The 89,654-nt window shown below is 68.1% G+C and carries 94 protein-coding genes, 1 tRNA gene and 1 rRNA gene (1 of these 96 cut by a window edge); 27 read left to right on the top strand and 69 right to left on the bottom strand.

Annotation, left to right across the window (positions count from 1 at the left end):
* Positions 1-512: ribosomal RNA gene (locus tag ACK4SE_RS01760) — 16S ribosomal RNA — on the bottom strand; the annotation flags it as partial.
* A gap of 848 nt (positions 513-1,360) precedes the next feature.
* Between ACK4SE_RS01760 and ACK4SE_RS01755 the strand changes: the two genes are divergently transcribed.
* On the top strand, positions 1,361-1,963 hold the full coding sequence (locus ACK4SE_RS01755; protein WP_409687850.1) for a hypothetical protein: 603 nt from the start codon (positions 1,361-1,363) through the stop codon (positions 1,961-1,963).
* Between the two features lie 180 nt (positions 1,964-2,143).
* Here the strand turns inward: ACK4SE_RS01755 and ACK4SE_RS01750 are convergent, their stop codons facing one another.
* Positions 2,144-2,572, bottom strand: coding sequence for a CBS domain-containing protein (locus ACK4SE_RS01750; RefSeq protein WP_409687848.1), 429 nt, complete (start codon positions 2,570-2,572; stop codon positions 2,144-2,146).
* Positions 2,573-2,615: 43 nt separating this feature from the next.
* Positions 2,616-3,308, bottom strand: coding sequence for a rhomboid family intramembrane serine protease (locus ACK4SE_RS01745; protein WP_409687845.1), 693 nt, complete (start codon positions 3,306-3,308; stop codon positions 2,616-2,618).
* A 178-nt stretch (positions 3,309-3,486) separates the two neighbouring features.
* On the opposite strand from ACK4SE_RS01745, the gene hfaA reads away from it, so the two are divergent.
* The 3 genes from hfaA to hfaD are packed head-to-tail and all read left to right on the top strand — an operon-like array spanning position 3,487 to position 6,101.
* Entirely contained in the window at positions 3,487-3,924 is a 438-nt protein-coding gene (gene hfaA, locus ACK4SE_RS01740) for a holdfast anchoring protein HfaA (RefSeq protein ID WP_409687842.1), read from the top strand.
* The gene (gene hfaB / locus ACK4SE_RS01735; RefSeq protein WP_409687839.1) at positions 3,917-4,930 is read left to right on the top strand and encodes a holdfast anchoring protein HfaB; all 1,014 of its coding nucleotides are present in this window, start codon (positions 3,917-3,919) and stop codon (positions 4,928-4,930) included. Before hfaA ends, hfaB begins: the two co-directional genes overlap by 8 nt.
* On the top strand, positions 4,905-6,101 hold the full coding sequence (hfaD, locus tag ACK4SE_RS01730) for a holdfast anchor protein HfaD (protein WP_409687836.1): 1,197 nt from the start codon (positions 4,905-4,907) through the stop codon (positions 6,099-6,101). The genes hfaB and hfaD overlap by 26 nt, the downstream gene beginning before the upstream one ends.
* 197 nt (positions 6,102-6,298) lie before the next feature.
* Here the strand turns inward: hfaD and glyS are convergent, their stop codons facing one another.
* The 6 genes from glyS to ACK4SE_RS01700 all read right to left on the bottom strand — a co-directional run bounded on the left by glyS (position 6,299) and on the right by ACK4SE_RS01700 (position 14,429).
* A complete protein-coding gene (glyS, locus tag ACK4SE_RS01725; RefSeq protein ID WP_409687833.1) occupies positions 6,299-8,386 on the bottom strand; it encodes a glycine--tRNA ligase subunit beta in 2,088 nt (695 codons plus the stop codon).
* Entirely contained in the window at positions 8,386-9,306 is a 921-nt protein-coding gene (locus tag ACK4SE_RS01720; RefSeq protein ID WP_409687830.1) for a glycine--tRNA ligase subunit alpha, read from the bottom strand. Before ACK4SE_RS01720 ends, glyS begins: the two co-directional genes overlap by 1 nt.
* Positions 9,307-9,377: 71 nt before the next feature.
* Positions 9,378-9,899, bottom strand: a complete 522-nt coding sequence (locus tag ACK4SE_RS01715) for a hypothetical protein (RefSeq protein ID WP_409687827.1) — start codon at positions 9,897-9,899, stop codon at positions 9,378-9,380.
* Positions 9,900-10,029: 130 nt separating this feature from the next.
* Positions 10,030-10,905 (bottom strand): 4-(cytidine 5'-diphospho)-2-C-methyl-D-erythritol kinase, encoded by an 876-nt coding sequence (locus ACK4SE_RS01710; protein WP_409687824.1) that lies wholly within the window; start codon positions 10,903-10,905, stop codon positions 10,030-10,032.
* Entirely contained in the window at positions 10,902-12,665 is a 1,764-nt protein-coding gene (locus ACK4SE_RS01705) for a tetratricopeptide repeat protein (protein WP_409687821.1), read from the bottom strand. Before ACK4SE_RS01705 ends, ACK4SE_RS01710 begins: the two co-directional genes overlap by 4 nt.
* Positions 12,666-12,680: 15 nt before the next feature.
* Positions 12,681-14,429 carry an electron transfer flavoprotein-ubiquinone oxidoreductase gene (locus ACK4SE_RS01700; RefSeq protein WP_409687818.1) on the bottom strand — a complete coding sequence of 583 codons (1,749 nt, stop codon included), beginning with the start codon at positions 14,427-14,429 and terminating at the stop codon, positions 12,681-12,683.
* Between the two features lie 88 nt (positions 14,430-14,517).
* On the opposite strand from ACK4SE_RS01700, the gene ACK4SE_RS01695 reads away from it, so the two are divergent.
* The 6 genes from ACK4SE_RS01695 to ACK4SE_RS01670 all read left to right on the top strand — a co-directional run bounded on the left by ACK4SE_RS01695 (position 14,518) and on the right by ACK4SE_RS01670 (position 20,579).
* Complete coding sequence (locus ACK4SE_RS01695; protein ID WP_409687815.1) at positions 14,518-15,306, top strand: uracil-DNA glycosylase family protein; 789 nt, start codon at positions 14,518-14,520, stop codon at positions 15,304-15,306.
* 114 nt (positions 15,307-15,420) lie between these two features.
* Complete coding sequence (locus ACK4SE_RS01690) at positions 15,421-17,064, top strand: lytic transglycosylase domain-containing protein (RefSeq protein ID WP_409687812.1); 1,644 nt, start codon at positions 15,421-15,423, stop codon at positions 17,062-17,064.
* A gap of 118 nt (positions 17,065-17,182) precedes the next feature.
* Positions 17,183-17,644 (top strand): peptidase S1, encoded by a 462-nt coding sequence (locus tag ACK4SE_RS01685; protein ID WP_409687810.1) that lies wholly within the window; start codon positions 17,183-17,185, stop codon positions 17,642-17,644.
* A 160-nt stretch (positions 17,645-17,804) separates the two neighbouring features.
* Positions 17,805-18,260 carry a peptidase S1 gene (locus tag ACK4SE_RS01680; RefSeq protein ID WP_409687808.1) on the top strand — a complete coding sequence of 152 codons (456 nt, stop codon included), beginning with the start codon at positions 17,805-17,807 and terminating at the stop codon, positions 18,258-18,260.
* Positions 18,261-18,386: 126 nt separating this feature from the next.
* Positions 18,387-19,397, top strand: coding sequence for a hypothetical protein (locus ACK4SE_RS01675; protein ID WP_409687806.1), 1,011 nt, complete (start codon positions 18,387-18,389; stop codon positions 19,395-19,397).
* 99 nt (positions 19,398-19,496) lie between these two features.
* Entirely contained in the window at positions 19,497-20,579 is a 1,083-nt protein-coding gene (locus ACK4SE_RS01670; protein WP_409687803.1) for a PA0069 family radical SAM protein, read from the top strand.
* A gap of 6 nt (positions 20,580-20,585) precedes the next feature.
* On the opposite strand, the gene folP is transcribed toward ACK4SE_RS01670, so the two are convergent.
* The 21 genes from folP to ACK4SE_RS01565 all read right to left on the bottom strand — a co-directional run bounded on the left by folP (position 20,586) and on the right by ACK4SE_RS01565 (position 38,701).
* Positions 20,586-21,374, bottom strand: a complete 789-nt coding sequence (gene folP, locus ACK4SE_RS01665; RefSeq protein ID WP_409687800.1) for a dihydropteroate synthase — start codon at positions 21,372-21,374, stop codon at positions 20,586-20,588.
* A gap of 41 nt (positions 21,375-21,415) precedes the next feature.
* A complete protein-coding gene (gene ftsH / locus ACK4SE_RS01660; RefSeq protein WP_409687797.1) occupies positions 21,416-23,341 on the bottom strand; it encodes an ATP-dependent zinc metalloprotease FtsH in 1,926 nt (641 codons plus the stop codon).
* 29 nt (positions 23,342-23,370) lie between these two features.
* The gene (gene tilS / locus ACK4SE_RS01655; protein WP_409687885.1) at positions 23,371-24,696 is read right to left on the bottom strand and encodes a tRNA lysidine(34) synthetase TilS; all 1,326 of its coding nucleotides are present in this window, start codon (positions 24,694-24,696) and stop codon (positions 23,371-23,373) included.
* A gap of 44 nt (positions 24,697-24,740) precedes the next feature.
* The gene (locus ACK4SE_RS01650; RefSeq protein ID WP_409687794.1) at positions 24,741-25,625 is read right to left on the bottom strand and encodes a tol-pal system protein; all 885 of its coding nucleotides are present in this window, start codon (positions 25,623-25,625) and stop codon (positions 24,741-24,743) included.
* 119 nt (positions 25,626-25,744) lie between these two features.
* Complete coding sequence (pal, locus tag ACK4SE_RS01645; protein WP_409687791.1) at positions 25,745-26,305, bottom strand: peptidoglycan-associated lipoprotein Pal; 561 nt, start codon at positions 26,303-26,305, stop codon at positions 25,745-25,747.
* A gap of 166 nt (positions 26,306-26,471) precedes the next feature.
* Positions 26,472-27,839 carry a Tol-Pal system beta propeller repeat protein TolB gene (gene tolB / locus ACK4SE_RS01640; protein WP_409687788.1) on the bottom strand — a complete coding sequence of 456 codons (1,368 nt, stop codon included), beginning with the start codon at positions 27,837-27,839 and terminating at the stop codon, positions 26,472-26,474.
* 130 nt (positions 27,840-27,969) lie between these two features.
* Positions 27,970-28,773: a hypothetical protein gene (locus tag ACK4SE_RS01635; protein WP_409687786.1), complete on the bottom strand. Its 804-nt coding sequence runs from the start codon at positions 28,771-28,773 to the stop codon at positions 27,970-27,972.
* A gap of 3 nt (positions 28,774-28,776) precedes the next feature.
* Positions 28,777-29,259, bottom strand: a complete 483-nt coding sequence (locus ACK4SE_RS01630; RefSeq protein ID WP_409687784.1) for an ExbD/TolR family protein — start codon at positions 29,257-29,259, stop codon at positions 28,777-28,779.
* A 3-nt stretch (positions 29,260-29,262) separates the two neighbouring features.
* Positions 29,263-30,018 (bottom strand): protein TolQ, encoded by a 756-nt coding sequence (gene tolQ / locus ACK4SE_RS01625; RefSeq protein ID WP_409687781.1) that lies wholly within the window; start codon positions 30,016-30,018, stop codon positions 29,263-29,265.
* Between the two features lie 193 nt (positions 30,019-30,211).
* On the bottom strand, positions 30,212-30,664 hold the full coding sequence (locus ACK4SE_RS01620) for a YbgC/FadM family acyl-CoA thioesterase (protein ID WP_409687778.1): 453 nt from the start codon (positions 30,662-30,664) through the stop codon (positions 30,212-30,214).
* Positions 30,661-31,500 (bottom strand): FtsW/RodA/SpoVE family cell cycle protein, encoded by an 840-nt coding sequence (locus ACK4SE_RS01615; RefSeq protein ID WP_409687775.1) that lies wholly within the window; start codon positions 31,498-31,500, stop codon positions 30,661-30,663. Before ACK4SE_RS01615 ends, ACK4SE_RS01620 begins: the two co-directional genes overlap by 4 nt.
* A complete protein-coding gene (gene ruvB, locus ACK4SE_RS01610) occupies positions 31,497-32,540 on the bottom strand; it encodes a Holliday junction branch migration DNA helicase RuvB (RefSeq protein ID WP_409687772.1) in 1,044 nt (347 codons plus the stop codon). Before ruvB ends, ACK4SE_RS01615 begins: the two co-directional genes overlap by 4 nt.
* A 25-nt stretch (positions 32,541-32,565) precedes the next feature.
* On the bottom strand, positions 32,566-32,691 hold the full coding sequence (locus ACK4SE_RS01605) for a hypothetical protein (RefSeq protein WP_409687769.1): 126 nt from the start codon (positions 32,689-32,691) through the stop codon (positions 32,566-32,568).
* Positions 32,692-32,751: 60 nt separating this feature from the next.
* Complete coding sequence (gene ruvA, locus ACK4SE_RS01600) at positions 32,752-33,369, bottom strand: Holliday junction branch migration protein RuvA (RefSeq protein WP_409687767.1); 618 nt, start codon at positions 33,367-33,369, stop codon at positions 32,752-32,754.
* Positions 33,366-33,866, bottom strand: coding sequence for a crossover junction endodeoxyribonuclease RuvC (gene ruvC, locus ACK4SE_RS01595; protein WP_409687764.1), 501 nt, complete (start codon positions 33,864-33,866; stop codon positions 33,366-33,368). Before ruvC ends, ruvA begins: the two co-directional genes overlap by 4 nt.
* A gap of 59 nt (positions 33,867-33,925) precedes the next feature.
* Positions 33,926-35,125: a phosphoglycerate kinase gene (locus ACK4SE_RS01590; RefSeq protein ID WP_409687761.1), complete on the bottom strand. Its 1,200-nt coding sequence runs from the start codon at positions 35,123-35,125 to the stop codon at positions 33,926-33,928.
* Between the two features lie 2 nt (positions 35,126-35,127).
* The gene (locus ACK4SE_RS01585) at positions 35,128-35,427 is read right to left on the bottom strand and encodes a hypothetical protein (protein ID WP_409687758.1); all 300 of its coding nucleotides are present in this window, start codon (positions 35,425-35,427) and stop codon (positions 35,128-35,130) included.
* Complete coding sequence (gene gap, locus ACK4SE_RS01580; protein WP_409687755.1) at positions 35,427-36,434, bottom strand: type I glyceraldehyde-3-phosphate dehydrogenase; 1,008 nt, start codon at positions 36,432-36,434, stop codon at positions 35,427-35,429. The genes ACK4SE_RS01585 and gap overlap by 1 nt, the downstream gene beginning before the upstream one ends.
* Before the next feature lie 119 nt (positions 36,435-36,553).
* On the bottom strand, positions 36,554-37,348 hold the full coding sequence (locus tag ACK4SE_RS01575) for a TrmH family RNA methyltransferase (protein WP_409687751.1): 795 nt from the start codon (positions 37,346-37,348) through the stop codon (positions 36,554-36,556).
* A 415-nt stretch (positions 37,349-37,763) separates the two neighbouring features.
* Positions 37,764-37,838 (bottom strand) — tRNA-Asn (locus tag ACK4SE_RS01570).
* An 83-nt stretch (positions 37,839-37,921) separates the two neighbouring features.
* Positions 37,922-38,701, bottom strand: coding sequence for a hypothetical protein (locus tag ACK4SE_RS01565; RefSeq protein ID WP_409687748.1), 780 nt, complete (start codon positions 38,699-38,701; stop codon positions 37,922-37,924).
* Between the two features lie 81 nt (positions 38,702-38,782).
* Here ACK4SE_RS01565 and ACK4SE_RS01560 point away from each other — a divergent pair, with 81 nt between their 5' ends.
* Together ACK4SE_RS01560 and ACK4SE_RS01555 are read left to right on the top strand one after the other, a co-directional pair.
* Entirely contained in the window at positions 38,783-39,388 is a 606-nt protein-coding gene (locus ACK4SE_RS01560; protein ID WP_409687745.1) for a TIGR00730 family Rossman fold protein, read from the top strand.
* A 128-nt stretch (positions 39,389-39,516) separates the two neighbouring features.
* Positions 39,517-39,819, top strand: a complete 303-nt coding sequence (locus ACK4SE_RS01555; protein WP_409687742.1) for a CC_3452 family protein — start codon at positions 39,517-39,519, stop codon at positions 39,817-39,819.
* A gap of 160 nt (positions 39,820-39,979) precedes the next feature.
* Here ACK4SE_RS01555 and gltX read toward each other — a convergent pair whose 3' ends face one another.
* From gltX to ACK4SE_RS01535, 4 genes are all read right to left on the bottom strand, one after another.
* A complete protein-coding gene (gene gltX / locus ACK4SE_RS01550; protein WP_409687740.1) occupies positions 39,980-41,314 on the bottom strand; it encodes a glutamate--tRNA ligase in 1,335 nt (444 codons plus the stop codon).
* Between the two features lie 53 nt (positions 41,315-41,367).
* The gene (locus tag ACK4SE_RS01545) at positions 41,368-42,219 is read right to left on the bottom strand and encodes an alpha/beta hydrolase (RefSeq protein ID WP_409687737.1); all 852 of its coding nucleotides are present in this window, start codon (positions 42,217-42,219) and stop codon (positions 41,368-41,370) included.
* A 1-nt stretch (position 42,220) separates the two neighbouring features.
* A complete protein-coding gene (gene dksA / locus ACK4SE_RS01540) occupies positions 42,221-42,634 on the bottom strand; it encodes an RNA polymerase-binding protein DksA (RefSeq protein ID WP_409687882.1) in 414 nt (137 codons plus the stop codon).
* Between the two features lie 182 nt (positions 42,635-42,816).
* A complete protein-coding gene (locus tag ACK4SE_RS01535; protein WP_409687734.1) occupies positions 42,817-43,239 on the bottom strand; it encodes a flagellar assembly protein FliX in 423 nt (140 codons plus the stop codon).
* A gap of 192 nt (positions 43,240-43,431) precedes the next feature.
* On the opposite strand from ACK4SE_RS01535, the gene ACK4SE_RS01530 reads away from it, so the two are divergent.
* The 4 genes from ACK4SE_RS01530 to ACK4SE_RS01515 all read left to right on the top strand — a co-directional run bounded on the left by ACK4SE_RS01530 (position 43,432) and on the right by ACK4SE_RS01515 (position 46,960).
* Complete coding sequence (locus tag ACK4SE_RS01530) at positions 43,432-44,541, top strand: flagellar basal body P-ring protein FlgI (protein ID WP_409687731.1); 1,110 nt, start codon at positions 43,432-43,434, stop codon at positions 44,539-44,541.
* 8 nt (positions 44,542-44,549) lie between these two features.
* Complete coding sequence (locus tag ACK4SE_RS01525; RefSeq protein WP_409687728.1) at positions 44,550-44,876, top strand: rod-binding protein; 327 nt, start codon at positions 44,550-44,552, stop codon at positions 44,874-44,876.
* Positions 44,873-45,298, top strand: coding sequence for a flagellar basal-body protein FlbY (locus ACK4SE_RS01520; protein WP_409687725.1), 426 nt, complete (start codon positions 44,873-44,875; stop codon positions 45,296-45,298). Before ACK4SE_RS01525 ends, ACK4SE_RS01520 begins: the two co-directional genes overlap by 4 nt.
* 63 nt (positions 45,299-45,361) lie before the next feature.
* Positions 45,362-46,960 (top strand): EAL domain-containing protein, encoded by a 1,599-nt coding sequence (locus ACK4SE_RS01515; RefSeq protein ID WP_409687722.1) that lies wholly within the window; start codon positions 45,362-45,364, stop codon positions 46,958-46,960.
* A 19-nt stretch (positions 46,961-46,979) separates the two neighbouring features.
* On the opposite strand, the gene ACK4SE_RS01510 is transcribed toward ACK4SE_RS01515, so the two are convergent.
* From ACK4SE_RS01510 to ACK4SE_RS01500, 3 genes are all read right to left on the bottom strand, one after another.
* The gene (locus tag ACK4SE_RS01510) at positions 46,980-47,513 is read right to left on the bottom strand and encodes an ATP-binding cassette domain-containing protein (protein WP_409687719.1); all 534 of its coding nucleotides are present in this window, start codon (positions 47,511-47,513) and stop codon (positions 46,980-46,982) included.
* A gap of 146 nt (positions 47,514-47,659) precedes the next feature.
* Complete coding sequence (locus ACK4SE_RS01505) at positions 47,660-48,574, bottom strand: ATP-binding cassette domain-containing protein (RefSeq protein WP_409687716.1); 915 nt, start codon at positions 48,572-48,574, stop codon at positions 47,660-47,662.
* On the bottom strand, positions 48,540-48,671 hold the full coding sequence (locus ACK4SE_RS01500; RefSeq protein ID WP_409687713.1) for a hypothetical protein: 132 nt from the start codon (positions 48,669-48,671) through the stop codon (positions 48,540-48,542). The genes ACK4SE_RS01505 and ACK4SE_RS01500 overlap by 35 nt, the downstream gene beginning before the upstream one ends.
* Between ACK4SE_RS01500 and chrA the strand changes: the two genes are divergently transcribed.
* Positions 48,670-50,022 carry a chromate efflux transporter gene (chrA, locus tag ACK4SE_RS01495; protein ID WP_409687710.1) on the top strand — a complete coding sequence of 451 codons (1,353 nt, stop codon included), beginning with the start codon at positions 48,670-48,672 and terminating at the stop codon, positions 50,020-50,022. The two genes, ACK4SE_RS01500 and chrA, sit on opposite strands and share 2 nt — an antisense overlap.
* Positions 50,023-50,049: 27 nt before the next feature.
* Complete coding sequence (locus tag ACK4SE_RS01490) at positions 50,050-50,544, top strand: group III truncated hemoglobin (protein ID WP_409687707.1); 495 nt, start codon at positions 50,050-50,052, stop codon at positions 50,542-50,544.
* Here ACK4SE_RS01490 and ACK4SE_RS01485 read toward each other — a convergent pair.
* Positions 50,541-50,822: a type II toxin-antitoxin system RelE/ParE family toxin gene (locus tag ACK4SE_RS01485; protein ID WP_409687704.1), complete on the bottom strand. Its 282-nt coding sequence runs from the start codon at positions 50,820-50,822 to the stop codon at positions 50,541-50,543. The two genes, ACK4SE_RS01490 and ACK4SE_RS01485, sit on opposite strands and share 4 nt — an antisense overlap.
* Entirely contained in the window at positions 50,819-51,061 is a 243-nt protein-coding gene (locus tag ACK4SE_RS01480) for an antitoxin (RefSeq protein ID WP_409687701.1), read from the bottom strand. Before ACK4SE_RS01480 ends, ACK4SE_RS01485 begins: the two co-directional genes overlap by 4 nt.
* Before the next feature lie 141 nt (positions 51,062-51,202).
* Here ACK4SE_RS01480 and uvrA point away from each other — a divergent pair, with 141 nt between their 5' ends.
* Positions 51,203-54,145, top strand: a complete 2,943-nt coding sequence (gene uvrA / locus ACK4SE_RS01475; RefSeq protein WP_409687698.1) for an excinuclease ABC subunit UvrA — start codon at positions 51,203-51,205, stop codon at positions 54,143-54,145.
* 6 nt (positions 54,146-54,151) lie between these two features.
* Here the strand turns inward: uvrA and ACK4SE_RS01470 are convergent, their stop codons facing one another.
* Positions 54,152-55,066, bottom strand: coding sequence for a hypothetical protein (locus tag ACK4SE_RS01470; RefSeq protein WP_409687695.1), 915 nt, complete (start codon positions 55,064-55,066; stop codon positions 54,152-54,154).
* Between the two features lie 63 nt (positions 55,067-55,129).
* The gene (locus ACK4SE_RS01465) at positions 55,130-56,035 is read right to left on the bottom strand and encodes a hypothetical protein (protein WP_409687692.1); all 906 of its coding nucleotides are present in this window, start codon (positions 56,033-56,035) and stop codon (positions 55,130-55,132) included.
* Between the two features lie 64 nt (positions 56,036-56,099).
* On the opposite strand from ACK4SE_RS01465, the gene trmFO reads away from it, so the two are divergent.
* Both trmFO and ACK4SE_RS01455 read left to right on the top strand, forming a co-directional pair.
* A complete protein-coding gene (trmFO, locus tag ACK4SE_RS01460) occupies positions 56,100-57,494 on the top strand; it encodes a methylenetetrahydrofolate--tRNA-(uracil(54)-C(5))-methyltransferase (FADH(2)-oxidizing) TrmFO (RefSeq protein WP_409687690.1) in 1,395 nt (464 codons plus the stop codon).
* 12 nt (positions 57,495-57,506) lie between these two features.
* Positions 57,507-58,103, top strand: a complete 597-nt coding sequence (locus ACK4SE_RS01455) for a DUF1353 domain-containing protein (RefSeq protein ID WP_409687687.1) — start codon at positions 57,507-57,509, stop codon at positions 58,101-58,103.
* A 105-nt stretch (positions 58,104-58,208) separates the two neighbouring features.
* Here ACK4SE_RS01455 and ACK4SE_RS01450 read toward each other — a convergent pair whose 3' ends face one another.
* From ACK4SE_RS01450 to serS, 8 genes are all read right to left on the bottom strand, one after another.
* Positions 58,209-58,844, bottom strand: a complete 636-nt coding sequence (locus ACK4SE_RS01450) for a squalene/phytoene synthase family protein (RefSeq protein ID WP_409687684.1) — start codon at positions 58,842-58,844, stop codon at positions 58,209-58,211.
* A 7-nt stretch (positions 58,845-58,851) separates the two neighbouring features.
* Positions 58,852-59,829, bottom strand: a complete 978-nt coding sequence (secF, locus tag ACK4SE_RS01445) for a protein translocase subunit SecF (RefSeq protein WP_409687681.1) — start codon at positions 59,827-59,829, stop codon at positions 58,852-58,854.
* An 8-nt stretch (positions 59,830-59,837) separates the two neighbouring features.
* The gene (gene secD / locus ACK4SE_RS01440) at positions 59,838-61,424 is read right to left on the bottom strand and encodes a protein translocase subunit SecD (RefSeq protein ID WP_409687678.1); all 1,587 of its coding nucleotides are present in this window, start codon (positions 61,422-61,424) and stop codon (positions 59,838-59,840) included.
* A gap of 31 nt (positions 61,425-61,455) precedes the next feature.
* Positions 61,456-61,800, bottom strand: a complete 345-nt coding sequence (gene yajC / locus ACK4SE_RS01435) for a preprotein translocase subunit YajC (RefSeq protein ID WP_409687675.1) — start codon at positions 61,798-61,800, stop codon at positions 61,456-61,458.
* 112 nt (positions 61,801-61,912) lie between these two features.
* Complete coding sequence (locus ACK4SE_RS01430; RefSeq protein ID WP_409687673.1) at positions 61,913-62,935, bottom strand: peptidoglycan DD-metalloendopeptidase family protein; 1,023 nt, start codon at positions 62,933-62,935, stop codon at positions 61,913-61,915.
* Between the two features lie 109 nt (positions 62,936-63,044).
* Complete coding sequence (locus tag ACK4SE_RS01425; RefSeq protein WP_409687670.1) at positions 63,045-63,683, bottom strand: protein-L-isoaspartate(D-aspartate) O-methyltransferase; 639 nt, start codon at positions 63,681-63,683, stop codon at positions 63,045-63,047.
* A complete protein-coding gene (gene surE, locus ACK4SE_RS01420; RefSeq protein WP_409687667.1) occupies positions 63,680-64,480 on the bottom strand; it encodes a 5'/3'-nucleotidase SurE in 801 nt (266 codons plus the stop codon). The genes ACK4SE_RS01425 and surE overlap by 4 nt, the downstream gene beginning before the upstream one ends.
* Positions 64,477-66,042: a serine--tRNA ligase gene (gene serS / locus ACK4SE_RS01415; RefSeq protein ID WP_409687664.1), complete on the bottom strand. Its 1,566-nt coding sequence runs from the start codon at positions 66,040-66,042 to the stop codon at positions 64,477-64,479. The genes surE and serS overlap by 4 nt, the downstream gene beginning before the upstream one ends.
* 602 nt (positions 66,043-66,644) lie before the next feature.
* Here serS and ACK4SE_RS01410 point away from each other — a divergent pair.
* The 3 genes from ACK4SE_RS01410 to ACK4SE_RS01400 all read left to right on the top strand — a co-directional run bounded on the left by ACK4SE_RS01410 (position 66,645) and on the right by ACK4SE_RS01400 (position 69,251).
* Positions 66,645-68,102: a DEAD/DEAH box helicase gene (locus ACK4SE_RS01410; RefSeq protein ID WP_409687879.1), complete on the top strand. Its 1,458-nt coding sequence runs from the start codon at positions 66,645-66,647 to the stop codon at positions 68,100-68,102.
* 134 nt (positions 68,103-68,236) lie between these two features.
* A complete protein-coding gene (locus ACK4SE_RS01405) occupies positions 68,237-68,755 on the top strand; it encodes a thermonuclease family protein (RefSeq protein ID WP_409687661.1) in 519 nt (172 codons plus the stop codon).
* Between the two features lie 91 nt (positions 68,756-68,846).
* Entirely contained in the window at positions 68,847-69,251 is a 405-nt protein-coding gene (locus ACK4SE_RS01400) for a hypothetical protein (RefSeq protein ID WP_409687658.1), read from the top strand.
* A 3-nt stretch (positions 69,252-69,254) separates the two neighbouring features.
* Here the strand turns inward: ACK4SE_RS01400 and tdh are convergent, their stop codons facing one another.
* The 17 genes from tdh to ACK4SE_RS01315 all read right to left on the bottom strand — a co-directional run bounded on the left by tdh (position 69,255) and on the right by ACK4SE_RS01315 (position 83,284).
* Positions 69,255-70,295, bottom strand: coding sequence for an L-threonine 3-dehydrogenase (gene tdh / locus ACK4SE_RS01395; RefSeq protein ID WP_409687876.1), 1,041 nt, complete (start codon positions 70,293-70,295; stop codon positions 69,255-69,257).
* 49 nt (positions 70,296-70,344) lie between these two features.
* Positions 70,345-71,535 (bottom strand): glycine C-acetyltransferase, encoded by a 1,191-nt coding sequence (locus ACK4SE_RS01390; RefSeq protein ID WP_409687655.1) that lies wholly within the window; start codon positions 71,533-71,535, stop codon positions 70,345-70,347.
* Between the two features lie 71 nt (positions 71,536-71,606).
* Positions 71,607-72,518 carry a DUF4232 domain-containing protein gene (locus ACK4SE_RS01385; RefSeq protein ID WP_409687652.1) on the bottom strand — a complete coding sequence of 304 codons (912 nt, stop codon included), beginning with the start codon at positions 72,516-72,518 and terminating at the stop codon, positions 71,607-71,609.
* Between the two features lie 60 nt (positions 72,519-72,578).
* A complete protein-coding gene (locus ACK4SE_RS01380; RefSeq protein WP_409687650.1) occupies positions 72,579-72,977 on the bottom strand; it encodes a hypothetical protein in 399 nt (132 codons plus the stop codon).
* Complete coding sequence (locus tag ACK4SE_RS01375) at positions 72,974-73,447, bottom strand: hypothetical protein (protein WP_409687648.1); 474 nt, start codon at positions 73,445-73,447, stop codon at positions 72,974-72,976. Before ACK4SE_RS01375 ends, ACK4SE_RS01380 begins: the two co-directional genes overlap by 4 nt.
* Positions 73,444-74,043 carry a two-component system response regulator gene (locus ACK4SE_RS01370; protein WP_409687645.1) on the bottom strand — a complete coding sequence of 200 codons (600 nt, stop codon included), beginning with the start codon at positions 74,041-74,043 and terminating at the stop codon, positions 73,444-73,446. The genes ACK4SE_RS01375 and ACK4SE_RS01370 overlap by 4 nt, the downstream gene beginning before the upstream one ends.
* A gap of 6 nt (positions 74,044-74,049) precedes the next feature.
* Complete coding sequence (locus tag ACK4SE_RS01365; protein ID WP_409687642.1) at positions 74,050-74,385, bottom strand: hypothetical protein; 336 nt, start codon at positions 74,383-74,385, stop codon at positions 74,050-74,052.
* Positions 74,385-74,933: a chemotaxis protein CheD gene (locus tag ACK4SE_RS01360; RefSeq protein ID WP_409687639.1), complete on the bottom strand. Its 549-nt coding sequence runs from the start codon at positions 74,931-74,933 to the stop codon at positions 74,385-74,387. Before ACK4SE_RS01360 ends, ACK4SE_RS01365 begins: the two co-directional genes overlap by 1 nt.
* On the bottom strand, positions 74,930-75,319 hold the full coding sequence (locus tag ACK4SE_RS01355; protein ID WP_409687636.1) for a response regulator: 390 nt from the start codon (positions 75,317-75,319) through the stop codon (positions 74,930-74,932). Before ACK4SE_RS01355 ends, ACK4SE_RS01360 begins: the two co-directional genes overlap by 4 nt.
* Before the next feature lies 1 nt (position 75,320).
* Positions 75,321-76,367 carry a chemotaxis response regulator protein-glutamate methylesterase gene (locus tag ACK4SE_RS01350; RefSeq protein ID WP_409687632.1) on the bottom strand — a complete coding sequence of 349 codons (1,047 nt, stop codon included), beginning with the start codon at positions 76,365-76,367 and terminating at the stop codon, positions 75,321-75,323.
* Complete coding sequence (locus ACK4SE_RS01345) at positions 76,364-77,248, bottom strand: CheR family methyltransferase (protein ID WP_409687629.1); 885 nt, start codon at positions 77,246-77,248, stop codon at positions 76,364-76,366. Before ACK4SE_RS01345 ends, ACK4SE_RS01350 begins: the two co-directional genes overlap by 4 nt.
* Positions 77,245-77,712, bottom strand: a complete 468-nt coding sequence (locus ACK4SE_RS01340) for a chemotaxis protein CheW (protein WP_409687626.1) — start codon at positions 77,710-77,712, stop codon at positions 77,245-77,247. Before ACK4SE_RS01340 ends, ACK4SE_RS01345 begins: the two co-directional genes overlap by 4 nt.
* Positions 77,713-77,715: 3 nt before the next feature.
* Positions 77,716-79,914 (bottom strand): chemotaxis protein CheA, encoded by a 2,199-nt coding sequence (locus ACK4SE_RS01335; RefSeq protein WP_409687623.1) that lies wholly within the window; start codon positions 79,912-79,914, stop codon positions 77,716-77,718.
* A gap of 13 nt (positions 79,915-79,927) precedes the next feature.
* Positions 79,928-80,290 carry a response regulator gene (locus tag ACK4SE_RS01330; protein WP_409687620.1) on the bottom strand — a complete coding sequence of 121 codons (363 nt, stop codon included), beginning with the start codon at positions 80,288-80,290 and terminating at the stop codon, positions 79,928-79,930.
* On the bottom strand, positions 80,287-80,565 hold the full coding sequence (locus ACK4SE_RS01325; protein ID WP_409687617.1) for an STAS domain-containing protein: 279 nt from the start codon (positions 80,563-80,565) through the stop codon (positions 80,287-80,289). Before ACK4SE_RS01325 ends, ACK4SE_RS01330 begins: the two co-directional genes overlap by 4 nt.
* Positions 80,565-82,517: a methyl-accepting chemotaxis protein gene (locus tag ACK4SE_RS01320; RefSeq protein WP_409687614.1), complete on the bottom strand. Its 1,953-nt coding sequence runs from the start codon at positions 82,515-82,517 to the stop codon at positions 80,565-80,567. Before ACK4SE_RS01320 ends, ACK4SE_RS01325 begins: the two co-directional genes overlap by 1 nt.
* A 53-nt stretch (positions 82,518-82,570) precedes the next feature.
* Positions 82,571-83,284 carry a TorF family putative porin gene (locus tag ACK4SE_RS01315; RefSeq protein ID WP_409687611.1) on the bottom strand — a complete coding sequence of 238 codons (714 nt, stop codon included), beginning with the start codon at positions 83,282-83,284 and terminating at the stop codon, positions 82,571-82,573.
* A 236-nt stretch (positions 83,285-83,520) separates the two neighbouring features.
* Here ACK4SE_RS01315 and ACK4SE_RS01310 point away from each other — a divergent pair, with 236 nt between their 5' ends.
* Positions 83,521-84,984 (top strand): PAS domain-containing protein, encoded by a 1,464-nt coding sequence (locus ACK4SE_RS01310; protein ID WP_409687608.1) that lies wholly within the window; start codon positions 83,521-83,523, stop codon positions 84,982-84,984.
* 13 nt (positions 84,985-84,997) lie between these two features.
* Positions 84,998-85,354 carry a response regulator gene (locus tag ACK4SE_RS01305; protein WP_409687604.1) on the top strand — a complete coding sequence of 119 codons (357 nt, stop codon included), beginning with the start codon at positions 84,998-85,000 and terminating at the stop codon, positions 85,352-85,354.
* On the opposite strand, the gene ACK4SE_RS01300 is transcribed toward ACK4SE_RS01305, so the two are convergent.
* On the bottom strand, positions 85,351-85,815 hold the full coding sequence (locus tag ACK4SE_RS01300) for a hypothetical protein (protein WP_409687601.1): 465 nt from the start codon (positions 85,813-85,815) through the stop codon (positions 85,351-85,353). The genes ACK4SE_RS01305 and ACK4SE_RS01300 overlap by 4 nt on opposite strands.
* A gap of 246 nt (positions 85,816-86,061) precedes the next feature.
* Between ACK4SE_RS01300 and hmgA the strand changes: the two genes are divergently transcribed.
* Positions 86,062-87,375 (top strand): homogentisate 1,2-dioxygenase, encoded by a 1,314-nt coding sequence (gene hmgA / locus ACK4SE_RS01295; protein ID WP_409687598.1) that lies wholly within the window; start codon positions 86,062-86,064, stop codon positions 87,373-87,375.
* A 53-nt stretch (positions 87,376-87,428) separates the two neighbouring features.
* On the opposite strand, the gene ACK4SE_RS01290 is transcribed toward hmgA, so the two are convergent.
* Both ACK4SE_RS01290 and flhA read right to left on the bottom strand, forming a co-directional pair.
* Positions 87,429-88,100, bottom strand: coding sequence for a hypothetical protein (locus ACK4SE_RS01290; protein ID WP_409687595.1), 672 nt, complete (start codon positions 88,098-88,100; stop codon positions 87,429-87,431).
* A gap of 131 nt (positions 88,101-88,231) precedes the next feature.
* Positions 88,232-89,654 carry the 3' portion of a flagellar biosynthesis protein FlhA gene (gene flhA / locus ACK4SE_RS01285; protein WP_409687873.1) on the bottom strand. Its footprint extends 659 nt past the window's final position, so only the last 1,423 of its 2,082 coding nucleotides appear in the window; the start codon falls outside the window, past its right edge — the gene reads right to left on this strand; it ends in the stop codon at positions 88,232-88,234.

Raw genomic sequence — 89,654 nt, 5'->3', positions numbered from 1 at the left:
GCCCAGTAATTCCGAGCAACGCTAGCCCCCTTCGTATTACCGCGGCTGCTGGCACGAAGTTAGCCGGGGCTTCTTCTCCGGGTACCGTCATTATCGTCCCCGGTGAAAGAATTTTACAATCCTAAGACCTTCATCATTCACGCGGCATGGCTGCGTCAGGCTTTCGCCCATTGCGCAAGATTCCCCACTGCTGCCTCCCGTAGGAGTCTGGGCCGTGTCTCAGTCCCAGTGTGGCTGATCATCCTCTCAGACCAGCTACTGATCGTCGCCTTGGTGAGCCTTTACCTCACCAACTAGCTAATCAGACGCGGGCCGCTCTAAAGGCGATAAATCTTTCCCCCGAAGGGCACATTCGGTATTAGACCCAGTTTCCCGGGCTTATTCCGAACCTAAAGGCACGTTCCCACGTGTTACTCACCCGTCCGCCACTAACTCCGAAGAGTCCGTTCGACTTGCATGTGTTAGGCCTGCCGCCAGCGTTCGCTCTGAGCCAGGATCAAACTCTCAGGTTGAGTTGACTATCTGACCTAAGCAGATCGGACCGAAATCCGATTTGGCATTAGTTCTACGTATTCTTGACGAGATCCCACGTTCACCGATCCGAAGACCGGTTACATGGTATGTCTTTTCAAAAAGACCGCAGTTGTCAGTGTCGAGACAATCTCTAGGATTGTCGCTAGGACACCGCCGCCTGCGTTTCTCTTTCCAGATCAACGATTTCAAAGACCGTGAACCGCCGGAGCGGCCCCACCGTTTAGCGCCCGGTGACGGCGGAGGCGGCGATGTAGTCGCCTCGGTTTTCCGTGTCAAGCGGCTCTTTCGAAGAAGAACCTCTTTTCTGCGGCGCCGCCCGGAGGCAGCGGAGGCGGCTGTTTAACCGCCTCAGTTTCTGCGTCAAGTCGTTCTTTTTAAAAAGAACTTTCTCTCTGCAGCACCACCCGGAGGTGGTGGGAGGCGGCTATCTAGTGATGGCCGCTTCCTGTGTCAACCGGGCTTTTCAGCCATTCTGCGGATCGTTGAAGCTGCGCTTCACCAGGCCGCAAAAAACCGACCAGAGAAGCGGAGGGGCTTCCCTCAGATCGTTTGGACGATTCGATTGGAGCGCGGAGACTATGGTGGGCCGCTTCGAAAAGCAAGAGATTTTTCAATCTCTCGTTCCGCCGGGGTCCGGGGCGTTTCCGCCTCGAAACCCCTTGGGGCCCGCCCGTCTCCGAGCGAGGCGTCGATATACGGACCGACCTCCGGCGCTGCAAGCGTCTTGTCGAAGAATCTTCAAGAATCTGACGGAGTCCTGTTTTCTACGACCCGGACTGACGCACCCGATCCCCATGATGCCCCTGCAGCACAGGGAGACCCCGTCATGACCCCCGACACCGGCCACCGCATGCGTTCGCCCCAGACCTGGGACGCGGCCCGTCAGGCCTATATGGAGGGCGGCGCCGCCCGGGACATCTGCGATCGCTATGATCTGAGCCTTTCCGCCTTCCGCACCCGCGCCCGGCGCGAGGGCTGGCGGCGGGCCGACATGGCGGATCCCGACCCCGCGCTGGAGGACGTCGACGATGACGACTCCCCCCGCCCCTCGTTCGAGGACATGGCCGAGATGGCCGCGCGCAGGGCGGCGCGGGCCCTGCGTCAGGGCCGCGCCGGCGAAACCCAGCGCTGGATGGCCGTGCACGACCGCCTGATCCGGCAGGCCCGCGCCGACGAGCGGGCGGAGCTGGTCGCAAAGGCCGTAGGGGATCTGGGCGACACCCACCGGATCCGCGCCATCGGCGACGCCGCCCGCCAGATTCATCGCGAGGCCGTCGAATCGACCCGGGCGTCGACCCGGGAATTGCACCAATTGCACCAATTGCACCGTGCATCGTCCGAACCGACGCCGCCGGACCCCGATTCGCCCGCCCCGCCCCTCTCCCGGGCCGAGCGGCGACGCCTCGACAAGCTCCGACGAAAGCGATGAGGCGAGGTTTTAGGGCTTGGGGCTTAGGGCTTAGGGGGCTGATTCTGGAGACCAGCGCGGCTCCAGCGCAGAGCCGTGGGCCATTCGCGCCCCCAGACCCAAAGATTCAGGAGCAACTTAAACCCTAAGCCCTAAGCCCCAAGCCCCAAGCCCCAAGCCCTAAGCCCCAAGCCTGGGCCCTCACCCCGCCCCGATATAGCTCTTCAGGCTCTCCGCCTCGCGGGTCGCTTCGTCGATCTGGCATTTCACCACGTCGCCGATGGAGATCACCCCGCACAGGCGCTGGTCCTTCATCACCGGCAGATGGCGGATGCGCCGGTCGGTCATGCGCCCCATCAGCACATCGACCCCCTCGCCCGGCTCGGCGTAGATCACATTGGACGTCATGTGGTCGCTGACGGGCTGTGTCAGGGCGGCCGCGCCCTGCCGCGCCAGCGCCCGCACGATGTCGCGCTCCGACAGCACCCCGGCCACCCGGTCGCCCTCGCACACGATCAGGGCCCCCACCTGCCGCTGCACCAGTTGGGCGGCGGCCTCGGCCACCGTGGCTCCCGGCGTCAGGGTGAACACCGCATCGCCCTTGGTTTTCAGGATCTCTGCGACAAGCATCTTCGGCCCTCCTCCACTATAGAGAGCGGCCGATCCGGGGCCGTCAGGCCCCCCAGGGGCCGCTACGGGGTTCAGGTTCGCTCATATGGTCCGGGGAATCAAACGTCGGCTGACGAATCGGCGCCGCTCGCCCGAACAGTCGCGCCCACGGCCCGATCAGGAGCAGCCCGGCGATCAGGCCGATCACATGGGCCTCCCAGGCGATTCGCGCGCCCTCCATGCCCGGCGCCACGCCGACGCTTCCGATCACCCCGATCAGCACATTGACCCCGATCCAGGCGGCGGCGGACGTCAGCACGCGCCGGTCGGTCAGCGGCAGGATCCGGCCCTGGCCGCCCAGCATCCGAGTTGAGGCCCCGATCAGACCGAACACCGCGCCCGACGCGCCCACCAGCGGCACGGTCCCGTCCAGATGCAGCAGGGCGTAGCCCCCGCCGGCGATTACGCCACACACTATATATAGAGAGAGGAATCCGGTCAGGCCCTTCGCCCCGCCCATCAGCCGGGCCACGGGCGCGGCGAAGGCCAGGGCCCCCACCGCATTCATGATCGCGTGCATCCAGCCGCCGTGCACCAGCATGTGGGTGACCAGCCCCAACACATCTCCCTGCGCCAGCCGCGCGGGAATCAGGCCGTAGCGATAGCTCGCCTCCATCGCCCCCGTCTCGCTCTGCAGTCCGTAGAGCCCCACGATCGACCCGGCCAGCAACAGCGCCAGAATCGGCGCGTTGAACATCGGCTCGCGGGCCGGGGGCGGCGATTCGGAAGGGGCAGGCGCAGCGGGGCGTTCGGAATCCATTCGCGTCAAATGCGCGCCCGACGCCCCGTCATCAAGCGCTTCTTAAGAACCGTGCCCCACTTTGGCACGCGGGTTGCTTTCCAGCCCGTTCACTTTGTTCGCGCGGAGCGTCGAAATGGCAGGCGGCAAGTTTATCGCGGTGACGGCCCTGGCCGTCGCCCTCGCGGCGCCGGGACTGGCCGCCGCCCAGTCGGCCGGCTCGTCCGGCGCGGCGCAATACCAGGCCGGCTATCAGGGCGCGCGCTACACCACCGCGCGGCCCGCGACGGGCTCGACCCGCGACGAAAACGGCAACCGCCTGATCGTCAACGGCATCATCCAGTCGGGCGCGAGCGCCTATTCCCAGTCCTCAGGCGGAGCCGCCTCGGCCTATTCGGGCGCCGGCAACGGCTCCACCGGCATCGCCGGGGCCACGGCCATCGGCAACAGCCTGAACGTGGTGGTCCAGGGCAACTGGAACACCGTGATCGTCAACTCGCGCCAGACCAACACCGGCAACATCACCGCCGGAACCGCTCTGAACGGCACATTGGACCTTGATGGCGATGACTGAGTCCGGACGCCGCCTGCGGCCCCTGATTGCTGCGACCGCCGCCGCCGCGCTTCTGGCCGGCTGCGTCTCGACCACGGCCGGGTCCAACGGACTGTACGCCACGCCCATCGGCAATGCGCCGGTGACGGCGAACCCCACGCCCTATTCCACGGCGCTGTACTGCCTGGCCGACTATGCGCGGCGCTATAATCTGCCCTCCCCGCGCATCGCGGTGGGCCGGATCAGCGACTACACCGGCACCGTCTCGTCGGACGGCGGCCGCCAGATCACCCAGGGCGCCTCCCTGATGGCCGTTTCCGCCCTGGCCAAGTCCGGGGCGCGAATCGTCGAACGCTATGACACCTCGGTGTCCGAGCTGGAGCTGCGCTACGCCAACAACCGCCTGATCGGCGAGGAAGGCGGCGCCGGCAATCCCGAGGCCCCGCCGTTCCGCCAGATCCTGGCCGGTCAGGTGCCCGGCTCCGACTTCTACATGGTCGGCGGCATCACCGAGGTGAACTACAACATCCGCTCGGGCGGCTTCGACATCGCCGGCGGCGAGGTCGACACCGACACCGGCGGCTCGGGCATCATCAACAGCCGGGTGTTCGTCATGAACATCGCCCTGGACCTGCGCCTGGTCCAGACCACCTCCATGGAGGTGGTGGACGTCATTTCCTACCAGAAGCAGATCATCGGCCGCGAGATCTCCGCCGGCGTGTTCGACTTCCTGAACGGCAACGTCTTCGACATCTCGGCGGGCTCCAGCGGGTTCGAGCCGGTCCAGCTGGCCGTGCGGGCCCTGGTCGAGCGCGCGACGCTCGAGATGATGGCCAACCTCTACGGCGCCCCTGGGCCCGAAGTCTGCCTCAGCGCCGCCAACGACCCCCTGGGCGGTTCCACCGTCGGCCCCACCGGCGGCTATTACCCCGCCTACCAGAATACGGATGCGAACAATGCCGAGACTCGCGCCGACCCGTCTCGCTGGCACGATCGCCGCGATGGGACTGTGCGCGGCCGCTACTGAGGCCGCTGCACAGGACCCCGGTCTGGTCCTGAACGGCCAGATCAACAACAACGACGTGTTCGCGGGCCAGACCCTGAACGTGGTCAATGCTGATGATCAGGTCACCGCTTCCACCTATGCGGTGGGCAACCGCGCCTCGGCGTCGGGCGATGACGGCGTGGGCTTTCAGGTCCAGTCGGCCCAGACCATGACCGGAAACGGCCGCTCGACCATCGAGATGAACCTGTCCGGTGAAACCGAAGGCCCCGTCACCCTCACCGCCCAGGTCGAGGGCAACCGGCTGGAGGCCCAGGCTTACGGCGCTGATCTGGGCGTCGAGGCGACCCAGACCATGGGCGCCGCCGACCTCATCGCCGACGTCGCCGTCAACGGCGCGCCCGGCCGCATGCTGGGCGGAGGCCGGGTCCAGTCCTCGGCCAGCGGCAATGTCACGGCCATGGCCGGTTCGGGCGGCGTCGTCACCGCCGACATCGACCAGACCAGCGCCGCCTTCACCCAGGCCTACACCTACGGCAATCCCCAGTACGTCCCGGCCGAGGCCGAGTTCACCGCCGAGGCCATCGGCAACACGGTCGCGTCCACCGTCACCCAGGGCGATCAGGACCTGACCATCCGCCAGCGCCAGACCGGCGCCGCCATCTGGGCCACCACCAGCGCCAACGCCGGCAACGCCTGGGATCTGGCCGGCCGCGCCCGCGCCACCGCCAACCATGTGGCTGTCGCGAATCAGGGCGGCTCGGTCATCTCCCGCACCGACCAGGGCAATGTCGCGGGCGTGCGCGCCCAGTCCATCGTCACCGCCTACGACTTCGGCGAGGTCACCAGCCACGCGGGCGCCACCGCCAACTCGGTCCATGTGGGCAACGCCGACATCTATGTGCGCATCGACAACAGCCAGGTGAACTCCGGCGGAGTCGAGGCCGACGCCTCGTTCGTCGGCAACACCGGCTATGACGCCTATGTGGGCGCCGACGCCGTCGGCAACACCATCACCGCCTATTCCTGCTCGACCTGCCCCGGCTATCTGGAAGCGGCCAACACCCAGGTGAACACCGGCAACGTCACCGCCACCGCCACCACCCGGATCGACGCCTACGGCCGCGCCATCATCACCGGCGTCAACGCCGTGGGCAACTCGGCCACGTTCTACGTGACGAGACCGGGCAACTGACTGACACTTCCCTTCTCCCCTTGAGGGAGAAGGTGTCATGCGCAGCATGACGGATGAGGGGTGAATCCCGGCGCCGGCCGGTTTCTCTCCGCCTCGTCCCGAAGGTCGCTTGCCGCGCATAAGCTGGATAGAGCGGTGTCTCACCCCTCATCCGACCCGCTTCGCGGGCCACCTTCTCCCTCAAGGGGAGAAGGAAATCAGCCCGTCACCTGCCCGAAGTCGGCCACGCGCCCCATGACATCGCGCACCTGACCCAGCAGCTTCAGCCGGTTGTCCCGCTCCGCCGCCACGTCCGAGTTCACCATCACCTTGTCGAAGAAGGCGTCCACCGGCGCGCGCAGCCGGCTCAGCGCCGTCATGGCCGCGGCGAAGTCCTCGGTCTCCAGCGCCGCATCCACCGCCGTCCCGGCCGCGCCCACCGCAAAGGCCAGCGCCGTCTCCTCGTCCGGCTGGTTCGGCAGGCCGGTCTGGACCATGCCGGTCGGGACCTCCCCCTTCTTCGCCTCGGCCTTCAGGATGTTGGACGCCCGCTTGTAGCCCGCCAGCAGATTGGCCCCGTCGTCCGTGGCGAGGAAGGCGGCCAGCGCCTCCACCCGGCGAACGATGCGGACGAGATCATCGTCCCCCAGCGCGAACACCGCATCCACCAGATCGTGGCGCTGGCCCTGATCGCGCAGGAGGACCTTCAGCCGGTCGGCGAAGAAGTCCGCCACTTCGCCATAAAGCGCGGCTTCATCCACCACCCTGTGCCAGCTGGCGGATGTCCGGTCATTACAGGCCTTGGCCATCGACGCCGCGTCGGCGACCCCGATCCGCACCCCATTCTCCAGCACCAGCCGGATCACCCCCAGCGCCGCCCGGCGCAGGGCGAACGGGTCCTTCGATCCCGTGGGCTTCTCGTCGATGGCGAAGAAGCCGACCAGGGTGTCCAGCTTGTCGGCCAGCGCCACGGCCACCGTCAGCGGCGCGGTCGGAACCGTGTCCCCCGGCCCCTGCGGCTTGTAGTGGTCGCGGATGGCGTCGGCGATGGCGTCGCCATGGTCGGCGCGGGCGTAATAGCCGCCCATGACGCCCTGCAGTTCGGGGAACTCGCCCACCATGCCGCTGGCCAGATCGGCCTTGGCCAGACGGGCGGCCTGTTCGGCCTGATCCGGATCGGCCCCCACCAGCGGGGCGATCTCGCGGGCCAGGGCGGCGATGCGATCGACCCGCTCGGCCAGGGTCCCCAGCCTGGCGTGGAAGGTGACGCCCTTCAGCTTCTCCAGCCAGGCGTCGAAGCCGACCTTGCGGTCCTCGTCCCAGAAGAAGCGCGCGTCATTCAGGCGGGCCGACAGCACGCGGGAATTGCCCGCCGCCAGCGCCTTGCCCCCGTCGGTCGCCTCCACATTGGCCACCACCACGAAGTGGGGCGCCAACTTTCCTGAAGACTCTGGCCCATCCTTCGAGGGATCGCGCACGGCGAAATACTTCTGGTGCACCTTCATGGACAGACGCACCACCTCGGGCGGCAGGTCCAGGAACTGGGGGTCCATGTCGCCCAGGATCGGCGTCGGCCATTCGGCCAGCCCCGCCACCTCGTCCAGCAGGCCGTCGTCGTCCACCAGCGCCAAGCCCTTGGCCGCGCACACGGCCTTCGCCTGCTCCAGAATGCGCACCTTGCGGTCCGCCACGTCCAGCATGACGAAATCGTCCTCAAGCTGGCGGCGATAGTCGGCGAAGTCGCGGATCTTCAGCGGCCGCCCGGCCCCCAGGAACCGGTGCCCCTCGGTGGCGTCGCCGCTCTCGATCCCGTCGATGGAGAACGGCACGACCTTGCCGTCAAACAGGCACAGGATGCGCTTGATGGGCCGCACCCAGCGCAGGGTCCCCGACCCCCACCGCATGGACTTGGGCCACGGGAACGCCCGCACCACCGCGTCCACCGTCTCGGCCACAACCTCAGTGGTCGCCCGGCCGGTTTCCTGAATGCGGGCGTAGAGCACGCCGTCGCGCTCCTCCAGTTGCTCGCGGGTCAGGCCGGTCTTGCGCAGGAAGCCTTCCAGCGCCTGCGGCGGGGCCGAGGCCTTGGGGCCCTTCAGCTCCTCGTCCCGGTCCGGCGTCGCCGCCGGCAGGCCCTCGATGACCAGCGTCAGCCGGCGCGGCCCCGCGAAGGTCGTCAGCGCCTCCCACGTCAGCCCTTCGGCCTTCAGCCGGTCGCCCACCAGCCGCTCCAGATCCCGCGCGCCCCCGGCCTGCATCCGCGCAGGGATTTCCTCGGAGAAGATTTCAAGAAGAAGCTGGGGCATCAGGCGGTCTTCCGCTCTTGTTCGACGTAAGCGAGCGCACACGCCTTGCACAGGTCCCGGATGCGGCCGATGTAGCTCTGCCGTTCGGCCACGGCGATGGCGCCGCGGGCGTCCATCAGGTTGAACAGGTGGCTGGCCTTCAGCACCTGATCATAGGCGGGCAGCACCAGCGCCTGGCCCTGCGGTCCGGTCATGGCAAGGAAGCGCGTCACCTCGGCCACCATGTCCTCGAACCGGCGCTTCAGCCCGTCCACGTCATAGCCGTGGAAATTGGCCTGCGACTGCTGGCGCTCGTTCTCCAGGAACACCTCGCCATAGGTGACGCCGTCGTTGTTGAAGCGCAGGTCATAGACGTTGTCGACGCCCTGCACATACATGGCCAGCCGCTCGAGCCCGTAGGTCAGCTCGCCCGACACCACGTCCACCTCGATGCCGCCGACGCCCTGGAAATAGGTGAACTGCGTCACCTCCATCCCGTCGCACCAGACCTCCCAGCCCAGCCCCCAGGCTCCCACCGTGGGGTTCTCCCAGTCGTCCTCCACAAACCGGATGTCGTGCAGCCTCGGATCGATCCCGATCCGCTTCAGGCTCTCCAGATACAGCTCCTGCAGATCGTCCGGATTCGGCTTCAGAATGACCTGAAATTGGTAATAGTGCTGGAGGCGGTTGGGGTTCTCACCATAGCGGCCGTCGCCGGGGCGGCGGCTGGGCTGGACGTAGGCGGCCTTCCACGGGCGCGGGCCCAGGGCGCGCAGCACCGTGGCCGGGTGCAGGGTGCCCGCGCCCACCTCGATGTCATAGGGCTGCAGGATCGCGCACCCCTTCTCGCTCCAGTAGGCTTGAAGGGTCAGGATCAGGTCCTGGAAACTCAGCGGTTCAGTCGTCCTGGAAGACAAGGCCGTATCCGGATTTGCGGGCATTTCGCGGGCGCGAAAAAAGACGGCGGACCATAGGGCCCGCCGTCTTGTGCATCAATGCCGGATGGCGAGGATCAGGCGCCCGGGGGCGTCGGATCCAGAAGGTCATCCTCGGCCGCGTCCGGCGCCGGGTCGATGGGCGGCGGCGGGATGGTGGTGTCGGCCGGCAGTTCCATGCCGTCCGGGGGCGTCATGGCGTCGTCGGGCGTCATCGGATCGGGCGTGGGCTGGGCCATGGGCTCGGGCTCGGGCTCGGCCATGGGGGCCGGCTCGACCGGGAGAGCCTCTTCCTCGGGCTCAGCCACGGGCGCCGGCTCGACCGTATCGGCGGGCGCGTCAGGCTCGCTCCAGCCTTCCTCGCCGGCCTGCTCATAGGCCACCGCGTCCTCGCCCGGGGTCTCGGGCTCCCACGCGTCATCCGTCGCGGGCGCAGCGCTCTCCTCGCCGGGGTTCGGCTGAGGCGGCGAGGCGGTGACTTCGGTCTCGGGGACCTCGCCCACGTTGGGCGGGGTGGCGGTTTGATCCTGGGCCATGGCGGCCGGGGCCATCAGGAGGGCCGCTGCGGCGCCGGCAGTCATAAGACGCATGCGAAACATGAATGGTGTCCTTTCAGTGCGGCCGCCAGATATTTGACTGGCCGATAACCCGACTTCTTGAAAGGACAATGCAGCGGCGGCGATCTGTGTTCCCTGAAAACGTGCGGTCATTTCAGGGCGAAGCGGCGCCTTACCCAAGCCTGCAGGACGCGGACCACCACCCGGGATGAGCCTGCGACAGGGCGTCAGCGGCCTGTCTCGCGGCCCCGGCCGTCTCGAACAGGGCGAACACCGTGGCCCCCGATCCGGTGACCCGCGCCATCAGGGCGCCGGGCGCCGAGGCTGCCGCGTCCAATGCCTTTCCAATCAAGGGCGTGAGGCGAATGGCGGGCCCCTCCAGATCGTTGCGCGTGCTCTCGAGCCAGTTGGCCAGATCGGCGGCCGACGCGAAGGCGGCGGGCATGTCCGGCGCATCCGCCGCCCGGCGCGGCGCCGCGTCATAGGCGCGGTAAACAGCCCCCGTGGGTGACGGGACGCCCGGGTTCAGCAGCACGGCGTGGAGCTCCGGCAGGCTTGGCGCCAGGCCCAGCACCTCTCCCCTGCCCCGGGCGATCACGGGCCGGGCGGCGAGACACATGGCCATGTCGGCCCCCAGCGGCGCGGCGATGCGGGTCAGGGAGGCGTCATCCAGATCGAGGTCGAGCGCTTCGCGCGCGGCCTTCATGGCCGTCGCGGCGTCGGACGATCCCCCGCCGAGCCCGGCGGCCACCGGCAGTCGCTTGTCCAGCCGCACGTGCACCGGCAGGCGTTCCAGCCCCACAGCCCGGCCCATGTCGTCCAGCGCCGTCTCGATCAGATTCGGCCCGCCCTCGATCCTCGCCGCGAAAGGCCCTGTCGTCTCAAGCTGGAAGGCGTCGGCGCGCGTCACCGCCACCCGGTCGCCCACGTCGGCGAACACCGCCAGACTGACCAGAGGGTGATAGCCGTCGCCGCCCGGCGGGCCAACGTGCAGGAACAGGTTCACCTTGGCCGGGGCCAGCGCCCAGGCCGGGTCGGCCGTGCTCACGGATTGACGGGGCCGGCGCTACCGTTGTCGGCGCGAGCGACCGTGCTGACGGACTGAACAGCGCCCAGCCCCCGCTCCAGCTTGGCCTCCACCTGCGTGCGCAGGTCCGGCTCAGGCTCAAGGCTCAGGGCGCGGCTCCACTGGAACTCCGCCTCGCGCCGGCGGCCCACTTGCCAGTAGGCGTCGCCCAGATGGTCGTTGATCACCGCATTGCCGGGCTCCAGCGACACCGCCAGTTCCAGGGTCTCGACCGCCGCTTCGTACTGGCCCTGACGATACTGGGCCCAGCCCAGGGAGTCCTGGATGTGGCCAGACTCCGGATCGGCCGCCACGGCCCGGGCGATCATCTCGGCGCCCTGGTGCACCCGCTGGCCGCTGTCGACCCACATATAGCCCAGATAGTTCAGCACCTCGGCGTTGTCGGGCTGGTCCTGCAAGGCGGCCCAGAGCTCGGCCTCGGCCTCCTCGAAGCGGCCCAGCGATTCATAGACGGCGCCGCGGGTGAAACGCACCTGCCACGACTGCTCATCCGTGTTCAGGGCCGCGCCGTTCAGCAGCTCCAACGCCTCCTGATACCGCTCCTGCGACGTCAGCAGACCGGCCAGGCCATACACGGCCTGAGGATCCTCCGGAGCCGCCGACAGCGCCTCGCGGGCATGGATCAACGCGTCCTCGTCCCGGTCGTCCCCCTGATAGCTCCAGGCCATCTGCTGCCTTGCAGCCGCATACAGGATCGGCTCGCTTGTGCCGATCTCGGCGAAGGTCGCGCGCGCGGCCGTCGTCAGGCCGGCTTCCTGCAGGGTCTGGCCCAGCAGGAGCCGGGTCTGATCACTTTCATCAAGCCCGAGGGCCAGGCGCAGATAGACGGCGGCGAACTCGTTGTTCTCCTCCGCCAGAGCCGCCGCCGCCGCCGCGCCGAGGCCCAGCGCCGCGCCTTCGCGCAGGGTGGGAGCCGCAATGGGGCGAGCGCGCGATGCGGCCCGCTCCCGCGCCAGGCGGGTGGTCAGGTCGGTGGCGCCGGCTTCGATGGCGGCGTCGAACACAGCCACCGCCTCCTCGCGCCGCCCGCGCCGTTCCAGAAACTCTCCGTAGGCCGTGCGGAACAGGGGCGCGGTCGGCGCAGCCCCCGCCAGCTCGCTCAGGATCGACTCGGCTGCCACATAGTCGCGGCGCTGCTCCAGCAGCAGGGCGCGGTGATAGCGGGCGAACAGGCGGGCCAGCGGGTCGGCGTTGGCGGGCGGCTCGGCGAGGGCGCGGTCCCAGTCCCCGGCGGCGGCGGCGATCCAGGGCCCCACGAACAGCCCGGCGCGGGCATGGGGAAAGCCGATGGGCTGGCCCGTCAGCACGGCGTGGGCCTGGCGGGCGTCACCGCCTCCGTAGGTGCGAACCACCGACACCAGCCGCCCCGCCTCCGCCACGGTGGGGCTGACACCCTCGCCGCTCGGGGAGAGGCGCGCGGCCACGTCGAGGTCTCCGGCCAACAGGGCCGAGGTGAAGGCCTGATCCCTCAGACGCGTCTGATCCGGCTCGGCGGCCTGGGCGGCCGCCAGATAGTCGGCGCCCGTGCTGCTTTCACCCAAGGCCATGGCGTTGCGGCCCGCAAGGAACAGGCCGTAGCTGGAGCGACCCCGCGCATCCACCGGCACGTCGCTGAAGTCGACGAAGCGGACCGGCCCGGCCACCTCAAGAGGTTCAGCCAGGGCTGGCGAGGCGGCGGCGATCAGGGCGGCGAGGGCCACAGCGGTCAGGGTGCGCGTCATGGTGCGAGGATCGCCTTACATATTGGGATAATTGGGGCCGCCGCCGCCTTCGGGCGTGGTCCAGACGATGTTCTGCGACGGATCCTTGATGTCGCAGGTTTTGCAGTGGACGCAGTTCTGGGCGTTGATGACGAAGCGCGGGTCCTTGCGGTTCGCCTCGTCCCCATAGACCACCTCATAGACCCCGGCAGGGCAATAGAGGCGCGCGGGCTCGCCGTACTCCGGCAGATTGACCCGGATGGGGATCGAGGGGTCCTTCAGCCGCAGGTGCGCGGGCTGCTCCTCGGCATGGTTGGTGTTGGAGATGAACACCGACGACAGCTTGTCGAAGCTCAGCTTCCCGTCCGGCTTCGGATACTGGATCGGCTTGTAATCCTTCGCCTTGCCGGTGGACTCGGCGTCTGTCTTGCCGTGCTTGACCGTGCCCCAGGGCGACCAGCCCCCGAACAGGGAGGTAATCTGCATGTCGATGCCGCCCAGCAGGGTGCCCAGCGTCGCGCCGTACTTTGACAGCAAGGGCTTCACATTGCGGACGAGCCTGAGCTCCTTTGCGATGTCAGAAGCCTCGTAGGCGGCCTGATACTCCACCAGTTCGTCGCCGGAGCGGCCCGCAGCGATGGCGTCGAAGGCGGCGTCGGCGGCCAGGATGCCGGAGCGGACCGCGTTGTGGCTGCCCTTGATGCGCGGCACGTTGACGAAGCCGGCCGAACACCCCACCAGCACCCCGCCCGGGAACGCCAGCTTGGGCACCGACTGATAGCCGCCCTCGGTGATGGCCCGCGCGCCGTATGAGATGCGTTCGCCGCCCTCAAGGTGCTCGGCGATGGCCGGGTGGGTCTTGAAGCGCTGGAACTCGTCGAAGGGCGACAGGAACGGGTTCTTGTAGTTCAGGTGCACCACGAAGCCGACCGCCACATAGCGATCGCCGAAGTGATAGAGGAACGACCCGCCCCCGGTCTTGTCGTCCAGCGGCCATCCAAGGGTGTGTTGGGCGAGGCCGGGCTGATGCTTGTCGGCCGGGACCTGCCACAGCTCCTTCAGACCGATGCCGAACTTCTGGGGCTCCGCCTCGTCGCACAGGTTGTGGCGGGCCATGATGGTCTTTGCCAGCGAACCCCGCACGCCCTCGCCGATGAAGACGTACTTGCCGTGCAGGGCGATGCCCGGCTGATAGTCGTCGGTCTTCTTGCCTTCGCGGTCGATGCCGAACACGCCGGCGACCACGCCCTTCACCCGACCCGAGGGCTCGTCCCAGACCACGTGGCTGGCGGCCATGCCGGGATAGACCTCGACACCCAGCGCCTCGGCCTGTTCGGCCAGCCAGCGAGTCAGGTTGGCCAGCGAGCCGATGTAGCAGCCGTGGTTCTTCATGTATTTCGGCTGGGGCAGCCAGGTGATGTCGATGTCGCCCTGCGGGCCCAGCACAAGGAACTTGTCTTTGGTCACCGGCGTGTCCAGCGGCGCGCCGCGCTCCTTCCAGTCAGGGAACAGCTGGCTCAGCCCGGAGGGATCGATCACCGCGCCCGACAGGATGTGGGCGCCGACCTCGGAACCCTTTTCCAGAACGGCCACGGACAGCTCGCGGCCTTCCTTCTCGGCGCGCTGTTTCAGGCGGATGGCCGAGGCCAGTCCGGCCGGTCCGGCGCCGACGATGACCACATCATATTCCATGACCTCGCGCTCGGCGTCTGCGCCCAGCCCGCCGCCGATGGCCGCTTCCTCAGCTTTGTTTCTGGCGCCGCCTTCGACGATATCCTCAGCCATGTTCCCCTGAATCCTCGTTTCTTATGGGTTTGGACCACTATCCGAAGGTGACGTGACGGTGGTCAAGGACTATCCCTGTCCTTGAACCATGAACGCGCTCAACCCGGAAATCGCTGCGACCGAAAGCCTCCTCGCCTTCTGGCGGGATGCAGGCGTCGATGTATGCTTCGAGGACGCGCCGGTTGACCGCACCTTCACCCCGGCCCCGCCCGAGCAGAAGGCGACGCTCAAGGCTGTCGCGTCGGTCTCCATCCCCACCGATTTCAGCGGCGCGGTCAGCGAGGCGCGCCGCCTGGCGGCCGAGGCCGGCGATCTGGACGCCCTGAAGGACGCCATCGCCGCCTTCACCGGCTGCCCCCTGCGCGACATGGGGGCCAGCCAGGCCGTGTTCGCGCGCGGGGATCCCAAGGCGCCCATCCTGGTGATCGGCGAGGGTCCCGGCGCGGAGGAAGACGCCCAGGGCGCGCCCTTCGTGGGCCGGGCCGGCAAGCTGCTGGACAAGATGCTGGATGCGGCGGGTTTGCTGGACAAGGTGTTCATCACCAACACGGTATTCTGGCGTCCGCCGGGCAACCGCACCCCGACGGCCCAGGAGCAGATGGTCTGCGCCCCCTTCGTCGAGCGCGCCTTCTCCCTGATCCAGCCCAAAGCTGTGCTTCTGCTGGGTGCGGCGGCCGCGAAATCGGTTCTCAAGACCGACGACGGCATCATGAAGATGCGCGGCCAGTGGCGGGAGTGGCGGCTGAACGAAGGCGGCGTGGCGGCCCCCGCCCTGCCGACCCTGCACCCCGCCTTCCTGCTGCGCCAGCCCATGGCCAAGCGCATGGCCTGGGCGGACATGCTGGAGCTCGCCGCCAGACTGGACGCCGCCGATTAACCCTTTCGCCTTGAAGACGCCCCACCGCGCTGGCACGAAAGCGGCCTGACGACTGACCGTGTGCGTAGGGGCGACCTGATTCGAGACAGGTCGAGCCATTCCGGAGGGGCCGCCATGAAGCGGACAAGCCGTCGCGTCCTTGGCGCGCTGACATTCATCGCCGTGCTGTCCGGTGCGGGCGCGGGCCTGACCCAGATGCCGCGCGCGCTGAGCGATTCGGACCGTCTGTCCTACACCACCGCCTTCGACGCCCTGCGCCGCGGCCAGCTGGACGCCGCGCGGGATTCCGCCCGCCACATCCAGGATCGGGTGCTGCTGGGCCAGCTGGAGTTCGAGCGGCTGTTCCACGCCAATCACTCCGCCACCTATGAAGAACTGTCGGCTTGGCTGGAGTCCTATTCGGACCTGTCGCCGGCCCCTCGCGTCTACGCCCTGGCCTTGCGCCGGCGCCCCGACGGTGCGCCGGAGCCGCGGCGGCCGGGCGTGATGGCCTCCTTGCGCAACTGGGCCAGCGTTCAGGCGGCCGGCGGCGAATCGGTCGGGCAGGACGTCTTCACCCCGCCCGGCCCGCGCGAGGCGCGCATCGCCCTGAACGCCGACGACCTGCCCCGCGCCTATGACCTCGGCATCGCCCTCGGGGATCACTGGACGGCGGGGCTGGCGGCCTGGCGCATGGGCCGGTTCGCCGAAGCCTTTTCCGAATTCGAGATCGTGGCTCTGGATCCGCTGGAGGATCCGTGGGTCCGGTCCGGAGCCGCCTTCTGGGCCAGTCGTGCGGCCTATGCGTCGAGCCGCCACGACCGGGTGCAGGAGTATCTGCGTCTTGCCGGGCGCTGGCCCGCCACCTTCTATGGCCAGATCGCCCTGCGGCAACTGGGTGAGGACCCGGTGATCGAGAACCTGGGCCCTCAGCCCTATATGGCGGTGATCGCGGCTGCGGAGCGTGCGCCCGAGCCGATGATGGTCGAGGCGGACGTCCTGGCGGCCTTCGTGGCCTCCAACGACCAGGCCCGCCGCGCCTTGGCTTTCCACGAACTAGGCCGGGGCGAAGACGCCCAGACGGAGGTGCGCGACGGCCTGCGCCGCGCCTCGGCGGACGAGCGGACGCTCTGGGCCGCGCTGGCGCGGGGGCTGTCCCCCCGGCGCGGCGCATCCTCCGCGGCGCGGATCGACGCCAACGCCTATCCCATGCCGGTGCTGGAGCCAGAGGGCGGCTTCATCATCGAACGGGCGCTGGTCTACGCCATCGCGCGCAAGGAAAGCGGCTTCGAGCCCCAGGCCCGAAGTTCGGTGGGCGCCTACGGCATCATGCAGGTGATGCCGACCACCGCCGCCGAATTGGCCGGCGATCGTGGCTTCATCAGCGATCCGCAGCGTCTGTGGAACCCGGCGGTCAACATGCGTCTGGGCCAGGCCTATGTCTCGCGCATGCTGGGCATGGGCGCGTTCCAGGGGGACCTTCTACGAGCGGTGGCTTCCTACAACGCCGGCCCCGGCCCCATGCTGGGCGCGCTGCGGCGGCTGGGGCCGGACCCCGACCCCCTGCTGCTGATCGAGACCATCGACGTGCCCCAGGCCCGCGCCTATGTCGAAGACGTGGTGGCCACCTACTGGATCTATCAGCGCATGCTGGGCGGGCCGCTGAACACCCTGGACGCCGTCGCCTCAGGCGCCCTGCATGTTCCCCTGGCCCTGGACTATGTCCCGCCCCAGTCGGCCGCATCAGCTTCGACCACCGTCCCGGCCGCAACGCCCTGAGCTTTTTGCAACCAGCACGTTCAAGCGGCTTTGCAGATGATTACCGGCGTGTAATATCGGCGTTGTCTGAAGAACGCGCATGGTGCGCGTGGGGGCTGAGGATACTGGGGTCTTCAACATGAAATACGTACTGGGCGCCGCCATGGCCGCGCTGCTCCTCGCCGGGCCTGTCGTGGCGCAGGATATCTCCGCCAGCCCTCATGCGGGCACGGTTCGTCTCGCGGCCGGCTTCACGCCCGATCCGTACAACGTCAACGTCACCGCAGGCGGCACCATTCGCGCCAGCGACCGGTTCTCGGGCTGCTACGGCTACATCTCGCATGCGCCGGACGTCCGCCTGCACTGGTCGGGCGGCGGCAACCTGCCCCTGATCATCTCGGCCACCTCGTCGCGCGACACCACCCTGGTGGTGAATGGCCCGAACGGCAGCTGGTACTGCGATGACGACAGCGGCGAGGGCACCAACCCGTCCCTGCGCTTCGGCAGCCCCCAGAGCGGCCAGTATGACATCTGGGTCGGCAGCTACGGCGGCGACTATGTGTCGGCGACCCTGTCGATCTCGGAACTGTACAGCAACTGATCGTCTGCGCTCACCAGAGAGGCCCGGCCCTGCAAGGCCGGGCCTCTTTTTTCTGAACGGCGGATGAACACGCTGTTTGTGTTACGGCCAAGCTTCACCTGGTAAGCTTCACCGTGTCCTTCAGTCGGACATTCCTTCAAAATCGCTTGGGATTCTCTTGATGAAAAATATTCTTGGCCTGGCCGCAGTGGCCGTGCTCGTTTCCGCGCCGGTCGTCGCGCAGGATTTCTCCCGGTCGCCCAGCTTCGGCACGGTCAACCTGTCGGCCGGCTTTACGCCGGACCCCCGCACGGTGGAGGTCGTGGCCGGCGGCTCCATCGACGCCAGCCGTGCGGCGTCGGGTTGCGTGGGCCGCATCGCCAACGCGCCGGATGTGCGGCTGAACTGGAACGGCGGCGGCAGCCTGCCCCTCATCCTCAGCACGCGCTCGAGCCGCGACACCACCCTGGTCATCAATGGCCCCGATGGCCGTTGGCACTGTGACGATGACAGCGGCGGCGGGACCAACGCCCGTGTCATCTTCCGCAACGCGCCTTCCGGTCAATATGACATCTGGATCGGCACCTACGGCGAGCAGACGGCGCCCGCCACCCTTGTGATCACCGAATTGCAGTAGGCGTCGGAAGGGCCCGGCTCACCCCGGGCCCTTCTTCGTTTTCTACGGTCGCCGTGATCGCAAGTGATGGCTGGGCAGGCGCACATCCAAAGACGCTACGTTCGGGAACGTGGCGCTTCAGGGAGAATGCAGATGAAGAGTTTATGGGGGGCGACGACGCTCGCTCTGCTGGTGACGGGAAATGTCGCAGCGCAAAGCTGGCCGAATCCAGATCTTCGGCCGCTTCATGGTGATATCCATCTGAGCGGCGGGTTCCTTCCCGATCCGCATGACCTGCGGGTCAACGCGGGCGGGCCGATCCGGGTCAGCAATTTCCAGTCCGGCTGTTCGGGCTATGTCAGCGAAGCGCCGACCGTCAGCGTGCACTGGTCAAGCGGCAGCGGCGGCCTGCCTCTGTTTTTCACAACCACGAATGCCGAGCGCGACCCCACCATACTGGTGCGCGATCCCGGCGGCGCGTGGCACTGCGACGACGACGGCGGAACAGGGCTGAATCCCCTGTTCGAGGCCTGGAACGCCCGGTCAGGCCGATATGATGTCTGGATCGGGACGTTCTCGGACACCCGGGGCGCCGCGACGTTCAGAGTCACGGAACTGAGCGACCGGATGGACGACTCGTCGTCTTCATACTCACAGCCGCTAGACTCCACGCCGCGCGCCACGGTCACCGGGCGTCCCCCGAATCATCATCTGTCGCCCCGCTTCGGGGTCATCAACCTGGCGGCCGGATTCTTGCCGGACCCCCACAGCCTGAATGTCACCGCAGGTGGAAACATCCGGGCCGGTGATTTCAGTTCCAGTTGTGTCGGCTTCATCAGCGACGCGCCCACGGCCCGCCTAGAGTGGAGCGCCAGCTCAGGGGGCCTGCCGCTGCTGATCTCCGCCCGTTCGGATGCGGACACGACCCTCGTGGTGCGAGGGCCGGACGGTTCATGGCATTGCAACGATGACGGCGCCGGCAGCCTGAACCCCCTGTTCGCCACCACGGCTCCGCGGTCGGGGCGCTATGATATTTGGGTGGGCCGCTACTCCCAGGGCACAGCCAGCGCTGTTCTGAACATTTCCGAAGTGATCGGCAATGTGAGCACGGCCCATGGCGATGACGACTGTGATTGGGACGATCCAGACTGCTGGTGACCCCCATGCCTGAATGACATTGAAACCCCGGCTTCGCGCCGGGTTTTCTAATGCCCTATCTGTTCTTGTTTTGTTCCGCTTCTTTGCTATGATGCGGCCATGTCGTCCATCACCGTCCCAAAGGGCAGAGGGGCCAGCTCCAATGCATCCGGCCGATACGAGAAAAACCGGCAAGAGGGTTTCGACGACGGCTGGACCGGCGATGACGAGCCCGCCGCGCCCCTGCGCACCAGCCTCACGCCCGAGCGGGCGAAGAAGATCATCACCCGGAACGACAGTCCCGACGTGGGCTTCGACCGATCCATCAATCCGTATCGAGGTTGCGAACATGGCTGCATCTACTGCTACGCCCGTCCGGCCCATGCCTGGATGGGCCTATCCCCGGGCCTGGATTTCGAGAGCAAGCTCTTCTTCAAACCCGAAGGCCCGCGTCTGCTGGAACAGGAGCTCTGCGCCCGGCGGTATGTCTGCAAGCCCATCCACATAGGCGGCAACACCGATCCCTATCAGCCGGTTGAGCGCGAGCATCGCGTCACGCGCGGTCTGATCGAGGTGCTGGCCCGGTTCAACCACCCGTTCAGCATCATCACCAAATCGGCCCTGATCGCGCGCGACGCCGACATCATGGGGCCGATGGCGGAAAAGGGTCTGGTCCGGGCGGCCGTGTCCATCACCACGCTGGACCGGCAGTTGGCCCGCGCCATGGAGCCGCGCGCGGCGACCCCGGCCAAACGGCTTGAGGCCATATCCCGTCTGACGGACGTCGGGGTGCCGGTCACGGTCGGGTTCGCGCCCGTCATTCCGGGATTGAACGACCACGAACTGGAGGCGGTGCTGGAGGCGGCGAAGAAGGCCGGCGCAACCGACGCGATGTACGTAACCCTGCGCCTGCCGCTGGAAATCAAGGATCTGTTTCGCGAATGGCTGGCCGAAGCGCGGCCCGACCGGGCGAAACGGATCATGTCGCTGATTCGCCAGACCCGGGGCGGCCGCGACTACGACCCCGACTGGAGCCAGCGCATGAAGGGCACGGGCCCGGTAGCCGAGTTGATCGCCACCCGGTTCAGGACGGCGGTGAAGCGGTATCATCTCGACGGCCCTCGCCCGGCGCTGGACGTCAGCCAGTTCCGCGTTCCGCCTGAGGCGCGCAGCCAGCTGGATCTGTTCGACCTGGCCGGCTGACCGGGATCAGCCGCCCGCCACCGCCGCCTGAAGCTTCAACGCCTGCACGGTCTCGCGCACATCGTGGACCCGCACCATGGTGGCGCCGCGCCGCGCGCCCTCCAGCGCGAGCGCAATTGAGCCGCCCAGCCTGTCCACGGGATCCGTGGCGGTCGGGTCGACCGCCTGCACCATACGCTTGCGGCTGGCGGCGTAGAGCACGGGAAAACCCAGGGCCGTCAGCTGGTCCAGATGCGCGGTCAGGGCCAGGTTGTGCGCGGCGGTCTTGCCGAAGCCGATGCCCGGGTCCAGCCAGATGCGGTCCCGCGCCACGCCCACCGCCAACGCCGCCTCGGCGCGGGCGGCGAGCCAGTCGCGGACCTCGGCCACCACGTCATCGTAATGGGGCGCGGCCTGCATGGTGCGCGGCGCGCCCTGCATGTGCATGAGGATGACGCGGCACCCCAGGTCTGCTGCGGCCGCAGCGCTTTCGGGCCGATGGGTCAGGGCGGTGACGTCGTTCCACATGGCAGCGCCGGCGGCCACGGCGGCGCGGGCCACGTCCGGCTTCATGGTGTCGATGCTGATGACCGCATCGGGACGTTCGGCGCGGATCGCCTCGATGACCGGCGCGACGCGGGCGATCTCCTCGGCCCCACTGACCGGATCGGCGCCCGGCCGGGTGCTTTCCCCGCCGATGTCCAGCACGTCGGCGCCCTGATCCAGCAGGGCGAGCGCATGATCCACGGCCGCCGCGACCGTCCCCAGACGCCCCCCATCGGAGAAACTGTCCGGAGTGACGTTGACGATACCCATGACCCGGGTCAATCGGGGCCCTCCGCCGGTCGCCTGCCGGCTTAATGCACCGTGGCCGGCTCGACCTCGACGCCGTCGGAGACGGGGGTCACCGGGACGGCGACGGAGGGGCCGGCGTTGGGGAAGTTGTTCTCGTCGCGGTTGGGGGCGAGGCCCTTCTCCAGCAGGTCCCGGATCTCTTCACCCGACAGGGTCTCATACTCCAGCAGGGCCTGGGACAGCTTTTCGTGGTCCTCGGCCTTTTCGGTCAGGATGCGACGGGCGTCGTCCCAGCCCTCGGTGACCAGGCGCTTGACCTCTTCGTCGATCAGGCGGGCGGTCTCTTCCGACACGTTCTGGCTGCGGGCGACGGAGTGGCCCAGGAACACTTCTTCCTGATTCTCGCCGTAGGCCACGGTGCCCAGCTTTTCGGAGAAACCCCAGCGGGTGACCATGGCGCGGGCCAGCTTGGAGGCCTGTTCGATGTCGGACGAGGCGCCCGAGGTGATGTTGTCCTTGCCGAAAATCAGCTCCTCGGCCACACGGCCGCCGGCCATGATGGCGATGCGGTCCACCATCTGGCGGTACTTCATGGAGTAGCGGTCGCCCTCGGGCAGCTGCATCACCATGCCCAGGGCACGGCCGCGCGGGACGATGGTGGCCTTGTGCACCGGGTCCGCCATCTTGACGTTCATGGCGACGATGGCGTGACCGGCCTCGTGGTAGGCGGTCAGCTTCTTCTCTTCCTCGTTCATGGCCATGGACTTGCGCTCGGCGCCCATCATGACCTTGTCCTTGGCGTCCTCGAAATCGCGGTGGGTGACCATGCGACGGTCCTTGCGGGCCGCCGTCAGGGCCGCCTCATTGACCAGATTGGCCAGATCGGCGCCGGAGAAGCCGGGGGTGCCCCGGGCGATGGTCTTCACATTGACGTCGGCGCCCAGCGGCACGTCCTTCATGTGCACACGCAGGATCTTCTCGCGGCCGTTCACGTCGGGGTTGGGCACCACCACCTGGCGGTCGAAGCGGCCGGGACGCAGCAGGGCCGGGTCCAGCACGTCGGGCCGGTTGGTGGCGGCGATCAGGATGATGCCTTCGTTGGACTCAAAGCCGTCCATCTCGACCAGCAGCTGGTTCAGGGTCTGCTCGCGCTCGTCATTGCCGCCGCCCAGGCCGGCGCCCCGGTGTCGGCCGACAGCGTCGATCTCGTCGATGAAGATGATGCAGGGGGCGTTCTTCTTGGCCTGTTCGAACATGTCGCGCACGCGGCTGGCGCCGACGCCCACGAACATTTCGACGAAGTCGGAGCCCGAGATCGAGAAGAAGGGCACGCCCGCCTCCCCGGCCACGGCGCGGGCCAGCAGGGTCTTGCCGGTGCCCGGAGGGCCCACCAGCAGGGCGCCCTTGGGAATCTTGCCACCCAGTTTCTGGAACTTGCCCGGATCCTTCAGGAAGTCGACGACTTCCTGAAGCTCGTCCTTGGCCTCATCCACGCCCGCGACGTCTTCGAAGGTCTTGCGGCCCTTGTGCTCGGTCAGCAGCTTGGCCTTGGACTTGCCGAAGCCCATGGCGCCGCGCGCCCCGCCCTGCATCCGGTTCATCATCCAGAACCAGAACAGGATCAGCAGGCCGACCGGCAGGATCAGGCCCAGCAGGCTCATCCACCACGGATTGCGGGTGGTCTCCACGTCCATGGCCACCTCCGCGGCCTCCAGACGCTCGATCAGACCCTCGTTGGGATAGGGCGTGGTGGCGGCGAAGGTCGTTTCGTCCGTGAACACGCCGCGCACGGTGTCGCCCTTGATCACCACCGACTCGATGTCGCCCGCCTGAATGCGGGACAGAAGCTCGGAATAGGTGATGTCGGTGGGTCGGGCGCTCGCGCCCGCCTTGCCGGCGGTTCCGGGGCCGGACGGGCCCACCATGGCGTAGGCGGCCAGGACAGCCATCATGATGACGCCGACGATGGCCAGGGTGCGAAGGTTCATTAGGGTCCTCAAACTCGGTGCGGCGACGCTCAGCCGCCGCTACGGTTCAGAAATAGGTCAGCGGGCGGGGTTTCGCCACTTGAATGCGTCAACTGGTCCTCATGACCGATCCCGCCGACCGCGGCGATGAGGCGGCCTGCGACCAGACAGCGCGTCCCGGCGGCGCGCCATGCAAGAACCGGGTGGGGATCGTCGTCCCGGAACAGTACGGGCAGAGCGGGCCGCGCGGATGCGGGCAAACGCTTCACGATCGCCTGATCGGCAGGGACCAGAGACGCCATCCGCCCCTTGAGCGCCCCGGCGCGCCAGCCGGCCTCCCGGGCGGTGATCTCGAAGCGGCCGTCCCAGACCATCGGCTCATTCGGTGGCAGGAGGTCCTCGTGCAATCCGCCACGGCCGGGTTCACGTGTGATCAGAAGCGTGTCGCCGGACGTCTGGAGGCGCGCGCCGCTGAGGGTGGCGGTGACGTCGGCATCGGCAGCCAGGCGGGCATGCAGGGCGGCCAGGCGGGCGCCGCGCGGCGGGGTGCTTTGTCCAGACACGCTCAGCAGGGCGGCGGCGAGGATTCGGGCAGGGACGGCGCGCGGCAGGACGAGGACGCCGGACCAGCTATTCCCTCTCCCACCGGGAGAGGGCTGCGCGCAGCGGGATGCGAAGCAGCTCGCTTCTTCGCGCGCAGGGTGAGGGTTCGGTGTTTCCTGCTGAGGCAATGAACCCTCATCCCCCGCGCTCAGAACCGGATCGCTGTCGCGCTCCGGTGCGCGGGGCCCCCTTCTCCCATCGGGAGAAGGATTCAGCGCCCTGCGGGCCCGTGTGCGCAAAAAGCGGAGGTCGGCGTTACCAGGGTCTTCGAGCCATGGCGCTTTGCGGGCTGTGAGGACGGCTCGCAGCTCGGCGCGGGATGTGTGCAGCAGCGGCCGAAGCAGCATCACCCCCCGCCCCTGCGGCCAAACCGGCGACGGGGACCAGTCGCGCAAGGCGCCCAGCGTGGCGCCCTGCTCCCGCATCCAGTCGGATTCGGCAATGTCGTCGGCGGTGTGGGCCATCAGGATCACGTGGGCGCCGCCCGCACGCGCCGCTTCGGCCAGCAGGGCATGGCGGGCTTCGCGGGCGGCGGCCGGGAGGCCGGTGGGGGGCTTGGGGTCGTCCCAGCACAGGCCGCGCCAGTCCGCGCCGACAGATCGCGCGGCTTCACCCGCGAATGCGGTCCAGGCGGCGCTGTCGGGGTTCAGGCGATGATCGACGGTCAGGACCAGCAAGCGCCGCCCGCGCCCGGCGCACCAGTCGGCCGCCAGATACAGCAGAGCCATGGAGTCGCCGCCTCCGGACAGGGCCAGGGCGACGGGGTGATCCACGTCCAGAGACAGCCGCGCGTCCAGCGCGGCCGCGACGCTGTCGATCAGGCCGGGCACTCCGCCCGTTCCCGAATCTGGCGGGCGCGGTTGATGAGGGTGGTCGGCGCGCCTTCGCCGTAACGCTGGAAGAACTCACGCACGGCGGCGCAGGCCTGGGTGTTGCGGTCGGTGGCGTCGAGACCCGAAGCCAGCTTGATGGTGGCGTCGGGAGCCCAGGAGGTGCGCGGCCAACCGGACAGAGCCGAGGCGTAGGCCTGAACAGCGCCCGTCTGGTCGCCTGCTGCGGCGCGCAGGTCGCCAAGGCGGTAGTTGGCCTCGCGCGCCTGGGCCGCGTCCGGCCAGGTGATGACGAAGACTTCCAGAGCGCGCTGGGCCCGCACGTCCTGGGCATTGGCCAGGCGGATGGCGCGGTCGAAGTCCTGACGCGCGTCACCGGTGGGGGAATCGGCGACGATGGGGGCATTGGCCTCGGCCACCGCCTCCAGCTGACCTTCCAGCGCTGTAATGCGGGTGTTGGAATCGGTCAGCAGGCGACGCATGGCGGCGTTGTCGCGCTGGGCCTCGTCGTTGGCGAAGGTCAGGCGTTCTATGTCGCCGTTCATGCGCTGGACTGTGGCCTCGATGTCGGAGAGGCGGCGCTGCATGTCCGAAACCACGCCCTGGAGAATCACCACCTCGGGGTCCGTCTCGATGATAACCGGGACGCCTGCAGCGTTGCGCTGTGTCACGGCGCGTTCCAGCCGGCGCACATTGCGATCAAGCTGGTCGAGACGGCGCGGGGTCCACTCGACCGCTTGTTGCTGGGGCTGGGGTTGCTGCTGGGCGCGCGCCGGCGTCGCGGGCGCGGCGACCAGCACCAAGGCCATCACAGGCGCCAAGGCGGTTCCGGCGATCAGGGCGGAGACGGTGAACGGGCGAAGCTGGGTCATGCCTGCATAGGTTCCATCGGTTTGCGGCGGACGCAAGGCTATGCGCCGGACGGGCGAGAGGCGAAACGAAAAGGGGGACCGACGCGAACGCCGGTCCCCCCGTTTTCCATCAGGAGCGCTTACTGCGGCGCGCCGGAGACGATGGCGGTGTGGGCGTTGCGGTTCTCGGCCCAGGCCTGCTCGTTGGAACCTTGCGCGATCGGACGCTCCTTGCCGTAGGAGATGGTGTCGATGCGGTTGGCGGCGACGCCGCGGTTGACCAGATGGCTGCGCACGGCCTCGGCGCGGCGGGCGCCCAGGGCCAGGTTGTATTCGCGGGTGCCACGCTCGTCCGCGTTGCCCTCGATGCGAATACGCACGTTCGGATAACGGTTCAGCCACTGGGCCTGGGCGTCCAGGCGCGGCTGGGCGTCAGCGCGGACCGAATAGCTGTCCAGATCGAAATAGACGCGGTCGCCGATGTTCTGGCGGAAATCGCCGACCGAACCGGGGGCGGCGGCGCCGGGGATGGTTCCCGGGTTTACAGGGCCGGTGGGGGCGCCGGGCTGGCCGGGTTGCGCGGGTTGCGCGGGACCGGGCTCGGGCAGCGGCTCAGGCTGCTGGCGCGGAGCACAGGCAGCCATGGCGGCGACCATGACGCCGACGGCGGACAGGCGGATGAGCGAACGAGTGGATTGCATCAGGGACGTCTCCTTTTTCTCGGGCCGCGGCGGCGGCCGATTGAACCTTTGCCTTAGCCCACTAGCCTTGGCGTTTGTTTTGCGCCAGCGGCGGTAACGCATAGTTGAGCGAATGGGTCCCTGCGTCACATAACCGTGTCACGCCATGATGACATGCGCTGCACGATTATCCGGGACAGCTGTCCGAGGACTGGCCGACCCCCAGATTGGCGGGGGGCGGATCCAGCAGAGGCGACCAGGCGGGGTCGCCCGCCATGCCGGCATAGGACGCCTGACCCACCACGCGGCCGGTCACATCGACCGTCCACAGCCGCGAGCCGCCACCGGAAGCCTGGCGCGCGAACATGATGTAGCGGCCGTTGGGCGCCCAGGAGGGTCCTTCCTCGAAATAGCTGGAGGACAGGATGCGTTCTCCGCCGCCCGACGCGTCCATGACGCCGATGTGGAACCGCCCGCCCTGCTGCTTGGTGAAGGCGATAAGGTCGCCGCGCGGGCTCCAGGACGGGGCCGTGTAGGCGCCGCCGCCGCGCGAAATGGGCCGCTGGCCCGAGCCGTCGGTGCGCATGGTGTAGAGCCGCGCGGAGCCCGAGCGATCGGACACGAACACCAGCTGGTTGCCGTCCGGGCTGAACGAAGGCGAGGTGTCGATGCCGGGGTCGTTGGTCAGGCGGCGCGTCTGGCGGGTGCGCAGGTTCATGATGTGAACGTCGGTATTGCCGCCGACGCTGATGGAGAAGGCGATCTGGGTCCCGTCGGGCGAGAAGCGCGGCGCGAACACCTGTCCGGGGAACTCGCCGATGCTCTCGCGGCGGCCCGTCTGCAGGTTCATGATGTAGATGCGCGAATACGCCTCACCCAGCGCCATGTAGGTGATTTCGTTAGGGTTGTTCGAGAACCTGGGGGTCAGGATGATCTCTTCGCCGCCTGTCAGGAAGAACGGATTGAAGCCGTCCTGATCCATCACCGCCAAGCGGCTGAAGCGGTTCAGGCCCGTGCCGCTTTCGGAGACGAACACCACGCGGGTGTCGAAATAGCCCTGCTCGCCGGTCAGGCGCTGATAGACCACGTCCGACACCTTGTGGGCCAGGCGGCGCCAGTTGTCGGGGGTGGCGGTGAAGGCGAAGCCCACCAGCTGGCATTCGCGGTAGGGATCATAGAGACGGAATCCCACCTGCACCCGGCCGTCCGCCTGGGGCGTGGCCGAGCCGTACAGGACAGCCTGGGCACCGATGCGGGTCCACTGCGGGAAGTCAGGCTGGTTCGAAAGGCTGAGATTCTGCTGAATGAAGGCGTTCGGATCGATGGGATCGAAGAAGCCCGAGCGTTGAAGGTTGCTGGAGATGACCCCCGCGATTTCGGCGCCGTTGGGACCGCTGAACGGCGCCACCGCGATCTGGAGCGGACGAAGGACGCCCTGGGTGATCTCCACCTCCGGCGAGCCGGACTGGGCCATCACCGGCGTGACGGCCGCGGGCGCCAGGGCGATGGCGGCGACGCCGGCGATCAGCGCGTTGAGGCGTTTGTTCGGTCGCATGAGATGAAATCTCCCCAGCAGGCGTTGGTGGTCGTGGATGGCATGGCGCCGCAGCATTGCGGCGACTTTCAGGCTTGGCTCTGACCGCGCAAGTCACAAACGCGCGGGGCGTGGGGCGGCTCCCCTTCCCTCACCGGTTGGCGCAAGCCTGATCGGCGCGGAAGCGGAAATTGATCTCCTGGGTCTCGAAGCCGCTGGGCACATCGAAGGGCTCGGCGGCGCGGATGGCGCGCAGCATGGCTTCCGACGCGGTCTGCCAGGTAGCCCCGGCCCGACGCTCGGTCACTGTGGGACCCGCGCTGATGCGGCCGGTCGACGTGATGGTCACGCGCACCGGGATCGACAGATCCCGCATGCCGTCCACATCGCAGTTCAGGATCCAGTGCCGCGTCACCTGCCCGCCCAGATTGGCGATCTGGGAGCCCGTGGCGCGCGGAGCCTGACCCGAGCCGGACTGGCCGGTGGGGCGCTGGGCCTGCTGGCGCGGCGTGGGCTGGGACAGGGAATCAAGATCCAGACCCGGATCCGGCCGATTCTGGCTCGGCCGGGGCGTCGGCGTCGGACGGGCCTTTTCAGGCGGCGTCGGGCTGGGGCGCGGCGTGGGAGTCGGATTGGGCCGGGGCGTGGGGGCCTTTTCCGGCGGCGCCGGTTGAGGCGGCGCAGGCTGGGGCGGGGTGGGCTGGGGCGGCGTGGGCTCGACCTCCGGCAGGATCTCGGCCTCCAGATCGTCCACGGCGTCCTCGGCCTGCTCGATCAGTTCGTCAGAGGGATTGTCCGCAGGTGCGGCGGCGACCTGTTCGCTTGAGATGATGGAGACCGGCACCGAGGACACCATCGGCGGCGGCGCGCTGCGCGGCCATGGAAACAGGGCGAGCGCCACCACAGCCGCGTGCAACCCGACCGAGCCGATCGTGGCGATGCCGGGACGACGCATGGCTCAGCCTTCGCTTTCCACGGGAGTGGAAATCGCGCCGGTGGGGACGGTATCCGTCACGAGATTGATCTTGCTGAAGCCCGAAGCGGACAGACGGGCCATGACCCGGGCGACGGCCTCGTAGGACGCCGCGCCGTCCGCCCGCACGAAGATGGGGCGGTCCGTGACGCCTGCGCCGGCGATGGCGGCCACGCGCGGCCCGAGTTGATCGAGGGTCGCAGGATCCTGATCCACATAGATGGCCCCCGAGCGCTCCACCGAGACGCTGATGGGCTCGTTGTCGGTGGAGATGGACGTGGCGTCGGTGCGCGGCAGCTCCAGCGGCACGCCCACGGTCAGCAGGGGTGCCGAGATCATGAAGATGATCAGCAGCACCAGCATCACGTCCACCAGGGGCGTGACGTTGATCTCGCTGAGCGGACGCTTCTTGGCGCGGCGGCGGCCACGCACATGGCCGCTCGCGCCGGGACCGGACCCCAGGGCCATGGTTCAGCGTCCCCGGTTGAGGGTGAAGTCGGACGTCGGCGGCGGCGGCGGCGGCGCAACCGGCGCGCCGCCCAGCCGGCGGGCGACGGCGGCCTGCAGGTCGTCGGCGAAGCTCTCCAGACGCCCGGTGAACTTGCCCGCGTCGATGGAGAACTTGTTGTAGGCCATATAGGCCGGAATGGCGGCGGCCAGGCCCAGGGCGGTGGCGAACAGGGCCTCGGCGATGGCCGGGGCCACGGTGGTCAGATTGGTGTTGCCCAGGGCGGCGATGGCCGAGAAGGCGTTCATGATGCCCCACACCGTGCCGAACAGGCCGATGAACGGCGACGACGTTGCCACGACAGAGAGCACGCCCAGGCCCTCTTCGACCTTCTGGCTTTCGCGGGCGATGACGGAATCCAGACTGCGGTCGATGCGCGACACCAGCATGGCGCCCTGATGGTCGGTCAGGGCCTGACCGCGCGACGTGCGCCATTCGGTCATGGCCAGAACCAGCATGCGCGGCAGCGGATGGGTCGGGTTCGGCCCGGCCTGGTTGGCCATGTCCTCGAGCGAGCGGCCCGAGTTCAGGTCATTCTCGAAGGCGTTCGCCTGACGGTTCAGGGCGGCGAATTTGAACGCCTTGTCCAGGATCACGGCCCAGGACCACAAGGAGGCGACGAGCAAACCGATCATCACGATCTTCACGACCCAGTCGGCCATGAGGAAAAGCGCGATCGGATCGAGCATGGAGGCGGCGTGAGGGGCGGCTTCGACCATCTTTAAATCCCAGGGCGGCGCAGGCGGGCGGTTGGCTCCCGTCCCTTGCAAGGTTCAGGCCTATCCATCCGCACGAGGTGACGATTTCAAGGCGCAAGGGTTAACGGGAATCAGTGTTTCCGCCGATCTCTAGGGCGATGCGGGCGTGACGTCATTCATCGTCGGGGTCCGAAGCCCCCCGAACACGAAAATGTCAGACCGGATCGGGCTTCAACCAGGGCGTGACAGCGGCGATGAGCGTCGCAGGCGCACGGCGCGGCCGGCCGGTCAGGTCGATGACCGCGGCTTCAACCTCGGCCCGACACAGGACCTCCCCGCCCCGCTCGATGGTCTGGCGAATGGTCAGGCGGGGCCCGCGCAGGGTGTCATAGGTGGTGCGCACGATCAGGGCGTCATCGATACGCGCGGCCTTGAGGAACTGCAGGTCCAGGGACGTGATGACAAAGGCCAGCGGCGTCTCGCCCGCCAGCAAGTCGGCGTGCCCCACCCCCGCCAGCCGAAGAAAGTCGGACCGTCCCCGCTCGAGGTAGCGCACATAGTTGGCGTGATAGACGAAGCCGGTGAAATCGGTGTCCTCGTAATAGACGCGCACGGGCAGGATATGGTCGCGGCCCTCGAAGCGGCCGGCGGACGGGAGGTCGGTCATGGGGGCGGACTACTCCGGGTCGGGGCGCGCGCCAGGCCGAGGGCCATGAGCCATCCCACGACGAGCGAGGCGCCCAGGCCCACGACCGGCAGGGGATAGTTGCCGACCAGAGCCGCGCCCACAAGGCCCGCGTAAAAGGCTGCAAGGCCTAGGGCCGCCTGCCCGCCCCGCGCGAGCAGGACCAGTGGTGCGAGGACAAGGATGACGGCGAGCGTGGCCATCGCCCCGGTCCAGAGCCCGTGCCCCCAGGCGTTGGGCAAGACCTGCTCCACCCAGGCCACCGAGGGCAAGGCGTCGGGCCTCATCCACGCCCAGGCGGTCAGGATGAAAAGACCCACGGCCGCGCCCCACGCGTGAGCTTCGCCCCGGCGCGCGGAACGCGCCAGCGACGCCAGCCACGCCAGTGCGAGGCCGCTGAGCGCCGCAGCGTCAAACTGGAGCGCCAGAACGCCGCCCGTCGCGAGCACCAGCAGGCTTATCGCCCAACTGGACTGTCGCGCAGACAGCCAGATCACCAGCGGCAGCAGGACCATGGACGGCTGAACGCTGACAGGCCCGAGCGGCAACCAGCGTCTGGCGCCGGCCGATTCGGGACCGAACGCCAGAGGCGACGCGACGCCAATCAGGGAGACCAGTCCGATCACCACGACGGCTGCCCGCTGGGGCGGATGAGCGTGCGACAGCAGGAAAAACAGGATCGCGCCCAGGCACGCCCCCGCCGCCTGAACCATCAGTCCGGACGCCGGCGCCCCCAACTGATGCTGCACCGCCAGGCCGAGGCAAACGGCGACGCTCGCCACAATCGAGATCGTCCACCGGCCGCGCTCGAGGGTCATTTCCCGAACAGCCCGCCCTGTTCCGGCTGACCGTTTTCAGGTCTGGGCGGTTCGGTAAGGCCCAGATGGGCGTAGGCCTTGGCGCAGGCCATGCGGCCGCGCGGGGTGCGCTGGATGAAGCCCTGCTGCAGCAGATAAGGCTCGATCACGTCCTCCACCGCGTCACGGGCTTCGGCCAGGGCGGCGGCGAGAGTGTCCATGCCCACGGGACCGCCGCCGTAGTTCTCGATCAGGGCCTTCAGGAAGCGGCGATCCAGCGAATCCAGCCCCGCCTCGTCCACCTCCAGCCGCGCCAGGGCGCGGGCGGCGGCGAGGCGGTCGATGACGGGCGAGCCCTCGGCCTCGGCGAAGTCACGCACCCGGCGCAGAAGGCGGCCGGCCACCCGGGGGGTGCCGCGCGCGCGGCTGGCAATCTCCAGCGCGCCTTCGTCGTCGATGGGCGCGCCCATCTTGCGGGCCGCCCCGGTGATGACCCGGACCAGCTCGGCCGGCGTGTAGAACTCCAGCCGCAGCGGAATGCCGAACCGGTCCCGCAGGGGCGTGGCCAGCAGGCCGGCGCGGGTGGTGGCGCCGACCAGGGTGAAGGGCGCCAGATCGATGCGCACGCTGCGCGCAGAGGGCCCTTCGCCGATGATCAGGTCCAGCACATGATCCTCCATGGCGGGATAGAGGATCTCTTCCACCGCCGGGTTCAGGCGGTGGATCTCGTCGATGAACAGGACGTCGCGCGGCTCCAGATTCGTCAGGATCGCCGCCAGATCGCCCGCCTTGGCCAGGATAGGTCCCGAGGTTGCGCGGAAGCCGACGCCCAGCTCACGCGCGACGATCTGGGCCAGGGTTGTCTTGCCCAGTCCCGGTGGGCCGAACAACAGCACATGGTCCAGCGCCTCGGCCCGGCCCCGCGCGGCGTCGATAAAGACCTTCAGATTGCCCTTGGCCTGCTCCTGACCGACGAATTCGGCCAGGGTCTGGGGCCGCAGGGCGCGGTCATAGGCTTCGCCGGGGGCGGCGTCGGGAGCGACCAGTCTGTCATCGCTCATCGGACCGCTCCCGGGCGCGACCGGCCTACAGAGCCTTCAACAGCGCGTAGCCGACCACCATGGTGACCAGGCCGACGACGAAGACCAGGACGACTTGCACTTTCTTGTTCATTACCAGATCCATTTTGACGTTCCGGGGGGCGGTCGGCATAGGCCGCATCGCGCGCCCTGCTCAACCCCGAATTCCGGAAATCTGGGGAGCGTTGCGCCTTCACCGTCCCAGCTCCTGCAGGGCGGCGCGGATGACGGCGGAGAGATCGGCGTCGTCACCCAGCCTGATGATCGCGTGATCCACGGCGCGGCGGGCGTTGACCTCGGCCACGCCCAGACCCAGCAGGGCCGAGACCGCCTCGCCGGTGATGGAGGGGACAGGGGCCGACGGCGCACTGTGAACCCCGGACGCGGAAGGGGAGAAGGTCACGTCGCCCAGCGGCTTGCCCTTCAGCTCGGTGACGATGCGCAGGGCCAGCTTCGGCCCGACCCCGTTGGCGCGGGCGACGGCGGCCTTGTCCTCGCGGGCCACGGCGGCGGCCAGCTCTCCGGGGGGCAACACGTCCAGCACCGCCAGCGCCGCCTTGGGCCCCACGCCCTGGATGGCCAGAAGGGTGGTGAAGGCCCGCCGCTCGTCCCGGGTCAGGAAGCCGTACAGGCGCGGGCCGTTCTCCTGACTCCACTGGGTCTCCACGTGCAGGATGGCCTCGTCGCCGAGCGCGGGCAGGCGCTGCAAGGTCCGCGCGCCGCAGCTGGCTACGTAGCCAACCCCGCCGCAGTCGATCAGGCAGTCGTGCTCGCCGGTCTCGACCAGGGTCCCGCGCAGGCGCCCGATCATGCGGCCAGCGTCCGGACGCGGCGCAGGTGGGCGTGGGTGATGGCGACGGCCAGGGCGTCGGCGGCGTCGGCCTTCACGTCTCCGGCGGTGGGGAGCAGGCGGCGGATCATGAAGGCGATCTGGGCCTTGTCGGCATGACCCGCGCCCACCACGGCCTTCTTGATCTGGTTGGGGGCGTACTCGGCCACGGACAGGCCGCAGCGTGCCGGGCCCAGCATGACGGCGGCCCGGGCATGGCCCAGCTTCAGCGTCGACGACGGGTTCATGTTGACGAACACCTCCTCGATCGCCGCCTCGTCACAGCGGTGCTCGGCGCACAGGGCGCCGACGGACTCCAGCAGATGCAGCAGCCGTTCAGAGAAAGGCGCGGTCTCGGGCGGCGCCACCACGCCGTGGGCCACCCACGACAGGCGCGCGCCCTCGCAGGCGATGACGCCCCATCCGGTGCGTCGCAGGCCGGGGTCCAGGCCGAGGACTCGAATCGCGCTGTTCGTCATTCGTTCCAGTCATGCCCCAAAGAGGGTTAGCGAACAATGACCGGCTCAGCGGGAAAGATTCAGGCCTTGAGCGCCTCGACGCCCGGGAGGGGCTTGCCCTCCATCCATTCCAGGAATGCGCCGCCGGCGGTGGAGACGAAGGTCATGTCGTCCACAACCTCCGCGTGGTTCAGGGCCGACACTGTGTCGCCGCCGCCCGCGACGGCGGTGATCTTTCCAGCCCTGGCCAGGTCGGCGGCGTGGCGCGCGGCCTCCACCGTGGCCTTGTCGAACGGCGGCACCTCGAACACGCCCAGCGGACCGTTCCAGATCAGGGTCTTCGACAGGTCCATGGCGCGCTTGAGCCGCGCGACCGTCTCGGGCCCGGCGTCCAGGATCAGGTCGTCGGCGGCGATGCGGTCCAGCGCGCGGACGCCGGACTCCACCCCCGGCTTGACGGTCTTGGCCACCACCACGTCCACGGGCAGCAGCAGTTCGCAGCCCTGACGGCGGGCTTCCTCGATGATCTCGCGGGCGGTGTCGGCCATATCTTTTTCGCAAAGCGAGCCGCCCACATCCACGCCCTGCGCATGCAGGAATGTGTTGGCCATGCCGCCGCCGATGGCCAGATGGTCCAGCTGGGCCACCAGATTCTTGAGCAGGTCCAGCTTGGACGAGACCTTGGCCCCGCCGACGATGCCCAGCACCGGCTTGACCGGGGTTCCCAGCGCCTTGTCCAGCGCGTCCAGCTCCCGGCGCATGGACTCGCCGGGGTAGGCGGGCAGCAACCGGGCCAGACCTTCGGTGGAGGCGTGGGCGCGGTGCGCGGCCGAGAAGGCGTCGTTGACGTAGATATCGCCCAGCTTCGCCAGTTCGGCGGCGAAGGCGGGATCGTTGGCCTCCTCGCCCCCGTGGAAGCGCACGTTCTCCAGCAGGGCCACGCCGCCGGGGGCCAGGTCGTCGGCGATCACCGCGCGGGGCGCGTCGCCGATGCAGTCCTCGGCGAACCAGACCGGGGCGCTGAGCAGCAGCTCCAGCGGTTCCACCACCGGCCTCAGGCTCATCTCGGGATTCGGCTGTCCCCTGGGCCGCCCGAAGTGCGCCATCAGCACCACCTTGGCGCCCCGATCCCGCAGCGCATTGATGGTGGGCAGGGCGGCGCGCAGGCGGGTGTCATCGCTGACCTTGCCGCCCTCCATGGGCACGTTGAAGTCCACGCGGACCAGAGCAGTCTGGCCGGACAGGTCGGTGAGGTCGGAGAGGGTGCGGAAGGAGGTCATGGTCAATCCTGCGGCTCATGCCGCTGATAAATCAGATAGGTGATAGCCTTGGGCATGGTCCGATCGGCGTTCACGATGAACCGTTCCTCGATCTTCGCGTCCAAGAAATCAGCTATGATTTCGGTGCCCGCAGACTGGATCAGATCGATCTCTTCGGCCGCAGGCGCTTCTTCAAAAACAGCCTGACAGGTGACTGTTCCACCATTCATGTCGACCGAGAACGATCTCAGATTCCGGGTGACAGCGCCGAGCAGGGCACGCTGGGCGGACAGCCGGAGGAGGATATCCGCCCCTGGCTGCATCAGATCAGCTTGCTCATCGCCAGCGCCGTGTCGCTCATCCGCGTGGCGAAGCCCCATTCGTTGTCGTACCAGCTGAGCACGCGCACCAGCGAGCCGTCGACCACCTGGGTCTGCGGCAGGGCGGCGGTGGAGGACGCGGCGATGTGGTTCATGTCGCTGGAGACCACCGGATCGGTGGTGGTGAACAGCACGCCCTTCATGGCGCCGTCGGCGGCGGCCTGAAGCGCCTTGTTGACCTCTTCCACCGAGGTTTCGCGGCCGGCGACCACCTTCAGGTCCACCACCGAGACGTTGGGCGTGGGCACGCGGATGGACGAGCCGTCCAGCTTGCCCTTCAGTTCGGGCAGCACCAGGCCCACGGCCTTGGCCGCGCCGGTGGAGGTGGGGATCATGGACAGGCTGGCGGCGCGGCCGCGGTACAGGTCCTTGTGCATGGTATCCAGCGTCGGCTGGTCGCCGGTGTAGGCGTGGATGGTGGTCATGTAGCCGCGCTCGATGCCCACCAGATCGTGCAGCACCTTGGCGATGGGGGCGAGGCAGTTGGTGGTGCAGCTGGCGTTGGAGACGATGATGTCGTCCGCCGTCAGGCTGTCGTGGTTGACGCCGTAGACGATGGTCTTGTCCGCGCCGTCGCCGGGGGCCGAGATCAGCACCCGCCTGGCGCCCGCCTTCAGGTGGGCCGAGGCCTTTTCCTTCGAGGTGAAGAGGCCCGTGCACTCGAACGCGATGTCCACGTTCAGGTCCTTGTGCGGCAGGTTGGCCGGGTCGCGCTCGGCGGTGACCTTGATCTTGCCGAGACCCACGTCGATCCAGTCGTCGCCGGACTCCACCGGGCCGGGGAAGCGGCCGTGGACCGAGTCGTACTTCAGAAGGTGGGCGTTGGTGGCCACCGGGCCCAGATCGTTGATCGCCACCACCTCGATGTCGCGGCGCCCGTGCTCGACGATGGAGCGCAGGACCAGACGGCCGATACGACCGAAACCATTGATGGCGACGCGAACGGTCATGGGATGGAACCTCTCCTGAAGGGCCTGACGGCAGTGTTTTGGTTGCGTCTTAGTGACGCCGACGGGCCGAGGTTTCAAGGGCGGGCGCGGTCACGTTGGGCAAGCGTGAGTGACGCCTCTCAGCCGAAGCGCATCTGGTGCAAGGCAACGGCGCTGGTGGCGGCCACATTGAGGGAGTCGAAGCCGCCCGCCATGGGGATGGCCCCAGTGCGGCAGCGGGCCATGATGACCGGCGCCAGCCCCGGCCCCTCGGCGCCGAGGATCAGCGCCGCCCTGCCGCCGGGCCGCACATCCGACAGAGGCTGTTCGCCCGAAGGGCTGAGCGCCAGCAGGGAGAAGCCCGTCGCCTCCAGCCCGTCCAGCATAGTCATCGGGTCGAGGGCGGTCATGAAGGGCGTGCGCAGGGCCGCGCCCACCGAGACCCGGATGGCCTTGCGATACAGCGGGTCACAGCAGTGAGCGTCCAGCAACACGGCGTGGGCGCCGAAGGCCGCGGCGTTGCGGAAGATGCCGCCCATGTTGTCGTGGTTGCCTACGCCGCAGACGACCACCACCAGCGCGTCGTCCGGCGCGGCGTTCAGCAGGTCGGCGAGGTCGGGCTCGGCAGGCTTCTCGCCCAGCGCCAGGATGCCCCGGTGGATGGGAAAGCCCGCCACCGCATCCATCACCCCCTGCCCCGCCGAATAGACCGGCGCGTCCAGCCGCTCCAGCACCGGGCGCAGGGTCTCGACCCGCTGTTCAGCGATAAGCGCGGAGACGGCCCGACAGCGGGACTGGGGCGAGGCCAGCACATTCAGCACCACCGCCCCCTCGGCCACGAACAGACCCCGGCGCCCGGTCAGGTCGCGCTCGCGGATCTGGCGATAGTCCGCCACGCGGGCGTCTTCAGGGTCGTGAATCGGGACGGGCGTCATGGTTTACCCCGCATTAACCAAAACGCCTGAAGGAGAAAGGGTCTTCTTTTCGGAGACACCCACCATCACCGAACTTCTTTCAGCCCGGCTTCATCGCCGGGCTTTTTTTCGCTCGCACTTGTCGACGAGAACGGGGCCCGGCCGACGCGGTCCAGCACCGACGTCGGCCGGGTCAGAGGCTAGCGGAAGACCGCCAGTACGAGCGTCGCCGCCGCCACGAGGCCCATGGTGGCGAAGAAGTGACGGTGGATGAAAAGCAGAACACGTCCGCCCATCGGAAAGCTCGTTCATGACACCAGCGGCCCAATGCCGCCCCATGGACGAATATGATCCTGTCAGGCGGCTGGAAAAAGGGCGCGCCGAACGCAAGCGCGTGAACGGACCGTGAGCATGTCGTGAAGCCCGAAAGGGCGAGTGGCTCCGCGGGTAGGATTCGAACCTACGACCAGCCGATTAACAGTCGGCTGCTCTACCACTGAGCTACCGCGGAACAGTTCGCTCGGGAGGCGCGGCTATAGCAGCGTGTTCGCAGCCGATGCAAGCCGGACAACGGGAAAATAAAACCGAAGCTCGTCAATCCTCGCCGGGGGTTGAATCCAGTATCCAGGTGGCCTGAAAGCCCTCGCCCGGCGTGGGCCAGTCGATGCGGGTGGCGACACCTGAATCCGCGGCGCGCAGTTCTGTCGAGGGCGCCGTGAGATTGAGCACGGCATCCTGGATTTCATCGTCGGTCTCGACACGGATCCGGCGCGGGCCAGGGGGTATCGCAGGAAACCGCGCCACGTGGCGCCCCGCCTGATCCGCCGTCACGGTCTGGCGCGGGCCGTCATCGATGCTCACCCGCACCCTCTCCCCCGGCGGCGCGGCGCCCGAGACGAGCACCCCGGCGCCGTCATAGTCGACGGCGGCCAGCAACCGCGTCCGGCTCAGGGGGGCGGCGGCTCCGCCCGGCACCAGCACGGCGGCGACGGGATCGGGCCCCGGCGTGATGACCAGCCAGTCCCCCCCGCGGGCCTGACTGCCCCCGCTCTGGATTTCGGCATGATGCAGACTGATTGCGCCCGCCGTCGCCAGGCGCAGGCTGAAAACGCCATCCGCGCCGGTGGTGGCGGCCACCGACACGCCCGCCAGGTCCGTCAACACGATGCGATCACCCGGGGCGGCGGCGCCCGTCAGGGTCACCCCGTCAGCGCTGAACACGGCCGACTCCAGGCGGGCCGGCGCAGCCCAGTTTGTCTGTATGTCCGAAGCCCGGCGGGGAGCAGCGTCGGGGTCAGCGCCGCAGGCGCCGAGCCCCAGCATGGAAATGATCCCCGCCAGGGCGGCATCCCGAACCGCAATCCGTCGTTTCATCCGTGCGCCCTCGCCTGTATGGCTGCCGGTCGCTGCAATCCGCGCCGTGTTCTTCCTGTCGCTGCAATCGTCGAGACGTCAATGCCCGAAGGCCCCCTGCCCCACGATTTGAAACCCGTCCGCTCCGTGTGCCTGTTCTGCGGCTCGTCGGATTCGGCTGATCCCGAGTATGTGGTGTGGGCTGCGGAACTGGGCCGGGCGCTGGCCCGTGAAGGCATCCGGCTGGTCTACGGCGGCGGCGGGGTGGGCCTGATGGGCGCGTCCGCGCGCGCGGCGCACGAGGCCGGCGGCGAAGTGCTGGGGATCATGCCCCTGTTCCTGCGCAGCCGCGAGCGGCTGTTCGAGGAGGTGGAGACCCTGGTGGTGCCCTCCATGCACCAGCGCAAGCAGCTGATGTACGACGAGTCCGACGCCTTTGTCGTGGCGCCCGGCGGCGTTGGAACCCTCGAGGAAGTGGTGGAGATCCTGTCGTGGAAGCGGCTGGATCTGCACGACAAGCCGGTGATCTTTCTGAACCAGAACGGCTTCTGGGAGAGCCTGTTCACCCTGGTGCGCCACACGGTGGACGAGGGCATGACCCCGGCGTCCTTCCTGGAGGCCTGGGAAGTCTGCGACACGGTGGACGAGGTGATGGCGGCGCTGAAGCGGGCGCATGAGGCGCCGGTATTGCGTCATGACCCTCGATAACTTACCGATGATCACCGCCGAGACTTCTCACGGGTTTCGATTGAAAACCCGCCTTGACAGTTTTGATTGAAAACTGACACATGGCTCCGTGGGGCCGTTTGCGCCCCGAGTTCATCGGAGACCTCCCCATGCGCGTTCTTATCGCCATCGCAGCCCTGGCCCTGGCCGTTCCGGCCGCCGCCCAGACGCCCGCCACCAGCCTCGTCCTGGCCGACGCATCATCCGCCCCCTCGGGCCGCGTCATCATCGACGGCGCCGGCTGGACCTGCAACGAAACGGGCGCCTGCACCGCCTTCGGCGGCCGCGAGCAACCCGCCGACCGCGCCTGCCGCCGCGTTGTGGCCCGCCTGGGCGCCGTGACCGCCTTCACCTGGAAGGGCCAGGAACTGAACGAACAGCAAATCGCCGCCTGCAACACCTCGGCGGCCTAAGGACGCGATATCTCCTCCCCATCGCTTGAGATGGGGAGGTGGCGCGGGCGCGACTCGGCGCCCGTGACGGAGGGCGCGGCGCGATGCCCGACGATTGTGGTCAGAATGTCTGAGCGGCTGAACCAACCCCTCCACCACGCCCTGTCGGGCGGGGAGGAGCTTACGCCGTCTCGCCCTTGAGACGCCGCACGATGCGCTCGCGGTCGATCAGGGGCAGCAGGGCGGCCATGTCGGGTCCGTGATCCATGCCCGTCACGGCCTGACGCAGGGGCATGAACAGGGCCTTGCCCTTGGCGCCCGTCGCCTCCTTCACCGCACCGGTCCAGGCGCTCCAGCTGTCGGCGCCGATCTCCGCCGGGAGGACCTCCAGCGCCGCCGCCGCGAAGGCAGGGTCGGCGATGACCGGCGTGACCGGGCCATTCACCAACCGGGCGAAATCCTTCACATCGGCGAACTTGCCCAAGTTCGGGCGCACGGCGTCCCAGAACCCCTTTCCCAGATCACAGTCCATGGCCACCAGACGCGCGCGGGTGTCGTCATAGGCGATGCCGTGCAGCGACTGGGCGTTCAGACGATCCAGATCGGCGGTGTCGTAGCGCGCGGGCGACCGGCCCATCTTGGAAAAGGCGAACGACTGACCCAGCGCCTCGACAGACCCGGCCACCTCCAGCGGGTCGGACGTGCCGATGCGGCCCAGGTGGCTGGTGATGGCGATGGGCTCATAGCCCTGGTCGCGCATGTCGGCGATCGACAGGGAGCCAAGTCGCTTGGACAGGGCCGCGCCGTCGGCGTCCACCAGCAGCGGCATGTGGGCGAATCCCGGAGCGGCTGCGCCCAGCGCCTCGAAAATCTCGATCTGGGCGCCGGTGTTGGTGACGTGGTCCTCGCCCCGGATCACGTGGGTGATCTTCATGTCGATGTCGTCCACAACCGACGGCAGGGTGTAGAGGAACAGCCCGTCCTCACGGATCAGCACCGGGTCCGACATGGAGGCGGTGTCCACCTCGGCGTGCCCGCGGGCCAGGTCCTCCCAGGCCACGCGCTTGCCCTCCAGCTTGAAGCGCCAGTGCGGGCGACGGCCCTCGGCCTCCAGCTTGGCCCTGTCCTCGTCGGTCATCTCCAGCGCGGCGCGGTCGTAGATAGGCGGCAGGCCGCGCGACAGCTGTACCTTGCGGCGGCGGTCCAGCTCGTCGGACGTCTCGTAGCAGGGATACAGTCTCCCCGCCGCCTTCAGCCGCGCGGCTGCCTCTTCATAGCGGTCAAAGCGTTCGGACTGGTTGTAGCGTTCGTCCCAGGTCAGGCCGAGCCATTGCAGGTCGGTCTCGATGCCGCTCTCGAATTCCTTCGTCGACCGTTCGAGGTCGGTGTCGTCGATGCGCAGCACAAAGGCGCCGCCCTGCCCCTTGGCGAACAGCCAGTTCACCAGGGCGGTGCGCACGTTGCCCACGTGCAGGCGTCCCGTGGGGGACGGCGCGAAACGAACCTTGACGAACATGGGATTCAGACCTTGCAGCGAAGGCGCACAGGTCGGTCAGCAGGGGGCGGAAGTCAAGGCGCGTCGTCCCGGCCGAACAGCCACAGCAGGCCCGCCCGGTGAGCGTCCGGAGCATTGGCCGCATGGGTGCCGCCCTCGATGCGGAGGAAATGCAGACGCCACGGGCGCGCCGGCTGGTTCTCCCAGTGCTGGAGCCACTGAACGGCCTCGGCCTGGAGGTCGGGACGGTCGCGCGTACCGCTTGTCACCACAACGCCGAGACCGGCGCGCGTCGCCTCGGCGGCGGGTTCCATCAGGGACTCGATCCCGGGCGTGATGGAGGGATTGCTGGCGATGCGGCCCCAGAACAGGTCCGGGTCCGTGACGGCGGAATAGAGCACAAAGGCGCCGCCGCGCGACTGGCCGAACAGCACGCGGCTTTGGGGATCCGAGCGGTAATTCGTCTCGATGCGCGGGATCAGTTCGGTTTTCAGGAACCGCTGGAACGCCTCCGCCCCCGGCTGTTCGACGCCGTCGCCGGGAGACTGGAAGTCGATGTTGCGCCGGTTCACCGCCGGATCGAACCCGCCATAGGCGATGCCCACCACCAGCGCCTCGGGCAGTTGTTCGTCGTAATGCAGGAACAGGTGATTGGCCGCCAGGATGGGGAACAGGGAATCCCCGTCGGTCAGATAGACGGTGGGCCAGGTCACGTCCGCTGCCGGGTCGTAGCCCTCGGGATAGCGAACATAGATGTGGTAGGGCCGCCCGGTCGCGTCGGAGTCGATGCGGAAATAGTCGCCGCGCAGGGCGGGCAGATGATCCAGGGGCGTGACGCCGTCATCCGGCGCCTGAGCGCGCACGGCGACGCCCGTCAAGGACAGGATCAGAACGGCCAGGACGGCGATCAGCCCCGGCGCGCGCATGTCAGTCGTCCCGGTGAACGCGCTCGCGGCGCTCGTGGCGCTCCTGGGCCTCGACGCTCAGGGTCGCGGTGGGACGGGCTTCCAGACGACCGAGGCCAATGGGCTCGCCGGTCTCCTCGCAATAGCCATAGGAGCCGTCCTCGATCCGTCGCAGAGCTTCATCGATCTTGGAGATCAGCTTTCGCTGACGGTCGCGGGTGCGCAGCTCCAGCGCGCGGTCGGACTCCGACGAGGCCCGGTCCACCAGATCCGGGTGGTTCTCGGTTTCGGCCTTCAGATTCACTACAGTGCCCTTGGACTCGCGAAGGATATCATCCTTCCAGTCCAGCAGCTTCTGCTTGAAATAGGCCAGCTGCCGTTCATTCATGAACGGCTCATCGTCCGATGGACGATACGCCGACTGTCCGGCTGTCATGGTCGCGGTTGCGGTCATCACAAACTCACGCTCGCTCCGAGCGCCCCCCTGCGAAGCGAGTGGACGTATATGGCCCGCGACGAGTCGCCGCAACGGCGTTCTCGCATCCGTGATGGAAAATTCATCAAGCGGGCGAATTTCGCCGCCGGATCAGGGAAATACCTGAATATCGGAGGGTATTTTCAGGCGCCTCGGCGCATGTCCGCCTTGGCCAGCTCCACCGCCGCGCGGAGGTCGATCTGGTCCAGCACCGCGTCCAGCCCCGGATCGGCGCTGTCGGGACGCTCCTCGCGCACGGCGCGGGCGAGGGTGTTGAGCACGCCGGCGCCGTCCTGCCCGGCCAGCATCATCAATTTCAGCTCGTCCAGCCGGTCCAGCAGTCCCCCGCCCCGGCGCATGGCCCGGCGGCGGCGCTCGGTGGCGTCCTCGACGCCCTGCAGCGCCATCAGGGCCGAAACCCCGGCTACGCCCCCGGCCGCAGAGGCGGCGGATGCCGGCCCGGCGCTCGCGGTCCCGCCCGCCGGCAGGCTGAAGCCCCCGCCAGAGGTGCGGGACGGGCGGCTGGACGGTGCCGAGGTCGTGCCCGAGGGACCGGTGACCTTCATGGACGGGCGCTCCTGAACATCGCGCGGACTAATACGGAGGCACCATCGGAGCGTTCGGGTCACTGTTTGGTTAACGGCCCGGCAGCATTTGCCCGGCGGGTGAAAGTTCCGGGGACGGAGCCCTTGTTTTCGCATGGGTTTTTGCTGGCATGCATCTGGCATCGCGCTGAGCGAACAGTATCGGAATTCACCATGCGCCTGATCCTCCGCATCACCGTCGCCGCTCTCGCCGCCGCCAGCTTGGCCTGGAGCGCGCCCGTCCTGGCCCAGTCCCGCATCAAGGACATCGCCTCGGTGGAGGGCGTGCGCACCAACCAGCTGGTGGGCTATGGCCTGGTGGTGGGCCTGAACGGCACCGGGGATTCCCTGCGCAACTCGCCCATGACGCGCCAGTCGCTGGAAGCGATGATGGAGCGGCTGGGCGTCAACATCCGCGACGCCAACGCCAACACCAAGAATATCGCGGCCGTCATGGTGACCGCCGACCTGCCGTCCTTCGCCACGGCGGGCTCGCGCATCGACATCAACGTCTCGGCCATGGGCGACGCCAAGAGCCTTCTGGGCGGCACCCTGCTAGTCACCGGCCTTCAGGGCGCGGACGGCCAGGTCTATGCGGTGGCGCAGGGGACGGTGCAGACCGGCTCGGTGTCAGCCGGAGGCGCGTCGGGTTCCTCGATCACCCGGGGCGTGCCCACATCAGGCCGTATCGCAGGCGGCGCCAGCGTCGAACTGGAGACCGGCTTCTCCCTGGCCTCCATGAGCGAGCTGCGGCTGAACCTGCGCAACCCGGACTTCACCACCGCCCAGCGGGTGGCCCAGGCCATCAACCTGGCCTACCCGGGCACGGCTTTCGCTGACAACGGCGCGGTCATCACCCTGCGCCCGCCGCCCCAGCTCGGCGCCGCCGGCTTCATCAGCCGCATCGAGAACCTGCCGGTCAGCGTGGACACGCCCGCCCGGGTGATCATCGACGAGGTCAACGGGGTGATCGTCATGGGCGATGCGGTGCGCGTCTCCACAGTGGCCATCGCCCAGGGCAACCTGACCGTCTCCATCCAGGAGCGCCCCTTCGCCAGCCAGCCCGGACCGTTCAGCGATGGCGAGACGGTGGTCCTGCCCGACACCGAGGTGACCATCGAGGAAGAGCGCGGCCGCCAGATGCGCATCGTCGGCGGCGACACCTCCCTGTCGACCCTGGTCAACGGGCTGAACGCCCTCGGGGTCAGCCCCCGCGACATGATCTCCATCCTGCAGGCCATCCGCGCCGCAGGCGCCCTGCAGGCCGAAATCGAGGTGATGTGATGACCCCCATGGCTCCTTCCGTCGACATGCTGCGCGGCGCCCCCTCACCGATGGCCTTGTCCGGCGCCAACGAGACCCGCATCCGCCAGACGGCCCGAGACTTCGAGGCCACCTTCCTGTCCCAGATGCTGCGGCCCATGTTCGAGGGCCTGTCCACCGAGGCGCCGTTCGGCGGCGGTCACGCAGAAGAAACCTGGCGCGGCTTCATGATCGACGAGATGGGCAAGCAGATCAGCCGCTCGGGCGGCATCGGTCTGGCCGATCAGGTCATGGCCGAAATGATCCGCATGCAGTCCGGACAATCCACCGTCCCCAGCGAAGGAGACGCCCCATGACCCCCGCCGAACACGCCTCACACCTGACCGCCCTGACCGAACGCCTGACCGAGCGTCTGGCCGAGGAGACCCGCTGCTTCGAGGCCCGCCGTCCGCAGGACGTAGCCGCGGGCGTCGCCGAAACCCAGGATCTGGCCAACCTGTATCGGCGCGAGACGGCCCGGGTGAAGGCGGATCGCCGCCTCCTGGAAGGCCTGCCCACCGCCGAGCGTGACGCCCTGATCGCGGCGACCCAGGCGTTCGAGGCCGTTCTTTCGCGTCACAACCGGGCGCTGGAAGCCGCCAAGACCATCACCGAGGGCCTCGTCCAGACCATCGCCCAGGAAGTGGCCGCCGCGCGGGCCCAGGGGGCCGGTTATGGCGCGGGCGGACGGGCCGCTGCAACGGACGGGCGCGCCGTGACTCTGAACCGAACCGCCTGATTCCACTCGATTAACCGTGAGGCTTGAGCGGTCTCTTAACGGTTCCCGGGTGACACCGGGATCATGTCGCTTACCCGATCCCTCCTCGGCCTGGCCTTTGCGTCCGCCGATCTGCTGGTGGAAGTCGACGCCGACGGGCGGATCAGCCTGGCTCTGGGCGCCCCCCCGGGTGGCGGGGCGCCGGAGGCCCTCAAGGGCTCCAGCCTGGCCACCCTGTTCGTTCCCGCGGAGGAATCCCGCATCCGGAAGGCCCTGGTCCTGACCCGTACAGGGCGCGGCCAGCCTCTGAAGGGCGACGTGCGATGCGGGGACCGGGTGCGCGCCGCCACGTTGCGGCTGTTCGCCCTGCCGGAACTGGCGCCGGCGATCTCTTGCGCCATCAGCTACGACGGTCCGCCCCGGCCGTTCGACGCGCCGGCCTCTGCTGCCGGGTGCGCGGCCATGACGGACGGCGCCGGGCTGCTGGATCAGGCGCGCGGTCTGCTGCAGCGGCTGTCCCCGGAGGAGCGGTCCCAGCTCAGCGTGGCCTTCGTTGACTTGCCGGGAGCCGGGCCGGCCATGACGGGCGATAAGGGGGAAGCGCTGCTGGACGCCGTGGGGCGGCTGCTGAATTCCGCCACATCCGGAGGCCTTTCGGCGGCGCGTCTGGACGATGAGCGCTACGCCCTGATCGGACGCACAGAGGCGCTCGCGACCCTGACGGACGACCTGCGCGGCGTCATGGCGGATCACAATGTCTATATTCAGCCTCGCACCACGACAGCTCCCACGCCGCCAAACGCCGACCCCCTGGCCACCCTGCGGGCCCTGCGCCTGACCCTGGACGAGTTCCTCAAGGACACCGGCCGCGCCGATCCCGGGATGACCTTCTCGGCCTCCCTGATGCGGACGGTGAAGGAAGGCGACCGCCTGCGGGCCCTCATTCGCGAGCGGGCGTTCGATCTGCACTATCAGCCGATCGTCGACCTCGGCACGGGCGCGGTTCACCATTTTGAGGCGCTGACGCGGTTCTCGGAGGACGCCAGCCCGGCCCGCGCGATCCGCATGGCCGAGGAGCTGGCGCTGGTCACCGACCTCGATCTGGGCGTGGTAGAGAAGGCGGTGCGCAAGATGAGATCATCCGGCGGCGGCCTGCTGCGCATCGCGGTCAACACCTCGGCCGCCTCCCTGGAGACGGACGCCTATGTCCAGGCCGTGCTATCCATGACCGCGGATCAGCCGGATCTGAGGCGGCGCCTGATGATTGAAGTCACCGAGACCGCCGCCCTGAACGACATGGCGGCGGCGGAACGACGGCTGAAGACCCTGCGGACCGCCGGCGTCCAGATCTGCATCGATGATTTCGGCGCAGGCAGCGCGTCCTTCGACTATCTGCGGTCGTTGTCAGTGGATGTGGTCAAGATCGACGGGGTGTTCGTGCGCGGTCTCGGCGAAGAAGGTCGCGAGCGCACGCTGATCCGCCACCTGGTCGAGCTTTGCGGCGACCTGAACATCGCCACCATCGCCGAGATGGTCGAGACCGAAGACGTAGCCGAAGCGCTGCGCGCCCTCGGCGTGAAGTACGCGCAGGGATATCTCTACGGACGCCCCGAGAAGGAACCACGCACCCGGGTCGGCCAGTCCGTCCGGCGAAGAGCGGGCGCGACCGAGGACTGGTCCTGAGGCCTGCCCGGCGCGCGTATCAGCGGTCCGGCAACGTCAGGGTCCGGGTGACCCCCACATTTCCCAGGAAGACCGGGTCATGGCTGACCACCGCCAGCGCGCCGTCAAAGCCGTTTAGCGCCGCCTCCACCGCCGCGACGGACTCCAGGTCAAGATGGTTTGTGGGCTCGTCAAGGATCAGCAGTTGCGGCGGCCGGACGCCCGTCGTGACGCAGGCCAGAGCCACGCGCAGGCGCTCGCCGCCGGACAGCGTCCCGGCGACACGCAGGGCCTCCACATTGCGGAACAGGAACCGGGCCAGGGCGGCGTGAGCCTCGTTGGGCGAGCCTTCGGGGTTAAGCCGCAGCCAGGCCTCGATCAGGGTTTCGTCGGGTTTCAGCAGGGCCGCGTCCTGATCCAGCAGGGTGCCGCGGACGTGGCGACGCACTCTGCCCGAGGTCGGTTCGAGCACACCCGCCATCAGCTGTAGCAGCGTTGTTTTGCCTGCGCCGTTCGGACCGATGATCGCCACCCGCTCGGGGCCAGTGACGCGCAGCGAGACGGGGCCGAGCACTCTCCCCTCCCCCCCTTCCCCGTTCGCTCCGGAAAATTCGAGTCGGACCTCGTCCATCTCAAGTACGGTCTTGCTGGACGCCAGACCGGTGGATGGCATGGGAATGGACAGCAGGTGCGCGCGCTCGACCCGCTCACGAGCGGCCGTCAAGTCAGCCTCCGCCTGGGCGATTGTCGGGCGGCGAGCCGGCTGTTGCGGGCGGCCGAGGTCTCGGCGCTCTCGGCCCGCATGCCCAGCAGGATCTTCGGCATGTCGCCCTTCATGCCCTTGCGGCGTCCGGCCCGGTCGCGACGGGCCTGGGATTCGGCGCGGCGCCGGGCGTCGGCGACCGTGCGGGCCGCGTCGGTTTCAGCGGTGGCGAGGGTGCGCTCCGCCGCCGCGCGCTCGGCGGCCTTTCGATCAGCGTAGAGGTCCCAGTTCCCGCCATAGGTCGCCGCGCCCAGACTGGACAGCTCGACGATACGGTCCACCCGGCCCAGCAGAGTGCGGTCATGGCTGACCACCACCGCGCCGCCCTCCCACCGCTCCAGCACCCCGGCGATCAGCTCGCGGCCGCCGGCGTCCATGTGGTTCGTGGGTTCATCCAGCAGGATCAGGTCGGGCCGGGCCAGCAGCAGGCTGGCCAGACGTAGGCGGGTCTGCTCGCCGCCGCTGAGACTTGCGGTGCAGCGGTGAAGGTCGATCCCGGACAAGCCCACCTGATCCAGCGTGTCGTACAGCCGGTCGCCCAGCGTCCAGTCCGCCACGCCAAGATCCGCGACCGAGCCCTCCCCCGCCAGCACCCGCTGCACCACGGCCAGCGGCCCGGCGGCGCCAAGGGTGTCAGCGACCGTTTCCCCGGGCGCTGGCTCATGCCTCTGATCCAGCAGGCCGATGGCGCCGGCGCGCGACACCGCGCCCTCGACGGGTGGCTGCGTTCCGGCGATCAGGCGCAGAAGCGTAGACTTGCCCACGCCGTTCCTGCCCACCAGACCGGTGCGCTCACGGCCGAAGGCCAGGGTCAGATTGTCGAAGAGCGTGGTTCCGTCAGGCGTTCGCGCGGCGACGCTGTCGAGCGTCACGAATGCGGACGGGTACGGGTTTGGGGCGAAGCGCGACATAGCCGATGACCAGCGAGAGGGCGGAAAGGGCGAAACCGATTTCCAGCGCGCTGATCATGGTTGTGTCTCCTTGTGAGGACCGAAGGCTGCAATATAGGTACGAAATGTCCGCTTCGCCAAGTCAGGTTCCGCTTCACGACCTCGTCAGGGCGTTTGGCCGTGTCGGCTTGATCAGCTTCGGCGGGCCTGCGGGCCACATCGCCCTGATGCACCAGGTGGTGGTCCAAGAACGCAAATGGCTGGACGAGGACCAGTATCTGCGGGCCTTGAACTTCTGCACCCTGTTGCCGGGGCCGGAGGCGCAGCAGCTGGCCACCTATGTGGGCTGGCGCCTGCATGGGGTGGCCGGGGGACTGGTCGCAGGCGGCCTGTTCGTCCTGCCCGGCGCGGCGGTGATTCTGGCCCTGTCGATCCTGTACGCCTATGCGGCGGACCTGACGTGGGTGCAGGGCGCGTTCTTCGGGGTCAAGGCGGCGGTGTTGGCCATCATCCTGCAGGCGCTGGTCCGCCTCGCCCGGCGCGCGCTGGACACAGGGTTGAAACGCGGGCTGGCGCTCGCGACCTTCGGCCTGCTGTTCCTGTTCAACGCTCCCTTCCCCGCCGTGATCCTCGGCGCGGCCCTGATCGGCGCCCTGTTCGCGGCGCCCGCCGCCGAGCCGACTCCTGACCCTGAGAGCCGGCCGCGAAAGCGCGACATGCTGTGGCGGACCGGGCGCGCCGTCGCCGTCTGGGGCGCGGTCTGGGCCGCGCCGGCGCTGGCGATCCTGCTGATGCTGGGCCCGGACCATGTGCTGATGGACATCGCCGCCTTCTTCTCGAAGCTGGCGGTGGTGACCTTCGGCGGCGCCTATGCGGTGCTGGCCTATATGGCGCAGGAGGCGGTGCAGACCCACGGCTGGCTGGACGCGGGCCAGATGGCCGACGGCCTCGGCCTGGCCGAGACCACGCCCGGCCCCCTGATACTGGTGACCCAGTTCGTGGGCTTCCTGGCGGCGTTCCGCTTTCCCGAGCCGTTCACGCCCCTGATGGCCGGGATCATCGGCGCCGGACTGGCGACCTGGATGACCTTCGCCCCCTGCTTCCTGTGGATCTTCGCCCTGGCGCCCTGGATCGAGCGGCTGGAGCACGCGCGACGTCTGCAGGCGGCCCTGTCCGGGGTGACGGCGGCGGTGGTCGGGGTGATCGCCAACCTGGGCCTGTGGTTCGCCTTGCACGTGCTGTTCGACCAGACGCGGCGGATTCAGACCGGGCCGCTGGACGTGACCCTACCAGTGCTGTCGGGCTTCCAGCCCCTGGCCCTGGTCCTGGCCGCCGTCGCCGCCATCGCCCTGATCCGCTTCAAGCTGGGGATCATGACCGTGCTGGCCGGCGCGGTCGCGGCGGGCGTGGCGCTGCAAGCGGTCGCATAGAGCGGCCCCCGCCCCTATCTTCCCTGCATGGTTCACCCCGCCCAGACCGAAGTCGAACACCGCGCCCGGCGCGACGCCGCCACCGCGCGGCTGCGGGCCGAGACCGGCATCGACGAGGCCATGATCAATGCGCTGGTGGAGGGCTTCTATGGCCGGGTGCGCGGTGACGCCCTGATCGGGCCGATCTTTGCGGCGCGGGTGGAGGACTGGGGCCCGCACCTGCATCAGATGAAGCTGTTCTGGTCGTCGGTGGCGCTGTCCACCGGCGTCTATCAGGGACGGCCGATGCCCAAACACCTGCCACTGCCCATCGACGCCAGGCATTTCGACCGCTGGCTGGAGCTGTTCCGCGAGACCGCCCGCGACCTGTGCCCGCCCGTCGCCGCCGCCCACTTCATCGAACGCGCCGAACGGATCGCCCAGAGTCTGGAGCTGGGCGTGGCCTCGACCAACGGGGTGATCGTTGGGCCGGGCGAGCGCTATGTGATGCCGGCGCAGGCGTGGACGCCTGAAGGCGGCTAGCGGTCCTCGCGGGAGTGGAAGATGCGGGTGACGAGGACGCGGTCCGGATAGAGCCGATAACGTATTTCGTAGCCTGCCTTGCCAAAACGAATGATCAGTTTGCGAAATCCATGCGGTCCGGGGCGACCGATCTGCGGGAATGCCGCGATGTCTTCCAACGCCTTGGCCAGAACGCCCATGGCCCGCTCGGCCGCCTGAAGGTTCGTTTCAGAGAGAAATTCGAAGACGCGATCACGATCCGCCAGTGGCCGTCCGGAAAACTCGACCCTAACCGTCACGCCTTGAATTTGGCATGGACCGCTTCACGCAGGCCCTGCATCCATTCATTCGCGCTGATGGACTCGCCTGTGCGCTCGTATTCCCGGGCACGACGAAGATCTTCCGACCAATCGTCATCCAGCCCCTGCTCGAGCAGCTGCAAGGCGTAGACGGAAGGGTCAACGCCGGACGCCTCGGCCGCCGCCTTCAGGCGCCGGGCCTGATCCTCGTTCAGGTGGATGTCGAAACCATCGGCCATGGGCGACGATACCGCACGGCGTGAAACGTCGCAATGTTCCCACAATGTTCTTGCTGAATCACGCGGAATGATCCCCATATAGAGCGGTCGCGTATCTGTTCCGGCTGAACCTTCCCTGCATCTGACGGCTTATTCCCTCGCATGACCGACAAGCACGATTTCATCCGCGTTCGCGGCGCCCGCGAGCACAATCTCAAGGGCGTGGACGTGGACATTCCGCGCGGCAAGCTGGTGGTGCTGACCGGCCTGTCCGGATCGGGCAAATCGTCCCTGGCGTTCGACACCATCTATGCGGAGGGCCAGCGGCGCTATGTGGAGAGCCTGTCCGCCTATGCGCGTCAGTTTCTGGAGCTGATGGGCAAGCCGGACGTGGACCTGATCGAGGGCCTGTCGCCGGCCATCTCCATCGAACAGAAGACCACCTCCAAGAACCCCCGCTCCACCGTCGGCACGGTGACGGAAATCCACGACTACATGCGCCTGCTGTGGGCGCGGGTGGGCGTGCCCTATTCGCCCGCCACCGGCCTGCCCATCGAGAGCCAGACCGTCAGCCAGATGGTGGACAAGCTGACCGCCCTGCCCGAGGGCGAGCGGCTGTATCTGCTGGCCCCCGTGGTGCGGGGCCGCAAGGGCGAGTACCGCAAGGAACTGGCCGAATGGCAGCGCCAGGGCTACCAGCGGGTCAAGATCGACGGCGTCTTCCACGCCATCGAGGACGCCCCCACGCTGGACAAGAAGTTCAAGCACGACATCGACATCGTGGTGGACCGGCTGGTCACCAAGAACGGGCTGGAAAGCCGCTACGCCGACAGCATCCAGACCGCGCTGAACCTGGCCGACGGCCTGGCCACGGCGGAATGGGCGGATGTGAAGGAGGGCGAGGAGCAGCCCCGTCGGATCATCTTCTCCGAGCGTTTCGCCTGTCCGGTGTCGGGCTTCACCATCAGCGAGATCGAGCCCCGGTTGTTTTCGTTCAACAACCCGTTCGGCGCCTGCCCGGCCTGTGACGGCTTGGGGGTCAAGCTGGCGTTCGACGCGGATCTGGTGGTGCCGGATCGGGACAAGACCCTGCACAAGGGCGCGGTGGCGCCGTGGTCGCGGGGACAGTCGCCGCTGTACACACAAACGCTGCAGTCGCTGGCGCGGCACTTCGGCTTTTCAATGGATGTGGCTTGGCGCGACCTGCCGCAGCAGGCCCAGGACGTGATCCTGCAAGGCACGAAGGAAAAGGTGAAGTTCACCTATGACGACAACGCCCGCAAATACGAGGTGGCCAAGGCGTTCGAGGGCGTGGTGCCGAATCTCGAGCGACGCTGGCGCGAGACGGACTCGGCCTGGGTGCGCGAGGAACTGGGCCGCTATCAGTCCGACACCCCGTGCGAGGCGTGCGGCGGCAAGCGCCTGAAGCCCGAGGCCCTGGCGGTGAAGGTGGGCGGCGAGGACATCGCCGACATCTCCGGCCTGTCCATCTCCAAGGCGCATCTGTGGTTCACGACGCTGGACGACCACCTCACCGACAAGCAGCTGGAGATCGCCCGGCGCATCCTGAAAGAGATCAACGACCGGCTCGGCTTCCTGAACAATGTGGGGCTGGATTATCTGAACCTGTCGCGCGCGTCAGCCACCCTGTCGGGCGGCGAGAGCCAGCGCATCCGACTGGCGTCGCAGATCGGCTCGGGCCTGACCGGGGTGCTGTACGTGCTGGACGAGCCGTCCATCGGCCTGCACCAGCGCGACAACACCCGCCTGCTGGAGAGCCTGCGCGGCCTGCGGGACCTGGGCAACTCGGTGCTGGTGGTCGAGCACGACGAGGAGGCCATCATGACCGCCGACCATGTCATCGACATGGGGCCGGCGGCGGGCGTGCACGGCGGCGAGGTCTGCGCCGAGGGCACCCCGGCCGAAGTCATGGCCAACGGTAGGAGCCTCACCGCCAAATATCTGACCGGCGAGCGCGAGATCGAACTGCCGCCCGAGGGCCGTCGCCCGATCAACCGCAAGAAGATGCTGAAGATCACCGGCGCCACGGGCAACAATCTGAAGAACGTGACCGGCGAGATCCCGGTCGGTGTGTTCACCTGCATCACCGGGGTGTCCGGCGGCGGCAAGTCCACCTTCACCATCGAGACCCTGTACAAGGCGGCGGCGCGCCGGCTGCACAACGCCTCGGACGCGCCCGCCCATTTCGACCGCATCGAGGGGCTCGAGCATTTCGACAAGGTCATCGACATCGACCAGAGCCCCATCGGGCGCACCCCGCGCTCGAACCCGGCCACCTACACCGGCGCCTTCGGGCCCATCCGCGACTGGTACGCGGGCCTACCGGAGTCCAAGGCGCGCGGCTATGGCCCAGGCCGGTTCAGCTTCAACGTCAAGGGCGGGCGCTGCGAGGCGTGTCAGGGCGACGGCCTGATCAAGATCGAGATGCACTTCCTGCCCGACGTCTACGTCACCTGCGACGTCTGCAAGGGCAAACGCTACAACCGCGAGACCCTGGAGATCGTGTTCAAAGGCAAGTCGATTAGCGACGTGCTGGACATGACGGTCGAGGAGGCGGCGACGTTCTTCAAGGCGGTGCCGCCCATCCGCGACCGGATGCAGACGCTCGAGCGGGTCGGCCTGGGCTACGTCAAGGTGGGCCAGCCCGCCACCACCCTGTCAGGCGGCGAGGCCCAGCGGGTCAAGCTGTCCAAGGAGCTGTCGAAACGGGCCACCGGCAAGACCCTGTACATCCTCGACGAGCCCACCACCGGCCTGCACTTCGAGGACACCCGCAAGCTGCTGGAGGTGCTGCAGGAGCTGGTTGAGCACGGCAACACCATCGTGGTGATCGAGCACAATCTGGATGTGATCAAGGTGGCCGACTGGCTGCTGGACTTCGGCCCGGAGGGCGGCGACGGCGGCGGCGAGATCGTGGCCAAAGGCACCCCCGAACAGGTCGCGGCCGATCCGAAGAGCTGGACCGGCCGCTATCTGAAGGAGATGCTGGACCGCCACGAAACGCGGCGGCTCGCGCGGGTCAAGGCGGCGATCGCAGCCGCCGCCCCCGCGCCGAAAAAGGCCCGCACCAGAGCGCGGGCCTGATCCCGACTACAGCGATGGCGTGGGCGCGACGGCCACCGGGTCGGCGCCGCCGCGGATGTCGCGGTAGGCCGCAGCGTAGGGCGCCATGAAAATGGCCAGGCTGAGCGCCGAGATGATGGCGTTGCTGATCACATAGATGGCGATGGCCGGGCCCATGGCGCTGAATATCTCGCCAAGGCTCGCGCCCTCCATGGCCGCCAGTTCGTTCATGCCGCCGGTGAAGAACATCAGCGGCAGGATGATGATCGAGGCCAGGATGGACACCACAATGGCCATGACGATGACGATCAGGGTCATGCCGATCAGGCTCCAGACACGGCCCTTGGTGAGGTTCCAGGAGTCGAAGATGGCGAATTTCTTCTCGGCCAGGGTGATCGGCAGGGCCAGGCTGAAGCGCACCGCCAGCCAGATGAAGACCACCACGGCCGCGAGGATCAGGACGAAGGCGATCAGCCCCCCGGCGTCGCCTGCCGCGACACTGGCCAGACCGCCGAGCACCCCCGCGATGCCGAAAACGACGACGCTGGCGAGGAAGGCCAGCACGCCGAGCACCAGGGTCACCACGAAAATCCGAACCTCGTCCATACCGAGGCGCATGTAGCCGAAGCCCTTGTCCGTCGGGTGCAGCACCACGCGCAGGGCCGCCGTATACATCACCGCCCCGAACACCAGGGAGACGGGCAGAATCCATGCCATCCCCGCATAGGCGGCCCAGAGGGGCTCGAAATCCGCCGGCGTCGGATTGGTGACGCCCTGCAAATCCGTCGCCGCCGCCATCACGGCGACGAACGAGCCGCCGACCAATGCGAACATCAGGGCGGTGACGACGATATAGGCCAGCGCCCATATCAGGATGGTGACGGGGGTGCGCCGGGCGACCCGGAACCCCTCGAATGCGCAGTCCGTCGCTGAAAACGCCATGGTCGTAGCCCCCGTGAAAATCACCAATGTAACCCGCAGCCTAACCCGAAAACCCTCACGGCGTCATGACGATTTCGCGTCGATGTCCTCGGCCGCCCGCTTCAGCTGGCGATAGGCGCTCGCCCATGGGACGTAGGCCACCGTCGTGGCCGCGCCGGTTCCGGCGAAAATGAACAGCAGCGCCAGAGCAAAACCGATCATCAGCCGGGGCTCCCACGTCATGGTCCAGATCTCGGCGTCGGCGAAGGCGGCCCAGTCGATACCCGCCAGACCGACAGACAGGGCGGCCAGGGCCACCACCGGCAGGAACACGATGACGCACAGGATCACGCTGAGCACGCCCATGACCGCCAGCTTCACGGACTGTCCGCACGCCAGACGCCAGCCCTCGTCGAAGGCCAGGGTCTTGTGGTCAACGCTGGCGACCGAGATCAGCCCCGTGCGCGCCCATGCCCACAGGAACAGGCCCGTGCCGACGGCGCCCAGCGCGATCCAGACCAGCGGCTGGACCTCCGGGTCCGCGCCCCTGAGCGCAAGGCCGATGAGGACGCCCAGAAGGAGCGCCAGCACCACCAGGATGGCCAGCACTACACAGATGACGATCTGCACCACGATGTAGCAAAACTCGGCCTTGCCCAAGCCGAGACCGGCCCGGCCACGGGTGCGCGGCCACAGCACCAGCCGGATCACCGCCACCCCGATCAGGGCCTGAATCACCAGGCTGAGGCCGTTGGACAGGGCCGACCAGCCGTGCATCCGCAGCATGGCGTCGATGTCTCCCACATCCGAAAAATCGGCCACCGCCGCGGATGGGTCGACCCAGCCGTCGCCCATCAGCGGCCAGATGGCTGCGATGCTGACGAGGCCCGGCAGATAGATGAGCACGCCCCAGAGCAGAACGGCCAGCGGCCGCCTGAAGATCATCTCGAAGCCGGACCCAAGAGCCTCACCCATGGAAAAGGTCTTCATGTCGCCCCCCGTTTCCCCACCGCAAAGCTAGAGCCTAAGGCGCGGGGACGCTAGAACCCCCGCCATGAGCACCTCCCCCTCCCCAGTACACATCATCGGCGGCGGCCTCGCCGGTTCAGAAGCGGCCTGGCAGATCGCCAGTGCGGGCGTCCCCGTCATCCTGCATGAGATGCGACGTGACGGTGTGCGAACCGACGCGCATCACACCGACAGCCTGGCCGAGCTGGTCTGTTCCAACTCCTTCCGTTCTGACGACTGGGAGTACAACGCCGTGGGCCTGTTGCACGCCGAGATGCGGGCGCTGGACTCCGTCATCATGGCCTGCGGCGACGCCAATCAGGTGCCGGCGGGCGGGGCGCTGGCGGTGGACCGCGAGGGCTTTTCACAGGCCGTGACCGCGAAGCTGCAAGCCCATCCGCTGATCACCCTCGTGCGCGAGGAGATCGCGGGCCTGCCGCCCGAGGACTGGGACAATGTCATCGTGGCCACCGGGCCTTTGACCTCGCCCGCCCTGGCCGATGCGATCCTGAAGACCACCGGCGAGGAGAGCCTCAGCTTCTTCGACGCCATCGCCCCCATCGTCCATGCGGAGAGCATCGACTTCGACATCGCCTGGCGTCAATCGCGCTATGACAAGGCGGGGCCGGGCGGCGACGCGGCGGCCTATGTGAACTGTCCCATGGACAAGGCCCGGTACGACGCCTTCATCGACGCCCTGATCGACGGCCCCAAGACCGAGTTCAAGGAGTGGGAGAACGTCCCCTATTTCGACGGCTGCCTGCCCATCGAGGTGATGGCCGAGCGGGGCCGCGAGACCCTGCGCCACGGCCCCATGAAGCCGGTCGGCCTGACCAACCCGCGGGATCCCATGGTCAAGGCTCACGCCATCGTGCAGCTGAGACAGGACAATGCGCTGGGCACCCTGTTCAACATGGTGGGCTTCCAGACCAAGCTGAAATACGGCGCCCAGACCGACATCTTCCGCATGATCCCCGGCCTGCAGAACGCCCAGTTCGCGCGGCTGGGCGGGCTGCACCGCAACACCTTCCTGAACAGTCCCAAGCTGCTGGACCGGCAGTTGCGGCTGAAGGCCATGCCGCGCCTGCGCTTCGCCGGGCAGGTGACGGGGGTGGAGGGCTATGTGGAGTCCGCCGCCATGGGCCTGTTGACCGGCCGTCTGGCCGCCGCCCAGGCGCTGGGCCGCGTCCTCGCTCCTCCGCCGCCCGAGACGGCCATGGGGGCTCTGGTGGAGCACATCACCGGCGGGCATCTGGAAGGGTCCAAGTTCCAGCCCATGAACATCAACTATGGCCTGCTCCCCCCGCTGGAGGCGCCGCGCGTGGACGCCGAGGGCAAGAAGATTCCGCCAAAGGACCGGGGCCGGGCCAAGAAGCGGCTGATGAGCGTGCGGGCGCTGGAAGCGCTGAAGGCCTGGCGGGACGCGGCGCTCGCCGGGTGATAGACTGGCCTCATGGCCTTTCACGCCTGTCCTCGCGAGACTGAGGTCGCCGCCGCTTCGGTCGGAACGGCGGCCGCGCCGGTTGATCGCCCGCTGGTCTGCGCCGTCAATCACCACAAGGACCGCGAGCGGGACGAGCGCACCACCGTCGTCGTCATGCAGCCCTTCGCCTATGAGCAGCCGTCAACGGGCCGCTGGATCTGGGTTCCCGCAGGCTATGTCACTGATTTTGCATCCATTCCCCGCGTGGGACGCTGGCTGATCCCGCCGTTCGGGCGTCACGCCATCGCCGCGGTGGTGCACGACTGGCTGTACTCGGTGGGCGAGCCGGGCCAGCGCGACGCGGCCGACGACATCTTCAACGAGGCGCTGACGGAACTGGGCGTGGACCCGGCGCGGCGCGGCGTCATGCACGCCGCCGTGCGCGGCTTCGGCGCCGGGGGCTATGCCCGGGCGGCGATGCTGTGGGACCGCAGCTTCATGGACTGGCGCACGGGAGACTGGCTGGCCCCGCCCGCCGGGCGCGACGCCTTCTTCGGCGACGGCGACCCCGCCGTCATCGAGCGGGTCCGCAATCAGACGCCCGCGAACTGCGAGGTCAGACCCTGACGCTCCAAAAAACAGTGTCTGAATTGTCCGAATTGTTGAAATCACTCCCGGCCAGATGATGACCACCCCATCATAAGGCCGGCGCAAAGACGTGGGCGGAAATGGCTAGATCCGCCCCCGCAGCACCGCCCAGGTCAGGCGCAGGCGCTTGAGCGGTTCGGGCGCGGCGTGGTCGGTCAGGGCGGCGGGGGCGACGGCGGGAAAAGCGGCCGGCGGCAACCCTTTCAGCGCCCGGTTGGCTTCGGCCCGCAGGGCGCGCGCCTCTTCGGCGCGGCCGGTCTGGGACAGGCCCCGCATACGCCCGGCGAGCACGACCGCCGCCTCATGGCCCGGCCCGGCCAGAATGCGCGCCGCCGTCTGCATGGGGCCCACATAGAAGGCGTCCAGATCGTGGGGCTCTTCGTGAACGCGTCCGATGTGTGCCGTGATCAGGGCATCCAGAGGCGCACGGTCCAGGCCGTGGCGGACGACGGCGTCGGACAGGGCCTCCAGCACCGGGTGGCCCTTGCGGGGCTGACCGGCGAACAGGCCGTCCATCTGGTCCGCCCACCAGGTGAAGCGCATCTCGGCCAGCAGCGGCTGGGTCACCTTCGACGGAATGACCATCAACTCGGCCTCGAGGGCGTAGAGCGCGATGAGGTCGACGCGCCGGTCTGCATCGCCCACAAAGCGGCTGGACAGCCAGCGATCCGGATCCGCCGCGCGCACCTGACCGTCCAGCAGGTCGCGGCGGTCGGTCATGAAGCGATCAGGCCTTGGAGCCCATGCCCAGCTTGATCGGCGTCGCGTCGTCCTCGTCCTCAGTCCCGCGCTTGGCGCCCCACAGCAGGATCAGAGGGGCGGCGATGTAGATGGAGGAATAGGTGCCGATCACAACGCCGAAGATCATGGCGATGGCGAAGCCGCGCAGGACCTCGCCGCCCAGGATGGCGATGGCGGTCAGGCCCAGAATGGTGGTCAGGCCGGTCATGATCGTGCGCGACAGGGTCTCGTTCAGCGACAGGTCGATCACGTCGGCCAGCGGCATCTTCTTGTACTTGCGCAGGTTCTCGCGCAGGCGGTCGCACACCACAACGGTATCGTTCATGGAGTAGCCGATGATGGTGAGGACGGCGGCCACGCTGACCAGGGTGAACTCCATGCCCGTGATGGCGAACAGGCCGAAGGTCAGGATCACGTCGTGCAGCAGACCCACCAGGGCGCCCACCCCGAAGGTCCACTGGAACCGGAACCAGACATAGGCCAGCATCATCAGCATGGCGACGCCCAGCGCCGTGACGCCGTTGGTCAGAAGCTCCTGGGACACCTGGCCGCTGACGGCCTCGGTGCGGGTCACCTCGATGGAGGGCTGGACCTCGGTCAGGGTGGCCTGAACCGCGCGCAGCACCTCGCCGGGCTCACCCTCAGGAGTCTGGAAACGGATCAGGGCGTCGCTGGGCGACCCGAACGCCTGCACCTGGACATCGCGCAGATCCATGGCGTTCAGCCCGTCACGGATGGCGGGGATGTCAGCGGCCTCAGGAGCGGCGGTGATCTCGACCACCAGGCCGCCGGAAAAGTCCACGCCGCAGTTCAGACCGCCGCAGGGCGGGGTCAGGGGCCACAGGGTGAAGAAGATCGAGGCGACCACCGCGATGACCGACACAACGCCCATGATCGGCGCGTATTTGACGAACTTGAGGTTCGTCTTGTCGGGGAGCAGCTTGATGAAAGGCCAGAATTTCATGGGTCCGCTCACGCGATGGGAAGTTTCTTGGCGCGGGTCGCCCGCAGCCAGATGGCCACGCCGATCTGGGTCACCAGAACGGCGGTGAAGACCGAGGTGAACACCCCGATCGACAGGGTCCAGGCGAAGCCGCGCACGGGCCCCGCGCCGAACTGGAACATGATCAGGGCCGCGCCCAGGGTGGTGATGTTGGCGTCCAGGATGGTGGACATGGCGCGGCTGAACCCGGAGTCCGCCGCCGCGATGGCCGAGCGACCGGCGCGCGCCTCTTCCCGCATCCGTTCATAGATCAGGACGTTGGCGTCCACCGCCATGGCCAGGGTCAGGATCAGACCGGCGATGCCCGGCAGGGTCAGGGTCGCCCCGGTCAGGGACATGGCCCCAATGATCATCATGCCGTTGATCAGCATGGCGATGACGCTGATACCGCCGAAGACGAGGCCGTAGGCCACGATCATGAAGCCGACCACCAGGATGAAGCCCACCAGGGTGGCTTTCATGCCCGCCTCGACCGCGTCGGCGCCGAGGCCCGCTCCGACCGTGCGGCGCTCCTCGACCGTCAGGGGCGCCGGCAGGGCGCCGCCGTTCAGCAGGTTCACCAGTTCCGAAGCCTCGGTGATGGTGAACCGGCCGGTGATCTGACCCGAGCCGGTGGTGATGGGGGTGATGATGTTGGGGGCCGAGATGACCTGACCGTCCAGGATGATGGCGAAGCGGCGGCCCACATTCTGGCTGGTGGCCTCGCCGAAGCGGCGCGCGCCCTGTCCGTCGAAGCGGAAGTCGATGGCGGGGCGGCCGGACTGGTCCGAGCCGACGCTGGCGCGGGTCAGGCTCTCGCCCGACACGAGGATGCGGCGCTTGATCAGCAGCGGGGCGCCGAATTCGTCCTGCATCAGGATCGCATCCGGCGGCACACGGCCGGCGATGGCTTCCTGAAGCGAGTTCTCGTGGTCCACCATCTGGAAGGTCAGCTGGGCCGTCTGGCCGATGACGCGCTCCAGCGCCTCGGGATCGCTCTCGCCCGGGGCCTGGACCACGATGCGGTCGGTGCCCTGGCGAGTGATGGAGGGTTCGCGGGTGCCGAGGCTGTCGATCCGGCGGCGCACCACCTCGATGGACTGATCCACCGCATTGGCGCCCATGTTGTTCAGGGCCTGATCGGTGAAGGCGGCGCGAATGCGGTTGTTGGTTTGGCGCGTCACCGTGACGTCGGACACGCCGGTGGAGGTGGGCCGGGCCAGCTGCTGCAGCTCGCTGAGCGCGCGGTCGTAGTTGGCCGGGTCGTTGATGGTGACGGTGAAGCCGCCGGGCTGGCGCTGCAGATCCGAGAAGGCGATACGCGCGCCGCCCAGGATGACGCGCATGTCCTCGACCAGACTGTTGACGCGGGTGTCGCGGACCTCGTCCACATCCACCTGCAGCATCAGATAGGACCCGCCCTGCAGATCCAGGCCCAGGTTCAGGACACCGGACGGCACGAAGCCGGGCAGCGCCTCGCGCTGGGCCGGGGTCAGAAGGTTCGGGAAGGCGAACAGGGCCGACAGCAACAGCGCCGCCGCGACCACATAGACCTTCCAGCGGGACAGCTGAATCATCGAACGAAACCCCGGCCTTGTGCTTGCAGGCTTATTTCTTGTCGTTGGCGGCGATCTCGGTGCGGTTGCGCACCTCGGCCACCATGGACTTGACCACCCGCACGTTCACGCCCTGGGAGATCTCGACCATGGCCTCGGCGTCCTCGACGCGGGTGACCTTGCCGATCATGCCGTTGGACAGGACCACCGTGTCGCCGCGCTTCAGGCCGCCGACCATGGCCTGGTGCGCCTTCATGCGCTTCTGCTGCGGACGGATCAGCAGGAACCAGAACAGCACGAAGATCAGGATGAAGGGCAGGAACTGGATCAGCGTCGCGGTCAGACCGCCGCCGGCGGCGGCGCCGGCCGTGGAGGCGTAGGCGGGGGTGGCGAACATGGTGTCTCCCAAGGTCAGTCGCGGGCGTCCGCGACGCCCCGTCAGAAATAGGGGCGGAACCTAGGGGCGCCGGGTCAGCTTTGCAACGTGGTGTATTGGTCGCGGCCCCCGATCAGCGCGGCAGCACCGTCCGGGGATCCACGGCGACCGGCTGGCCGTCGCGCATGTGACGCACCTCGAAGGCGATGGAGGGCCGTCCGTCACCGGCCGTCAGGCCCACGGTGCCGATCTCCTGGCCCTGCCTGACATCATCGCCGAACGACACCGTCGAGGAGCCCAGATGGGCATAGACCGTGCGCCAGCCGTCCCGGTGGATGATGATGACCGCCAGACCCAGACCGGGCTGGTCAGATCCCACATAGCCCACCCGGCCCGCAGCCGCAGCGCGCACGGGGGCGCCGGCGGTCGCGGCGATGTGGACGCCGTTGTTGCGCTCGCTGACGCCCACCTGGCCGAAGTTTCGGACAATGTCCCCGCGCAGGGGCCACTCGAACATGCCCTGTCCGGTGCTGGCCTCGTTGGGCGGCGGGGCGGCGGGCTGGCCCGAGGGCGGCGGCGGGGGCGGCGGGGGCGGCGCGCCTGTCTCGGGCACCAGCACGCCGCGCGGCGACGGGCCGGTGGCGTAGGGATCGGGGCCGGTGTCCACCGCGCTGTCGGGCAGGACCAGTCCGCGCCCGGCCGAGATGTCGGCCCGCGGCGCCAGGCCGTTCAGGGTGATGAGGGTCTGGACCGGCGTCTGGAACCGGCGCGCGACGCCGGAAATCGTGTCGCCCGGCTGGATGATATAGGTCGCGCCGGGGCTGGCCGGCCCGGACGGAGCCGGGGCGGGCGGGATGTCGCCGGGGCGCGGGCTCGGCAGATAGTCGGGCTGCGGCTGGCCGGTGGGCGGCAGGGGCTGGGCCTCGATGGGCTCATAGGGCGCGGGTGTCGGCTCGTAGGGCGCGACGCCCGGCTGGGGCTGTGGCGCAGGCGCGTTGGGCATGGGCTCGCCCCAGGGAGACTGTTGCGCCGGCGTGCCGGTCGCGGGCCGGGTGGGATAGCGCGGCTCCGACGGATAGGACGCACAGGCCGCCAGCGTCGCCGCCGCACCCGCAATGATCAGCGCCCTGCGCGCCAGAATCGTCCAGCCAGTCATCCCCGCCCTCACCTTCAACTCAGTCGAAATCGTTCGCGGCACCCAACAGCCGGAAAGGCGCCATTTTGGGGCGAAAGGGTTAACGGCGCCAGAGACTTTGCCCCACGGCTCACGTCTCCTTGGCCACGCCTTCCACCAGCGGCACGAAACGCACCTCCAGCAGGCTCTCGCGGCTGAAGGCGCCGTCCTCGTCGGCGGTGTAGCGGTTCAGCATCTGCACCGAGCCGCGCCCCACCGGCGCCACCAGCACCCCGCCGGGCTTCAGCTGGCGCAGCAGATCCCTGGGTTCATGGGGAGAGGCGGCGGTGACCATGATGCGGTCGAAAGGCGCCTGTTCGCGCCAGCCCTCGCCGCCGTCGCCGTGCCGGGTGAAGACATTGTCGACGCCCAGCGCCTTGAGGCGGGCTTCCGCCTCCTTGAGCAGGCTCTTGTAGCGCTCCACCGAATAAACGAACCGCGCCAGCCGACTCAGCACCGCACACTGGTAGCCGCTGCCGGTGCCCACCTCCAGCACCCGATGGCGGGGGCCGACCTGCAGCGCCTGGGTCATCAGGCCCACCACATAGGGCTGGCTGATGGTCTGGGCGCAGTCGATGGGCAGGGCCTGGTCCTCCCACGCCTGCTCGAGGAATTTCTCGTGCACGAAGACCGCGCGGTCCACCGATTCCATGGCCGCCAGCACGCGGGGGTCGGTGACCCCCTGCTGGCGCAGGCTCAGGATCAGCCGTCCGGCGCGGTCGTCTCTCATTCCGCCGCCTTCGCCACCTGCTTCGGCGGCGCGCCGCCCAGCACGCCCTTCAGGTCGTGCAGGCTTTCACGGTGGGTCAGGTCGATGTGCAGGGGCGTGACCGAGATGCGGCCCTCGTCCATGGCCCGCAGGTCGGTGCCCTCGGCGTGCTCCTGTTTGGCGCCCCGGAAACTCATCCAGTAGTAGTCGCGGCCGCGCAGGTCGATGCGCCGCACCGCGTGCATCTCGCCGATGTCGCGAAAGCCCTGGCGCGTCACCTCTACCTGCTTGACCAGCTCGGGCGGCAGGGCCGGGAAGTTCAGGTTCATCACCACCCCGTCGCGCCAGGCCTGGTCCAGCAGCCGGTTGATGATGGCCGGAGCGAATGCCTCGGCGGTCTCCCAGTGGGCCGTCACCTCATCGTGGAAACGCTCCAGCGACTGGCTCAGCGCAATGGAGCGGATGCCGAAGGCCATGCCCTGCAGCGCCCCGGCCACGGTGCCGGAGTAGGAGCAGTCCTCGCCCACATTGTGCCCGCGGTTGACGCCCGACAGCACCAGATCGGGCCGGTGGTCCGCCATCAGGTCATTGACCGCCAGCACCACGCAGTCCGTCGGCGTGCCGGTCACCGAGAAGCGCCGGTCGTTGACCCGGTTGACCCGCAGAGGCTCGGTCAGGGTGATGCCCCGCCCCTTGCCGGACTGCTCGACGGCGGGCGCCACGGTCCAGACGTCGTCGGACAGCTCGCGCGCGATGCGCTCCAGCGCCGCCAGACCCTCGGCCTCGATGCCGTCGTCGTTGGTGAGGAGGATTCTCATGCCGCGCCCACGTGGGTCAGGCCGCCCATGTAAGGCTTCAGAACGTCCGGCACGGCGATCCGCCCGTTCTCGTCCTGATAATTCTCCATCACCGCCACCAGGGTGCGGCCGACCGCGAGGCCGGAGCCGTTCAGGGTGTGGACGAACTCGGTCTTCTTCTCGCCGGCCCGCTTGAAGCGCGCGTCCATGCGCCGGGCCTGGAAGTCGCCGCAGTTGGAGCAGGAGCTGATCTCGCGGAACGTGCCCTGGCTGGGCAGCCAGACCTCCAGATCGAAGGTCTTCATGGCGGAGAAGCCCATGTCGCCCTTGCACAGCAGCATGCGGCGATAGGGCAGGCCCAGCGCCTCCAGCACCGCCTCGGCGCAGCCGGTCATGCGCTCGTGCTCGGCGTCGGAATCCTCGGGCCGGGTGATGGAGACCATCTCCACCTTGGAGAACTGGTGCTGGCGGATCAGCCCGCGCGTATCCCGCCCCGCCGACCCCGCCTCGGCCCGGAAGCACGGCGTCAGGGCGGTGAGGCGCATGGGCGTGGCGAGGTCGTCCTCGGCGAGGATCTGCTCGCGGACGAGATTGGTCAGGGAGACTTCTGCGGTGGGGATCAAGAGCCCTCTTCCCCCTCCCCTGTCATGCATCTCATTGAAGCGAACAATAAAGTCGTTGAACTTATTTATGTGCTGATCAAATTCTGACGCAGCTTGGCCAAAGAAATTGCCTAAATCCTGAAAAAGCTCCGCTGACCAAGAAGTATCTACGCCTCTCGCTGCAGCGGCTTTCGAACTAGCGCCTGCGCGGTCGTTGATCCTGCTCAGCGCCCCAACCAAGGTTGCCTTCTCGCGATCAACAGCGCGCAGAAGGGAAATTTCTGCCTCCGTTTTTCGATAGTCTAACCAGAGCTCAAACAGATCATCTTCGAATTTGGGCAACTGCCCGGTTCCAAACATCGCCTTTTCACCGACGATGTACGGCGGGTTTACTTCCTGATAGCCGTGCTGGTCCGTCTGCATGTCCAGCATGAACTGGCCGATGGCGCGCTCCAGCCGGGCCAGGCCGCCCTTGATCACCGCGAACCGCGCGCCGGACATCTTCGCCGCCGCCTCGAAGTCCAGCAGGCCCATGGCCTCGCCCAGATCGGCATGGTCCTTGGCCGGGCCGGTTCGGCGCGGCTCGCCCCAGGCCTTGACCTCCACATTGCCCGCCTCGTCCTCCCCGTCCGGCACGTCGGCGGCGGCAAGGTTCTTCAGGCCCGCCAGCAGGTCGCGCAGCTCGGCGCCAACCTTGGCCTCGCGCTCGCCCGCCCCGGCGATCACCCCCTTGAAGGTCTCCACCTCGGCCTTCAGGCGCTCGGCCTCGGCCGTGTCGCCCTTGCCCATGGCCGCGCCGATGGCCTTGGATGCCGCGTTGCGTTTGGCCAGCGCCTCCTGCCCCTCGGTCTGGGCGGCGCGCAGGGTCTGGTCCAGCTCAAGGATCTTCGCCACCACGCCGGACGCGTCGTCCACCCCCCGCGCCGACCAGCCCGCCACATAGGCGTCGGGGTTCTCACGGATGGCTCGAATGTCGTGCATGGCGCTCAGTCAGGCAGGGAACGGGAGGAAGGGCGCATCCCTAGCGCCGGGGAAGGATTCCTTCAAACCCCCAGCGCCGTCCTTCTCCCTCCCCGTTCGGGGAGGGCGGTCGGCGCGCAGCGACGGCCGGGTGGGGCGGGCCAGGCGACGGGAGCGCGGCCTTGATGTCCTATCGACCGCGTCGCGGACGCTCGCTGCTTGAGCGCGGCTGCCTTGCCGAGCCGCCCCCACCCGCTTCGCCTTCGGCTCAGCCCCCTCCCCGAACGGGGAGGGGGAGGCAGATCGGCGCGTCCCTCACAGCTTTGCCTTGACGCAGCCGCAATTACCCATCAAAGAGTGCTGCATCGCACAAACGCGATTTCCGGCGCCTCCAGCGCGTGTGGGTCTTTTAGCAAAAGACCTGACTGTAGCAGCAGCCGGCTCCTCAAGATTCATTCGCTGCCCGGACACGCGGGGCGGCGCCCGATCATTCCCGTCGGCCCGCATTTCGCGGACTTCATCGGGATTGGCGGCGCGCGGCCTTCGGCTTTGAGCCCGGCCTGATGCGCGTCGCCGCATGCGAAAGAACCATTTTGACCAAGACCCTTATTCCCTTCGCCGACATGGGCCTGAATCCGGCCCTCCTGCAGGCTTTGACCAGCGAAGGCTATCACACACCCACCCCCATCCAGTCCCAGGCCATCCCGGACGTGATGAAGGGCAAGGACCTGCTGGGCATCGCCCAGACGGGCACCGGCAAGACCGCCGCCTTCGCCCTGCCGATCCTGCACCGGCTGGCGGCCGACCGTAAGGCGCCCATGCCGCGCACGACGCGCGCCCTGATCCTGTCGCCCACCCGCGAACTGGCCAGCCAGATCGCCGACAGCTTCAAGGTCTACGGCGCCAATCTCGGCTTCCGCGTGGCCGTGATCTTCGGCGGCGTGAAGTACGGCGGCCAGGAACGCGCCCTGCAACAGGGCCTGGACATCCTGGTGGCCACCCCGGGCCGTCTGCTGGACCACGTCCAGCAGAAGACCCTGGACCTGTCGACCACCGAGATCTTCGTCCTCGACGAGGCGGACCAGATGCTGGACCTCGGCTTCGTCAAGCCGATCCGCCAGGTGGTCTCGCGCATGACCGCGCGCCGCCAGAACCTGTTCTTCTCCGCCACCATGCCCACCGAAATCGGCAAGCTGGCCGGCGAGCTGCTCAAGGACCCGGTCAAGGTCCAGGTGACGCCGCAGGCCACCACGGTCGAGCGTATCAACCAGAGCGTCATCATCGTCGAACAGGGCCGCAAGCGCGCCCTGCTGTCGGAGATGTTCGCCGATCCGGCCATGACCCGCTGCCTGGTCTTCACCAAGACCAAGCACGGCGCCGACAAGGTCGCCGCCTATCTTGAGGCCGGCGGCGTCGAGGCCGGCGCCATCCACGGCAACAAGAGCCAGTCCCAGCGCGAGCGGGCCCTGGAAGCCTTCAAGAAGGGCAAGCTGCGGGTGCTGGTCGCCACCGACATCGCCGCGCGCGGCATCGACGTGGACGGCGTCTCGCACGTGGTCAACTTCGAGCTGCCCTTCGTGCCGGAAGCCTATGTGCACCGCATCGGCCGCACCGCGCGCGCCGGCGCCGACGGCTCGGCCGTCAGCTTCTGCGCCCCCGACGAGATGAAGCTGCTGCGCGACATCGAGCGGGTCACACGCCAGAAGCTGAAAAGCTGGGATCGCCGCAACGACAAGGCCCTGGCGGCGCTGGACGCCTCCATCATGGCTGCGGGCGTCGGCAAGAAGGCCACCCTGCCGGACGACGAGCGTCCGCGCGGCGACGGACGCGGCCCCGGCGGCCGCGGCCGCAACCGCGTTCCCCATCGCGACGGCGTGCGTCCCGAAGGCGGCAAGGGCCAGCCCCACCGCCAGCGCCGCGCCAAGCCCGGCGCCGCGTCCGCCGACCGCGCCCAGCCGGAGCGTCCCGCCTATAACCCCATGGCGGGCGAACGCGCCCCCCGACCTGCGGTCGAGGGCGACTTCAAGATGAACCGCCGCGGCCGCAACCGCTCGGGCGCCCGCAAGCCTGAAATGGCGTGATCCCAAGGTAGGGCGGCCATTCACCATCACCGCTGACGAACTGCTAACCAGGGCGCGGCCATCCTGACCGGATGCGCCGCGCCTTTTCTTTTCGCCGCCGTCGGTTCCGACGCCTGAGCGGGATCGAGCGCGGCATGATCGTGGCTGCGGTCGTCGCGGTGGCGGTGATCCTGCGGCCCGACTGGGTGGATGCGGCGCTGAACGCCGACGCGCCGGCGCTGCCCCCCATTGCTGCAGAGCTCGAGACGACGCGGCAGGCCGACATTTCCGGCCACGCTCGCATCGTCGACGGCGACGGTCTGGAGATCGGCGGCCAGCGCATCCGCCTGCACGGCATCGACGCCTTCGAGATGCGCCAGATGTGCGGCGCCAACGCCTGCGGTCAGGCGTCCGCCAACGCGCTACGCCATCTGGTGGGCGGGCGTCCGGTGGACTGTGTCGAGATGGACCGCGACCGGTATGGCCGCAGCGTCGCCGTGTGCCGCGCGGGCGGGCAAGACCTCGGCGCGGCCATGGTCCGTCAGGGCCACGCCGTGGCCTACACCCGCTACTCCCACCGCTATGTGCCGGAAGAGCTGGCCGCCCGCCGCGACAACGCGGGCGCCTGGGCCCATGGCTTCACCCCGCCTGAAGCGTGGCGGCGCGCGTCCTGAGCATGTCAAAAAATTCATCTGACAAATCGGCGTTCGCTGGTATGAGCGCGCCGGCGGGTCGACAGAGCCCGTGATCCATCCGAGACATATGATGACCCGCCTGTCGGATTTCTTCCTGCGCCTCGCCGTCAGTTTCGTTCTGATCGGCGTTTGCCTCGGCTACTGGATGGGGGTGACCCACCAGTTCCTGCTGTCGCCGGTGCATGCCCACATCAACCTGCTCGGCTGGGTGTCCATGTTCCTGTACGGCCTGTTCTACCGCGCCATGCCGCTGGCGGCTGGCGGGCGGCTGCCGATCATCCACGCGGTGCTGGCCAGTGTGGGCCTGCCGCTGATGATGATCGGCCTGACCATCCAGTTGCTGGGCGTGACCAGCCTCATGGCCGCCGTGCCGCCGCTAATGATCGCGGGGCCGACGATGGTCGTGCTGGGCATGGCGGTGTTCGCGGTGATCGTGTTCCGCGCCACCGGCCCGGCGAAGGCCGCCGTCGCCTGAGCGTCAGCGGATCTTCGACCAGTCCAGAACCACCTTGCCCGACTGGCCGGACCGCATGGCTTCAAAGCCTTCCTCGAAGCGGTCGTAGGGCAGCTGGTGGGTGATCAGGGGGGTCAGGTCCAGCCCGGCCTTGAGCAGACCCAGCATCTTGCGCCAGGTGGTGAACATCTCGCGGCCGTAGACGCCCTTGATGGTCAGGGCCTTGAGGATGATGGCGCCCCAGTCGGTCTCCATGGGCTTGGACGGAATGCCCAGCATGGCCATGCCGCCGCCCATGATCAGGGTGTCGACGCACTGCTTGAAGGCGATGGGCGAGCCGGACATCTCCAGCGCCACGTCGAAGCCCACCTTCATGCCCAGCTCGTGGATCACGTCGTGCAGGTCTTCCTTGGTGGTGTTCACCGTGCGCACGCCCGGCGCCACCTTCTGGGCCAGCTCCAGCCGGAAGTCGTTGATGTCGGTCAGCACCACGGTGCGCGCGCCCGCGTTACGAGCCACGGCGGCGGCCATCATGCCGATGGGGCCGGCGCCGGTGACCAGCACGTCCTCGCCCAGCAGGTCGAACTGCTGCGCCGTGTGCACCGCATTGCCGAACGGGTCGAGGATGGCGCCGATCTCCCACGGCACCTCGTCAGGCAGTTCGATGACGTTGAAGGCGGGGGCCACCACGAACTCGGCGAACCCGCCCTGGCGGTTCACGCCGATGCCCCGGGTGGCCGGGTCCAGATGGAAGTGGCCCGCCCGCGCCGCCTCCGAGTTCAGATCGATGACGTGGCCCTCGACCGAGACCCGCTGGCCGATCTTGATGGGACGATCCACGTCCTTGCCCACGGCGACCACCTCGCCGGAGAACTCGTGGCCGGTGATCATGGGGACGGGCACGTTCTTCTGCGACCACTCGTCCCAGTTCCAGATGTGGATGTCGGTGCCGCAGATGGCCGTGCGCTGGACGCGGATCAGCACATCCTCGGGGCCCGCTTCGGGGACGGGCGCGTCGATCAACTCCAGCCCCTCTGCGGGCTTTGTCTTGGCGAGGGCCTTCATGGTCTGGGTCATGTGGTCTTCCTGAGTCCTTGGGTGTCGGTCGGCGGGGTCAGATAACCCCAAGCTCCCTGCCCGCCGTGGTGAAGGCTTCGACCGCCTGGTCGATATGCTCGAAGGTGTGGGCGGCCGACATCTGGGTGCGGATGCGGGCGGCGCCGCGCGGCACGACCGGGAACGAGAACCCGATCACATAGACGCCCAGTTCCAGCATGCGCGCGGCGAAGTCCTGGGCCAGCTTGGCGTCGCCCAGCATCACCGGGATGATCGGATGCTCGCCGGGCAGCAGGTCGAAGCCCGCCTCGGTCATGGCGCCCCGGAACCGCGCGGCGTTGGCGGCCAGTTGCTTGCGCAAGGCGTCGCCCTCGTCGCCCTGGGCGATGCGGATGGCCTCGAGGCTGGAGCCGCACACGGCGGGCGACAGGGCATTGGAGAACAGATAGGGCCGCGCCCGCTGTTTCAGCAGCTGAACCACTTCCGTGGCGGCGCAGATGAAGCCGCCCATGGCCCCGCCCAGCGCCTTGCCGAAGGTGCCGGTGACGAAGTCCACCTTGATCCCGTAATGGGCGTAAGAGCCCCTGCCCTTCTCACCCAGGAACCCCGTGGCGTGGCAGTCGTCCACCATGATCAGGGCGTCATACCTGTCGGCCAGCACGCGGATGTCCTGCAGCCGGGCAATGTAGCCGTCCATGGAGAAGGCGCCGTCGGTGGCGATGATGATGTCGCGGGCCCCGGCGGCGCGGGCCTCCTTCAGCTTCGCCTCCAGCTCGCCCATGTCGGAGTTGGCGAAGCGGTAGCGCCTGGCCTTGCACAGCCGAACCCCGTCGATGATCGAGGCGTGGTTCAGACTGTCGGAGACGATGGCGTCCTCCTCCCCGAACAGCGGCTCGAACAGGCCGCCGTTGGCGTCGAAGGCGGCGGCGAACAGGATGGCGTCCTCGAAGCCCAGATAACCTGCAATGGCGGCCTCCAGTTCCTTGTGGATCTCCAGGGTGCCGCAGATGAATCGCACCGAGGCGGTGCCCGAGCCCCAGCGTTCGGTGGCCGCGATGCCGGCCTGGGCCACACGCTCGTCGCCGCCCAGACCCAGATAGTTGTTGGCGCAGAAGTTCAGCACCTCACGACCGGCCACCGTGATCACCGGCCCCTGGCGCGAGGCGATCACGCGCTCGGGCTTGGTCAGGCCCTGCTCGTCGATGGAGGCCAGTTCGGCGCGGACACGGGTATGGAATTGCGCGGGCATGGGCTCTCCGGGGTCGGGAATTCAGCGATGGGCGCGAGTTACGCCGAATCCGCGCCCAAGGCCACCCGTCCTCATTGAGCCCGCGCGCCGTCCCGGACCGGGCGCAACGGGCTGACCCGCACCTGCCGACCGCAGGGCTGAAGCTCCAGTTCCAGCGGAATGTCCGCCGTGTCGCCGGGGGCCCGGGCGATCACCTCGGCCACCGACGGACAGCGGGTCTCGCCAGCATTCTCCTGCGGCACGGCGCTGTAGGACAGGTCGAAATAAGCCTTGGCGTTGGGCTCCAGCTCCACCGCCCCGGGCGTCTGGCCAGCGCGGAAATAGTTGCCCAACTGCTGGACCGTGCGGACCTGATCAAGATCGTCGCCGTCCGCGTCGCGCAGGATCACGCCCGGATAGCCCCGCACCGAACAGGGCGTCGATCCGGCGTTGGTCAGGGACAGGACCACCTGCCGGTTGCCCGCGCCCGCATCGCCGCCCTCGCGCGCCAGCCGCAGCGCCGGGCCGAGGCACGGCGGGGCCAGGTCCGGGTCCAGGACCTCAATCCCCCCGGCATCGCCGGGCGCGCGCGGCGGCAGCACCGTGTTGGCCGGACGGGAGCAACGCTCCAGCACGACCGAGCCCACGTCGTCGTTCGGGCCTAGCCGGCTGAGGGTGGCGGTCTCCTGATCGCCGCGGGCGGCGGTCCACCATTCCAGGTCCTGCCCGGCGTAGCGCGCCCCGCTGGCCGAGCGGGCGATGTTCAGGGTGTAGGTCTGGCCTTCATAGGTGACCTCGGCGCTGGCGGAGTCCACATAGCGCACGCTCAGCGACCGGCCGCTCTCACAGGCGTAGCTGATCTCCGGCGCCGGCGGCGCGGGCGGCTGCTCGGCCACGGGTACATCATCCACCGCCTCGACCGGCGCCGCCTCGCGCGAACAGGCGGCCGCGCTCAGGGCCAGACAGGACACGGCGATAATGGACAGGGTGGTGCGGGTGGTCATGGACGCCTCCGGTTTGCGCCAAGGTTAACGCTGTTCGCCGGCAAAAGCTCCGCTTGTCGGTCAGGCCGCCGCGGAGGCGACCGATTCATCCTGTGCCCGATCGAGAAAGGCGTGCGCCTCCTCGGGCGTGGTGAAGACATGGTGGGTCCGGTTGGCGAAGCAGAAGTCCATGGTCCGCGCCCAGTGAACGAAGCCGGCGTCGAAGCTGACGAAACAGGTGCGCGCGGCCCGCTTTCCGGCGCCACAGGCCTGGAAGGTTTCCGCCGTCCGCACCACGTCGTCGTGTGATCCGTCCCCGTAGGACTCCCGCAGATCGAGGATGAAGTCGTGGTCCGCCCGTTCGGGCTTCTCGAGCACCAGCGCCAGCAGGGCCCCGTTCAGATCGCGCGCCATGACGTTGAAATCGCACGTCAGGACGACGCGACGACCGGCGTCATCAATCTCGATCCGCGGCTTCATGGTGCGGCCTCGACCCGTCGGACCAGCGACGACAGGCCGTCCAGCATCGCCTTCGCCTCGGGGCCGTCGTCGAAGCCCGTGGTCAGGATCAGCCGCAGGGACCGCACATGGACATCGACCGACGACCAGTCGCGGCGTCCGGCGGCGCCCAGCTTTTCGGTCAGCTCGCACAGGCTGTAGACGGCCCGGTAGAAGGGGCCCGTCTCGAAGAAGCCGGCCGTGCCGGCCAGAGTCGCGGCGATGGGATAGACCGAGGCGAATCCGTCGTCCGCGCGCTCCCGAACGAGAGTTTCCAGACGCTCCACGCCCTGGGTCAGGCCTTCGACGGCGGAGGCGCGCTGCTCGTCCAGGGCCGCATCGGCGGCGGCGACGGCCTCACCGACCTTTTTCCCGCCAGGCAGGCGGATCTGGTCGGCGATGGCGGGCCTGACCTTGAACAGGCGCGCGGTCTTTTCGGATCCGGCGGTCACAGGGCCACCCTTTGCGGCTTGAGAAGCATGTCGATGTCGGACTGATCCATATTGGGCTCAAGCGCGACCCCCACGTGGGCGGACAGATCGCCCGCCCGGCGTCCGGCCATGCCCAGGGGCGGGCCGTAGTTGCGCACCCGGCGATCCGGCCCGACGTAGGTGTCGCACTCGACCCACTCGCGCTGGTCCTTGGTCAGCCACAGGATCCGCTGCAACAGGACCATGGGTGTCAGGGGCTTGGTGACGATGAAGCTGGCGCCGCAGTCCCGGCTCTGGGTCACGAAGCCTTCAGAGGCGTGGGCGGTCAGAATGATCACGGGGGTGTAGGCGCTGGTCTTGGGGCCGTCGCGCCGCATCCAGCGCACGAAATCACAACTGTCTGTGGACGAGGCGCACTCCACCATCACCATGTCCACCGAGCGCCGCTTGATCACAGCCCTGGCGTCGTCCGGCGAAGCGCACTTGATCTGCTCCTTCAGCCCGAAGCCCTGGACGATGGAGCTGAGGATATCGAGCCCCTGCGGGTTGTCGTTGATCAGCAGGGCGGCGGTGCGCTCCAGGTTGATGCGTGTTTCGGGGGAAATGGCTCGGGACATGGCGGGTCAGTCGAACAACATCAGGTCGCCCGAGGGCGGCGGATGAGGGATCGCGGGCGCGGTTTTCCCGTCCAGGGCGGCCCGCATACGCTCCACCAGCCCGCCCAGGGGGGCGGCGATGACGGCGTCCTGGGGCATGTCGCCCTGGGCGACCCGCGCAGTCATGGCGGCCAGGGCGTCCAGATGCTGCACCAGCATGTCCAGGCCCTGGGCGCGAACCAGCGTATCGTGCCGGTCCGCCGACGGCGCGGCCGACAGCAGCGGCGCGAGGGATTCCGCCAGAACGCGGCCGTGGGCCAGTTCTTCCGACAGGGCGGCCATGAAGCGGGCGTCGGCGCTCATCAGAACAGCTCCAGTTCGCCGGAATCGGCGGCAGCCGGCGGCGGCACACGACGCTCCACGGGACGGTCGCTGACCGACTTCTGCAGGGCGCGGCCGCTGTGGGGCCAGAACTGGACCCGGCGGGCCCCGTGTCCGCGCAGGCTCGCGGCGATGATCGGAATCCCCTCATCAGCGAGGAATTTCTCGGCGAACGTCGCATTGGCCACGCCCACATCGGCGAGGCCGTCGAACATGCGTCCGCCGCCGAACAGCTTGGCCTCCAGCCGCTCGCGACGACCGCCTGCGGACAGGACGCCGTTGATCAGCACTTCCATGGCGTAGGCGCCGTAGCGGCGTCCCTCGTCCGCGCCGTCGGTGCGGCCCGACGGCAGCAGGAAGTGATTCATGCCGCCGATCCGCGCGACCGGGTCGCGCAGGCACATGGCCACGCACGATCCGAGGATCGTGGTCAGCATCACCTCCGGATCGCCGGTGATCAGGTGCTCGCCCTGGCCCACATGCAGACGCACCGAGGCCTGGGGTTCGATGACATTCGCTGCGGCCGTCATGTCAGAGGACCGAAGACGCCCTCGATCTTCTCCTTCAGCTGCCCGGCGGTGAAGGGTTTCACGAGGTAGTTGTTGACGCCGAACTGCACGGCGCGCTGCACCAGCTCCTTGTCGGCGCGGCCGGTGAGCATGATGAAAGCCGCCTTGCTGGTCGGAGGATGCGCGCGAATGGCGCGCAGCAGTCCAAGCCCGTCCAGGTTCGGCATGTTGAAGTCCGAAATGACCAGGTGCGCGGGCTGGGCGATCATGGCGCGCAGGGCTTCCTCGCCGTCGTTGGCCTCGCGAAGGCTGACCACGCCGATCTGCTGCAGGCTGGCGCGGATCAGGCTGCGCATGGTCAGCTGGTCGTCCACGATCAGGGTCTGGATGGCGGAAGCGGCAGGCATATCAATGAACCTCTGAGGGCTTGGTAGCGGCGGAGGCCGAGGCGAGTTCGAGAATGGCGGGGCCCATGCGTGAAAGGGGCAATTGGCGCTCCACAGCGCCTATTTCGTAAGCGGCCCGTGGCATGCCGTAGACGACGCTGCTGGCCTGATCCTGGCCGAGGGTGCGGGCGCCGGCCTTGCGCAAGGCCAACAGCCCTTCGGCGCCGTCCTTGCCCATGCCGGTCAGCAGGGCGGCGACCACGTGCATGTCCAGCCGCGCCACGGATTGGAACAGCACATCCACCGAGGGACGGTGGCCGCTGACCGTGTCCGCCACCCGAAGGCGGCATCGCGGCGGCGCGCCTCGCGTGACTTCCATGTGCGCCACGCCTCCGGGCGCCAGGAGGACGTGGCCCGGCATGAGGGCGTCGCCGTCCTCGGCTTCCTTGACCGAAGGGGCGCACAGCTTGTCCAGGCGCGCCGCAAAGCTCTTGGTGAAGGTCACCGGCATGTGCTGGGTGATGACCGTGGGCGGGCAGTTGGCCGGGAAGGAGGACAGCAGGGTGATCAGCGCCTCGACCCCGCCGGTCGAGGCCCCCAGAGCCACAATGGCGTTCGATCGGGGGCGCCAGCCGGCGTCCACCGACGGTCCCCGCGCTTCTCCGCCGGCTCGAACACGGGCGCCCGCCGCGACCTTCACCCGTTGGGCCAGATCGGAGAAAGCTTCCATGGCCGTGACCCCGGCCGAGGGCTTGCCCACGGCGTCCACGGCCCCCAGCTCCAGCGCCGCCAGGGTCACCTCGGCGCCCGCCTGGGTCAGGGTCGAGACCATCACCACCGGCATGGGCCGCAGGCGCATGATCTTCTCGAGGAACTCCAGCCCGTTCATGTTGGGCATCTCGACGTCGAGGGTGATGACGTCGGGGTTCAGGCGCTTGATGGCCTCGCGGGCTTCCAGCGGATCGCCCGCCGTGCCCAGCACCTCGATCTCCGGATCGCGCTTGAGGGCGGCCGAGATCAGGCCGCGCATGGTCGGCGAGTCGTCCACCACCAGGACCTTCACGGTCATGACAGGGCCTCGTAGGTGGTCAGGCCGCTGGTGCGCAGGCGCGCAGTCGCGGGTCCTGAAACACGTTCGGAGTGGCCGATGTAGAGGGTGCCGCCGGGTTGCATCATGGGCAGGAAGCGGCTCCAGACGGTTTCCTGGGTCTGGTCGTCGAAATAGATCACCACGTTGCGGCAGAAGATCACGTCGAACTTGCCCTTCATGGGCCAGTCGCCGATCAGGTTCAGCGGGTTGAACGACACCAGCCGCCGCAACTCGGGCGCCACCGCGTACAGCATGCGGTCGCCGCCACTTTCTCGCTTGAACCAGCGATTGCGCAGGGTGTCGGGCACGGGCTCGAGCGCCTCGGCGGAATAGAGCCCCCGGCGGCCTTCAGCGACCATGTTCGGATCGATGTCGGTGGCCAGGATGCGCACATCCAGCTTCGCCGCCTCGGGCAAGGCCGACAGCACGGTCAGCGCCATGGAATAGGGTTCCTGCCCGTTCGAGCAGGCGGCGGACCACAGGCGCACTCGCCCGCCCTGACGCGCCCGCTCGGCCAGGGCCGGCATGACCTTGTCGCGCAGGTGATCGAAATGGTGGGGCTCGCGGTAGAAGCGCGTGACGTTGGTGGTCAGGGCCGCGAACATGGCCTGACGCTCGTCCACGCCCTCGGCGCCGTCGATCAGGGCGCAATAGTCACGGAAACTGCGCAGGCCCAGCGTACGCAGCCGCTTGGCCAGGCGCGAATAGACCAGGGCCGCCTTGGCTTCGGTCAGGGCGATGCCGGCATGGGAATGCAGCACCTGGGCGATGTGGCGGAAATCCTCGGCGGTGAAGGCGAACTCGCCCTGCACCAGCGAGGTGTCCTTCGCCGGGCGCACCCTGTCGGCGGTCGGGGTCATGCTGCTTCGGCCTCGGGCTCGGTCGGCAGGATACGGTCGAGCGCAATCAGGCTGATCATCCGGCCGTCAATGGCGAAGATGCCCTTCACGAACGCCTTCACCTCATCGGCCGCCACGTCGGGCGTGGGCTGAACCTGATCGTCGGTGAGCTGCAGGATGTCGGACACCGCGTCGACCAGCAGGCCGATGGTCCTTTCGCGGATGTGCACGACCATGATGACATGGCGGGCGCTGGGCTCGGTCACGCCCAAGCCGAACCGGCCGGACAGATCGATGATCGGCAGCACGGCGCCGCGAAGGTTGATGACGCCCTTCATGTATCCGGGCGTACGCGGCAGCGGTGTGGCGGGGGTCCAGCCGCGGATCTCCCGCACGGCCATGATGTCCACGCAGAACTCCTGTTCGCCGATACGGAAGGCGATCAGTTCGCGTCGGGCGCCGGTCTGGATGTTGGCTTCTGTCATGGATCAGCTCGCGAGCTTGAGGTCGGGTTTGCGCACCGAACGGCGCGTGTTCGAGACGAGGGCGTCGATGTCGAGAATCAGGGCCACGCGGCCGTCACCGAGAATGGTGGCGGCGGCCACGCCGTCGATGGCCTGGTAGTTGGTTTCGAGGCTCTTGATGACCACCTGGCGCTGGCCCTGGATGGCGTCCACCAGCAGGGCGGCCTTGGCGCCCCCTTCGGCCTCGACGATCACGGCCACGCCGGTCGAGGCCGGCTCCGGCCCCGTGCCGAAGCCCAGGGTCGCGGCCACGTCCACCAGCGGGACGAACTCGTCGCGGAAGCGGATCACCGGCGTATGGCCGCCGACCCGATGGATGTCCTCGGCTCGGGGCGTCAGGCTCTCGACGATGGCCGCCAGGGGCGCGACCAGGGTCTGGTCGGCGCTCGACACCACCATGCCGTCCAGCACGGCCAGCGTCAGCGGCAGGCTCATGGTGAAGGTCGAGCCTTCACCGGGCTTGCTGGTGATCGCGATGCGACCGCCGAGGGACTGGATGGAGCGCTTGACCACGTCCATGCCCACACCCCGCCCGGAGACGTCGGAAATGGTTTCGGCGGTCGAGAAGCCGGGCATGAAGATGAGATTGTCGATCTGTTCGTCGGTCAGCTGGGCGTCCGGCTCGACCAGACCCTTTTCCACGGCGATGCCCAGCACGCGTTCGCGGTTGATGCCCGCCCCGTCGTCGGAAATCTCGATGACGATGCGGCCCGAGCGGTGCAGGGCGGCCAGGCGCACCTGACCCTCCGCAGGCTTGCCGGCCGCGATGCGCTTCTCGGGCTTCTCCAGCCCGTGGTCGATGGCGTTGCGCAGCATGTGAGTGATGGGTTCGGCCAGTCGCTCGACGACGGTCTTGTCCACCTCTGTGGCCTCGCCCTCGGTGACCAGACGGACCTGCTTGCCGGTCATCTGCGCGACTTCACGCACCAGCCGCGGCATGCGCTGGAACACCGACTTCACCGGCTGGGCGCGGATGGCCATGACGCTGTCCTGGATCTCCCGGGTCAGGAGTTCCAGATCCTCGAGCCCCTGCCCCACGCCGGTGGCCCGGACCATGGCGGTCTCGCTGACGCGCTGGGCCAGCACGGCCTGCTGGATCACCAGTTCGCCCACCAGATTGATGAGGCGATCGACCCGATCCAGATCGACGCGGATGGTCGCCGGGGCCTGGATAGCGGGCGCGTTGGCGGCCGCGTCCGGCGCGACCGGCGGCGCCTTGGCCTCTGGCGCAGGACTCGCGATCATGGGTTCCGGGGCGAATGGGGGTGCGGGGGCGGCCGGCTCGACCGGCGCTTCCACCGGCGCCTGGGCGGCGGCCAGCAGGGCGGCGATGTCCAGATCGGGCACGGGGGCGGCGGCGACCGGGGCCGGCGGCTCGGACCCGGCGTCCGACCCGTCGCGCAGGACGGCCAGATCGCAGTCGCCGTCGACGAACTCGAACACTTCACGGATCGCCGCCTCGTCGACCGCGCCGTTCAGGCGGATGGTCCAGGTCAGGCAACCCTCTTCCGGCTCCAGGGCGTCAAGGGTGGGCACGCCGCCGGCGTCGATCTCCACGACGGCGTCGCCCAGCCGCACGAGCTCCCGCAGCAGCAGGCCGGCGTCATTGGCCTTGGCGTACAGGGCAGCGTTGGGCTGGAAGATCACTTTCCATTCGCCGTCGCCAGAGGACGCCGAGGCGGGCGACAGATCCATCGGATCGAACTGGACCGGCTTGAAACCGAACTCGTCCTCGTCGGCGTCACCCGCCGGGGCGGCGGGGACGGCGTCGCCGTGAGTCAGGGCCTCCAGCTCGGCCACCAGGCCCGCCGAGCGGGCCTCGTCCACCGGGGCGCCGGCGCCGCGGGCGGCGGCCACATGGTCGTTCAGCACGTCGGAGGCGCGCAGCAGGGTCTTGATGGTGGCGTCGTCGCAGGGCTTCCGGCCCGCGCGCAGTTCATCCATCAGCGTCTCGAAGACGTGGGCGAAGCGCACCAGCGCCTCCATGCCGAAGGCCCCGGCGCCGCCCTTGACCGAGTGCACCGCGCGGAACACCGCGTTGATGGTCTCGTCGTCGCCTTCACCGTTCTCGAGCGCCAGCAGGCCGGCTTCCAGATCGGCGAGCAGCTCCTCGCACTCCTGGAAGAAGGTCGCCTTGATCGCCTCGAAGGGGTCTTCGGTCATCTTGCGCTCCTGCTCAGGCCGCGACCCGGCGAACCGCGTCCACCAGCTTGACGGGATCGAACGGCTTGACGATCCAGCCGGTCGCCCCCGCATCGCGGGCGCGCTGCTTCTTGGCCGCGTCGCTTTCGGTGGTCAGAACCAGAACGGGCGTGCCGCGATATTCGGGATCGGCGCGCATGCCCTCGATGAAGCCGAAACCGTCCATGCGCGGCATGTTGATGTCGGTGATGACCACATCGGCGCCGTGCGCCTTCAGGGTCTCCAGCCCATGCACGCCATCCTCGGCCTGGATGACGTTATAGCCAGCGTCCTTGAGAGCCATCATCAGCATGTCGCGCATGGTGCGCGAGTCATCGACGGTCAATACGGTTTTCATCCTGTCGCCCCAACGAGATCAGTGTTCAGGTCTGGGCAGCCATAGGCCGCCAGTTGTTCGGTCAGGGCGTCAGAAACGGGCGCCAGCGTCAGCGCCTTTCCGTCCAGGGCCCAGGTCTTGCTCGCGCTGATCAGCACCTGCAGACACAGGCCGCCGATCCGCTCCACCTCGCCGCCGTCCAGGGTGACGTCCGACCCACGCAGGGCCAGAAGGTCATCCCGGAGCGGGGCGGCGGCGGTGATGTCCAGCAACGCCGGCAGGCGCACGGCCGTCATCAGAACTCCTCCCAGCCGTCTTCGGCGGCCACAGTCTCGAGCTTGCGGGCCGCGCCGCCGGCGCCCATGGCCTTGAGGGCCGTGACGGTGCGCTGGACGGGCGAGGGCTTGGCGGCGGGCTTGTGCGCGGCAGGCGCCGGAGCCGGAGCCCTGCGCCCCCCCCGCTCCTCGATCTCGAAGCGCGAGACCGACTCGTTCAGCGCATCCGCTTCCTGGGCCAGCGAATGGCTGGCGGCGGTGGATTGCTCGACCATGGCGGCGTTCTGCTGGGTCACCTGGTCCATCTGGTTGACGGCGGTGTTGACCTGCTGGAGGCCGGTGGCCTGCTCCTGGGCGGACGCGGAGATCTCGGTGATCAGGCCGTCGATTTCGGCGACACGTTCCACGATCCGGTTGAGGGCCTCGCCGGTCTGACCGACCAGGTTGACGCCGGCGCCGACCTGGGTGCCCGAGGACGAGATCAGGGTCTTGATCTCCTTGGCCGCGTCGGCCGAGCGCTGGGCCAGGGCCCGCACTTCGGACGCCACCACCGCGAAGCCGCGACCGGCGTCACCAGCCCGCGCCGCCTCGACCCCGGCGTTCAGGGCCAGCAGGTTGGTCTGGAAGGCGATCTCGTCGATCACGCCGATGATCTGGCTGATCTGGGTGGAGGACTGTTCGATGGCGCTCATGGCGCCGACGGCGTCACGGACGATCTCGCCGCTCTTCTCGGCGTCGCCGCGCGCGGCCATCACCACGTCGGAGCACTGCTTGGCGCCGGAGGCGGTCTTGCGGACTGTGGCGGTGATCTGGTCCAGGGCGGCGGCGGTCTCTTCCAGGCTGGCGGCCTGCTGCTCGGTGCGGCGCGACAGGTCGTCGGCGGCCTGGCTGATCTCGCCGGCTCCCGAGCGGATGGCGGCCACATTGCTGACCACGGTGGTCATGGCGTCCTTCAGCTGGCCCATGGCCGCGTTGAAGTCGCTCTGCAGCTTCAGATACTCCTCGGGGAAGGTCTGGGTCAGGCGATAGGTCAGGTTGCCCTTGCTCAGTTGTTCCAGACCCTCGGCCAGGGCGTCGACCACGGCGGCCTGCTGGCGAGCGGCCTCGGCGCGTTCGGCCTCGGCGCGGGCCCGCTCGGCGTCGCTCATGCGGCGCTGGTCGGCGGCTTCGCCTTCCAGACGATCATTGGCGATGGCGGCGTCCTTGAAGGCCAGGACGGCGGCCGACATGTCGCCGATCTCGTCCTTGCGGCCGGCGCCCGGCACTTCGACGGTCTTGTCGCCGCCGGCGAGCTTGCGCATGACCGTGGTCATGTTCACCACCGGCTTGGCTATGCTGCGGGTCATCAGCAGACCCAAGCCTGCCGCGATCAGAGCAGCCAGAGAGATGCCTCCAATCAGCACCATCTGGGCCATGGAGCTGGCGTGGTTTTGACGAGCTTGGGCCGCCTCCAGGTGAGCCTGTTCAATAACAAGCAGGGCGTCCAAGCCTTCTTCCGCCGGGTCAATGTAGGTATCGGCCACGCCCTCGCGGCCCACCATGGCGAACGCCTGGCCTACGGTGGCGGGATCCGCGCGCAGGGCCTGACCGACCTCGACCACATTAACGTGCCAGGCGTCGACGGCGGCCTCGGTCTGGGTCAGGAGCTCCAGAACTTCAGGATACTGGGAGGATCGCTCGGCCACCAGGTTGAGTTTCTCCAGAAACCTCGCCCGGTGAGAGGCCACCCGCTCGATGTAGTAGGGCTCACCAGAGAGCAGATAGCCCCGGTAGGCGTTTTCCTGGCGCGACAGATAGAACTGCGCTTCCGTCGTGGCGCGGAGGTTCTGGTTGGCGGCGCCCCGGGCGTCCTGGGCGTTTTCGAGCTCCACCACGTTCAGGAAGACCGTCGTGCCCATGGCTGCGATGACGAGCACCACCGCAGCGAAGGCAAGGGCCAGCTTATGACCGATCTTGATGTTGTTCAGGTTCACGGGAAGGGCCTTTCAGAAGGGCTTCAAGCGGGGGCGCCGCCGGGTCTCGGGTTTCAGAAGGAAACGGTTAGAGCGGCCACGAGGCGGCCGTCGTAGGCAGGGCTGCGGAAGTGGGCGTCGGTGTCGTACCAGCGCACATCCAGCGCCAGATTGTCGGTCAGGTCGTGGTTCACGCCCACGTTCCAGGCGTTGTAGTCCGCGCCGTTCTCGGCCATGCGGTTGGCGAAGGCGGCGCTGACGGTGGTGGCGGCGGACACATTCACCGCGCCGTTAAGCTCGATCCACCAGGCCTCTTCCGTGGCCGCGAAACCGTCGGGGGTGTAGTTGACGCGCAGGCGGGTGTTCACCGCGCCGATCCGGCGGGACACGTCCGTCTGGACTTCAAAGAAGTTGCTGTCGATACCGGAGCGGGTGCCCGGCAGGTCCCGGTTCACAACCGAGAAATTCAGGCCGTTGCCGGCCCAGCGGGTCCGGTAGCCGAGCGAGGTGACGATCTCGGCGTTCGAACCCTGCGACAGGTCCGCGCTGGAAACCCACACCTTGCCGTAGAACGCGCCGCGGGTGGCCTGGACGCCCGCGAAGATGCTGGGGTCACCGTCGCTTTTGCCCAGGCCTTTCCCGACGTATTCCGTCGCGACGCCGACTTCGCCGGACCATTGGATGGCGGGGGCAGTCGTCTGTGCTTCGGCGGCATTGGGGGAAAGCGCCGAAACAAAGACTGCCGATATGGCCGCAATACAGGCGGCGCCAGAATACGTCTTCTTCAAAATCAACCTCACTTAGCGTTCTACTTGTGAAATGTGGACTTGGTGCAAAATATACGCGCTTTACAGTTGACACTTAACGCGAGCAGTCCTTACCAAATTCGAAATAGCAGCGCTCTACGGCCAAGGCTGTGACCCAAAATGGGTCCTTGCGAATGACTTTCGACACCGGTGTCATCACTTATGCTGTGGGAAAACATCGTTACCCAGTCTAAGCCGCTTCGATGGACAGGCGGCGGATGACCCAGGGCGAAACGACACCGGCGTCCGCATTGGAGACAACTGTCCGCTATACTCTACCGCCCGAACTTGTCGCGGTTCTGAACGCGTCCCCCGACATCCAGGTGCTGCTGGCGCCGGACCAGACCGTGCTGTTCGCAAACACCGCCTATCAGTCGGCCACCCCGCCTGCGGCCGGTCCTCTCGTCGGCCATTCCCTGGCCGACAGCCTGCTGGGACGCGACGCCCGACGCGCGACCAGTCGCCGCGTCATCCTGGACGCCGTCCGCCGCGCGCTGACCACCGGCGAGGTCGTCCAGCCGCCCGTGTTTCGCTATGACATCCAGAACGATCCCGCCCAGGCGCCGCGCGAAGCCTGGTGGCGGCTGTGCGCCTCGCCGTTCGAGCTCCAGGGCAGCCCCTGTCTGCTGGTGACGGCGGCCATCACCATGGGCCGGGGCGCCGGCGAGGATTCGGTCACGTCCCCTGACGGCGAACCGGGCGGCGCGTTGCTCTGGGCGGAGCGGCGGCGTCTGAGCCAGATGTTCGAGCAAACCTCGGACATGATGGCGCTGCTGGTGGGCCCTGACCTCGTGTTCGAATTGATCAATCCGGCCCTGCAGCGGGCCCTGGGCGACCGGCGGTTGCTCGGCCGATCCGTGCGCGACATCGTGCAGGCCGAACAGGGGCGAGAACTCGTACGCCGGCTGGACGAGGTGCGGGCCTCGGGCCTGCCCTTCAGGACAGGCGCGCAACCCCTCCGCCTGACGCCCGAAGCCGAAGAGGATCACTTCCTCGATCTGACCCTTCAGCCCCTCAGCAATGAAGACGGCAAGGTCGAGGCCATCTTCTGCCGCGGCCAGGACGTGACCGAACAGGTGCGGGCCCAGGCCGTGCAGCGGTTCCTCCGGGAGGAACTGGCCCACCGTCAGGGCAACATCCTCGCCGTGGTGCTGGCCATCGCCGAACAGGCTGCGGCGCAGACCACCTCGCTGGAGCGGTTTCGAACCACCTTTGCGGGGCGGCTTTCAGCGGTCGCAGCGGTGAACTGCCTGCTGAACCGCCATGGCCCGGATGTGTCGTTGGCGGACATTTTTTCGGCGGTCGCGCGTCCCCTTCGTGAGCGACATGCTGTAAGCGGATCCGGCCGCACCGCCACGCTTACGCCCAAAGCCGCGATTACCCTGGGATTGATGTTCCATGAACTGCTTCAAGTATCCGGCATCGACGCGACGCCGGGTTCGACAAGGCCGCGAATCCGTGCACACCAGCGCGCCGGGCGCCTTCATCTGATCTGGATGGCGCCCGACCCGGTTGATTTCGGTGAGGACGCGGACAACTTCGCCCGTCGCCTGATCGATCACGCCGTCCGCCATGAGTTCGGCGGCAGTTGGGTCATTCTCCGCCGCAAAAAGGGCGCGGCGATTTGTTTCGAGTTTCCGCTTACCCATTCCGCCTGGACCCGGTCCGGCGCGGTCGCATGAACTGAGGGGGCCCATGCGTATTCTGGTGGTCGAAGATGAGACCCTGGTGCTGTTCACCCTCGAGGCTGAGCTGACACGCGCAGGGTTCCAGGTGGTCATGGCCAGCGACCCCGCCGGCGCGCGCGCGCGCCTGGACGAAGAGGGGCCCGATCTTTGCGGGTTGGTGGTGGACCTCAACCTGTCTGCAGAGGAAACCGGGTTCGACGTGTCGCGTCATGCGCGGACGGTCAATCCGGACATCGCCGTCATCTACATCTCCGGCAATGACCCAAGTCAGTGGGAGGACCAGGGCGTGAAGGACAGCGTCTTCTTCGCCAAGCCGATCCTGTCGGCCGAGGTGGCGAAAGCCCTGAAAGCCTGCATCGGCTAGACGGCGGAGTCGTCGTCGCTATCGATCATTCTTTCGATCGTCACATGGCTGACCGCAGCCAGGCGAATGAACTTGTCGATCACGAAGCGGCTGTCGGGAAAAGCCCGGGGCGTGACGGTCAGCAACTGTCCCGAACGCTTCACCAGGCCGTCTTCGATCAGGTCATTGACCTTGCGCCGCACCGTTTCCCGCGGAATCCCGGTGGAATCCGCAATCGAGCGGATGTTGGTCCACAGGGTCGGCAGGGTGTCCAGCTCCCCGGACAGAACCTGCTCGGACGGCAGGTCGGCGAAACCCCGCGCCATGGCACTGCGAAGCATTATTACAAGCAACACGAGCTGGCGATCCAGGTCATTGGCCTGACGCCGCGAAACAATGAGATAGTCAGTTAACGCCGATAACAAAGCCGGTGCGACGCGGCTGTAGTTCTTCCGAATGCGTGCTTCCGTCGGCGCCGGCATTCCTCACCCTGAACAGCTTCCCGAATAACAGGAATGCACATTCTGCGTGCATTTGCACCCTTCCCAACTTCATTATTGCGTGAGAACAATTCTCATCATGGCGTTATTGACTGTTTTCAGGTCAGGTAACCGGTGGACAATGTTACGCGGAGCGCAGGGGTTGGCGCCGCGTGGCCGGACGCTTTATGCCAGCGGACAATCAGTGATCGTCCGCCGAGGCGCGGGCGCGATGGGAGACCGACCGTCATGACTCATGCCCGATCCGGCGCGCCAGCGGGCTACATGCCCGGCTTCGGCAACCATGTGGCCACAGAAGCGGTCGACGGCGCCCTGCCCCAGGGCCGCAACTCGCCGCAGAAGGCGCCCTTCGGCCTCTACGCCGAACAGCTGTCCGGCACGGCCTTCACCGCCCCGCGCCACGCCAACCGCCGCTCCTGGTTGTACCGGCTGCGGCCCAGCGCCAACCACGGCGCCTATGCCGCCTATGACGGCGGCCGCCTGATCCGCACGGGGCCCTTCACCGAACAGCCGCCGACGCCCAACCGGCTGCGCTGGGATCCCCTGCCCCTGCCCGAGGCCCCCACCGACTGGGTGGACGGGCTGGCCACCTATGTGGGCAACGGCGACGCAGCGGCCACCGCCGGTATCGGCGTGCACCTGTACGCCGCCAACACGTCCATGACCGACCGGGTGTTCTACAACGCCGACGGCGAGCTGCTGATCGTGCCCCAGCACGGCGCCCTGGACCTGTTCACCGAGATGGGCCGTATCACGGCCGGTCCCGGCGAGATCGTGGTCATCCCGCGCGGCGTGCGGTTCCGCGTCGACCTGCCGGACGGCCAGGCCCGCGGCTATGTGTGCGAGAACTATGGCGAGCCGTTCCGCCTGCCCGACCTGGGCCCCATCGGCGCCAACGGCCTGGCCAATCCCCGCGACTTCCTGACCCCCGTGGCCTGGTTCGAGGACGCGGACCGCCCGGTGCAGATGATCCAGAAATTCCTCGGCGGCCTGTGGGCCACCCAGCTGGATCACTCGCCGCTGGACGTGGTCGCCTGGCACGGCAATCACGCGCCGTACAAATACGACCTGGCCCACTTCAACACCATCAACACGGTCAGCTTCGACCACCCTGACCCGTCCATCTTCACGGTGCTGACCAGCCCGTCGGACACGCCCGGCGTGGCCAACTGCGACTTCGCCATCTTCCCGCCCCGCTGGATGGTGGCCGAGGACACCTTCCGCCCGCCGTGGTTCCACAGGAACGTCATGAGCGAGTTCATGGGCCTGATCCACGGCGAATACGACGCCAAGGAAGGCGGCGGCTTCGCCCCCGGCGGCGCCTCCCTGCACAACTGCATGAGCGGCCATGGCCCCGACCAGGCCGCCTATGACAAGGCGATCAAGGCGGACCTGAAACCCCACAAGATCGACAACACCCTCGCCTTCATGTTCGAGAGCCGCTGGGTCTTCCGCCCCACATCATGGGCCGTCGAAACCCCGGCCATGCAGCTGGACTACGACGACGTCTGGACGGGGTTCGAAAAGGGCAAGGTGGGGTAGGGCTTAGGGCCCGGGATGCCTGCTGCCCACCCGGTGCGGACATGTTGCGTGCGTCAGAAAGGCGCTGGCATCCGGCGCTCCACCGTGATTTCAGGGGAGAATGGGTTTGAAAAGACAACGCTCGTGACGGCCTGCCCCCTGTTTCCCAGCCACACCTCCGTCGATGCATCTCGTCTCGTCACCGCCCATGCAGGAAGTCTGGCAAGCTCCTGCACGATCATCTGATCGCCCTCACACAGGCTGGAGCCGGTGCTGTCCGTGCACGAGAACTGAACCTCGGCATCGCCGCTGCGAACATCAGCGAGATGACGCAGGGCGTCGAGCGCCTCCTCAACCGGTAGGCCGGGGTTCACGTGAACGAATTCGCCGTCTGCACACCCGGCGTCTGACGGCATCGCCACTTCAGTTATGGGATAGGCGCGTTCGAAGACTGCAGCGTCCTCCGGGCTGTCTGGTGCGGGGCGCCGAAAAGCGGCCTTCCAGCGCTGGCGAACACAGCCGCTCGACTGCTGCGAAGCCCGCTCGACCAGATCCACATCGACAATGCCGGGCGTAGGGGGACCGGCGAAAGTCGGAAATTCCACCGCCTCGATCACGTTGTGATCGCGTCCTGACAGAACGAGCTCGCCGGCGGCCTCGGGCGGCAAACCTTCGAGAGACGCTATAGTGGGCGCAGCTTGCGCTGAGCCAATCAGCGCCGCCCAAGTCAGTGCAAGAACGAGCATCTCACCAATCCTGAACCCGAGAGAGATTTGGCTTCGAGGCATCAGAGTACGGCGCCCGATGCCCGATCACCACCCCGGGCGCTGAACGCGCTCGTCGGCGCACAGGGAGAGCGCCCGCCCCGACCTCCGCCCTAAACCTGCCCGACCGTCTTCAGCCGCGCCTTGGGATGCACCTCGTTCTGGCTCATCACCACGGTCTGGCCGCGGAAGCGTTCGATGATGGAGCGCACATAGGGGCGGATCATGGGGCCGGTCAGAAGCACCGCCGCCTCGCCGCCCATGGCCGCGCGCTCGAACACGTCGCGCACCTGACGGATGAAGTCCTGCAGCCGTGACGGCGCCATGGCCAACTGCTTGTCCTCGCCCTGCCCCACCAGACTCTCGGCGAAGGCCTGCTCCCACTCGGGGCTCAGGGTGATGATGGGCAGGGCGCCGTCGTCGCCCTTGTGCTGCCAGCACAGCTGACGGGCCAGACGGCTGCGCACGTGCTCCACCAGCTGGGTGACCGAGTTGGTGTGCGGCGCCGCCTCGGCCAGTCCCTCGAGGATGGCGGGCAGATCGCGGATCGACACCCGCTCGCGCAGCAGGGTCTGCAGCACCCTCTGCAGGGTGGTGACGGTGACCACCGAGGGGATCAGCTCCTCCACCAGCTTCTTCTCTTCCTCGCCCAGCTCCTTCAGCAGCTTCTGAACCTCGGCATAGGACAGCAGCTCGGCCATGTTCTCCTTGAGGATCTCGGTCAGGTGCGTGGTCAGGACCGTGGACGGATCGACGATGGTGTAGCCCCGGAACGTCGCCTCTTCCCTCAGCGACTCGTCGATCCAGGTGGCCGGAAGGTTGAAAGCCGGCTCACGCGTGTGCTCTCCCGGAATCTCCACCTGTCGCCCGGCCGGGTCCATGGCCATCAGCTGGCCCAGACGGACCTCCCCCGCGCCGGCCTCCATCTCCTTGATGCGGATGGCGTAGCCCTGGGTGGCCAGACGCATGTTGTCGAGGATGCGCACCGCGGGCATGACGAAGCCGAACTCCTGGGCCAGCGACCGGCGCAGGGCGCGGATCTGGTCGGTCAGGCGCCGGCCCTCCAGATCGTTGATCAGGCTCAGCAGGGAATAGCCCAGCTCGATCTTGACCTCGTCGATGGTCAGGGCGGTGGAGATGGGCTCTTCCACGGCCTCGGCCGGGCCTTCCGAGACCACCTCGACCACCTCGGGCCGCAGCCGGTTTCGCCCCCGTCGCCAGGCCAGATAGCCGGCGCCCCCAGACAGCACCGCGAACGGCAGCAGCGGCATGCCCGGGATCAGACCGATGAAGCCCGACGCCGCCGACACCATGCCCAGGGCCACCGGGTTCATGGCCATCTGGGACACCAGCGCCTTGTCCGCCGACCCCTCGACCCCGGCCTTGGACACCAGGAAGCCCGCGGCGATGGACACGATCAGCGCCGGCACCTGGGTCACCAGACCATCGCCCACGGCCAGCAGGATGTAGCTGGACGCCGCGTCGCCGGCCGACATGCCGTGCTGCACGATGCCGATCAGCAGGCCGCCGATGACG

The sequence above is a fragment of the Brevundimonas sp. genome, assembly GCF_046293315.1.
In the GTDB taxonomy this organism is placed as follows: Bacteria; Pseudomonadota; Alphaproteobacteria; order Caulobacterales; family Caulobacteraceae; genus Brevundimonas.
The sequence above is the reverse complement of the archived record's forward strand: the minus strand, read 5'-3'. Positions and strand labels throughout refer to the sequence as shown.

Coding starts and splice junctions, on each gene's coding strand:
- ACK4SE_RS01525 (WP_409687728.1), top strand. CDS start 44,550: ATGGCTCCTTCCGTCGACATGCTGCGCGGCGCCCCCTCACCGATGGCC.
- ruvB (WP_409687772.1), bottom strand. CDS start 32,540: ATGAGCGATGACAGACTGGTCGCTCCCGACGCCGCCCCCGGCGAAGCC.
- ACK4SE_RS01680 (WP_409687808.1), top strand. CDS start 17,805: ATGAAAAATATTCTTGGCCTGGCCGCAGTGGCCGTGCTCGTTTCCGCG.
- ACK4SE_RS01450 (WP_409687684.1), bottom strand. CDS start 58,844: ATGACCGACCGCCGCGACCTGCTGGACGGTCAGGTGCGCGCGGCGGAT.
- ACK4SE_RS01400 (WP_409687658.1), top strand. CDS start 68,847: ATGACCCGCCTGTCGGATTTCTTCCTGCGCCTCGCCGTCAGTTTCGTT.
- tdh (WP_409687876.1), bottom strand. CDS start 70,295: ATGAAGGCCCTCGCCAAGACAAAGCCCGCAGAGGGGCTGGAGTTGATC.
- hfaD (WP_409687836.1), top strand. CDS start 4,905: ATGGGACTGTGCGCGGCCGCTACTGAGGCCGCTGCACAGGACCCCGGT.
- hmgA (WP_409687598.1), top strand. CDS start 86,062: ATGACTCATGCCCGATCCGGCGCGCCAGCGGGCTACATGCCCGGCTTC.
- trmFO (WP_409687690.1), top strand. CDS start 56,100: ATGAGCACCTCCCCCTCCCCAGTACACATCATCGGCGGCGGCCTCGCC.
- ACK4SE_RS01380 (WP_409687650.1), bottom strand. CDS start 72,977: ATGAAGCCGCGGATCGAGATTGATGACGCCGGTCGTCGCGTCGTCCTG.
- ACK4SE_RS01465 (WP_409687692.1), bottom strand. CDS start 56,035: ATGAAGACCTTTTCCATGGGTGAGGCTCTTGGGTCCGGCTTCGAGATG.
- ACK4SE_RS01720 (WP_409687830.1), bottom strand. CDS start 9,306: ATGCCCGCAAATCCGGATACGGCCTTGTCTTCCAGGACGACTGAACCG.
- ACK4SE_RS01755 (WP_409687850.1), top strand. CDS start 1,361: ATGACCCCCGACACCGGCCACCGCATGCGTTCGCCCCAGACCTGGGAC.
- hfaB (WP_409687839.1), top strand. CDS start 3,917: ATGACTGAGTCCGGACGCCGCCTGCGGCCCCTGATTGCTGCGACCGCC.
- ACK4SE_RS01705 (WP_409687821.1), bottom strand. CDS start 12,665: ATGACGCGCACCCTGACCGCTGTGGCCCTCGCCGCCCTGATCGCCGCC.
- ACK4SE_RS01560 (WP_409687745.1), top strand. CDS start 38,783: ATGCCCGAAGGCCCCCTGCCCCACGATTTGAAACCCGTCCGCTCCGTG.
- ACK4SE_RS01590 (WP_409687761.1), bottom strand. CDS start 35,125: ATGACCTCCTTCCGCACCCTCTCCGACCTCACCGACCTGTCCGGCCAG.
- ACK4SE_RS01635 (WP_409687786.1), bottom strand. CDS start 28,773: ATGCGTCGTCCCGGCATCGCCACGATCGGCTCGGTCGGGTTGCACGCG.
- dksA (WP_409687882.1), bottom strand. CDS start 42,634: ATGACAGCCGGACAGTCGGCGTATCGTCCATCGGACGATGAGCCGTTC.
- ACK4SE_RS01535 (WP_409687734.1), bottom strand. CDS start 43,239: ATGAAGGTCACCGGTCCCTCGGGCACGACCTCGGCACCGTCCAGCCGC.
- ACK4SE_RS01425 (WP_409687670.1), bottom strand. CDS start 63,683: ATGAGAGACGACCGCGCCGGACGGCTGATCCTGAGCCTGCGCCAGCAG.
- ACK4SE_RS01685 (WP_409687810.1), top strand. CDS start 17,183: ATGAAATACGTACTGGGCGCCGCCATGGCCGCGCTGCTCCTCGCCGGG.
- ruvC (WP_409687764.1), bottom strand. CDS start 33,866: ATGACGAACAGCGCGATTCGAGTCCTCGGCCTGGACCCCGGCCTGCGA.
- folP (WP_409687800.1), bottom strand. CDS start 21,374: ATGGGTATCGTCAACGTCACTCCGGACAGTTTCTCCGATGGGGGGCGT.
- ACK4SE_RS01300 (WP_409687601.1), bottom strand. CDS start 85,815: ATGCCGGCGCCGACGGAAGCACGCATTCGGAAGAACTACAGCCGCGTC.
- ACK4SE_RS01410 (WP_409687879.1), top strand. CDS start 66,645: ATGGGCCTGAATCCGGCCCTCCTGCAGGCTTTGACCAGCGAAGGCTAT.
- tolB (WP_409687788.1), bottom strand. CDS start 27,839: ATGCGACCGAACAAACGCCTCAACGCGCTGATCGCCGGCGTCGCCGCC.
- ACK4SE_RS01650 (WP_409687794.1), bottom strand. CDS start 25,625: ATGACCCAGCTTCGCCCGTTCACCGTCTCCGCCCTGATCGCCGGAACC.
- ACK4SE_RS01515 (WP_409687722.1), top strand. CDS start 45,362: ATGTCGCTTACCCGATCCCTCCTCGGCCTGGCCTTTGCGTCCGCCGAT.
- ACK4SE_RS01750 (WP_409687848.1), bottom strand. CDS start 2,572: ATGCTTGTCGCAGAGATCCTGAAAACCAAGGGCGATGCGGTGTTCACC.
- ACK4SE_RS01290 (WP_409687595.1), bottom strand. CDS start 88,100: ATGCTCGTTCTTGCACTGACTTGGGCGGCGCTGATTGGCTCAGCGCAA.
- ACK4SE_RS01605 (WP_409687769.1), bottom strand. CDS start 32,691: ATGCCGACCGCCCCCCGGAACGTCAAAATGGATCTGGTAATGAACAAG.
- surE (WP_409687667.1), bottom strand. CDS start 64,480: ATGAGAATCCTCCTCACCAACGACGACGGCATCGAGGCCGAGGGTCTG.
- ACK4SE_RS01390 (WP_409687655.1), bottom strand. CDS start 71,535: ATGCCCGCGCAATTCCATACCCGTGTCCGCGCCGAACTGGCCTCCATC.
- hfaA (WP_409687842.1), top strand. CDS start 3,487: ATGGCAGGCGGCAAGTTTATCGCGGTGACGGCCCTGGCCGTCGCCCTC.
- ACK4SE_RS01500 (WP_409687713.1), bottom strand. CDS start 48,671: ATGATCAGCGCGCTGGAAATCGGTTTCGCCCTTTCCGCCCTCTCGCTG.
- ACK4SE_RS01565 (WP_409687748.1), bottom strand. CDS start 38,701: ATGAAACGACGGATTGCGGTTCGGGATGCCGCCCTGGCGGGGATCATT.
- ACK4SE_RS01575 (WP_409687751.1), bottom strand. CDS start 37,348: ATGACGCCCGTCCCGATTCACGACCCTGAAGACGCCCGCGTGGCGGAC.
- ACK4SE_RS01310 (WP_409687608.1), top strand. CDS start 83,521: ATGACCCAGGGCGAAACGACACCGGCGTCCGCATTGGAGACAACTGTC.
- yajC (WP_409687675.1), bottom strand. CDS start 61,800: ATGTTCGCCACCCCCGCCTACGCCTCCACGGCCGGCGCCGCCGCCGGC.
- chrA (WP_409687710.1), top strand. CDS start 48,670: ATGGTTGTGTCTCCTTGTGAGGACCGAAGGCTGCAATATAGGTACGAA.
- gap (WP_409687755.1), bottom strand. CDS start 36,434: ATGACCGTTCGCGTCGCCATCAATGGTTTCGGTCGTATCGGCCGTCTG.
- ACK4SE_RS01630 (WP_409687784.1), bottom strand. CDS start 29,259: ATGGCCCTGGGGTCCGGTCCCGGCGCGAGCGGCCATGTGCGTGGCCGC.
- ACK4SE_RS01330 (WP_409687620.1), bottom strand. CDS start 80,290: ATGAAAACCGTATTGACCGTCGATGACTCGCGCACCATGCGCGACATG.
- ACK4SE_RS01355 (WP_409687636.1), bottom strand. CDS start 75,319: ATGCCTGCCGCTTCCGCCATCCAGACCCTGATCGTGGACGACCAGCTG.
- ACK4SE_RS01305 (WP_409687604.1), top strand. CDS start 84,998: ATGCGTATTCTGGTGGTCGAAGATGAGACCCTGGTGCTGTTCACCCTC.
- ACK4SE_RS01715 (WP_409687827.1), bottom strand. CDS start 9,899: ATGTTTCGCATGCGTCTTATGACTGCCGGCGCCGCAGCGGCCCTCCTG.
- ACK4SE_RS01690 (WP_409687812.1), top strand. CDS start 15,421: ATGAAGCGGACAAGCCGTCGCGTCCTTGGCGCGCTGACATTCATCGCC.
- gltX (WP_409687740.1), bottom strand. CDS start 41,314: ATGTTCGTCAAGGTTCGTTTCGCGCCGTCCCCCACGGGACGCCTGCAC.
- ACK4SE_RS01620 (WP_409687778.1), bottom strand. CDS start 30,664: ATGACCGACCTCCCGTCCGCCGGCCGCTTCGAGGGCCGCGACCATATC.
- ACK4SE_RS01370 (WP_409687645.1), bottom strand. CDS start 74,043: ATGTCCCGAGCCATTTCCCCCGAAACACGCATCAACCTGGAGCGCACC.
- ftsH (WP_409687797.1), bottom strand. CDS start 23,341: ATGAACCTTCGCACCCTGGCCATCGTCGGCGTCATCATGATGGCTGTC.
- serS (WP_409687664.1), bottom strand. CDS start 66,042: ATGCACGACATTCGAGCCATCCGTGAGAACCCCGACGCCTATGTGGCG.
- secD (WP_409687678.1), bottom strand. CDS start 61,424: ATGATTCAGCTGTCCCGCTGGAAGGTCTATGTGGTCGCGGCGGCGCTG.
- ACK4SE_RS01615 (WP_409687775.1), bottom strand. CDS start 31,500: ATGACCCTCGAGCGCGGCCGGTGGACGATCTCGATTGTGGCGAGCGTC.
- ACK4SE_RS01520 (WP_409687725.1), top strand. CDS start 44,873: ATGACCCCCGCCGAACACGCCTCACACCTGACCGCCCTGACCGAACGC.
- ACK4SE_RS01545 (WP_409687737.1), bottom strand. CDS start 42,219: ATGCGCGCGCCGGGGCTGATCGCCGTCCTGGCCGTTCTGATCCTGTCC.
- ACK4SE_RS01585 (WP_409687758.1), bottom strand. CDS start 35,427: ATGCAGCCAGGGGCGGATATCCTCCTCCGGCTGTCCGCCCAGCGTGCC.
- ACK4SE_RS01340 (WP_409687626.1), bottom strand. CDS start 77,712: ATGACAGAAGCCAACATCCAGACCGGCGCCCGACGCGAACTGATCGCC.
- ACK4SE_RS01455 (WP_409687687.1), top strand. CDS start 57,507: ATGGCCTTTCACGCCTGTCCTCGCGAGACTGAGGTCGCCGCCGCTTCG.
- ACK4SE_RS01385 (WP_409687652.1), bottom strand. CDS start 72,518: ATGACCACCCGCACCACCCTGTCCATTATCGCCGTGTCCTGTCTGGCC.
- ACK4SE_RS01325 (WP_409687617.1), bottom strand. CDS start 80,565: ATGACGGCCGTGCGCCTGCCGGCGTTGCTGGACATCACCGCCGCCGCC.
- ACK4SE_RS01350 (WP_409687632.1), bottom strand. CDS start 76,367: ATGACCGTGAAGGTCCTGGTGGTGGACGACTCGCCGACCATGCGCGGC.
- ACK4SE_RS01470 (WP_409687695.1), bottom strand. CDS start 55,066: ATGGCGTTTTCAGCGACGGACTGCGCATTCGAGGGGTTCCGGGTCGCC.
- ACK4SE_RS01345 (WP_409687629.1), bottom strand. CDS start 77,248: ATGACCCCGACCGCCGACAGGGTGCGCCCGGCGAAGGACACCTCGCTG.
- ruvA (WP_409687767.1), bottom strand. CDS start 33,369: ATGATCGGGCGCCTGCGCGGGACCCTGGTCGAGACCGGCGAGCACGAC.
- ACK4SE_RS01490 (WP_409687707.1), top strand. CDS start 50,050: ATGGTTCACCCCGCCCAGACCGAAGTCGAACACCGCGCCCGGCGCGAC.
- ACK4SE_RS01675 (WP_409687806.1), top strand. CDS start 18,387: ATGCAGATGAAGAGTTTATGGGGGGCGACGACGCTCGCTCTGCTGGTG.
- ACK4SE_RS01530 (WP_409687731.1), top strand. CDS start 43,432: ATGCGCCTGATCCTCCGCATCACCGTCGCCGCTCTCGCCGCCGCCAGC.
- ACK4SE_RS01695 (WP_409687815.1), top strand. CDS start 14,518: ATGAACGCGCTCAACCCGGAAATCGCTGCGACCGAAAGCCTCCTCGCC.
- ACK4SE_RS01335 (WP_409687623.1), bottom strand. CDS start 79,914: ATGACCGAAGACCCCTTCGAGGCGATCAAGGCGACCTTCTTCCAGGAG.
- ACK4SE_RS01480 (WP_409687701.1), bottom strand. CDS start 51,061: ATGGCCGATGGTTTCGACATCCACCTGAACGAGGATCAGGCCCGGCGC.
- ACK4SE_RS01700 (WP_409687818.1), bottom strand. CDS start 14,429: ATGGCTGAGGATATCGTCGAAGGCGGCGCCAGAAACAAAGCTGAGGAA.
- uvrA (WP_409687698.1), top strand. CDS start 51,203: ATGACCGACAAGCACGATTTCATCCGCGTTCGCGGCGCCCGCGAGCAC.
- secF (WP_409687681.1), bottom strand. CDS start 59,829: ATGAAATTCTGGCCTTTCATCAAGCTGCTCCCCGACAAGACGAACCTC.
- ACK4SE_RS01405 (WP_409687661.1), top strand. CDS start 68,237: ATGATCGTGGCTGCGGTCGTCGCGGTGGCGGTGATCCTGCGGCCCGAC.
- ACK4SE_RS01555 (WP_409687742.1), top strand. CDS start 39,517: ATGCGCGTTCTTATCGCCATCGCAGCCCTGGCCCTGGCCGTTCCGGCC.
- ACK4SE_RS01670 (WP_409687803.1), top strand. CDS start 19,497: ATGTCGTCCATCACCGTCCCAAAGGGCAGAGGGGCCAGCTCCAATGCA.
- ACK4SE_RS01360 (WP_409687639.1), bottom strand. CDS start 74,933: ATGACGGCCGCAGCGAATGTCATCGAACCCCAGGCCTCGGTGCGTCTG.
- ACK4SE_RS01365 (WP_409687642.1), bottom strand. CDS start 74,385: ATGAGCGCCGACGCCCGCTTCATGGCCGCCCTGTCGGAAGAACTGGCC.
- ACK4SE_RS01430 (WP_409687673.1), bottom strand. CDS start 62,935: ATGACTGGCTGGACGATTCTGGCGCGCAGGGCGCTGATCATTGCGGGT.
- ACK4SE_RS01745 (WP_409687845.1), bottom strand. CDS start 3,308: ATGTTCAACGCGCCGATTCTGGCGCTGTTGCTGGCCGGGTCGATCGTG.
- pal (WP_409687791.1), bottom strand. CDS start 26,305: ATGCAATCCACTCGTTCGCTCATCCGCCTGTCCGCCGTCGGCGTCATG.
- tolQ (WP_409687781.1), bottom strand. CDS start 30,018: ATGGTCGAAGCCGCCCCTCACGCCGCCTCCATGCTCGATCCGATCGCG.
- glyS (WP_409687833.1), bottom strand. CDS start 8,386: ATGCCCCAGCTTCTTCTTGAAATCTTCTCCGAGGAAATCCCTGCGCGG.